This window comes from Streptomyces sp. NPDC091282 (assembly GCF_044757385.1).
In the GTDB taxonomy this organism is placed as follows: Bacteria; Actinomycetota; Actinomycetes; order Streptomycetales; family Streptomycetaceae; genus Streptomyces; species Streptomyces gramineus.
Genome location: NZ_JBIVUX010000001.1, coordinates 564555 through 678304, shown reverse-complemented (window position 1 = coordinate 678304; position 113750 = coordinate 564555). Strand labels below are relative to the sequence as shown.

Annotated in this window: 97 protein-coding genes, 1 other RNA gene and 1 pseudogene (1 of these 99 only partly in view); 45 read left to right on the top strand and 54 right to left on the bottom strand. The window is 72.5% G+C overall.

Annotation, left to right across the window (positions count from 1 at the left end; genetic code table 11):
• Positions 1-522, bottom strand: the 5' portion of a protein-coding gene (locus ACIQOE_RS03100) for an SCO2322 family protein (protein WP_351325503.1). The gene continues 111 nt to the left of window position 1, outside the view; 522 of the gene's 633 nt are visible here — the first part of the coding sequence; the start codon lies at positions 520-522; the stop codon falls past the left edge of the window.
• A complete protein-coding gene (locus tag ACIQOE_RS03095; RefSeq protein ID WP_401409303.1) occupies positions 519-1727 on the bottom strand; it encodes a prenyltransferase/squalene oxidase repeat-containing protein in 1209 nt (402 codons plus the stop codon). The genes ACIQOE_RS03100 and ACIQOE_RS03095 overlap by 4 nt, the downstream gene beginning before the upstream one ends.
• Positions 1728-2055: 328 nt before the next feature.
• Between ACIQOE_RS03095 and ACIQOE_RS03090 the strand changes: the two genes are divergently transcribed.
• A complete protein-coding gene (locus tag ACIQOE_RS03090; RefSeq protein ID WP_351325507.1) occupies positions 2056-2703 on the top strand; it encodes an aminoglycoside phosphotransferase family protein in 648 nt (215 codons plus the stop codon).
• 66 nt (positions 2704-2769) lie between these two features.
• Here the strand turns inward: ACIQOE_RS03090 and ACIQOE_RS03085 are convergent, their stop codons facing one another.
• Positions 2770-3846, bottom strand: a complete 1077-nt coding sequence (locus tag ACIQOE_RS03085; protein ID WP_351325508.1) for a hypothetical protein — start codon at positions 3844-3846, stop codon at positions 2770-2772.
• A 215-nt stretch (positions 3847-4061) separates the two neighbouring features.
• Between ACIQOE_RS03085 and ACIQOE_RS03080 the strand changes: the two genes are divergently transcribed.
• Complete coding sequence (locus ACIQOE_RS03080; protein WP_401409299.1) at positions 4062-4514, top strand: XRE family transcriptional regulator; 453 nt, start codon at positions 4062-4064, stop codon at positions 4512-4514.
• A gap of 65 nt (positions 4515-4579) precedes the next feature.
• Here the strand turns inward: ACIQOE_RS03080 and ACIQOE_RS03075 are convergent, their stop codons facing one another.
• On the bottom strand, positions 4580-5062 hold the full coding sequence (locus ACIQOE_RS03075; RefSeq protein WP_362639611.1) for a DUF3515 family protein: 483 nt from the start codon (positions 5060-5062) through the stop codon (positions 4580-4582).
• A gap of 199 nt (positions 5063-5261) precedes the next feature.
• Between ACIQOE_RS03075 and ACIQOE_RS03070 the strand changes: the two genes are divergently transcribed.
• The 4 genes from ACIQOE_RS03070 (at position 5262) to ACIQOE_RS03055 (ending at position 8202) form a co-directional block, all read left to right on the top strand.
• Positions 5262-5771, top strand: a complete 510-nt coding sequence (locus tag ACIQOE_RS03070) for an RICIN domain-containing protein (protein ID WP_365561656.1) — start codon at positions 5262-5264, stop codon at positions 5769-5771.
• A 68-nt stretch (positions 5772-5839) separates the two neighbouring features.
• A complete protein-coding gene (locus ACIQOE_RS03065; protein WP_365569636.1) occupies positions 5840-7045 on the top strand; it encodes a hypothetical protein in 1206 nt (401 codons plus the stop codon).
• Positions 7046-7138: 93 nt separating this feature from the next.
• Positions 7139-7603: a hypothetical protein gene (locus ACIQOE_RS03060; RefSeq protein ID WP_362639607.1), complete on the top strand. Its 465-nt coding sequence runs from the start codon at positions 7139-7141 to the stop codon at positions 7601-7603.
• Entirely contained in the window at positions 7600-8202 is a 603-nt protein-coding gene (locus tag ACIQOE_RS03055; RefSeq protein ID WP_401409294.1) for a TlpA family protein disulfide reductase, read from the top strand. Before ACIQOE_RS03060 ends, ACIQOE_RS03055 begins: the two co-directional genes overlap by 4 nt.
• A 66-nt stretch (positions 8203-8268) precedes the next feature.
• Here ACIQOE_RS03055 and ACIQOE_RS03050 read toward each other — a convergent pair whose 3' ends face one another.
• Entirely contained in the window at positions 8269-8544 is a 276-nt protein-coding gene (locus tag ACIQOE_RS03050; protein ID WP_401409291.1) for a response regulator transcription factor, read from the bottom strand.
• Positions 8545-8768: 224 nt separating this feature from the next.
• Between ACIQOE_RS03050 and ACIQOE_RS03045 the strand changes: the two genes are divergently transcribed.
• Entirely contained in the window at positions 8769-9215 is a 447-nt protein-coding gene (locus ACIQOE_RS03045) for an SRPBCC family protein (RefSeq protein ID WP_362639601.1), read from the top strand.
• Positions 9216-9239: 24 nt separating this feature from the next.
• Here the strand turns inward: ACIQOE_RS03045 and ACIQOE_RS03040 are convergent, their stop codons facing one another.
• A complete protein-coding gene (locus ACIQOE_RS03040; RefSeq protein WP_401409288.1) occupies positions 9240-10322 on the bottom strand; it encodes an MBL fold metallo-hydrolase in 1083 nt (360 codons plus the stop codon).
• Positions 10323-10454: 132 nt separating this feature from the next.
• Positions 10455-10691: a hypothetical protein gene (locus tag ACIQOE_RS03035; protein ID WP_399008257.1), complete on the bottom strand. Its 237-nt coding sequence runs from the start codon at positions 10689-10691 to the stop codon at positions 10455-10457.
• 126 nt (positions 10692-10817) lie between these two features.
• Between ACIQOE_RS03035 and ACIQOE_RS03030 the strand changes: the two genes are divergently transcribed.
• Together ACIQOE_RS03030 and ACIQOE_RS03025 are read left to right on the top strand one after the other, a co-directional pair.
• A complete protein-coding gene (locus ACIQOE_RS03030) occupies positions 10818-12275 on the top strand; it encodes an aldehyde dehydrogenase (protein WP_401409285.1) in 1458 nt (485 codons plus the stop codon).
• A 6-nt stretch (positions 12276-12281) separates the two neighbouring features.
• Positions 12282-12515, top strand: coding sequence for a ferredoxin (locus tag ACIQOE_RS03025; protein ID WP_351325517.1), 234 nt, complete (start codon positions 12282-12284; stop codon positions 12513-12515).
• A gap of 17 nt (positions 12516-12532) precedes the next feature.
• Here the strand turns inward: ACIQOE_RS03025 and ACIQOE_RS03020 are convergent, their stop codons facing one another.
• Positions 12533-13162, bottom strand: coding sequence for a 1,4-alpha-glucan branching protein (locus tag ACIQOE_RS03020; protein ID WP_401409281.1), 630 nt, complete (start codon positions 13160-13162; stop codon positions 12533-12535).
• Between the two features lie 135 nt (positions 13163-13297).
• Here ACIQOE_RS03020 and ACIQOE_RS03015 point away from each other — a divergent pair, with 135 nt between their 5' ends.
• The gene (locus tag ACIQOE_RS03015; RefSeq protein WP_365561675.1) at positions 13298-14161 is read left to right on the top strand and encodes a tetratricopeptide repeat protein; all 864 of its coding nucleotides are present in this window, start codon (positions 13298-13300) and stop codon (positions 14159-14161) included.
• A 319-nt stretch (positions 14162-14480) separates the two neighbouring features.
• Here ACIQOE_RS03015 and ACIQOE_RS03010 read toward each other — a convergent pair whose 3' ends face one another.
• Positions 14481-15110 (bottom strand): TetR family transcriptional regulator, encoded by a 630-nt coding sequence (locus tag ACIQOE_RS03010; protein ID WP_351325524.1) that lies wholly within the window; start codon positions 15108-15110, stop codon positions 14481-14483.
• Between the two features lie 219 nt (positions 15111-15329).
• On the opposite strand from ACIQOE_RS03010, the gene ACIQOE_RS03005 reads away from it, so the two are divergent.
• The 3 genes from ACIQOE_RS03005 to ACIQOE_RS02995 are packed head-to-tail and all read left to right on the top strand — an operon-like array spanning position 15330 to position 18573.
• Positions 15330-16748, top strand: coding sequence for a glycosyltransferase family 4 protein (locus ACIQOE_RS03005; RefSeq protein ID WP_362639590.1), 1419 nt, complete (start codon positions 15330-15332; stop codon positions 16746-16748).
• Positions 16742-17506, top strand: coding sequence for a class I SAM-dependent methyltransferase (locus tag ACIQOE_RS03000; RefSeq protein ID WP_362639589.1), 765 nt, complete (start codon positions 16742-16744; stop codon positions 17504-17506). Before ACIQOE_RS03005 ends, ACIQOE_RS03000 begins: the two co-directional genes overlap by 7 nt.
• The gene (locus tag ACIQOE_RS02995) at positions 17503-18573 is read left to right on the top strand and encodes a prenyltransferase/squalene oxidase repeat-containing protein (protein ID WP_351325530.1); all 1071 of its coding nucleotides are present in this window, start codon (positions 17503-17505) and stop codon (positions 18571-18573) included. Before ACIQOE_RS03000 ends, ACIQOE_RS02995 begins: the two co-directional genes overlap by 4 nt.
• Before the next feature lie 42 nt (positions 18574-18615).
• Here the strand turns inward: ACIQOE_RS02995 and ACIQOE_RS02990 are convergent, their stop codons facing one another.
• Complete coding sequence (locus ACIQOE_RS02990; protein ID WP_351325532.1) at positions 18616-18909, bottom strand: hypothetical protein; 294 nt, start codon at positions 18907-18909, stop codon at positions 18616-18618.
• 136 nt (positions 18910-19045) lie between these two features.
• Between ACIQOE_RS02990 and ACIQOE_RS02985 the strand changes: the two genes are divergently transcribed.
• Entirely contained in the window at positions 19046-19606 is a 561-nt protein-coding gene (locus ACIQOE_RS02985) for a hypothetical protein (protein ID WP_351325533.1), read from the top strand.
• A 136-nt stretch (positions 19607-19742) separates the two neighbouring features.
• Here the strand turns inward: ACIQOE_RS02985 and ACIQOE_RS02980 are convergent, their stop codons facing one another.
• From ACIQOE_RS02980 to ACIQOE_RS02960, 5 genes are all read right to left on the bottom strand, one after another.
• A complete protein-coding gene (locus tag ACIQOE_RS02980) occupies positions 19743-20753 on the bottom strand; it encodes an LLM class F420-dependent oxidoreductase (protein WP_401409275.1) in 1011 nt (336 codons plus the stop codon).
• Positions 20754-20852: 99 nt separating this feature from the next.
• Positions 20853-21626, bottom strand: a complete 774-nt coding sequence (locus ACIQOE_RS02975; protein WP_351325537.1) for a hypothetical protein — start codon at positions 21624-21626, stop codon at positions 20853-20855.
• Positions 21627-21786: 160 nt separating this feature from the next.
• Entirely contained in the window at positions 21787-22695 is a 909-nt protein-coding gene (locus tag ACIQOE_RS02970) for an N-acetylmuramoyl-L-alanine amidase (RefSeq protein ID WP_365569657.1), read from the bottom strand.
• A gap of 10 nt (positions 22696-22705) precedes the next feature.
• Positions 22706-23371: a class I SAM-dependent methyltransferase gene (locus tag ACIQOE_RS02965; protein WP_362639582.1), complete on the bottom strand. Its 666-nt coding sequence runs from the start codon at positions 23369-23371 to the stop codon at positions 22706-22708.
• Positions 23372-23459: 88 nt separating this feature from the next.
• Positions 23460-25214 carry an MFS transporter gene (locus tag ACIQOE_RS02960; RefSeq protein ID WP_365561690.1) on the bottom strand — a complete coding sequence of 585 codons (1755 nt, stop codon included), beginning with the start codon at positions 25212-25214 and terminating at the stop codon, positions 23460-23462.
• 203 nt (positions 25215-25417) lie between these two features.
• Between ACIQOE_RS02960 and ACIQOE_RS02955 the strand changes: the two genes are divergently transcribed.
• Both ACIQOE_RS02955 and ACIQOE_RS02950 read left to right on the top strand, forming a co-directional pair.
• Positions 25418-26629: a lipid-transfer protein gene (locus ACIQOE_RS02955; protein WP_401409269.1), complete on the top strand. Its 1212-nt coding sequence runs from the start codon at positions 25418-25420 to the stop codon at positions 26627-26629.
• 80 nt (positions 26630-26709) lie between these two features.
• Entirely contained in the window at positions 26710-28137 is a 1428-nt protein-coding gene (locus tag ACIQOE_RS02950) for an MFS transporter (protein WP_401409266.1), read from the top strand.
• A gap of 12 nt (positions 28138-28149) precedes the next feature.
• Here the strand turns inward: ACIQOE_RS02950 and ACIQOE_RS02945 are convergent, their stop codons facing one another.
• The 4 genes from ACIQOE_RS02945 to ACIQOE_RS02930 all read right to left on the bottom strand — a co-directional run bounded on the left by ACIQOE_RS02945 (position 28150) and on the right by ACIQOE_RS02930 (position 32521).
• Positions 28150-28782 (bottom strand): response regulator, encoded by a 633-nt coding sequence (locus tag ACIQOE_RS02945; RefSeq protein ID WP_401410087.1) that lies wholly within the window; start codon positions 28780-28782, stop codon positions 28150-28152.
• A gap of 699 nt (positions 28783-29481) precedes the next feature.
• Positions 29482-30756, bottom strand: coding sequence for a histidine kinase (locus ACIQOE_RS02940; RefSeq protein WP_401409263.1), 1275 nt, complete (start codon positions 30754-30756; stop codon positions 29482-29484).
• Between the two features lie 17 nt (positions 30757-30773).
• Complete coding sequence (locus ACIQOE_RS02935) at positions 30774-31490, bottom strand: ABC transporter permease (protein WP_362639575.1); 717 nt, start codon at positions 31488-31490, stop codon at positions 30774-30776.
• Positions 31490-32521, bottom strand: a complete 1032-nt coding sequence (locus ACIQOE_RS02930) for an ABC transporter ATP-binding protein (protein ID WP_401409260.1) — start codon at positions 32519-32521, stop codon at positions 31490-31492. The genes ACIQOE_RS02935 and ACIQOE_RS02930 overlap by 1 nt, the downstream gene beginning before the upstream one ends.
• A 261-nt stretch (positions 32522-32782) precedes the next feature.
• Here ACIQOE_RS02930 and ACIQOE_RS02925 point away from each other — a divergent pair, with 261 nt between their 5' ends.
• From ACIQOE_RS02925 to ACIQOE_RS02915, 3 genes are all read left to right on the top strand, one after another.
• The gene (locus ACIQOE_RS02925; protein WP_365561700.1) at positions 32783-33640 is read left to right on the top strand and encodes a MaoC/PaaZ C-terminal domain-containing protein; all 858 of its coding nucleotides are present in this window, start codon (positions 32783-32785) and stop codon (positions 33638-33640) included.
• Positions 33641-33712: 72 nt separating this feature from the next.
• A complete protein-coding gene (locus tag ACIQOE_RS02920) occupies positions 33713-34789 on the top strand; it encodes a Zn-dependent alcohol dehydrogenase (RefSeq protein ID WP_401409257.1) in 1077 nt (358 codons plus the stop codon).
• A gap of 11 nt (positions 34790-34800) precedes the next feature.
• A complete protein-coding gene (locus ACIQOE_RS02915; RefSeq protein ID WP_351325561.1) occupies positions 34801-35745 on the top strand; it encodes a 3-oxoacyl-ACP reductase in 945 nt (314 codons plus the stop codon).
• A 102-nt stretch (positions 35746-35847) separates the two neighbouring features.
• Here the strand turns inward: ACIQOE_RS02915 and ACIQOE_RS02910 are convergent, their stop codons facing one another.
• Both ACIQOE_RS02910 and ACIQOE_RS02905 read right to left on the bottom strand, forming a co-directional pair.
• The gene (locus ACIQOE_RS02910; protein WP_351325564.1) at positions 35848-36000 is read right to left on the bottom strand and encodes a hypothetical protein; all 153 of its coding nucleotides are present in this window, start codon (positions 35998-36000) and stop codon (positions 35848-35850) included.
• Between the two features lie 96 nt (positions 36001-36096).
• Positions 36097-37308 (bottom strand): hypothetical protein, encoded by a 1212-nt coding sequence (locus tag ACIQOE_RS02905; protein WP_401409253.1) that lies wholly within the window; start codon positions 37306-37308, stop codon positions 36097-36099.
• Between the two features lie 188 nt (positions 37309-37496).
• Between ACIQOE_RS02905 and ACIQOE_RS02900 the strand changes: the two genes are divergently transcribed.
• Genes ACIQOE_RS02900 through ACIQOE_RS02890 form a run of 3 tightly spaced genes read left to right on the top strand, consistent with a single transcriptional unit; the run spans position 37497 to position 40294 of the window.
• A complete protein-coding gene (locus ACIQOE_RS02900) occupies positions 37497-38336 on the top strand; it encodes a Nif3-like dinuclear metal center hexameric protein (RefSeq protein ID WP_401409250.1) in 840 nt (279 codons plus the stop codon).
• Positions 38333-39076, top strand: a complete 744-nt coding sequence (locus ACIQOE_RS02895; protein WP_351325758.1) for a C4-type zinc ribbon domain-containing protein — start codon at positions 38333-38335, stop codon at positions 39074-39076. The genes ACIQOE_RS02900 and ACIQOE_RS02895 overlap by 4 nt, the downstream gene beginning before the upstream one ends.
• A 12-nt stretch (positions 39077-39088) precedes the next feature.
• Positions 39089-40294: a bifunctional RNase H/acid phosphatase gene (locus ACIQOE_RS02890; RefSeq protein ID WP_401409247.1), complete on the top strand. Its 1206-nt coding sequence runs from the start codon at positions 39089-39091 to the stop codon at positions 40292-40294.
• On the opposite strand, the gene ACIQOE_RS02885 is transcribed toward ACIQOE_RS02890, so the two are convergent.
• Entirely contained in the window at positions 40266-40913 is a 648-nt protein-coding gene (locus ACIQOE_RS02885) for a bifunctional 4-hydroxy-2-oxoglutarate aldolase/2-dehydro-3-deoxy-phosphogluconate aldolase (protein ID WP_351325571.1), read from the bottom strand. The two genes, ACIQOE_RS02890 and ACIQOE_RS02885, sit on opposite strands and share 29 nt — an antisense overlap.
• A gap of 61 nt (positions 40914-40974) precedes the next feature.
• Positions 40975-41757 carry a peroxide stress protein YaaA gene (yaaA, locus tag ACIQOE_RS02880; protein ID WP_399008271.1) on the bottom strand — a complete coding sequence of 261 codons (783 nt, stop codon included), beginning with the start codon at positions 41755-41757 and terminating at the stop codon, positions 40975-40977.
• Positions 41758-41845: 88 nt separating this feature from the next.
• On the opposite strand from yaaA, the gene ACIQOE_RS02875 reads away from it, so the two are divergent.
• Complete coding sequence (locus ACIQOE_RS02875; protein WP_401409243.1) at positions 41846-43282, top strand: RNB domain-containing ribonuclease; 1437 nt, start codon at positions 41846-41848, stop codon at positions 43280-43282.
• Here the strand turns inward: ACIQOE_RS02875 and ACIQOE_RS02870 are convergent.
• From ACIQOE_RS02870 to ACIQOE_RS02860, 3 genes are read right to left on the bottom strand one after another with little or no spacing between them, the layout of a single operon-like run.
• Positions 43173-43865 carry a hypothetical protein gene (locus ACIQOE_RS02870; RefSeq protein ID WP_401409240.1) on the bottom strand — a complete coding sequence of 231 codons (693 nt, stop codon included), beginning with the start codon at positions 43863-43865 and terminating at the stop codon, positions 43173-43175. The genes ACIQOE_RS02875 and ACIQOE_RS02870 overlap by 110 nt on opposite strands.
• Positions 43862-44617: a MerR family transcriptional regulator gene (locus ACIQOE_RS02865; protein WP_399008273.1), complete on the bottom strand. Its 756-nt coding sequence runs from the start codon at positions 44615-44617 to the stop codon at positions 43862-43864. Before ACIQOE_RS02865 ends, ACIQOE_RS02870 begins: the two co-directional genes overlap by 4 nt.
• A gap of 45 nt (positions 44618-44662) precedes the next feature.
• Complete coding sequence (locus ACIQOE_RS02860; protein WP_401409236.1) at positions 44663-46288, bottom strand: FAD-dependent monooxygenase; 1626 nt, start codon at positions 46286-46288, stop codon at positions 44663-44665.
• Between the two features lie 46 nt (positions 46289-46334).
• Between ACIQOE_RS02860 and ACIQOE_RS02855 the strand changes: the two genes are divergently transcribed.
• From ACIQOE_RS02855 to ACIQOE_RS02835, 5 genes are all read left to right on the top strand, one after another.
• Entirely contained in the window at positions 46335-46967 is a 633-nt protein-coding gene (locus ACIQOE_RS02855) for a TetR/AcrR family transcriptional regulator (protein WP_401409233.1), read from the top strand.
• A 48-nt stretch (positions 46968-47015) separates the two neighbouring features.
• Entirely contained in the window at positions 47016-47846 is an 831-nt protein-coding gene (locus ACIQOE_RS02850; RefSeq protein ID WP_401409230.1) for an AraC family transcriptional regulator, read from the top strand.
• 16 nt (positions 47847-47862) lie between these two features.
• Positions 47863-48831, top strand: a complete 969-nt coding sequence (locus tag ACIQOE_RS02845; RefSeq protein ID WP_399008277.1) for a DMT family transporter — start codon at positions 47863-47865, stop codon at positions 48829-48831.
• A 152-nt stretch (positions 48832-48983) separates the two neighbouring features.
• An RNA gene (gene rnpB / locus ACIQOE_RS02840) (RNase P RNA component class A) lies at positions 48984-49386 on the top strand.
• Between the two features lie 311 nt (positions 49387-49697).
• The gene (locus ACIQOE_RS02835) at positions 49698-51974 is read left to right on the top strand and encodes a DUF262 domain-containing protein (RefSeq protein ID WP_401410084.1); all 2277 of its coding nucleotides are present in this window, start codon (positions 49698-49700) and stop codon (positions 51972-51974) included.
• Between the two features lie 345 nt (positions 51975-52319).
• Here the strand turns inward: ACIQOE_RS02835 and ACIQOE_RS02830 are convergent, their stop codons facing one another.
• The 4 genes from ACIQOE_RS02830 to ACIQOE_RS02815 all read right to left on the bottom strand — a co-directional run bounded on the left by ACIQOE_RS02830 (position 52320) and on the right by ACIQOE_RS02815 (position 63490).
• Positions 52320-54587, bottom strand: coding sequence for a UvrD-helicase domain-containing protein (locus tag ACIQOE_RS02830; RefSeq protein WP_401409226.1), 2268 nt, complete (start codon positions 54585-54587; stop codon positions 52320-52322).
• On the bottom strand, positions 54584-61534 hold the full coding sequence (locus tag ACIQOE_RS02825; protein ID WP_401409223.1) for a DEAD/DEAH box helicase: 6951 nt from the start codon (positions 61532-61534) through the stop codon (positions 54584-54586). The genes ACIQOE_RS02830 and ACIQOE_RS02825 overlap by 4 nt, the downstream gene beginning before the upstream one ends.
• Before the next feature lie 112 nt (positions 61535-61646).
• The gene (locus ACIQOE_RS02820; protein WP_401409220.1) at positions 61647-62276 is read right to left on the bottom strand and encodes a hypothetical protein; all 630 of its coding nucleotides are present in this window, start codon (positions 62274-62276) and stop codon (positions 61647-61649) included.
• Positions 62273-63490, bottom strand: coding sequence for an AAA family ATPase (locus ACIQOE_RS02815; RefSeq protein WP_401409217.1), 1218 nt, complete (start codon positions 63488-63490; stop codon positions 62273-62275). The genes ACIQOE_RS02820 and ACIQOE_RS02815 overlap by 4 nt, the downstream gene beginning before the upstream one ends.
• Positions 63491-63784: 294 nt before the next feature.
• Here ACIQOE_RS02815 and ACIQOE_RS02810 point away from each other — a divergent pair, with 294 nt between their 5' ends.
• Entirely contained in the window at positions 63785-64840 is a 1056-nt protein-coding gene (locus ACIQOE_RS02810) for a beta family protein (protein WP_401409214.1), read from the top strand.
• Positions 64841-64893: 53 nt separating this feature from the next.
• Here ACIQOE_RS02810 and ACIQOE_RS02805 read toward each other — a convergent pair whose 3' ends face one another.
• From ACIQOE_RS02805 to ACIQOE_RS02795, 3 genes are read right to left on the bottom strand one after another with little or no spacing between them, the layout of a single operon-like run.
• Positions 64894-68793, bottom strand: a complete 3900-nt coding sequence (locus tag ACIQOE_RS02805) for an AAA domain-containing protein (RefSeq protein WP_401409211.1) — start codon at positions 68791-68793, stop codon at positions 64894-64896.
• 6 nt (positions 68794-68799) lie between these two features.
• A complete protein-coding gene (locus ACIQOE_RS02800; protein ID WP_401409208.1) occupies positions 68800-69195 on the bottom strand; it encodes a hypothetical protein in 396 nt (131 codons plus the stop codon).
• A gap of 52 nt (positions 69196-69247) precedes the next feature.
• A complete protein-coding gene (locus ACIQOE_RS02795) occupies positions 69248-69730 on the bottom strand; it encodes an ATP-binding protein (RefSeq protein WP_401409206.1) in 483 nt (160 codons plus the stop codon).
• Between the two features lie 276 nt (positions 69731-70006).
• Between ACIQOE_RS02795 and ACIQOE_RS02790 the strand changes: the two genes are divergently transcribed.
• Positions 70007-70885, top strand: coding sequence for a helix-turn-helix domain-containing protein (locus ACIQOE_RS02790; protein WP_401409203.1), 879 nt, complete (start codon positions 70007-70009; stop codon positions 70883-70885).
• A complete protein-coding gene (locus ACIQOE_RS02785; RefSeq protein ID WP_401409200.1) occupies positions 70882-71073 on the top strand; it encodes a DUF397 domain-containing protein in 192 nt (63 codons plus the stop codon). The genes ACIQOE_RS02790 and ACIQOE_RS02785 overlap by 4 nt, the downstream gene beginning before the upstream one ends.
• 58 nt (positions 71074-71131) lie before the next feature.
• Here ACIQOE_RS02785 and ACIQOE_RS02780 read toward each other — a convergent pair whose 3' ends face one another.
• The 3 genes from ACIQOE_RS02780 to ACIQOE_RS02770 all read right to left on the bottom strand — a co-directional run bounded on the left by ACIQOE_RS02780 (position 71132) and on the right by ACIQOE_RS02770 (position 80879).
• Positions 71132-76297 (bottom strand): class I SAM-dependent DNA methyltransferase, encoded by a 5166-nt coding sequence (locus ACIQOE_RS02780; protein WP_401409197.1) that lies wholly within the window; start codon positions 76295-76297, stop codon positions 71132-71134.
• A gap of 34 nt (positions 76298-76331) precedes the next feature.
• On the bottom strand, positions 76332-79379 hold the full coding sequence (locus ACIQOE_RS02775; protein ID WP_401409194.1) for an SNF2-related protein: 3048 nt from the start codon (positions 79377-79379) through the stop codon (positions 76332-76334).
• A gap of 90 nt (positions 79380-79469) precedes the next feature.
• Positions 79470-80879 (bottom strand): serine/threonine-protein kinase, encoded by a 1410-nt coding sequence (locus tag ACIQOE_RS02770; RefSeq protein WP_401409191.1) that lies wholly within the window; start codon positions 80877-80879, stop codon positions 79470-79472.
• A gap of 160 nt (positions 80880-81039) precedes the next feature.
• On the opposite strand from ACIQOE_RS02770, the pseudogene ACIQOE_RS02765 reads away from it, so the two are divergent.
• The 3 genes and pseudogenes from ACIQOE_RS02765 to ACIQOE_RS02755 all read left to right on the top strand — a co-directional run.
• Positions 81040-81459, top strand: a pseudogene (locus tag ACIQOE_RS02765) (SAM-dependent methyltransferase); the annotation flags it as partial.
• A gap of 182 nt (positions 81460-81641) precedes the next feature.
• Positions 81642-82151: a hypothetical protein gene (locus ACIQOE_RS02760; protein ID WP_401410082.1), complete on the top strand. Its 510-nt coding sequence runs from the start codon at positions 81642-81644 to the stop codon at positions 82149-82151.
• 171 nt (positions 82152-82322) lie between these two features.
• Entirely contained in the window at positions 82323-83198 is an 876-nt protein-coding gene (locus ACIQOE_RS02755; protein ID WP_401409188.1) for a PIG-L family deacetylase, read from the top strand.
• A gap of 6 nt (positions 83199-83204) precedes the next feature.
• Here ACIQOE_RS02755 and ACIQOE_RS02750 read toward each other — a convergent pair whose 3' ends face one another.
• Positions 83205-85499: an FdhF/YdeP family oxidoreductase gene (locus tag ACIQOE_RS02750; protein WP_401410080.1), complete on the bottom strand. Its 2295-nt coding sequence runs from the start codon at positions 85497-85499 to the stop codon at positions 83205-83207.
• 397 nt (positions 85500-85896) lie between these two features.
• Complete coding sequence (locus ACIQOE_RS02745; protein ID WP_365561757.1) at positions 85897-86448, bottom strand: HD domain-containing protein; 552 nt, start codon at positions 86446-86448, stop codon at positions 85897-85899.
• A 228-nt stretch (positions 86449-86676) separates the two neighbouring features.
• Here ACIQOE_RS02745 and ACIQOE_RS02740 point away from each other — a divergent pair, with 228 nt between their 5' ends.
• Positions 86677-87777 (top strand): polyprenyl synthetase family protein, encoded by a 1101-nt coding sequence (locus ACIQOE_RS02740; RefSeq protein ID WP_401409185.1) that lies wholly within the window; start codon positions 86677-86679, stop codon positions 87775-87777.
• Between the two features lie 41 nt (positions 87778-87818).
• Here the strand turns inward: ACIQOE_RS02740 and ACIQOE_RS02735 are convergent, their stop codons facing one another.
• The 4 genes from ACIQOE_RS02735 to ACIQOE_RS02720 all read right to left on the bottom strand — a co-directional run bounded on the left by ACIQOE_RS02735 (position 87819) and on the right by ACIQOE_RS02720 (position 89913).
• Positions 87819-88217, bottom strand: a complete 399-nt coding sequence (locus ACIQOE_RS02735; protein ID WP_401409182.1) for an NUDIX hydrolase — start codon at positions 88215-88217, stop codon at positions 87819-87821.
• Positions 88218-88296: 79 nt separating this feature from the next.
• Positions 88297-88932 carry a DUF1345 domain-containing protein gene (locus ACIQOE_RS02730; RefSeq protein WP_351325609.1) on the bottom strand — a complete coding sequence of 212 codons (636 nt, stop codon included), beginning with the start codon at positions 88930-88932 and terminating at the stop codon, positions 88297-88299.
• A 6-nt stretch (positions 88933-88938) separates the two neighbouring features.
• Positions 88939-89304, bottom strand: a complete 366-nt coding sequence (locus ACIQOE_RS02725; protein ID WP_401409179.1) for a MazG-like family protein — start codon at positions 89302-89304, stop codon at positions 88939-88941.
• Positions 89305-89367: 63 nt separating this feature from the next.
• Positions 89368-89913, bottom strand: coding sequence for a DoxX family membrane protein (locus ACIQOE_RS02720; protein ID WP_351325613.1), 546 nt, complete (start codon positions 89911-89913; stop codon positions 89368-89370).
• Positions 89914-90033: 120 nt separating this feature from the next.
• Here ACIQOE_RS02720 and ACIQOE_RS02715 point away from each other — a divergent pair, with 120 nt between their 5' ends.
• Both ACIQOE_RS02715 and ACIQOE_RS02710 read left to right on the top strand, forming a co-directional pair.
• Entirely contained in the window at positions 90034-90360 is a 327-nt protein-coding gene (locus ACIQOE_RS02715) for a nuclear transport factor 2 family protein (protein WP_351325615.1), read from the top strand.
• 47 nt (positions 90361-90407) lie between these two features.
• Positions 90408-91394, top strand: coding sequence for an aldo/keto reductase (locus ACIQOE_RS02710; protein WP_401409174.1), 987 nt, complete (start codon positions 90408-90410; stop codon positions 91392-91394).
• A gap of 18 nt (positions 91395-91412) precedes the next feature.
• Here ACIQOE_RS02710 and ACIQOE_RS02705 read toward each other — a convergent pair whose 3' ends face one another.
• Together ACIQOE_RS02705 and ACIQOE_RS02700 are read right to left on the bottom strand one after the other, a co-directional pair.
• Entirely contained in the window at positions 91413-92180 is a 768-nt protein-coding gene (locus ACIQOE_RS02705) for an ABC transporter ATP-binding protein (RefSeq protein ID WP_365561775.1), read from the bottom strand.
• 87 nt (positions 92181-92267) lie between these two features.
• On the bottom strand, positions 92268-93719 hold the full coding sequence (locus tag ACIQOE_RS02700; protein ID WP_401409171.1) for an ABC transporter permease: 1452 nt from the start codon (positions 93717-93719) through the stop codon (positions 92268-92270).
• A gap of 173 nt (positions 93720-93892) precedes the next feature.
• On the opposite strand from ACIQOE_RS02700, the gene ACIQOE_RS02695 reads away from it, so the two are divergent.
• Complete coding sequence (locus ACIQOE_RS02695) at positions 93893-95104, top strand: D-alanyl-D-alanine carboxypeptidase family protein (protein ID WP_401409168.1); 1212 nt, start codon at positions 93893-93895, stop codon at positions 95102-95104.
• 302 nt (positions 95105-95406) lie between these two features.
• On the opposite strand, the gene ACIQOE_RS02690 is transcribed toward ACIQOE_RS02695, so the two are convergent.
• Positions 95407-96165 (bottom strand): SDR family oxidoreductase, encoded by a 759-nt coding sequence (locus ACIQOE_RS02690; protein ID WP_401409165.1) that lies wholly within the window; start codon positions 96163-96165, stop codon positions 95407-95409.
• A 316-nt stretch (positions 96166-96481) separates the two neighbouring features.
• Entirely contained in the window at positions 96482-97477 is a 996-nt protein-coding gene (locus ACIQOE_RS02685) for a Gfo/Idh/MocA family oxidoreductase (protein WP_351325627.1), read from the bottom strand.
• Positions 97478-97611: 134 nt separating this feature from the next.
• On the opposite strand from ACIQOE_RS02685, the gene ACIQOE_RS02680 reads away from it, so the two are divergent.
• From ACIQOE_RS02680 to ACIQOE_RS02665, 4 genes are all read left to right on the top strand, one after another.
• A complete protein-coding gene (locus ACIQOE_RS02680; RefSeq protein ID WP_365569724.1) occupies positions 97612-98919 on the top strand; it encodes a multidrug effflux MFS transporter in 1308 nt (435 codons plus the stop codon).
• A complete protein-coding gene (locus tag ACIQOE_RS02675) occupies positions 98859-100058 on the top strand; it encodes a serine hydrolase domain-containing protein (protein ID WP_351325631.1) in 1200 nt (399 codons plus the stop codon). Before ACIQOE_RS02680 ends, ACIQOE_RS02675 begins: the two co-directional genes overlap by 61 nt.
• A 66-nt stretch (positions 100059-100124) precedes the next feature.
• On the top strand, positions 100125-101132 hold the full coding sequence (locus ACIQOE_RS02670) for a small ribosomal subunit Rsm22 family protein (RefSeq protein ID WP_351325633.1): 1008 nt from the start codon (positions 100125-100127) through the stop codon (positions 101130-101132).
• 93 nt (positions 101133-101225) lie between these two features.
• A complete protein-coding gene (locus tag ACIQOE_RS02665; RefSeq protein WP_362639526.1) occupies positions 101226-101966 on the top strand; it encodes a bifunctional DNA primase/polymerase in 741 nt (246 codons plus the stop codon).
• 46 nt (positions 101967-102012) lie between these two features.
• Here the strand turns inward: ACIQOE_RS02665 and ACIQOE_RS02660 are convergent, their stop codons facing one another.
• The 7 genes from ACIQOE_RS02660 to ACIQOE_RS02630 form a co-directional block, all read right to left on the bottom strand.
• Complete coding sequence (locus tag ACIQOE_RS02660; protein WP_401409159.1) at positions 102013-103023, bottom strand: hypothetical protein; 1011 nt, start codon at positions 103021-103023, stop codon at positions 102013-102015.
• The gene (efeU, locus tag ACIQOE_RS02655) at positions 102962-103855 is read right to left on the bottom strand and encodes an iron uptake transporter permease EfeU (protein WP_351325638.1); all 894 of its coding nucleotides are present in this window, start codon (positions 103853-103855) and stop codon (positions 102962-102964) included. Before efeU ends, ACIQOE_RS02660 begins: the two co-directional genes overlap by 62 nt.
• A 3-nt stretch (positions 103856-103858) precedes the next feature.
• The gene (efeB, locus tag ACIQOE_RS02650) at positions 103859-105121 is read right to left on the bottom strand and encodes an iron uptake transporter deferrochelatase/peroxidase subunit (protein ID WP_365561795.1); all 1263 of its coding nucleotides are present in this window, start codon (positions 105119-105121) and stop codon (positions 103859-103861) included.
• A 10-nt stretch (positions 105122-105131) separates the two neighbouring features.
• Positions 105132-106268, bottom strand: coding sequence for an iron uptake system protein EfeO (gene efeO / locus ACIQOE_RS02645; protein WP_362169791.1), 1137 nt, complete (start codon positions 106266-106268; stop codon positions 105132-105134).
• A 161-nt stretch (positions 106269-106429) separates the two neighbouring features.
• Positions 106430-107251, bottom strand: coding sequence for a heme ABC transporter ATP-binding protein (locus tag ACIQOE_RS02640; RefSeq protein WP_351325644.1), 822 nt, complete (start codon positions 107249-107251; stop codon positions 106430-106432).
• A gap of 379 nt (positions 107252-107630) precedes the next feature.
• A complete protein-coding gene (locus ACIQOE_RS02635; RefSeq protein ID WP_365561802.1) occupies positions 107631-108689 on the bottom strand; it encodes an iron ABC transporter permease in 1059 nt (352 codons plus the stop codon).
• Entirely contained in the window at positions 108686-109690 is a 1005-nt protein-coding gene (locus ACIQOE_RS02630; RefSeq protein ID WP_401409153.1) for a hemin ABC transporter substrate-binding protein, read from the bottom strand. Before ACIQOE_RS02630 ends, ACIQOE_RS02635 begins: the two co-directional genes overlap by 4 nt.
• 123 nt (positions 109691-109813) lie before the next feature.
• Between ACIQOE_RS02630 and ACIQOE_RS02625 the strand changes: the two genes are divergently transcribed.
• The 3 genes from ACIQOE_RS02625 (at position 109814) to ACIQOE_RS02615 (ending at position 113552) form a co-directional block, all read left to right on the top strand.
• Entirely contained in the window at positions 109814-111250 is a 1437-nt protein-coding gene (locus ACIQOE_RS02625) for an HtaA domain-containing protein (RefSeq protein ID WP_401409150.1), read from the top strand.
• Between the two features lie 54 nt (positions 111251-111304).
• Positions 111305-112810 (top strand): HtaA domain-containing protein, encoded by a 1506-nt coding sequence (locus ACIQOE_RS02620; RefSeq protein WP_401409147.1) that lies wholly within the window; start codon positions 111305-111307, stop codon positions 112808-112810.
• 73 nt (positions 112811-112883) lie between these two features.
• Complete coding sequence (locus tag ACIQOE_RS02615) at positions 112884-113552, top strand: PhzF family phenazine biosynthesis protein (RefSeq protein WP_401409144.1); 669 nt, start codon at positions 112884-112886, stop codon at positions 113550-113552.
• Here the strand turns inward: ACIQOE_RS02615 and ACIQOE_RS02610 are convergent.
• Entirely contained in the window at positions 113545-113727 is a 183-nt protein-coding gene (locus ACIQOE_RS02610; protein WP_365561815.1) for a hypothetical protein, read from the bottom strand. The genes ACIQOE_RS02615 and ACIQOE_RS02610 overlap by 8 nt on opposite strands.
• Between the last annotated feature and the right edge of the window lie 23 nt (positions 113728-113750).

The window sequence follows — 113750 nt, the reverse complement described above, 5'->3', positions numbered from 1 at the left end:
CGCCGGGGAGCCGTCGCCGGCCGCCACCTTCTCCCCGCACCCCTTCGCGGGATACCCGCCGATCGCGCAGAGCAGCGCGTTCGTGTCGTACCGCAGCGGCTTGGCCACCGCGGCCAGCGCCTCCGCGGCCGTCGCGTCCCGCGCCACCACCGCGCACGCGGTGCGCCGGTCGGGGGGCCGCTGCGCGGACGGCGCGTCCGCGGCCGTACCGAAGTCGATGACCAGCCCCACCCGCTTCCTGCCCGGCACCGCGGCCGTGCCGGCGCAGATCGCCGTGAAGTCCGCCGTCCCGCGGGGCCGCGTCGCGTCGCCCGAGTCCTCGCTCACCGCGAACCGGTACCCCTCGACCGCGCCGTCGTCCGGCTGCGCGGTGGCGGGGCCCTGCGTCGCGTACGTCCACCGCGAACCGTCCCGCTCCCAGAAGGACCAGTAGCGGTAACCGGCGGCCTGCGCCGGCGCGGCCGCCGCGAGCAGGACCAGCGCGGTGACGGCGAGCAGCGCCGCACGGCGGACGGCGGTCACGGCTGCCGCTTCCGGCGCCCGCTGAGCAGGAAGCCGATGCCGACGCCGGCGACCAGCCCGGTACCGACGATCCACCAGAGTCCGGCGCCCGACGACTTCTTCTTCTCCGCCTTCTCACCGGTACGGGCGGCCGCGGGGGCCGGGCCGGTCGCGGCGAGCGCCGCCACCAGGTCCGTACCGCCGAAGTCGCGCGGGTCCGCGCCCATCGCGTGCGCCGCGAAGATCAGCTCCGCCCAGGCCGCGGGCCCGCTCTGCTTCGCCCACGGCGCGGCATGCGCCTCCAGCCAGGCGTACGGCCGCTGCGCGGACCCGGTCGAGCCCTGCGCGGCCATGGCCACGACCGCGTCGGCGGTGTTGCCGTAGTCCGGCTGCGCCTTGGCGCCGGCGAGCGCGGAGAGCAGGTAGCCCTTGGCGTGTGTGGCCTGCGCCAGGTACGCGGCGCCGTTGCGGGCCACGTCCGCCGGTGCCGGCGAGCCGCCCAGGCCGGTGCAGGCGGGAGCGTCCGCCGCCGCCTTGCCCGCGGTCGTCACGAACCCCTTGCCGAGGACGCCGAGCACCCCGGCCGCCGTCGCGTCCGCGTTGGCCGCGAGCCCGCCCTTCTTGTCCGGCTGGTAGGCGAGCGCGCCGCCGCCGTCCTTGCCGCACGGGACCGACCACGTGGCGAGCAGGTCGCCGGCCGCCTTGTCCGGGCTCTCACCGGCCGCCGTGAGCGCGCCGGTCACCACGGCCGTGGAGTTGGTGTCGCTGGGCGAGCCCGGCGTGTATCCCCAGCCGCCGTCCTTGTTCCGCTGCGCCTTCAGCCAGGTCAGCGCCTTGCCGACGGCGTCGTCGTGGCCGCCGAGCGCGGTCAGCGCCTGGACGGCGGCGGCCGTGCTGTTCGTGTCGACGGGCACCTTCGCGCCGCAGGCCGCGTCCGGCTGGGCGCGGAACGCCGCGTACGCGCCGTTCGCGCACTGCTGCCCGGTCAGCCAGTCCACCGCCTTCGCGGCCGGCGTCACGCCCACCGTGTGCTGGGCGAGCAGGGCCAGCGACTGGCGCCAGACACCGTCGTACTGAGGGTCCGTACGGCCGAACAGTCCCGACGGGAGCACCGCGGAGGCGGACGGGGACGGGGAGTCGGCGGCCGTCGCGGTGACGGCGGGCGTGGCGGCGCCGATGACGGCGGCGGCGGCCAGCACCGCTGCGCTGCGGCGGAGGACGGTCATGATCGGCGGGTGCCTCTCCCTGCGGGGAGCCGGGCAGCGCGGGACGACCCGGCGGCTCGGCTCCGTGAACCTCGGTGCCGTGCGCCGACGGGTGACGGCGCACCTGAGCCGATCAACGTCCCGCGCGGGGTGGTCCGGCCCACCGCCGGTGCGGCGGTTCACGGACGGGGAGGTCCCGGTCCGGGCGGAGCCGGGGCCGGGGAGGGGATGCCGCCGGGTTTGCACCGGCTTTCCCCCGTACGGGTGATGACGACCCGGCCACTTTACCGGCCGCCGATCCGGGGCCGGGGGGCGGCCGTGCGTCGGCGCCGCTGGATAGGGTCCTGCCATGACGGGGAGACTGCTCGGTTCCGGGCGTTCGGCCGACGTGTACGAGATCGACGAGGCCTGGGTGCTGCGCCGTGACCGGGACGGCTGGGGGGACGCGGCCGCCGAGGGCGCGGTGATGGCCCACGTGGGCCGGCACGGGTACCCGGTGCCCCGGGTGCGGGCCTCCGGGTCCCGTACCGACCTGGTCATGGAGCGGCTGTCCGGGCCGACCCTGCTGGCGGCGCTGCTGGCGGGGCAGACCGGTCCCGCGGAGGGCGGCGCGCTGCTCGCCTCGCTGCTGCGGCGGCTGCACGCGGTGCCCGGCCGGGACCCGGCCGACCCCGGCTCGCGCGTCCTGCACCTGGACCTGCATCCCGACAACGTGATGCTGACCCCCGACGGGCCGCGGGTCATCGACTGGACCAACGCCGAGAACGGGCCTCCCGCGCTGGACTGGGCGATGTCCGCGGTGATCCTCGCCCAGGTCGCGGTGGGCGGAATGCCGATGGCCGGCGACCTGCTCGCGGCGCTGCTCGCGGACCCCGGCGAGCTGACCGACGAGGGGCTGGCGGAGGCCCTGCGGCGCCGTGCGGCCAACCCGACGATGAGCCGCCACGAGGTGGACCTGCTCGGCGCGGCCGAGGACCTGATACGGACCCTGCGCTGAGCCCGCCCCGTGCCCGCCGCCCCGGCCGCCGGGCACGGGGCCCGCGGCCGGATGCGCCGGGTCCCGTCAGCCGTGCAGGTCCGGCACCGTGGGCTGCTCCTCGGGCTGGTCCGGGGCGGCCGTCACCGCCGGGGTGACGCGCGCGGACAGGTGGCGGCCCATGCGGCGCAGGGCGTCGTCGCAGCCGGCGGGATCCTCGCCGACGGCCACCCACAGCGCCAGCCGGTCGTCGACGGTCGCGTGCGGCCCCGCGGTGACGTGGTGACCGGCGTCCCGGGTGAGGATCATGCGGTCGGCGCCGGGTTCCCGGGCCGCCTCGGGGGCGAGCGTCAGACGGTCCAGGCGGCCGGTGGCGGCCGGGTAGGCGAACCGGATCGCGGCCGCCCGCTGCCGGGTCGGCGTGGTGTCCGGCACCTCGCCGGTCGCCAGGGCCGCGGCGACCTGGGCCAGGTCGACGCCGGTGGCCCGCCGGACGAGGAGCGGGATCAGGTCGTCCGGCAGGCACGGGGTGACGTCGGTGACCCGGGGCCCGCGGTCGGTGAGCCGCAGCCCGATGTGCAGCACCCCCCGGGTGAGTCCGAGGGCGTGCACCGTGCGGTCGACGGCCAGCCGCAGGAAACGGTTGTGCAGCAGCCCGTCGTGGGCGTGCACGGTGTGCCGCAGCGGCTGGCGGGCGGGTGCGGGACCGAGCGTCGTACGGGTGATGGCGACGATGCGGATCTCGCCGTCCAGGACGACGGTCTCGGCGCAGACCCTGGGCGTACCCGGCTCGTCGACGGGAACCGTCGCGGCGGCCAGCGAGGCACGCAGCACGGCCGGATCGGCGCAGGCGGCGGTCGTCGCCCGGGAGGGGCCCGGCAGCCCCAGCTGTCCGGCGATCCTGGCGGCGACGGCCGCGTACCCGGCCGACTGGGCCAGCACCCCGCGGACCCGGTGCCTGGCCGCGAACCGCACCACCGCGGACGCCGTCGCGCCGTCCTTGCCGGGGTCCGCCGCCAGGTGTCCGGCCAGGCTGCCGCGCGCCCAGCCGGGCGGCGCGGCGTCCACCAGCACCACCGGGCGGGCCGCGGCGATCCGCGTCAGCGCGAACTCGTCGTACGCGCGACGGCGGCCGGCTCCCAGGAGCAGGACGGGCTGCGGCATCGCTTCGCCTCACCTTCCGGGAGGAGGCGGGGCAGCTGGTCGTCCCCGACGCCGCTCCCCCATAGGCGGCACCCGGGGCGGTCGGTTCGACCATGGCCGACGACGTGATCGTTCCCGATCCTTTCTGGCGAACCTTCATATGTCAACGATTACTGCCCATTTCCGCAGTGCGACTTGTCACTTCTGGTGAGCGGACCGACGAATTCGGTGACCTCGTGTCCGCTCGGCCGACCGGACACGAGGTGGAGCAGGCCGAACGGGTGTGGCAGCGGCCGGACTTCATCGGCGAGAACCGGCGTCGTCCCGACGGCGAGCGGTACTCGCCGGGCGAGCTCGCCACGGTCGCCGGCACCAGCAGGCAGTGGCTGAGCGAGTGGCGCAGGAGCGGCCTGCCGGGCCTCGAACACACCGACCGGCTGCGGCGGTTCTTCGGGCTGACGCCCGGCTTCTTCACCGCCGACGAGCACGAGGCGCTGTACGAGGCACGCCAGCCGGTACTCCAGGCGCTGGAGGCGCGGGCCTACCCGCTGTCCCGGCTGCGCGAGAGCGGCCTGGTCCGGCTGGCGGCCCGTGCCCCGCAGATGAACCCGCGTCAGCTGACCACCCTCGCCGCCCTGCCGGAGATGCCCATCACGTCCGGGAACCCGGCCGACCAGGCTGTCGCCTAGCCGGAGCCCGAGCCGGCCCCGGTTTTCGGAAGCGGTCGCGGCCCGCGAGAAGGCACCCGCGCCGATCAGGCGGAATCGAGGCAGTGCGAGGTCTGCCGGATGGGGGCGACCAGGCGCGACAGGCCGATCAGGGCGGCGTCCGTCCGGCCCCCGCCCGAGAACACCACCTGGGTGGCCGGGGTGCGGCCGTAGGTGACGATGACCTGGCGGGTGTGAGTGGACTGCCGTGCGTCGATCACCCAGTCCACGCCGTCGACCGCGAAACACGGATCATTGGTCGGCCCCGGAGGCGTCACCCCGCACCGCAGCACGATGGCCCGGTCACCCCACACGGCCACACCGGAGGCGTCGCTGTCCCAGCGCGTGAGACCCCCCAGCGAGCCGGGCGCGGCATCGGTGATGCGGCGGCAGTGCGGGGCGTCGGCGCCCCGCGCGGCCGGTACGCCGGGATCTCGGTGGTCGTAGGCGTAGACGGTGACGGCGGCTGCCGAGGCCAGGACACACACCCCGACGCCGAGTACGAGCCGGGTTCGGCGGGTGGAAGGCACGGTGACGGTCTTCTTTCCGATGGGGGTGCGGGCGGGTCGACCAGCACGTTAAGGCACCGGGCGGCACGGCTCCAACCAGGCCCGGCCGACCTCCCTTTCGGGCACTGCCCTCCTGGTCACCTCCCCAACGGACGTTACGCGCAGCGGACTTCGCGCCTACGTTCAGTCCGCCAAGCAGAGGGCCGACCAGGGAGATGTCATGCGTAGATCGACCACTTCGCTCGTGCTCGCCGCCGTGGCTGCCGGCACCATGACCGCCGCGGCGATCCCCGCGAGCGCTGCCGCGCAGGCCCGCGATCCCTACGCCCACACCCGGCTGGAGCGCGTGTGGGCGGGCAACGTGTGCCTGTCGATGGGCGGCAGCACCAGGAACAACGCGCCCCTCGTGGTCGGAAGGTGTTCCAGGACCGACAAGACCCAGCGGTGGACGCTGAAGCGGCTCCACAGCGGACAGTCGATCTTCACGATCAAGAACGACAAGTCGGGCAGGTGCCTCGCCGTGGACTCCAGGAGCCACGTCGTCCAGTCCACCTGCAATCCGTCGTCCAAGAACCACCAGTGGTGGCTGGCGGGTTCGCACATCGTCAGCGTGTCGAAGAACAAGTCGCTGGCCTCGAACTCCACCCGCTCGGGCTCCAAGCCCTACCTGGAGAAGACCGACGTCAACGGCTCCGCCGGCCGGAGCCGTCAGGAATGGGGCCTGTCCTGACCCGGGCCAGTGGTCTCCGGAACTCCCGCAGAGCCGTCAACCAAGTCCAGACCAAGGGGAACACACACATGCAGTGGAAGCGATCCCTGCCGCGGATCCTCGGGGCGGCAGCCGTGCCCGCCGTGCTTCTGACGCCTTCGCTCACGCCCGCTTACGCCGGGGAACCGAGCGTGGCACCGGCCGGCAAGGCCGTGTTCGTCCTCGACGCCGACAGCGGCCGCTTCGCGACCGGGAAGTCGGCCCTGGCCGGCCGCACGGCCGGTGTCAGGCCGGTCGCCACCTACATCGGCAGGGCGACCGACACCCAACTGCTCACCGACGGCGGGCAGAAGGTCGTCGCCGACATCACGCTCGCCGGCTCCCCGGAGAAGGACGAACGTGCCGCCTGGGCGGCCTCGTCCCGCTTCGTCGACCTGTCCTGGCCCGACCTCGGCGCCGGCCGGTACACGGTGTTCCGCAACGGTGCCGAGATCGCGCACACCGCTGGGCACAGCCTCCGGGACACCGGCGTGCGCGCGGGCAGCGAGGTCAGCTACCAGATCACCGGTGAGGCTTCCGGTCTCGGCCACACCTGGGGCCTGACCGCGACCGTACCCGCCGGCGACGACGCCGCGGCGCTCACCCGGACCGCCCGGCAGGTCGAGGCGAGGGCGCGGAGGTACACCAAGACCGCGGTGGTGTGGCGGTCGTTCATCCGCCAGAAGTGGGCCACCATCCCCACCGAACTCCGTGGCATCTCCGGCTGCAAGTACACCAGGGGCTACAAGTACAGGGGCGACGACCGCGGCTTCTCCAACAAGGTCACCGGCCCTTCGTTCCGAGCCGGCCTGCGCGGGGTCGTCTACTGGACGAAGTCCCCGTACGACCTGTTCCCCGAGACCGGCGTGACGAGGGTCTACAACAGCCACGGCGTGGAGGTCGACCGGCGCAAGGCGTCCACCAGCGGCATCGACTTCCGCACCAAGACCCGCTTCGACGGCAAGACCCGTGCCGTCCACGGGCAGATCGAGGCCACTGACCCCTTCTGCCCGTCCGGCGGCGCCCGCCGCGCCGGCATCGGTGTCTTCTACGACGCCCGCCTCGCCCGCAACGGTGACTTCTACGTCTCCGGCAAGTACCGGCAGGCACCCGACCACGAGATGTATCTCTACGGCTACACCAGCGGCAGCAGCCACACCTCGAAGACCGTGCACCAGTCGAGGATGCGCAGCCTCCTGTGCCTGTCGCAGCCTTCGTGCGAGCGGGGCACGATCGGCAACAGCGGCGGTTACTGACGACCCGTCGCCCGGCTCCGGCATGCCAGGAGGACAATGATCGGCGAAGGGGCCATCGACCAATGGCCCGTGACCCACGAGGGGGAACGTGACATGACCGTCACCTGGCGCGGGGCCATCCGCTACGCGCTCACCATCACCGTCCTGTCCTGGCTGACCGGAGCCGTGGTCGACTTCGCCTGGCAAGCCGCCTCCGGCGGCCTCGGTGGCTGGGTCTCGACCTGGGTGGGGGATCCGTGGAATGCGGGCTTCCTGGTGGCGGCGGCCGTCACCCTGACGCTGACCCGCCGCCTGACCGATCCCCTGCCGGCGTGGCGTGTGCCGCTGATCGACGGTTCGGCCTACCTGGCGGTGCTGTTGCTCTGCGCGGGCCTGTCCTCCTGGACGGCGGGGGACGCGGCGCCCGCCGATGCCGCGTTCGTCGTGGCCGTACTCGCCCTGTTCACGCTCCAGTTGCCCGCCGCCTGGCTGCTGAGCGCCTGGCGGGCCCGGCACCTGGACGTCGTCCTCACTGAGGCGGGCACCCATGCCGCTCCCGCCCGGCCGGCCTCGCGATGACGGCGTCGCGCCCGTACGCGGCGGTGACGACGGTGCTGGTGGCCTGCGCGGCGCTCGGGGGCTGCGCGGGCTCCGCCTCCTTCCAGGACACCAGTCCCTCCGACCCTCTCGGCAGAACCCTGAGCGAAGGCGAGCGCCCCGCGGCGCCCGACCTGTCCGGGACGACGCTGGACGGCCGCACCGTCCGTCTGTCCGACTACCGGGGCAAGGTCGTACTGATCAACGCGTGGGCGTCCTGGTGCGGCCCGTGCCGGGCCGAGGCTCCTGAACTGGAGAAGATCCAGCAGAAGTGGGGCGATCGCGGTGTGCGGGTCCTGGGCCTGAACAACGATGCCACCAGTGGCGACGGGCGCGCCTTCGCCAAGGAGTTCCGGCTCGGCTACCCGTCGCTCCTGGACCCGCAGGGCCGGCTGGGGCTGCGCTTCCCGCGCGGTCTGGTGAACACGCAGGCGCTGCCCTACACGATCGTCGTCGATCCGGCGGGGAGGGTCACGGCGTCCCGGATGGGCGCGGTGACCGAGGCCGGCATGGGGAAGGTCATCGCCTCGCTGCTCCCGTCGGCCGCTCCGGCCCGCGGACCCGCGCCCGGCGCCTCCTGACGCTCTTCTGCGGCGTCCGGAAGAGAGCGGGCCCGGAAGACCGGTCATGTCTTCCGGGCCCGTTCCTCACGTGGTCAGAAGGAGAGCGCCGGTGCGCCGGGCATGTGCGGCGCCTGCCGCGCAGCGGGTGCAGTGCGGGTCGGAGCAGAGCAGGTGATGGGCGAGCACCGACAGCACCGCGGCTTCGAGCCGACTGTTCTGGTCGAGCTTCATCACAATCCGTTGGATGTGTGCCTTCACCGTGCGTTCCGCGATGCCCAACTCACTCGCCAGTTCACGGTTTCCCGCTCCGGTTCCCAGGTGCAGCAGCACTTCCTTCTCCCGCTCCGTCAGCAGGTTCACCTTCCGTAGCTCGGCGACCGGATCCTTCCCCGAGCGCCGGAACGGACAGGACGGTTTCTTGTCAGCGGATCGTTTCGACAAAATCCGACGACCCTTTCCGCCTTCGCACTTCTCCAGCAGAGCCCCGTGCCCCGGATGCCGCGAAGGCACTGCCAACCTATCCCAGGGTACTGACGCGAACACGCCCAATAATCGGACCAATTACCAGTTGGTAACATGTAGGTGTGCCGCACTTCGAGATCACCACCGTGCTACCGGTTCCTCCTGAGCAGGCGTTCGACGCGTGCCTGGATGTCGAGGCGCACACCCGCTCCATGGCCACGTCCTCGGAGCGGGCGGTGGCAGGCACCACCAGCGGCCGGCTCGCGCTCGGCGGGACAGTGACCTTCCAGGCCCGGCACTTCGGCCTGACCTGGCGGCTGACTGCCCGCATCACCGCCTGGGACCGGCCTCTCGCCTTCGTCGACGAGCAGGAAGCCGGCCCCTTCAGGTACTGGCGGCACGAGCACCGCTTCGTCGCACACGGTCAGGGCCGCACCCTCATGACCGACGTGATCGACTTCGCGTCGCCTCTGGGCCCCCTCGGACGGCTCGCGGACTCCGTCGTCCTGGGCCGCTACATGCCCCGACTCATCACGGCGCGCAACGCCTATCTGGCAGCCCACCTCTGAGACGGCTTCCCTGCCCGTCCGGGATCACCGCACCGCCACGTATGCCACGGGCTCGCTCCCCGCGACCGGCTCCACCACCCCCAGTTTCACCAGGCGCCGCAGATGCGCCTCGGCCTCCGAGACGGCGATGTTCCGCGATCCGTAGGGGATCTGCTCCCATGGCCGGTTCCACTCCATGCGGACCGCCAACTGCCACAAGGTCAGAGGCTGTTGCAGAAGGGCCCGGAGGGCGGTGAGGCGTTCCTCGTGGTGGTCCAGCAGTTCCCGTACCCGCTTGGGTGCGTCGGTGAAGGCGTGCTGGTGGGCCGGGAGGATCTCGGCGGGGGCCAGGCGGCCGATCCGTTCCAGGGAGTCGAGGTAGTCCCCGAGGGGGTCGGTGACCGTCGCGTCGTCGGGATCCTCGTACAGGCCGATGTGCGGGGTGATCCCGGGGAGCAGGTGGTCGCCGGAGAACAGGCGTCCACGGCCGGGCAGTTCGGCCGGATGGTCCTCCTCCAGGTGCAGGCAGACGTGGCCGGGTGTGTGCCCCGGCGTCCAGACGCCCCGCAGCCGGCGTCCCGGCAGGTCGAGCAGTTCGCCGTGGACGATCTCGCGGTCGGGGAGGGCGGGGGACAGGCCCGGCAGGGAGGTGCGCCGCCGGGGTCCGCCGCGCAGCGGCGCCACGTGCTCCTCGGGCGCGCCGGCCGCCTCCAGCTTGGCCGTCATGTAGGTGAACCACCGCTCCGGCCGGGTCTCCCGGGTCCGCCGCACGATGGCCGCGTCGGCCGCGTGCAGGGCGATCCAGGCCCCGGAGGCCTCCCGCACCCGCCCCGAAAGACCGTGGTGATCGGGGTGGTGGTGGGTGACGACGACCCCGTACACCTCGCCGGCCGCCGTCCCGCACGCCGCCAGCCCCGCCGTCAGCACGTCCCACGACCCGGGGTCGTCCCATCCGGTGTCGACCAGGACGGGTCCGCGGTCGGTGTCCACGACGTACACCAGCGTGTGGCCCAGGGGGTTGTCCGGAATGGGGACCTCGACGGCCCGTACGCCGCCGCCGTGGTCGTGCACGGCGGGCGCCGCCTCCGGCGCGGCCGGCTCGTCCTGTCCGCTCCGACTGTCCGCCATCCGTCGCCTCCGCCCCCGCACCGCCGCCCGGCCACCGCTCACTATAACTAGAACCAGTTACACATCCGATGGTCCGCGGAGAAGTTCACGCACGGCCGCCGCCGGGCGCCGCGCACGAGCGCACGGTCCCGCTCAGCGGGTCGTGCCGAACAGCGCGTACGCGCGCACGGCGACCCGCGCGACGAACAGGAAGAAGTGCAGGCCCAGCCGGTCCGCCGCCACGGCCAGCAGGACCGCGGCGCCCGCGGCCTTCCCGGCGACCTGACCCCACGCCCGCCGGGAGCGCGATGCCGCCGGCGGTCCGGCGCTTCCCGCCGGCGTGCCGCTGTCCTCCGTGACGGCGCCGTGCGCCTCGGTCTCCCCGCTCATGCGCGGACCTTATCGCCGTGGCGGAGACGGCTGCGCCGCCTTTTCGCACCGGACCCTCTCCCTGGCCAACTCCAACTAGAACTGGTATCAGTTCTGAGACATCGTCAGGAAGGGTGGTGGGGTGCCATGACCGAGTTCCTGGAGCATGGACAGCTGTTCATCGGCGGGGAGTTGACCGACCCTCTGGGCAAGGACGTCATCGAGGTGGTGTCGCCGCACACCGAGGAGGTCTTCGGGCGGGTGCCGCACGCCTCGCGCGAGGACGTGGACCGGGCGGTCGGGGTCGCGCGGCGAGCCTTCGACGAGGGGCCCTGGCCGCGGACGAGCCTTGACGAGCGGGTCGAGGTCGTCACCCGGATCAAGGACGCGATCGCCGCGCGGCACGAGGAGATCGCCCGGGTGATCTCCTCCGAGAACGGTTCGCCGTACTCGTGGAGCGTGCTCGCGCAGGCCCTCGGCGCGATGATGGTGTGGGACGCGGCGATCAGGGTGGCCCGCGACTTCACCCACGAGGAGACCCGCGACGGGGCGCTGGGCCGGATCCTGGTGCGCCGGGAGCCGGTCGGAGTGGTGGCGGCGGTCGTGCCGTGGAACGTGCCGCAGTTCGTCGCCGCCGCCAAGCTCGCTCCCGCGCTGCTGTCCGGCTGCACGGTGGTCCTCAAGCCGTCCCCCGAGTCGCCGCTGGACGCCTACGTCCTCGGCGAGATCACCAGGGAGGCCGGGCTGCCGGACGGCGTCCTGTCCATCCTCCCGGCGGACCGCGAGGTCAGCGAGTACCTGGTCGGGCACCCGGGGGTCGACAAGGTCTCCTTCACCGGGTCGGTCGCGGCCGGCAAGCGGGTCATGGAGGTCGCCGCGCGCAACCTCACCCGGGTGACCCTGGAACTGGGCGGCAAGTCGGCCGCGATCGTCCTGCCGGACGCGGACGTGGCCGCCTCCGTCGCCGGGATCGTCCCCGCGGCCTGGATGAACAACGGCCAGGCGTGCGTGGCCCAGACCCGCATCCTCGCCCCGCGCTCCCGCTACGACGAGTTCGCCGACGCCCTCGCGGCCGCGGCCAACGCCCTGAAGGTCGGTGATCCGCTCGACCCGGCCACCCAGGTGGGCCCGCTGGTCGCCCGCCGCCAGCAGCAGCGGAACCTGGACTACATCCGCATCGGCCAGGAGGAGGGCGCGAAGATCCTCACCGGCGGCGGCCGGCCGCCGGGCCTGGACCGGGGCTGGTACGTCGAGCCCACCCTCTTCGGCGACGTCGACAACTCCATGCGGATCGCCCGCGAGGAGATCTTCGGCCCGGTGATCTGCCTCCTCCCGTACGGCGACGAGTCCGAGGCCCTGAAGATCGCGAACGACTCCGACTACGGGCTGAGCGGCAGCGTCTGGACGGCGGACGTGGCGCACGGCATCGAGGTCGCGCGCCGGGTCCGCACCGGGACCTACTCCGTCAACACCTTCAGCCTCGACATGCTGGGCCCCTTCGGCGGCTACAAGAACTCCGGTCTGGGGCGGGAGTTCGGCCCGGAAGGGTACGGCGAGTTCCTCGAACACAAGATGATCCACCTCCCGGCCGGCTGGGAGGGGTGAGCGGGGATGGGGGACCGCTGGCACGTCGAGGTCGACCGTTCGATCTGCATCGGCTCGGCCCAGTGCGTCAACCGCGCCACCGGGGCCTTCCGCCTCGACTCCGCCATGCAGTCCCACCCCGTCGACGCGGAGACGGACGCCAGCGGCCGGATCCTCGACGCGGCGGAGAACTGCCCGGTGGAGGCGATCACCATCACCCTGCTCGGCAGCGGGGAGCCCGTCTTCCCGCCCGAGGACTGACCGTCGCGCCCGCCCGGCTACCGACGGGGGCCGACCGCGGCGAACAGCCCCCTGACCCGGGTGCCGTCCGGCCGCTGCCAGGCCCCGGTCACATGACCGCGGGTGCCGGCGGCCGGCTGTGAGCCGGGCACCAGCACCCGCCGCAGCTCCAGCACCGCGCCGCCGCCCGCGAGGGTGAACTCGGTGCTCCCGTCGGTGTCGAGGGGAACACCGAGGCCGGGCAGCGGATCCACTCCGCCGTACGCGCGGGCCACCTCCCGGTCGGGGGTGTCGGTGAGGCTCTGCGCCTGGGCCGCCGCGCGCCCCTCGACCAGGGCCGCCAGCCCGGCCGTCAGCACGGGGTCGTGGCAGCCGTCGTAGGCCCAGCGGGTGCCGAGCACGCCGTGTTCCATGGTGCCGAGCAGCGCGTGCCCGGCGCCGTCGAGCGGCGCGGCGCGGTAGGTGAGCGGCACCAGGTAGGCGTCCGTGCCCTCGGTGACGACCATGAACTCGATCCCCACCTCGCCCGCCGGGTCGTCGAGCCGGAACCCGCCGGCCTTCACCAACTCCGGTGCGGCGGGGCCGTGGTACCAGGAGCGGGTCGGCAGCCAGCCGGCGAGGAGGTCGACCTTGGCGGGCTTGAGGGTGGTGCGGTGGATGAGTGCCATGGGGCCGATTCTCCACGCGGCGCCGGATCGGCCGGCGGCCTCCCGCCGGGGGGCCGGTCCGTCCGGCGCCGGACGGGACTGTCGGTGGCGCGGGATACGCTCCTGCGGTCCGTCGGGTCGACCAGGGTGGGGAATGTGCGCAAGTCCGAGGCCGAGGGCCTGATCGACGAGGCCTACGAGGCGTGGCGGGCCGAGGAGTGGCACACCGCCGCCGGACTCTTCGAACGGGTCCTCGCCCGGTTCCCGGACGAGGAGCGCAGCGCGGTGTGGTGGTACGACGCCGCGCTCGCCCACAAGTTCCTGCGCAACTGGGCCAAGGCCCACGAACTGGGCCGCGAGGCCGCCGCCCGCGCCCCGCGCGGCGAGGGCGACCCGGCGTTCTGGAACCTCGGCATCGCCGCCACCATCCAGGGCGACTGGGCCACGGCCCGGGACGCCTGGGCGGGCTTCGGCATCGAACTCCCGCCGGGTCAGGGGGAGATCGAGGGACGGTTCGGGGCTGCCTGCGTGCGGCTGGACACCGGTGGTGAGCGGGAGGTCGTGTGGATCGACCGGCTGTGCCCGACGCGGGGGCGGGTGATGAACGTGCCGGTGACGGCGGGACGGCGGTTCGGGGAGATCGTCGTGCACGACGGCGAGCCGACCGGGCGCCGGGTGGTGGACGGCCGTGAGTTCCCCGTCTTCGACGAACTGCTCCTGCTGACGGCGTCCGGGCTGCCGACCCTGGAGGTGACCGTGAACGCCGGCGAGGCCGCCGACCTGGACGCGCTGGTCGACCTCTTCGTCCGGCAGGGCTTCGGCGCGGAACCCGCGAGCGCCCTGCAGATGCTCTGCTCCTGCTGCAGCGAGGGCACCCACGAGCAGTCCCGCACGGTCCACGCGGGCGCCCAGCGGGTCTCCCTGGCCGCCCCGGAACCGGAGGCGCGGCTGCTGCTGGAGCGATGGGCGGGCGAGACGGCCGCCGGGCGGAGCTGGAGCGGGCTGGAGGCGGTGGGGTAGCGCGCAGGGTTGGGCGACGGGCAAAAGTGAAAAAATCCCCCACAAGGGGTGTTCTATTCCCTTGTGGGCGTTCTATCCTGAAAGCAGCCTACGAGGCGAGTGAGGGAGTCCGAGCGGAGTAGCCGACTCTGGCGTGACGCAGATGCACACGCATCCGCCCGTGCCGACGTCGACGCTCGGGCTGAGAGGCCGGAAGGCGGCGGTTGAGCCGGACGGCGACCCCCAGACACCTGATCCGGACCATGCCGGCGAAGGGAACCCGTCTCGTAGGTCTTCGCATGCCCCGGCGCCGTGCGCGTCCGCGCTCCGGCGCCGCCGGTCACGGTGTGCGTCCCGGCTCCGTCAGGTCGATCAGCCGGCAGACCGTCTCGATGTCGATCTTCACCTGGGCGATGGAGGCCCGCCCCGAGAGCCAGGTGATCAGGGCCGAGTGCCAGGTGTGCTCGATGACCCGGACGGCGGAGAGCTGGGCGGGGGTCGGATCGGTCAGGCCCATGGCGTCCAGGACGATCGCCGTCGTCTGCCGGGAGACCTGGTCCACCTCGGGGGAGACGCTGCGGTCGGCGAAGGTCAGGGCGCGGACCATCGCGTCCGCCAGGTGCGGCTCGCGCTGAAGCGCCCGGAAGGCCCGCATCAGGGTCTCGGCGACCCGCTCGGACGCCGTCTCGCCCGCCGGCGGCTTCTTGCGCAGCGTGCCGTGCATGTGCTCCAGCTGGTCCTGCATGGTCGCCACCAGCAGGTGCACCTTGGAGGGGAAGTACCGGTAGAGCGTGCCGAGGGCCACCTGCGAGGACTCGGCCACCTCGCGCATCTGCACGGCGTCGAAACCGCCCCGGCTGGCCAGCTGGGCGCTCGCGCGCAGGATCCGGCGGCGCCGCGCCTCCTGCCGCTCGGTGAGCGGCGGAGTGGCCGGTCCGGCGCCGATGTCCACCTTGGCTTCCGCAGGCATGGGTCCCGTCCGTGACAGTCGGTGAGGGCAGTGCTCAGGGCGAGTGATCAGACAGCATGGCAGGGGTCGCGTCGTGGCGCGAATCACCTGATCCACTGCTCACTCCGCCCCTACCTGCCGGTAGATTCAGAGCCTCCTGAACGATCAAGTCTGAAACTTGTTCTAGATTAGCGTCCCGGCGTAACCTCGCGGGAAAATGCAGGGAGAAGGGGGCCCAGAGTGACCGCTGAGGCCAGGCGGACGGGTGCCGACCAGGAACCCGCCGCCGACGGCGAGCGACCGCTCGACATCGCGCTCCTCACCTATAAAGGGAACCCGTTCTGCGGCGGCCAGGGTGTCTACGTACGGCACCTCTCCCGTGAGCTGGCCCGGCTCGGCCACCGGGTCGAGGTGATCGGATCGCAGCCGTACCCCGTCCTGGACGAGGGCTACCCCGCGCTCACCCTCACCGAGCTGCCGAGCCTGGACCTGTACCGCTCCCCGGACCCGTTCCGGACACCCGGCCGGGACGAGTACCGGGACTGGGTGGACGCGCTCGAAGTGGCCACCATGTGGACCGGCGGCTTCCCCGAACCGCTGACCTTCTCCCTGCGCGCCCGCCGCCATCTGCGCGCCCGCGCCGGGGAGTTCGACGTCGTCCACGACAACCAGACGCTGGGCTACGGCCTGCTGGGCGACGTCGGCGCGCCCCTGGTCACCACCATCCACCACCCCATCACCGTCGACCGGCAGTTGGAGCTGGACGCCGCCGAGGGATGGCAGCGCCGGTACTCCGTACGGCGCTGGTACGCCTTCACCCGGATGCAGAAGCGGGTCGCCCGCCGGCTGCCCTCCGTGCTCACCGTCTCCGGCACCTCGCGCCAGGAGATCGTCGACCACCTCGGGGTCCGCGAGGACCGGGTGCACGTCGTCCACATCGGCGCCGACACCGACCTGTTCGCGCCGAATCCCGCCGTCCCGCAGGTACCCGGACGGATCGTCACCACCTCCAGCGCGGACGTGCCCCTGAAGGGGCTGGTCTTCCTCGTCGAGGCCCTCGCCAAGGTGCGCACCGAGCACCCCGCGGCCCATCTCGTCGTCGTCGGCAAGCGGCCCGCCGAGGGGCCCGTCGCGCAGGCCGTGGAGCGGTACGGCCTGGACGGCGCCGTGGAGTTCGTGAAGGGCATCTCCGACGCCGAACTCGTCGACCTGGTCCGCTCGGCCGAGGTGGCGTGCGTACCGTCGCTCTACGAGGGCTTCTCGCTGCCCGCCGCCGAGGCGATGGCCACCGGCACCCCGCTGCTGGCCACCACCGGCGGCGCGATCCCCGAGGTCGCCGGCCGGGACGGGGAGACCTGCCTGGCCGTCCCGCCGGGCGACGCGGGCGCGCTGGCCGCCGGGCTGAACCGGCTCCTCGGCGACCCGGAACTGCGCGCGCGCCTCGGCCGGGCCGGCCGTGAACGGGTGCTGCGGCACTTCACCTGGGCCCGCGCCGCCGAGGGCACGGTGGCCCGCTACCGCGAGGCCATCGCCGCCGCGGCCCCGGCGACCGGCCGCCGCACGGCGGCCGCCCCGGCGGCCCCGGCCGGTGCCGAGGCCGTCACCCCCGACTTTGTCTCCTCAGAGGTTGTCAATTCCGAAGGCAGGGCCACGTGCTGACCGTCGACTTCTCCCGGTTCCCGCTCGCGCCGGGCGACCGCGTCCTGGACCTCGGCTGCGGGGCCGGCCGCCACGCCTTCGAGTGCTACCGGCGCGGCGCCCAGGTCGTGGCGCTCGACCAGAACGCCGAGGAGATCCGCGAGGTCGGCAAGTGGTTCGCGGCGATGGCGGAGGCCGGCGAGGCCCCGGCCGGCGCGACCGCCACCGCCATGGAGGGCGACGCGCTGGCGCTGCCCTTCCCCGACGAGTCCTTCGACGTCGTCATCATCTCCGAGGTCATGGAGCACATCCCGGACGACAAGGGCGTGCTCGCCGAGATGGTGCGCGTGCTCAGGCCCGGCGGGCGGATCGCCGTCACCGTGCCGCGCTACGGCCCCGAGAAGGTCTGCTGGACGCTCTCCGACGCCTACCACGAGGTCGAGGGCGGCCACATCCGCATCTACCGGGCGGACGAGCTGGTCGGGAAGATCAAGGAAGCCGGTCTGCGGCCGTACGGCAGCCACCACGCGCACGCGCTGCACTCGCCGTACTGGTGGCTGAAGTGCGCGTTCGGCGTCGACAACGACAAGGCGCTGCCGGTACGGGCGTACCACAAGCTGCTCGTCTGGGACATCATGAAGAAGCCGCTGGCCACCCGCCTCGCCGAGCAGGCGCTGAACCCGGTCATGGGCAAGAGCTTCGTCGTCTACGCCACCAAGCCGCACCTGCCGCCGGCCGGCACCGGCACCGCGCCGGACACCGAGGCGGCCGCCCGGTGACCACTCCCCGGACAGAACACCTCGTCCTGCCCGGGGTCCTCACCGCCGAGCAGGCCGCCGCGACCGTCCGCGGCATCCTCGCCGTGCAGCGGGAGGACGGCGCGATCCCGTGGTTCCGCGGGCACCACCTCGACCCGTGGGACCACACCGAGGCCGCGATGGCGCTGGACGCGGCCGGCGAGCACGAGGCCGCCGAGCGCGCCTACGACTGGCTGGCCCGGCACCAGAACGAGGACGGCTCCTGGTACGCGGCCTACGCCGACGGCGCGCACGACGACGTCACCGACCGGGCCCGCGAGTCCAACTTCGTCGCCTACATCGCCGTGGGCGTCTGGCACCACTACCTCTCCACCGGCGACGACACCTTCCTGGACCGGATGTGGCCCGCCGTGTACGCGGCCGTCGAATGGGTGCTGCGGCTGCAGCGGCCCGGCGGCGAGATCGGCTGGCGGCGCGAGGACGACGGCACGCCCGCCGACGACGCGCTGCTGACCGGGAGTTCGTCGATCCACCACGCGCTGCGCTGCGCGCTCGCCATCGCCGAACAGCGCGAGGAGGCGCAGCCGGACTGGGAGTTGGCGGTCGGCGCGCTGCGGCACGCGATACGGCGGCACCCCGAGCGGTTCCTCGACAAGGACCGCTACTCGATGGACTGGTACTACCCGGTGCTGGGCGGGGCGTTGACCGGCGCCGAGGCCGGCGCGCGGATCGAGAAGGACTGGGAGCGGTTCGTCGTGCCCGGGTTCGGCGTGCGCTGCGTCGTGCCCAATCCGTGGGTGACGGGCGGCGAGTCCGCCGAACTCGCCCTCGCGCTGTGGGCGGTCGGGGAGTCCGACCGGGCGCTGGAGATCCTGCAGTCGATCCAGCACCTGCGGGACGCGGAGTCGGGACTGTACTGGACCGGATACGTCTTCGAGGACGACGCGGTGTGGCCGCGGGAGCTGACCACGTGGACCGCGGGTTCGCTGCTGCTGGCGGTCGCCGCGCTCGGCGGGCACGACGCCACGTGCGCGGTGTTCGCCGGCACGCGGCTGCCCGCCGGCCTGGAGGCGGACTGCTGCGCCTGAGGGGCGGGACGCCGGCGCGGCCCCGCCCCCTCGGGAAAGGCGCTAGTGCCGGTGCATCCGGTTGGCGATCGCGTGGCCGATGAACAGGTAGACGACCGCCGCCAGGCCGTATCCTGCGACCACCCGCGCCCAGGCCTCGTCGAAGGTGAACAGGTCGCGCGACCAGCCGGCCAGCCAGCTCGCCGCGTCGTGGATGAACTGGACCAGGCTGTTCGCCCGGTTCGCGTCCAACAGGTACATCAGGATCCAGAGGCCCAGTATGAGGGCCATGATGTCGGCTACGACCGCGACGACCGTGCCGGCCTGGTTGTGGCCGTTCCGATAGGCAGGGGACATGGGGTCCGTGTTGCCGCCGATCGGTCCTTGAAACCTGTACCGGGTGCTTCCCGAGTGGCGAGGTGCCGCCATCTGGGTGAGGCTGCCGGAGGAAGCAACCGCTCGGGGAGGACATCGAGACACACGGGAGGACCCCGTGCCCGTACCGATACGGCGCCTGGTCGTCGCGCTGACCCTCTGCTGCGCACTCGTCGCCGGCGTGACCGCGTGCAGCGGCACGCAGAGCAAGCCCACCGACACCGGCATGGCCGCGGTGCCCGTGGCCGACACGCCCAGTCCGAGTACGTCTGCCGAGAAACAGAAATTCGCCAAGACGAGGTTCGTCGCCAACGCGTCCCTCGCGGCCGGAGCCACCTACCAGTGGATCATCAAGCCCTGGAAGGCCGGCAAGTTCAAGAAGGGCGCGCACGGCCGCACCTTCGCCCTGGTCAAGGCCGGTCTCGCGGGAACCTTCGCGTACAACCGGCTGCAGGCCGCCAAGCGGAACGCCCAGGGTGACCCGCTGCTGGCCAAGGCCGTCGCACCGCTCGCGTCCGGCATCGACGCGCTGAAGGACCTGCCCGCCAAGCTCCGCAAGGGCGACGGCAACGCGGCGAGTTCGTTCAACGACGTCATCAACAACGTGAAGGAAGCCGGGAAGAGCGCCGGCGCGCCGGTCACCAACAAGGTGCCCTCCGCGTCGCAGCTCACCCACTGAGCGGCACGGTCCGGATCCGGCGCCGGGAGCGCCCCAGTGCCGCACGCCGAGCCTCCGGCCCGGCCCCGGCCGAGGAACCCCGGCGCCGTTTCCCCCGCCGCACCCCGCTCGGAGCCGCCGAACTCAGCCCGGGTAATTACGAGTTGAGTTCGGCGAGCACGCGCAGGGTGTGCGGGTCGGGGCTCAGTGCCAGCAGGTCGGTCACCGGGCCCTTGCGCCACGACTCCAGCCGCTCCGCGATGCGTTCGCGCGGGCCGACCAGCGAGATCTCGTCGGCGAACGCGTCCGGCACCGCCTCGACCGCCTCCCGGCGGCGGCCCTCCAGGAAAAGCCGCTGGATCCGCCGGGCCTCCTCCTCGTAACCCATGCGCGCCATCAGGTCGGCGTGGAAGTTGCGGGCCGCGTGGCCCATCCCGCCGATGTAGAAGCCCAGCATCGCCTTGACCGGCAGCAGCCCGGCCGCCACGTCGTCGCAGACCTTCACGTGGGCCATCGGGGCGACCAGGAAGCCCTCCGGCAGGCCGGCCACCGCGGGCCCGTACACCTCGGGCCGGTCCGGCGCCCAGTACAGCGGCAGCCAGCCGTCGGCGATCCGGACCGTCTGGGCCACGTTCTTCGGCCCCTCGGCGCCGAGCAGGACGGGCAGGCCGGGACGGAGCGGGTGGGTGATCGGCTTCAGCGGCTTGCCGAGCCCGGTGGCGTCCGGCCCCCGGTACGGGTGGGCGTGGAACCGTCCCGCCGCCTCGACCGGCCCCTCCCGCCGCAGCACCTGCCGTACGACGTCCACGTACTCCCGGGTCGCGGTCAGCGGCGACGCCGGGAACGGGCGGCCGTACCAGCCCTCCACCACCTGCGGCCCGGACAGCCCGAGCCCCAGCATCAGCCGGCCTCCCGACAGGTGGTCCAGGGTCAGCGCGTGCATCGCGGTGGTGGTCGGCGGGCGGGCCGCCATCTGGGCGACGGCCGTACCGAGCCGGATCGTCGAGGTCTTCGCGGCGATCCAGGTGAGCGGGGTGAACGCGTCCGAGCCCCAGGACTCCGCCGTCCACACCGAGTGGTAGCCGAGCCGTTCCGCCTCCCGCGCCAGCGGCACATGGTCGGGCGAGGGGCCGCGTCCCCAGTAGCCGAGCGCCAACCCGAGCCGCATCACGACCTCCTGACGACACGTCAGATATTCTGGCCGGACGACTGTACGGCAACGGCCCCCCGCCCGGAAGGGCGAGGGGCCGCGGGGTGACTTCGCGGATCAGCCGCGCTGGATCCCGGAGGTGTCCTGAAGGACGCCGCGTCGGCCGTCCTGGGTCTGCGCCACCAGCGCGCCACCGCGCTGCTCGACCGCCAAGTACCAGGTACCGGGCGCCAGTTCGGCGATCGGAGCGGCCGCGCCGTCCTCCGCGAACAGCGGCCGCGCCACCGGGACGGCGAACCAGAACGGCGAGAAGTCCGGGGCCGGCGGCTGCGGCGCGGCACCCGCGGGCTGCTGCTGCCCGAACGGCTGCCCGGCCTGCGGCTGCCCGGCCTGCGGCTGCGCGCCGTAGGGCTGTCCCGGCTGCGGGCCGGCGGCGCCGGGGTAGCCGTAGCCGCCCGAGGGCTGGGCGCCGTAGGGCTGCGGGGCCTGCGGCTTGGGAGCCGGCACGAGCGCGGCCTGGAGGGCGGGGACCAGCGGGGTGGCGACGGCGCCGGCGGCCAGGACCAGGGCGGCGAGGAGGCCGAGGATGAGGCCCGCGCCGGCGTCCACGCCGTCGGGAAGGTCGACGAGCGACCAGAACAGGGTCCAGGCGGCGAGGATCGCGAAGCCCGTGCCGACCATCCCGAGGTCCAGGCCGAGCACCTTGCGCTGCTGCGGCAGGGCGCGGTTGAGGACGATCAGCGCCCCGCCGATGACTGCCCCCATGTATGTGCCCAGGCCTGTCCCGAGGTCATCCCATGAGTTCCGGCTGAGGGAGTAGCCGGAGCCGGAGTACGAGTAGGCATCCAGGAACGACGCGATGAACAGCAACACCGCTGCTCCGATCACCACGCCGTCGCCTCTAGTGAGGGAGCGGATATTCACTTCAGGTCCTTCGTAGGTCGTCTCGTCGGCGGAGGAGGCGTCGGGGGTGCTCCTCGTCGTAGGAATCGCAGGAAGGACACTATCGTTCGTACGATCGGCGTGTCCGCCCGGACCGGTCCGCCGATGTCTACCCGCGCAGGAAACTCACGATTCCCTCAGAGATCCCCTGCGCCGCCTTCTGCCGCCAGGCTCCGCTCGTGACCCGGGCCGCGTCCTTGCTGTCGCGCATGTTGCCGCACTCGATGAACACCTTGGGAACCGTCGACAGATTGAGGCCGCCGAGATCCTTGCGCACGTCGAGGCCGGTGCCGCCGCCGACGTAGTTGGACGGTGAACTCCCGGTCACCTTCGCGAAGTCGGTCTCGATGCGCTCGCCGAGGGTGCGCGAGGGGCCGAGGATCGGGCGGGTGTCGGCGCCGCCGGCGTGCACCTCCGCGGGCAGGATCACGTGGAAGCCGCGGTCGCCCTCGGGCGCCCCGTCGGCGTGGATGGAGACGGCCGCGTCCGCGTGCGCGTCGTTCCCGATCCGCGCCCGCTCGGTCACGCACGGCCCCCAGGCCGGCTCGTCCCCGTCATGGGTCAGCTTCACCGTGGCACCCTGCCGCTCCAGCAGGGTCCGCAGCCGGTGCGCGACGTCGAGCGTGAACCGGGCCTCGCTGTAACCGGCGTTGGTCGAGGTCCCCGTCGTGTCGCACTCCTTCTGGTTCGTCCCGATGTCGACCTTCTGGTTGATCTCGGACGGGTGCCGGAAGTTCCCCGGGTTGTGCCCCGGGTCGATGACGACGACCTTCCCCTTCAGCGGCGTCGTCGCGCTCGGGCTCGCCACCTTGGCGTCGTCGCCGGGAAGACCCGACGCCGACCGCGGCGTCGCCGCGTCCGCGTGCCCGGCCGGACTCGCACCGGACCTGCCCACGCCCTCGTACACCACCCATCCGAGCAGCGCGCCGGGCACGAGCGCGGCGAGGGCGAAGGTCATGGGCGCCCGCCGGGAGCGCCGCTGCTGCGGGGGATCGAAGTGAGGGTCTGTGTACGACACGTCAGCGACTCTAACCGCGCCCCCCGGCCCCCGCCCCCGTTCGCCGCAGGACGCGCAGCGAGTCGTGGGCCGTGACCTCCGTGAACGCGCCCGAGTCCAGGGCGCGGAGGTAGACGCGGTAGGGGGCCTGGCCGGTGAACTCGTCTTTCGGGTCCGGGAAGACGTCGTGGATCAGCAGGAGGCCGCCTTCGGCCAGATGGGGGGCCCAGCCCTCGTAGTCGGCACTGGCGTGCTCGTCGGTGTGGCCGCCGTCGATGAAGACGAGGCCGAGCGGCGTGTTCCACAGGGCGGCGATCTGCGGGGAGCGGCCCACCAGGGCGACGACGTGGTCCTCGAGGCCGGCGCGGTGCAGCGTCCGCCGGAAGGCGGGCAGCGTGTCCATCACGCCCAGCTCCGCATCGACCGTCTCCGGGTCGTGGTAGTCCCAGCCCGGCTGCTGCTCCTCGCTGCCGCGGTGGTGGTCGACGGTGACGGCGGTGACCCCGGCCGCGCGGGCCGCGTCGGCGAGCAGGAGGGTGGAGCGGCCGCAGTAGGTGCCGACCTCCAGGAGGGGGAGGCCGAGCGCGCCGGCCTCGACGGCGGCCGCATACAGCGCCAGCCCCTCGTGCACGGGCATGAACCCCTTGGCCTTCTCGAACGCGGCGAGGGTCTCGGGCTGGGGTGCGCGCGTGGACATGGGGGCCTTTCGCTCGTGCGGCGGTCTCGACGCCCCATGCTGTCGTACCCCCTGCCGAGGTCCGGCAGGGGGTACGCGTCAACCGGCGCTAGGCGTTCACCGTCTCCCCGGGCAGCGACAGGTCCAGGTCGACCGCGTGCGCGGCGCCCGTGTGCGACGCCGAGGACGCCAGCGGCCCGTGCCCGGCCGCCTTCGCGGCCAGCACGTACGCGCCCTCGGCCGGCACCGCCAGGGCGTAGGTGCCGTCCGCGCCGGAGAGCGTGGCGCCCGCCTGGCGTCCCCGCCGGTCGATCAGCGTGACCTTGGCGCGGGCCACCGGAAGGCCCGCGGCGTCCAGCACCCGACCGCGGAAGCCCCGCAGCACCTCCTCGGCGTGGGCCAGCGCGGCGTCCTCGTCGCTGCTCGCGCGCAGCTGCGTGTGCTGGGCGGCCTCGGCGGCCGGGGCGCTGCGCCGGGGCAGCATCAGGGCGAGGACCAGGCCGACGGCGACCGCGCCCGTGGCGATCAGGAAGGAGACCCGGAAGCCGTGCATGGTCGGGACGGCGACGCCGCCCACGGTGTTCGCCGTGTTCGCCAGCACCATGCCGATGACGGCGCTGGACACGGACGTGCCGATGGACCGCATCAGCGTGTTGAGGCCGTTGGCCGCGCCCGTCTCGGAGGCGGGGACCGCGCCGACGATCAGGGCCGGCAGCGAGGAGTAGGCGAGGCCGATGCCCGCGCCCAGCACCACCGAGATCACCAGGCTCTGCCAGGCCGCGCTCATCAGGCCGATGCCCGCGCCGTAGCCGATGCCGATGATCAGCATGCCGAGGATCAGGGTGGTCTTCGGGCCGTACTTGGCGGACAGCCGGGCGTAGACGGGCGCGGTGAGCATCATCGTCAGGCCCAGCGGGGCGACCAGCAGGCCGGCGGTGACCATCGACTGGCCGAGGCCGTAGCCGGTGGCCTTCGGCAGCTGGAGCAGCTGCGGCAGGACCAGCGAGACGACGTAGAAGCTGACGCCGACCATGATCGAGGCGAGGTTGGTGAAGAGCACCGCGGGGCGGGCGGTGGTGCGCAGGTCGACCAGCGGGGCCTTGACCCGCAGCTCCATCACGCCCCACAGGAGCAGGACGGCGGCGGAGGCGGCGAACAGGCCGAGCGTGGTGCCGGAGGTCCAGCCCCAGTCGCTGCCCTTGGTGATCGGGAGCAGGAAGAGGACCAGGCCCACGGAGAGCCCGATCGCGCCCAGGACGTCGAAGGTGCCCGCGGCGCGCGCCGACGACTCCGGTACGACGAAGAGGGTCAGCACGATGGCGACGACGCCCAGGCCGGCGGCGCCGTAGAACAGGGCGTGCCAGTCGGCGTGCTGCGCGACCAGGGCCGCGGCGGGCAGCGCGAGGCCGCCGCCGACGCCGATCGAGGAGCTCATCAGGGCCATCGCCGAGGGGAGCTTCTCGCGCGGCAGCATGTCGCGCATCAGGCCGATGCCCAGCGGGATCGCGCCCATGGCGAAGCCCTGGAGGGTACGGCCGGCGATCATCGTGAGCAGGTCGCTGGTGAGGGCGCTGATCAGTGCGCCCACCACCATCACGGCGAGGCTGAATATCAGCATCCGCCGCTTGCCGTACAGGTCGCCGAGGCGGCCCATGATCGGAGTGGCCACGGCGCCGGACAGCAGCGTCGAGGTCAGGACCCAGGTGGCGTTGCTGGGCTCGGTGCCCAGCAGCTGCGGCAGGTCCTTGATGACCGGAACGAGCAGGGTCTGCATCACCGCGACCACGATGCCCGCGAAGGCGAGGACCGGGACCACGGCCCCGCTCGCGCCCCGGGCGGGCTGGTCGGTCGTCGTGTGCGTCATTGAGTGAGGCCTCCGGGCCAGAGAGTGACGGGAAGTGCGTGGGGAGACGGAATCCGCGGCGGATAAGTGCTGGGTAAACCTCGTATGCACAGGCAACTATTCCGTTGCTTCGAGCTGCTAACGAATCCTTGACCCTCCCATGGGTTTCTGATCTGCCGTCAGTCCCTGGTCAATTGGTGGAACGTGTTCTACTCTCACGCGCCATGAATGCCGCCGAGAGCGCGACGAAGGCGTACATCGCCGGGGTCGGTATGACCAGGTTCGAGAAGCCCGAGACCCGGGACTGGCAGTACTGGGACATGGTCAGGGAGGCGGGCGGCAGCGCGCTCGCCGACGCCGGGATCTCCTACGCCGAAGTGGAACAGGTTCCCGTCGGCTACTGTTTCCAGCCCTCCACCGCCGGTCAGCGCGCCGTGTATGAGCTGGGTCTCACCGGAGTCCCCGTCTACAACGTCAACAACAACTGCGCCACCGGCGCGACCGCCCTGATGCTGGCCCGGCAGCTCGTCGAGGGCGGCGGCGCCGACTGCGTCCTCGCCGTCGGCTTCGAGAAGATGCGCAGGGGCGCGCTGGGCGGCGGGGCGGACGGCGCCGGCTTCTCGGCCTCGCCGGTCGCCCGGCACTACGGGATCATGGCCGCCCGGCACGGCTTCGAGGCCACCCCGCCCACCGCGCAGATCTTCGGCGACGCGGCCCGCGAGCACATGGAGCGGTACGGCACCACCGAGGCCCAGCTCGCCGCCGTCGCCGCCAAGAACCACCGGCACTCCGCGCACAACCCGTACGCCCAGTTCCAGGACGTGTACGACGTCGCGGGCGTCCTCGCCTCCCGCACCGTGCACCGCCCGCTCACCAAGCTCCAGTGCTCGCCCACCTCGGACGGCGCGGCGGCCGCCGTGGTCGTCTCGCGGCGGTTCGCCGAACGGCACGGGCTCACCGGCCTCGTCGAGATCGTCGCGCAGGCGATGACGACGGACACCGAGGAGTCCTTCGCCTCCGGCTCGTGCATCGACGCCGTCGGGCAGCCGATGTCACGGGAGGCGGCCCGCCGGGTGTACGACCGTTCGGGACTCGGCATCGAGGACGTCGACGTCGTCGAACTGCACGACTGCTTCTCCGTGAACGAGCTGCTGACCTACGAGGCGCTCGGCATGTGCGAGGCCGGCGAGTCCGGCAAGCTCGTCGAGTCCGGGGCGACGACCTACGGCGGCCGCTGGGTGGTGAACCCCTCAGGCGGGCTCATCTCCAAGGGCCATCCGCTGGGCGCGACGGGCCTTGCGCAGGCCGCCGAACTGGCGTGGCAGCTGCGGGGCACGGCGGGGGAGCGGCAGGTGCCGGGCGCGCGGGTGGGACTCGCGCACAACATCGGGCTCGGCGGAGCGGCGGTGGTGACCCTGCTCCGGGCGGCCGCGTAGGCCCTACGACCTGGGACGCAGGCCTGGCTGGGCCGAAAAGCCGATGCACGGGCCGCGGCCGGCTTGAGAGCATGGCACTCATGCTCGAAGCCGCGGACACCTCACGAATATCCCGTCGCACCACGCCTCCCACCTGGCTGGTGGTGGCGCTGGCGTGCGCAGGACAGTTCCTGGTGGTGCTCGACGTGTCCGTGGTCAACGTGGCCCTGCCGTCGATGCGCGCCGACCTCGGCCTGAGCGCGTCCGGCCTGCAGTGGGTGGTGAACGCGTACGCCATCGCCTTCGCCGGGTTCATGCTCCTCGGCGGACGGGCCGGCGACCTCTACGGCCGCAAGCGGATGTTCCTGGTCGGGCTCGGCCTGTTCACGCTGGCCTCGCTCGGCGGCGGCCTCGCCCAGGACGGCTGGCAGCTGCTGCTCGCCCGCGCCGTGCAGGGACTGGGCGCGGCGGTCCTCGCCCCCTCGACGCTGACCCTGCTGACGGCCGCCGTGCCGGAGGGCCCGGCACGGGCGCGCGCGATCGCCACCTGGACGGCGGTCGGCGCCGGCGGCGGCGCGGCCGGCGGACTGGTCGGCGGAGTGCTGGTGGACGTGCTGTCCTGGCGCTGGGTGCTGCTGATCAACGTGCCGGTGGGCGCGCTGGTCCTGGCCGGATCCGTGGTGTGGCTGTCGGAGAGCCGGGCCGGCGCCGGACGGCGGCTCGACCTGCCCGGCGCGCTGCTGCTGACGGCGGGCCTGGCCACCCTCGCGTACGGCGTCTCGCAGACCGAGGCCGAGGGCTGGACGGCCGCGGCCACCCTGGTCCCGCTGGCCGCCGGACTCGCGCTGCTCGGCCTGTTCCTGGCCGTCGAGGCGCGTACGGCCCTTCCGCTGATGCCGCTGGGTCTGCTGAGGCGGCGGACGGTGGCGTCGGCCAACGCGGCCATGCTGGTGTCCGGCTCCGCGATGTTCTGCATGTGGTACTTCATGACCCTCTACGCCCAGAACGTCCTCGGCTACTCCCCGCTGGAGGCCGGGTTCGCGCTGATACCCAGCTCGGTCGCGGTGCTCGTCGGCTCCAAGACGGCGCCCCGGCTGATGCGGCGGGCGGGCGCCCGGACGGTGGCGGTGGCGGGCACGCTGGTCGCGGCGACCGGCTTCGGCTGGCAGTCGGCCATGGGCCCGCACGGCGCCTACCTGACGGCGATCATGTTCCCGGGGATCCTGATGATGCTCGGCGCGGGCCTGGCCGCGACCCCGCTGGCCGCGCTGGCCACCTCCGGGGCGGCGCCCGCCGAGGCCGGGCTGCTCTCCGGCCTCATCAACACCTCCCGCACGATGGGCGGTTCACTGGGGCTCGCGGTGATGTCGACGGTCGCGGCGGCCAGGACCGGCGCGGACGGCGGGCCCGCGGCCCTGACCGAGGGGTACGCGCTGGCCTTCCGCAGCAGCACCGGGGTGCTGCTCGCCGGGGCGGTGCTCATGCTGCTGTGGCTGCCGGGACGGGCGGCGCCGGCGCCCGCCGGGTGAGCTGCGGCCAGCTCACAGCCAGCCCTGCTGGCGGGCCTCCCGGACCGCCTCGGTGCGGTTGCGGGTGCCGGTCTTGCCGATCGCGGCGGACAGGTAGTTGCGCACCGTCGACTCCGACAGATGCAGCTTCGCGGCGACATCGGCGACGGTCGCGCCGTCCACCGACGCCTTCAGTACGTCGCACTCGCGGGCGGTGAGCGGACTGGGTCCCGCGCTGAGCGCCGCGGCCGCGAGCGCCGAGTCGACCACGGTCTCCCCGGTGAGCACCTGCCGGATCGCCCGCGCCAGGTCCTCGACCGGGCCGTCCTTCACGAGGAAACCGGCCGCCCCGGCCTCCATGGCCCGGCGCAGGTAGCCGGGCCGGCCGAAGGTGGTCAGGATCAGCACCCGGCAGTCGGGCGCCTGGTCGCGCAGCTCCGCCGCCGCGTCCAGCCCGCTGATTCCCGGCAGTTCGATGTCGAGGAGGGCCACGTCGGGCCGGTGGGTCAGCGCGGCGTCCACGATCGCGTCCCCCGCGGCGACCTGGGCGACGACGTCGATGTCCGGCTCCATCCCGAGGAGCAGCGCGAGGGCTCCGCGCATCATGCCCTGGTCCTCGGCGAGCAGCACCCTGATGGACTTGGCGGGCCGGTGGTCCCGGGGCATCTCGTTCGCAGGCTCGTACACAGCCCAAGCGTAGCCGCGGGCCCGGCGGCCGGGAGCGGCATCGCCGTGTGCCGTGTGCCGTGTGCCGTGTGCCGCGGGACCCGAAGCCCGCAGGCCGGCCCGGTCGGCCCGGATCGGCCCGGCCCGGATCGGCCCGCCCCGGATCGGCCCGCCCCGGATCGGCTCGGCTCGGATCGGCCTGGCCCTGCTCGGTCGGCTCGGCCTTGCCTTGCTCGGCCGGCCCGGCCCTTGCCCAGGCCAGGCGGTCGGCCCCGCGCTGCCCAGGCCGGGCGCCTCTGCACTGCCCTGCCTGCCCGGCCCTGCCTGCCCGGCCCTGCCTGCCCGGTCCTGCCTGCCCGGTCCTGCCTGCTCGGCTCGGCCTGCTCGGCCTGCTCGGCCTGCTCGGCCTGCTCGGCCTGCTCGGCCTGCTCGGCCTGCCCGGCCTGCCCGGCCTGCCCGGCCTGCCCGGCCTGACTGTCCGCCCTGCCCGTCAGGGCTGCCTGCCCTGCCTGGCTCAGGAGATCTCCCCGAAGACCACGACGCCCCGCCGGACCGCCGATCGCCTCCGCCGCCGGGCCGGCGCGGCCGTTGGCTTCGCGGTCGGCGGGGCCCACGGCTTCGCTCCGGAAGCGGGTGAGGGCGGTTTCACCGCCCGCCTTGGCGCCGCCTCCCGGGCCGCCGGCGGCGGGCACCGGGCCGTCAGCCCGCTGTGGGCGTCGGCGGACCCACCGTCATCGCGGTCAGCAACTCCAGCGACTCGGTGGGCAGTTGCGCGGTGACCGTGAAACCGCCGCGTGGCGAAGGACCGGCCTCAAGCGAGCCGCCCGCCGCCGCGAGGCGCTCGGTCAGCCCCTTCAGACCGGTGCCGCCGACACCCTCCCGGCCGGGCTCGGCGCCCGCGCCGCTGCCGTCGTCCGTGATCGTCAGCCGGACCCGTTCCGCACCGCTGTCGACGGTGATCTCGCAGCGGGTGGCGTCGCTGTGCCGGACCACGTTGGTGACCGCCTCGCGCACCACCCAGCCGAGCAGCGTCTCGGTCTGCGGGGCCAGCGGCGTCCCCGTCTGCCGGACGACCGGCTCGGTGTTCGCCGCGGACAGGACCGAGCGGGCGCGGTCCAGCTCGGTGGCCAGGCTGCCCTCGCGGTAGCCGGTGACCGCCTCACGGATCTCGGTGAGCGCCTGCCGGCCCACCGACTCGATGTCGGAGACCTGGGACAGGGCCGCGTCCATGTCGCGGGGGGCCAGGCGCCGGGCCGCCTCCGACTTGACGACGATCACCGAGAGGGTGTGGCCCAGCAGGTCGTGCAGGTCCCGGGAGAACCGCAGCCGTTCCTTCTCCACCGCGCGCCGGGCCAGCTCCTCACGGGCGGCGCGCAGCTCGCGCACCGCCTCGGACAGGGAGAGGATCGCGGCGGTCACCATGGTCGACAGGAAGGTGCCGTAGGCGACGTTGATCCCGTCCCAGCCGGCCCGGAACGCGGAGACCACCGCCGCGAGCGCGGTCAGCCCGAGCCCGATCCGCCCCAGGTTCGGGCCGCGCAGGCAGGAGCCGACGGCGAGGCCGAGCAGCGGGAAGAAGTACAGCCAGCTGTCGCCGTAGCCGAGCGCGAGACCGCAGGTCAGCAACCCCATCACGCCGAGCGCCAGGCGCGTGGACAGCGCCTCGCGCTTCTCCTTCACGAAGGAGCGGAACACGACGTAGATGTAGAGGGAGTTGAAGGCCAGCAGCCCGAAGGCGCCGATCCACGGGTTCGGCGTCCTGCCCTGGAGGAGGTTGGAGAAGGAGCCGAGGCCCAGCAGCAGCCACGGCAGCAGGGTGAAGCCGGTGGGCGGCGGGCCGGGGTGCTCGAATCGCCCGCCCGTGCGGCGCGACTCCTTCTGCGCGGCCTTGAACTCCGCCATGCCGGCCTTCCACTGGGACCGCGCCGCCCGCCAGCGGCGCACCTGGCAGGTGATCCCTCGCATCCAGGACATCTCTCTCGCTCCCCCGGTCACACGGTCCGCCCGGTCCGGCGGTACGCCACCACAGCGTACGAACCGAACGCGAGCAGCCAAGCCGTCAGGACCGCGACCGCGCCGAGCGCCGGGGCGTGCCCGTCGGCGACCGAGGTGCCCAGCTCGGCGAAGCGGTTGGTCGGCGTGTACGCCGAGACGGCGCGCAGCCAGGCCGGGAACAGGCTGATCGGGAACCACAGGCCGCCGACCACGGCCAGCCCCAGGTTGCAGGCCATGTTCGTGACACCGGTGGTCTGCGCGGTCAGGCCGTAGCCGTTGCCGAGCCCGAGCAGCGTGAAGGGGATCGAGCCCAGCCAGAGCAGCAGCGCGATCCCCGCCCACTGCCAGGGCGCCAGCCGTACGCCGTTGACCAGGCCGCCCGCCACGAGCACCGCGAGGATCGCGGGCAGCACGGTCACCGACCCGGTCAGCGCACGGCCCAGCACCACCTGGCGCGGGGTCATCGGGGTCACCCGCAGCTGCCGCAGCCAGCCGATCGCCCGGTCCTCGGCGACCCCGCCGCCGGTGTTGAGGGCGGAGCCGACGGCGCCGTAGGCGGCCATGCCGACCATGGCCTGGGTCCGGTAGCCGCCGTCGTCACCGCCCAGGTTGGTGAAGAGCAGGTACATCATCACCGGCATCGCGATCCCGCCGATGACGAAGCCGGCGTCCCGCAGGGTCCGGCGTACTTCGAGGCGCAGGTAGGCGAACATCACACGGTCTCCGTCTCGGTGGTGGCGGGATCGGCCGGGGTGCCGCCCGGCACGTGGCCGGCGGGGACCGGAGGCACGCCGTCCCCGGTGCGCGGCCGGGGCAGTGCGCCGTCCTCGGCGCGCGGGCCCGACGTCAGGGCCAGGAAGGCGTCGTCCAGGGAGGCGGGCGCGACCTCGAGGCCGCGGATCGCGTTCCGGGCGGCCAGCGCGATCACCGTCGCGTCCGAGTCGTCGGTGCGCAGCAGGGCGCGGTCGCCGCGCACTTCGAGGGACCGGACGCCGGGCAGCCCCGCCAGGCCCTCGGTGGACCCGCCCGCCAGGTCGAAGGCGACCAGACTGCCCCCGGCCGCCCGCCTGAGCTGCTCGCCGGTGCCGTCCGCGACGATCCGGCCGCGGTCGATGACGAGGATGCGGTCGGCGTGCGCGTCCGCCTCCTCCAGATAGTGCGTGGAGAACAGGACGGTGTGCCCGCGCCGGGCGTACGCCCGCATCGACTGCCAGAACGCGTGCCGGGCCTCCACGTCCAGGGCCGCCGTCGGCTCGTCCAGGACGACCAGTGCCGGGTTGCCTGCCAGCGCCACGGCGAACCGCACGCGCTGGGTCTGGCCCCCGGAGAGGCGGTCCACCCGGCGTCCGGCCAGCTCCGCGATGCCGGCCAGCTCCAGGGCCCGTGCGACGGGCATCGGCGCCGGATAGCGTCCGGCCACGAAGGCGACCAGCTCGCCGACGGTGACCCGGGGCACCGCCCGCGCCTCCTGGAGCATCGCGCCGACCAGCCCCTTCCGTACGGCCTTCGCCGGCGGGGCGCCGAACAGGTCGACCGTGCCGGCGTCGGGCGCGTTCAGCCCGAGCAGCAGCGAGATCGCCGTCGACTTGCCCGCGCCGTTGCGGCCGAGCAGCGCGACCGTCTCGCCGCGCCCTATCTCCAGATCCACTCCGTCCACCGCGCGTACCGTCCCGAAGGACTTGACCGCCCCCGCGAAGGACACGGCGCGCTCCGTCAGGGCCGCCGTCCCACCTGTCCGTGTCATGCCTGTGACGCTACGGATCCCGGCCCCGGGCGCGGCAGATGCGCATGTACGGACTCGGGCAGGACAAATGTCCCGGCCCGGCCGCACCACATCTGACACTGTGTCAGGAGTCTTCACAAGTGTGGAGCGCTCGGCTATACAAGGGGCGCTGGACTGGAACGCGTTCTAGGGACACTCCCTTGGACCCGCCCCGTGGACGACCTCGGTGCGGCCGACGGTGCGGACGGTCGTGCCGAGGTCTTGAGACACCTCAGGAGCCGTATGCCCATCGACGCAGCCAAGGCCCTCGCCGCCGAACCCAAGTCAGGGCGGATCGGCTGGGAGCGCCGGGACGTGCAGCTCTACCACCTCGGCATCGGCGCGGGCCGCCCCGCCACCGACCCCGACGAACTGCGCTACACCCTGGAGTCCCGGCTGCACGTCCTGCCCAGCTTCGCCACCGTGGCGGGGGCCGGCTCACCCGGGGTGATCAGCGGACTGTCCATGCCCGGTGTCGACGTCGACCTCGCCCGGGTGCTGCACGGCGGCCAGTCGCTCACCGTCCACCGCCAGCTCCCGGTCCGCGGCACGGCCACCGCCACCGGCCGCATCGCCGCCGTGTACGACAAGGGCACGGCGGCCGTCCTGGTGATGCGCACCGAGGTCGCGGACGCCGAAGGACCGCTGTGGACCAACGACGCCCAGATCTTCGTGCGCGGCGAGGGCGGCTGGGGCGGCGACCGCGGGCCGTCCGCGCGGCACGACCCGCCCGCCGGCGAACCCGACCGGACCGTCGAACGCCCGGTCCGCGAGGACCAGGCCCTGCTCTACCGCCTCTCCGGCGACTACAACCCGCTGCACGCCGACCCGGAGTTCGCCAAGCTCGCCGGCTTCGACCGGCCCATCCTGCACGGGCTGTGCACCTACGGCATGACGCTCAAGGCGGTCGTGGACACGCTGCTCGGCGGGGACGTGAGCCGGGTGCGGTCGTACACGACACGGTTCGCCGGCGTGGTCTATCCGGGGGAGACCCTGCGCATCCGCATGTGGCGGGGCGACGCGCGGGTCCGTGTCGCCGTGAGTGCCGTCGAGCGCGAGGACGCCCCCGTCCTCGCCGACACCGTCGTCGACCACGCATGACCATTCGTGAACCTGCTTGATCTCACGTCGTTCTCACGTGACCAGGGACGCAGCCGAGGGGAGAGCCGCACCATGCGCGCAGCCGTACTGCAGGAGACAGGCCAGGAGAAACTCGAGGTCCTCGACGACGTCGAGGCGGCCGGATTCGGGCCCGGCAGGGTGCGGATACGGGTGCGCGCCACCGGGCTGTGCCACTCGGACCTGTCCGCGATGAACGGGGTGCTGCCGCAGCCGGCCCCGTTCGTGCCCGGCCACGAGGGCGCGGGCGAGGTCCTGGAGGTGGGCGAGGGCGTCACCCGGCTGAAGCCGGGCGACCGGGTGGTGGTCTGCTGGCTGCCGGCCTGCGGGGCCTGTCCGGCCTGCCGGCGCGGCCAGACCGAGCTGTGCCTGGCCGGGTTCATGAACGCCGGGACGCCCAACTTCCGGCGCCCTGGCGGTGACGTCTTCGGCTTCGCGGGCACCGGCACCTTCGCCGAGGAGGTCGTGGTCGACGCCGGGTGCGCGGTGCCGATCCCGGACGACGTGCCCTTCGACATCGCCGCGCTGATCGGCTGCGGGGTCACCACCGGGCTCGGCGCCGCCCTCAACACGGCCGACGTGCAGGCCGGTTCGTCGGTCGCGGTGATCGGCTGCGGCGGGGTCGGGATCTCGGCGATCCAGGGGGCCCGGCTCAAGGGGGCCGCCGAGATCGTCGCCGTCGACCCGGTCGCCTCCCGCCGCGAGGCCGCGCTCAGGTTCGGCGCCACGCGGGCCGTACCGCCCGGGGAACTGCCCGGCGCCAAGCAGGAGGTGACCGCGGGCGAGGGCTTCGACTACGTCTTCGAGGTCGTCGGCAGGTCCGCCACCGCACGCACGGCGTACGAGAACACCCGGCGCGGCGGCACCCTCGTGGTCGTCGGCGCGGGCGCCATGGACGACTTCCTCCAGCTCAACATGTTCGAGCTGTTCTTCGACGAGAAACGCATCCTGCCCTCGATGTACGGAGGCGGCGACGTGGTCCGCTCCTACGAGCGCACGATCGCCCTGTGGCGGGCCGGCCGTGTCGACCTGGAGGGCCTGATCACCCACCGGGTGCCGCTGGCGGAGATCAACGAGGCCCTGGACCAGATGCGCACCGGCACCGCGCTGCGCACCTGCATCGAGATCTGAGGGGGCGCCGCATGCCGCAGAGGCCACTGGAAGGGCTCAGCGCGGTCGTCACCGGCGCCGGGCGGGGACTCGGCCGGGCCGAGGCGCTCGAACTGGCCCGGCTGGGCGCGGCCGTCGTCGTCAACGACTTCGGGCAGCCGGGGCGGGACGGCTCGGGCACGGCCTCCGCCGGGCCCGCCGAGCAGGTCGCCGAGGAGATCCGGGCGGCGGGCGGCCAGGCCGTCGCCCACACCGGGGACGTAGCGGACTTCTCGCAGGCGCGAGACCTTCTCGCGCTCGCGACGACCCATTACGGAAAGCTGGACATCCTCGTCAACAACGCCGGCATCCTGCGCGACCGCATGGTCTTCTCCATGACCGAGGACGAGTGGGACTCGGTGATCCGCGTCCACCTCAGGGGCCACTTCAACACCACCCGGTTCGCGGCCGCGCACTGGCGGGAGCGGTCCAAGGCGGCCGGCGGCGCCCCGGTGTACGGACGGATCGTCAACACCTCCTCCGAGGCCTTCCTCGCCGGATCCGCCGGCCAGCCCAACTACGCGGCCGCGAAGGGCGGCATCGTCGGCCTGACCACCTCCACCGCCCTCGCGCTCGCCAAGTACGGCGTGACCGCCAACGTGATCTGCCCGCGCGCCCGCACCCGGATGACCGAGGACGTCTTCGCCGGGTTCGAGCCGCCCGCCGAGGGCCTCGACCCGCTCGCCCCCGAGCACGTCGCCCCGCTCGTCGGCTACCTGGCGTCCCCGGCCGCCGGTCCGGTCAACGGCCAACTGCTGGTCGTGCACGGCGGCATGGTCGCGATCGTCGAACGGCCGCGCGTCCAGGCCAGGTTCGACAGCAAGCAGGACACCTTCGACTACGGCGAACTCGACGCCCTGCTCACCCCGCACTACGCCGGCCGGCCGCCCGGGGAGACCTTCGCGGCGGCGGAAGTGCTGGGCCTGAGACGGCAGTAGGAGCACACGCGCCGCACGAAAGCGGCTCCGCACACGAAAGCGGCTCCGCACACGAAAGCGGCTCCGCTCCCGGAAGGGGCGGAGCCGCTCTCGTACGTACGGTCAGGCCGCGGTCTCGGCCGGCTCCGTCTTGCGGTGCCGGCCGCTCGGGGCCGATTCGCCGTCCTGGGCCGAGACCGGACCACGGTGCTTGCCGTGGCTGTCGGACTCCTGCAGGTCGGCGGACAGGTGCTGAGACGTGCTGGTGTCGCTCATCGGAAGAATTCACCCCGTCAACATGATCTTTCTTACAGCGCGGAGAGTGTAACGAACCCCCCACGGGGCGAATCCAGGCAGGCGCGCCGACCGGTGCTACTTCGTTACAAGCCGTCCGCGCTTCGTCACAAGACCTGCCAGCGGAGCCTGCTGCAAGGGCACCGGCCGGGCCACGACGGGACCCGGCGGCTCCGGTTGTGCCGGCGCTCCGGACGCCTCCGGCGCACCGGCGGCCGTACCGTCCGGGACCGCGCCCCGCGGCCCGCCGCACTCCGCCGTCTCCTCCCAGGTCACCGTGGCCTCCGCCACGCCGCACGGGACCTCCGCCGTGGCGTACGGCAGCCGCAGCACCCCGTCCTGCGTCCATGTCCCGGCACCGGCCAGCCACCCCTCGGGCGCCGGCAGACCGCGCATCCCGCGGACCCCCGGCCGCCAGACACCGACCCAGCTGCCCGCCGGGCCGTCGACGCGCAGCGCCACCGCGCAGCTCTCCGGCATCAGCACGAGCCCCGGCTGGATCGCGAACGGCGTCACCGCGCACTCCGCCACCCGCAGGCTCTCCGGGAAGCGCACCGGCAGGGTGCTGCCGAGGACGCCCCAGCCCAATCGTTCCTGCCCGGGACAGGGCGCGTCCGAGCCGACCAGGATCAGCCCGCTGTCCGGGTCGGCGAGCAGCAGCCGGTCGTCGCTGTCCGCCGCGATCTGCAGCAGCGGCGACACCTCGCCGCCCCGCCCGAGGTCCACCACGACCGCCTTGGTCCGCCCGCCCAGCTCCCGGTCCAGGGCCAGCATCCGCCCGCCCCGGTCCAGCCACACCCCGCCCGAGCAGCGCCCCGGCACCACCGCGACCTGCTCGGGGCCGAACGCGCCGCCCGCCACCAGCCACACCGTCGAGGAGAGCGGCCCCACGGCGAGCGCGTACGCGTCACGGCCGCCGGGCGCGGGCGGCAGCAGCCGCAGCGAGGTCCCCGCGTCCGGGCACTCCACCGCGCCCAGCGGCAGCTCACCGGTGCCGGGCCCGGTCGGATAGAGCAGGGCGAAATGGTGCCGCCCGTCCGCCAGCCGCCGGACCAGCACCCGCCCGTCGCCCATCGGCTGCACCTCCGTACCCGCCTCCTCGGGCTGGTTGCCCGGCAGCGGCACCGCGTACGGCTCGGGGCCGTCCAGGGTCCACCGCTCCGGGTACCAGGAGCCCTCCCGCCGGGCCAGCCGGGCCGCGTACGCCCCGTCCGCCGTGATGGCACAGCCCGCTCTCGGCGCGCTGTCGTCCTCGTCCGCAGCCGAGGGTTCGATCGCACAGGCCGTCATCGCTCGGTCACCTCCGGCCACGAAGCTAGTTTTCGCACGCACAGGCGGCGGACCGGCTGCCGACGGCTTCACACATACGGGTGCAGACTCGACGATTCGCCTGAGGAAACGGGGACGGGTGTGCTGCGCGGTGCCCGCCGCGGGTGAGCAGGTACAGCCCCGGGGAAGGGGCAGGTAGCCTTTTCCCCGTGCCCCGTCTGTCAGAAGTCATCGCCGCGCTGGAGAGCCTGTGGCCCGCCGAGCGGGCCGAGTCCTGGGACGCGGTCGGCACCGTCGTGGGCGACCCCGAGCAGCAGGTCACCCGGGTCCTGTTCGCCGTGGACCCGGTCCGGGACACCGTCGAGGAGGCGCTGCGGCTGGGCGCCGACCTGCTGGTCACCCACCACCCGCTCTACCTGCGCGGCACGACGACGGTCGCCGCCACCGGCTTCAAGGGCCGCGTGGTCCACACGCTCATCAAGAACGACATCGCGCTGCACGTCGCCCACACCAACGCCGACACCGCCGACCCGGGCGTCTCCGACGCCCTCGCCGGCGCCCTGGACCTGCGGGTGGTGGGACCCCTGGTGCCGGACCCCACCGACCCGGAGGGCCGCCGGGGCCTGGGCCGGGTGTGCGAACTGGACCACCCGGTGACCGTCCGCGACCTCGCCGGGCGGGCCGCCGCCCGGCTGCCCGCCACCGCGCAGGGCATCCGCGTCGCCGGCGACCCCGAGGCCATCGTCCGCAGGGTCGCCGTCAGCGGCGGCAGCGGCGACAGCCTCTTCGACGCCGTACGCGCCGCCGGGGTGGACGCCTTCCTCACGGCGGACCTGCGCCACCACCCGGCCTCCGAGGCCGTGGCCCACAGCCCCCTCGCGCTGCTCGACGCGGCGCACTGGGCCACCGAATGGCCCTGGTGCGAGCTGGCCGCAGCCCAGCTCGACGAAATCTCCGACCGCCACGGCTGGGACCTCAGGGTGCACGTCTCCAAGACGGTCACCGATCCCTGGACCAGCCACTCACCGTCTCTTGGAGCCCCCAACTGAACGCCGCGCCCGCCGACCAGATCCGACTCCTCGACGTCCAGGCCCTGGACGTCCGCCTCCAGCAGCTGGCGCACAAGCGGAAGTCGCTGCCCGAGCACGCCGAGATCGACTCGCTGACCAAGGACCTCACCCAGCTGCGCGACCTGCTCGTGGCCGCGCAGACCGAGGAGAGCGACACCGCCCGCGAGCAGACCAAGGCCGAGCAGGACGTGGACCAGGTGCGCCAGCGTGCCGCCCGCGACCAGCAGCGCCTGGACTCCGGCGCGGTCACCTCGCCGAAGGACCTGGAGAACCTGCAGAAGGAGATCGCCTCCCTCGCCAAGCGCCAGGGCGACCTGGAGGACGTCGTCCTGGAGGTCATGGAGCGGCGTGAGTCGGCTCAGGAGCGGGTCGCCGAACTGACCGAGCGCACCGGCGCCGTGCAGGGCCGTATCGACGACGCCACCGCCCGCCGCGACACCGCGGCCGGCGCGCTCGACGCCGAGGCGGCCACGGTCACCAAGGAGCGCGAGGTCATCGCGGGCACCGTCCCGGCCGACCTGCTGAAGCTCTACGACAAGCTGCGCGAGCAGCAGGGCGGCATCGGCGCGGCCAAGCTGTACGCCCGCAGCTGCCAGGGCTGCCGCCAGGAGCTGGCGATCACCGAGCTGAACGAGATCCGCTCGGCGGCGCCCGACACGGTGGTGCGCTGCGAGAACTGCCGCCGCATCCTGGTCCGCACGGCCGAGTCCGGCCTGTAGCGAGGGGCGGGCGTGACCAGGGAGTTCATCGTCGAGGCGGACGGCGGCTCGCGGGGCAACCCGGGGCCGGCCGGCTACGGCGCGGTGGTCCTCGACGCGGCGAGCGGCGAGACGCTGGCGGAGGCGGCCGAGTACCTCGGCGTCGTCACCAACAACGTCGCCGAGTACCGGGGGCTGCTCGCGGGCCTGCGTGCGGCCCGGGACCTCGACCCGTCGGCGAGCGTCCACGTCCGCATGGACTCCAAGCTGGTGGTCGAGCAGATGTCCGGCCGCTGGAAGATCAAGCACCCGGACATGAAGCCCCTGGCGACGGAGGCGGCCCGGGTGCTCCCCGCGGACCGGGTGACCTACGAGTGGATCCCGCGGGCCGAGAACAAGCACGCCGACCGCCTGGCCAACGAGGCGATGGACGCGGGCCTGCGGGGTGAGCAGTGGGAACCGGCGGCCGGGTCAACGCCCCTTCAGGGGCGCGGGGAGCTGCGCGAGCAACCCCCACGCACCGGCACTGTGACGACGGCCGACAGGCCCACCGCCGACACCCGCGCCGCGAGCCAGGTCGCGAGCCCCGGCTGGAGCTCGGCCCCCGACCTCGGCGCACCCGCCACCTTCGTCCTCCTCCGCCACGGCGAGACCCCCCTCACCCCCCAGAAGCGCTTCTCCGGCAGCGGCGGCACCGACCCGGCCCTGTCTCCCGCCGGCCTGGGACAGGCGCGGGCCGCCGCCGACGCCCTCGCCCGGCGCGGCACGATCGAGGTGATCCTCGCCTCCCCGCTCACCCGCACCCGGCAGACCGCCGCCGCCGTCGCCGAGCGCCTCGGCCTGGACGTCACCGTCGACGACGGGCTCAGGGAGACGGACTTCGGGGCCTGGGAGGGCCTCACCTTCGGCGAGGTCCGCGAGCGCCACCCGGACGACCTGAACGCCTGGCTCGCCGACCCGGAGGCCCACCCCACCGGCGGCGGCGAGAGCTTCGCCGAGACGGCGACCCGGATCGCGGCCACCCGGGACAGGCTGGTCGCCGCCCACGCGGGCCGTACCGTCCTGCTGGTCACCCACGTCACGCCGATCAAGACGTTCGTACGGCTGGCCCTCGGCGCCCCGGCCGAGTCCCTGTTCCGCATGGAGCTGTCGGCGGCCTCGCTGTCGGCGGTGGCGTACTACCGGGACGGCAACGCGAGCGTACGGCTCTTCAACGACACGTCCCACCTGCGTCCCTGAGGCCCGCCGCGGCCCGCGCCAGCGATTCGACGCGGGCCCAGTCCCGGGCGGCCAGCGCGTCCGCGGGGAGCATCCAGGTGCCGCCCACGCAGCCCACGTTGGGCAGGGCGAGGTAGTCCGGGGCGTTGTCCGCGCCGATCCCGCCGGTCGGGCAGAAGCGGGCCTGCGGAAGCGGGCCGGCGAGGGACCTCAGGTAGGCCGTGCCGCCGGCGGCCTGCGCCGGGAAGAACTTCATCTCCCGCACCCCGCGTTCGAGCAGCGCCACCACCTCGGAGGCGGTCGAGACGCCCGGCAGGAACGGCACCCCGGACGCGGCCATCGCCGCCAGCAGCCCGTCCGTCCACCCCGGGCTCACCAGGAACCGCGCCCCGGCCGCCACGCACTCCGCGACCTGGCCGGGCGTCAGCACGGTCCCCGCCCCGACCACCGCGTCCGGCACCGCGCCGGCGATCGCCCGGATCGCGTCCAGCGCGGCCGGCGTCCGCAGCGTCACCTCGATCGCGGGCAGCCCTCCGGCCACCAGCGCCCGCGCGAGGGGTACGGCGTCGTCCGCGTCCTCGATCACGACGACGGGGACGACGGGAGCGAGGTCGAGCACGGAGGTGGGCATGCTCGACATCCTGCCCAGTCGATGCGCACCACGCAAAGGGCGTTGCGCATGCTGCAACGGCTGGCGGGTGTCAGTGGATCTCGTCCACCAGCACGTCCAGCGCCCAGGCCTGTCCCGCCCTGCCCGGCGCCGCCGCCTCCACCGCGTACCCGAGGTCCCGCAACGCCTCCACCAGCTCGCCCGGACCGGCCGGCGCGATCCCGGCGGTCAGCAGGCTCCGTACGATCCGCCCCTTCGTCGCCTTGTTGAAGTGGCTGACCACCTTCCGCGTCGGCGCGTGCAGCACCCGCACGGTCGCCGTCCGTGCGGCCACCTCGCCCTTCGGCTTCCACGCCGCCGCGTACGCCGCCGACCGCAGGTCGAGCACCAGCCCCGACCCGGCCGCCTCCGGCAGCACCTCGGCCATCGGCCCGCGCCAGTGCGCCCCCAGCGCGCCGAGCCCCGGCAGCTTCACCCCCATCGAGCAGCGGTAGGAAGGGATCCGGTCCGTCACCCGGACCGCGCCCCACAGCCCCGAGAACACCAGCAGCGACCGTGCCGCCCGCCGCTTGGCGGCCGTGTCCAGCGAGGCGAGGCCGAGGGCGTCGTAGAGCACCCCCGTGTAGATCTCCCCGGCAGGCCGCGCGCCCGCCGTCCGCAGCCCGGTGTTCTTGGCCACCTCGCCGCGCAGCCCCTCGCTCAGCCCGAGCACCTCGCGCGCCTTCTCCTCGTCACCGGCGCACAGGTCGACCAGCTCGGCGAGCACGGCCGCGCGCGCCGGGGCCAGCCCCGGCAGGGACAGCGACCCGGGATCCAGCGGGGCACCACGGCCCGAGGACGCCTTGCCCTCCGAGGGCGGCAGCAGGACCAGCACACGTACTCCTCTTCACCATCAGGTTTCTCGTCGACGCTCCGCGCCAGCGTAGAGCGCCGGACCGGCACGATGTGACTACGCTCGTCCTATGCCCAGCCGCCACATACGCGTCCAGGGTGCCCCCGAGGCTCCGCTGCGGGCCGCGCTCGCCGCCCTGCGGGACGAGCTCGGCGTCCCGGACGGCTTCCGGCCCGAAGTCCTCGCGGAGGCCGAGAGCGCCGCCAGGTATCCGGCCGTACCCGCCCACGACGCGACCGACATCCCCTTCTTCACGGTCGACCCGCTCGCCGCGAACGACCTCGACCAGGCGATGCACCTCTCCCGCCACCAGGGCGGCTACCGCGTCCGGTACGCCATCGCCGACGTCGCCGCCTTCGTCGTCCCCGGCGGCGACCTGGACTCCGAGGCGCACCACCGGGTGAACACGCTCTACTTCCCGGACCTGCGCGTCCCGCTCCACCCCGACGTGCTCGGCGAGGGCGCGGCCAGCCTGCTCCCCGGCCAGACCTGCCCGGCCGTCCTGTGGACCATCGACCTGGACGCGGAGGGCCGGACACGGACCGCCGACGTCCGCCGCTCCCTCGTCCGCAGCCGGGCCAAGCTGGACTACGCCGGCGTGCAGCGGCGGATCGACGAGGGGACCGCCGAGGAAGCCCTCGCCCTGCTGAAGGAGATCGGCGAGGCGCGCGTCCGCCTGGAGGCGGAGCGCGGCGGCATCTCCCTCGGCGTGCCGGAGCAGGAGATCGTCGAGTACGACCACACCTACCGGCTCGGCTACCGCGCCCCGCTGCCCGCCGAGTCCTGGAACGCCCAGATCTCCCTGCTCACCGGCATGACCGCCGCCGACCTGATGCTCGGCTACGGCACCGGCGTCCTGCGCACCCTGCCCACCGCGCCCGACGGCGCCGTCGCACGGCTGCGCCGTACCGCCGCCGCCCTGCACATCGACTGGCCGCACCACGTCTCCTACGCGGCCCTCATCCGCTCCCTGGACCCGCGCCGCCCGCGCCACGCGGCCTTCCTCCAGGAGTGCACCACGCTGCTGCGCGGCGCCGGCTACACCGTCTTCCGGGACGGCGTCCTGCCCGCGGTCAGCACCCACGCGGCCGTGGCCGCCCCCTACGCGCACTGCACCGCGCCGCTGCGCCGCCTGGCCGACCGCTACGCCGCGGAACTGTGCCTGGCGGCCGCAGCCGGCGAGGACCCGCCCGACTGGGTGCTGACGGCGCTCGACCTGCTGCCCAAGGAGATGGCGGAGGGCACGCGGCGGGCGGGCACGGTGGAGCGGGAGTGCGTCGACATCGTCGAGGCGGCCCTGCTCAAGGACCGGGTCGGGGAGGTCTTCGACGGGTGCGTGGTGGAGGTCGAGGAGCACCGGCCGACCGTCGGAAGGGTGCTGCTGCAACAGCCCGCCGTCATAGGCCGGATCGAGGCCGGCGCGCCGCTTCCGCTGGGCGAGCGGCTGCCGGTGCGGCTGACCCGGGCCGATCCGGGGACGGCGAAGATACGGTTCGCGCCCGCGTGAGCCGGCCGCCCGTCGTGAGCTGCCGTACGAGACCGGTCGCGTCGTCGGCGTGCAACCGCACCACGCGCACCTCGCGGGCCCGGCCCGGCAACGTGAAATGGGTGACGGGCACGGCCAGTTCGACGGTCACGGAGGTCTGCGAGCCGACGGGCACGTCGAGTTCGCCGTCGCTCCGCTCGTGCCGGTAGCGCGTCTCGCGCCGCACGGAGGCGATCGCGTCCAGCGGGATCCGCAGATCGAGCCGGACGCCGGCCCGGACGTGCAGCGCGTCCGCGGTCAGCAGGTGCGGGTGGACCACGGCGGCCGCGTGCAGGCCGACGACGAAGAGGACCGTGTACACGTCCAGGACGAGGACGGCCAGGTGCACGGCGGGCCAGGCGCGCAGCAGCACCGCGAGGCCCGCCGTCTCGACCACGCACACGAAGGCGAGCCCGGCCGCCATGGCGCCCTGGCCCCGGGCGTACCCGAAGCGCTCTCCCGTCCCGCGGGTGCGCCGGGCGGCCCACGCCACCAGGCTCGCCAGGAGCCGTCCCTCGTGCCGGAGCACGGCGTGCACGGCCCTCGTCGCCCTCCTGGTCCTCACGGCCGTTCTCCGGTGACCAGGTCCAGCGCCTGCCGGACCGCGGCGGCCTGGGCCGGCGCGAGGTCGGCGTACAGGGCGCGCAGGAAACTGTCCTCGTGGTCGACGCCACCGCCCTCGGGGACCGCCTCGCGCGGGATGCAGTCGGCGAGGACGCGGGCGGCCCCGGCCACCCGCGGGTCGCCGGGGTCCGCGTCGGCGAGCGCGTCGAGCAGGGCGTAGGCCTCGTCGGCGCGGGCCATCGCCCGCGGCGACCCGGCGATGGCACCGGCGAGGCTCATCAGCCGTTCCCGGGCCGCCGGATCGGCCACCGTGTCCATCAGGGCGAACACCTCACGGTCCCGGGCCGCCATCGGGGAGCCGGCCAACCGCGGGGCCGTCTCGGCGAACAGCGCGGCCAGTTCGGGCGAGACCGGCCCCTCCGCGGGCAGCTCGCCCGCGTCCAGCAGGGCCCGCAGCCGCTGCCGCCGCTCCCGGATCCCCGCCTCCTGCCGGGCCAGGTCCTCGTCGAGTTCGGTCAGCACCTCGGCGAGATCCTTGCCGGCGTCGTCGGCGAGCACGTCCCGCACCTCGGTGAGCCCGAGTCCCAGCTCGGTCAGCCGCCGGATCCGCGCCAGGACCACGGCGTGCCGCAGGGTGTAGTCCCGGTAGCCGTTGGAGAGGCGCTCGGGCTCGGGCAGCAGGCCCAGGTGGTGGTAGTGCCGCACCGTGCGCGTGGTGACGCCGACGGTCGCGGCGAGTTCTCCGATCCGCATGCCACCAGTACAGACGTTGACGCCGCGGCAAGGTCAACCGCGGGCTCAGCCGGCGGTCGCGACGAACCAGCGGGCCAGCGCGTCGTCGAGGCCGTCCGAGCGGTCCTCGTCCCCGTCGGCGGCCCAGGCCGTGAACCCGTCCGGCCGCACCAGCAGACCGGTCAGCTCCGGCCGCCCCGCGCAGACCGCGGTGACGACGTCCACCCGGTCGCCGTACGCCTCGGCGCGGGCCCGCAGCTTCGGGTCGTCGGCGAGGTCGAAGAGCATCGCCCGGCCGTCGCGCAGCCGCTCGCCGAGCCGGGTGCCGTCGGAGAACTCCAGGTCAGGGGCGCTCCGGCCGGTCAGCGGGTGGTCGCCGGGCAGGTCGTAGCGCTGCCGGACGCCGGAGATCTGCCCGACCAGGTACGTCGTGCCCTCCCGCGTCAGCGCGAGGTCGGTGACCACCCGGCGCAGGGCGCGGGCGTGCCGGTCGGGCCGCATCACGGCGACCTGGGCGCGGGTCCAGTCCAGCACCCAGGCGCCGACCGGATGCCGTTCGGCGGTGTAGCTGTCGAGCAGCGACTCCGGGGCCCGCCCCCCGGCCACGGCGGCGAGCTTCCAGCCGAGGTTCATGGCGTCGCCGAGCCCGAGGTTGAGGCCCTGCCCGCCGAACGGCGAGTGGACGTGGGCCGCGTCGCCCGCGAGCAGCACCCGGCCCTTGCGGTAGGTGTCCGCCTGCCGGGCGTTGTCGGTGAACCGGGTCGAGGAGCGCACCTCGTGGATGGTCACCTCGGGCACCCCGGACACCCGGCGCAGGGCGGCCTGGAGCTCCTCGGCGGTGATGGGCGCGGCACGGTCGGCGGGCGGCCCGTCGAACTCGACGGTCAGGATCCGCCCGGGGAACGGCCCGTTGACGTACGTCCCCACGTCCGTGGTGTTCCAGCCGGTCCCCAGCCGCTCGCCGCCGCTCATCTCGACGACCGCCTGGTAGCCGGTGATCTCCGGCTCGCTGCCGGGGAAGCCGAACCCGGCGAGCTTGCGGACGGTGCTGCGCCCGCCGTCGCACCCGACGAGCCACCCTGCCCGTACCGTCCGCCCGCCGTCGAGGTGTATCAGGACCCCGTCCTCGCCCGCGTCGAAGCCGGTCAGCTCCACGCCCCGGCGCACCTCGACGCCGAGCCGGTCGGCGCGGGCGGCCAGGATCCGCTCCAGGTCGGCCTGCGGGACACCGAGGCCGACCCGGTCGGCGGGGCCGATGTCGGCGAACGCCGGGTCGGAGTCGTCGAAGAGGTCGCCGCGCATCATGATCCCGGCGAAGTGCCCGGCGAACTTCGGGGGAGTGCGGGGGGCGTCGGCGGCCGGGGGAGCGGCGGGCGAGTCCGGGGCCGGGGGAGTGGCGGGCGCGTCGTCGGCCCGGTCTCCGAGGAAGGCCCGCATGCGCCACCGGTTCCGCTCCCAGGCCTCGGCCAGCTCGGGCAGCATGCCCCGCCGGTAGAGGGCCACCGCGCCGGCCGTGTTGATGCCGCCGGCCTTGATGGTCACGTCCACCTCGGCCAGCCGCTCCACGACCAGCACGTTCGCGCCGCCGAGCCGCAGCTCGCCGGCGAGGAAGAGGCCGACGGGTCCGCCGCCGGCCACCACCACGTCGTAGGTCTCGCGGGTGTCGTCGTTCGTGCGATGAGTCGATGTCATGACTTCACTGTAGTCACTAAAACTTTCGAGCGGCTATAGTTTTCGTGTGACGAACGACAACAGGCCGGTGGAGACCCTGCGGGAGCGCAAGAAGCGCGAGACGCGGCAGCGGATCTCCAACGTCGCGACGGTGATGTTCCGGGAGCACGGCTTCGACAAGGTGACGGTCGCCGAGGTCGCACGGGCGGCCGGCGTCTCCGCGATGACCGTCTTCAACTACTTCCCGCGCAAGGAGGACCTGTTCCTCGACCGCATCCCGGAAGCCGTCGCGGCCTTCTCCGGCGCGGTGCGCGACCGCGACCCCGAGGAGACCCCGCTCACCGCGCTGCGCCGCCTGGCCTTCCGGTTCATCGACGCCGGGCACCCGCTGGGCGGCGTCGGCGAGGGCTTCGAGGGCTTCTGGCCGGTCGTGGCCGGCTCACCGGCGCTGCTGGCACGCGCCCGCGAAGGCGCCGAGGAGGTGGAACGGGCGCTGGCCGGAGCGCTCGCCGAGGCCGGGCAGGCCGACCCGGAGCTGCTCGCGGCCGTGACCGTCGCCGCGTACCGCTCGGTGTGCGTCACCTCGGTCCGCCGCCAGCTGGCGGGCGAGCCGTTCCCGGAGGTCGCCGCGGACCACCGGGAACGGATGGGCGCCGCGTTCGACGCGCTGGAGCGGATGAGGGATGGAACCGGCGCCTGAACGCGTTGCACCCTTGACGCGCAGGGGGCCGCACAGGGGGTGCCGGAAGTGGCGGAACAAGCACGGTGGACGAGGGCGCGGCTGGGCCGGTGCGGGCCGCCGCTCGACCTGCTGACGGCACGGTTCGACAAGCACGTGTACGCGCCGCACGCGCACGCCGAGTTCACCATCGGGGTGTGCGTGGGCGGCTCCGAGGTCATCGACTACCGGGGCGGCCGCGTCTACAACGGCCCCGGCTCGATCGTCGTCCTGGCGCCCGGCGAGATGCACACCGGCCGCCCCGCCACGCCCACCGACGGCTACGCCTACCGCGCCCTGTACGCCGACCCGTCCCTGCTCGCCGACGGCACCCTGGGCACCGGCACCCCGCACTTCCGGGACGCGGTCCTCGACGACCCCGAGCTGGCCGCGGCCCTGCGCCGGGCCCACACCGACCTGGCCGGACGCCCCGACCCCCTGGAGGCGGAGTCCCGCCTGCCCTGGCTCCTGACGGCCCTGTCCCACCGCCACTCCACGGCCCGCCCGGCACCGGACCGGATCCCCGGCTCGCACGGCATATCCCTCGCCGTCCGCGACCGGCTCGCCGACGAACTCACCGCCCCGCCGTCCCTCGCCGCCCTCGCCTCCGACCTGGGCCTGTCCCGCTACCAACTCCTGCGGGCCTTCAGTACGACGATGGGCGTGCCGCCGTACGCGTGGCTGGCCCAGTACCGGGTGACCCGGGCCCGCGCCCTCCTGGACTCCGGCGTACGCCCGGCCGAGGCCGCCGCCCTGGTGGGCTTCGCCGACCAGGCCCACCTCACCCGCTGGTTCCGCCGGGTGCTGGGCGTGACCCCGGCGGCCTACCGCAACAGCGTTCAAGACCCGGCACGCTCCTGACACCGATCCTGTACGCATGACTGCACGAGGCTGGTTCCTCTTCTCCCTCATGGGAGTGATCTGGGGCGTCCCCTATCTGATGATCAAGGTGGCGGTGGACGAGGTGTCCCCGTCGACGGTGGTGTTCGCCCGCTGTGCGGTGGGCGCGGTCCTGCTCCTCCCCCTGGCGATCCGCCAGGGAGGCCTGTGGCTGACGATCCGCACCCACTGGCGCCCGATGCTGGCCTTCGCGTGCATCGAGATCATGGGCCCGTGGTTCACGCTCACGGATGCGGAACGCCACCTGTCCAGCTCGACGGCGGGCCTGCTGATCGCGGGCGTCCCGATCGTGGGCGTGGTCGCGGCGCGCTTCCTCGGCGACACGGAACACCTGGGCGCACGACGGGTGACGGGCCTCCTGATCGGCCTGGCCGGCGTGGGCGTCCTGACCGTCCCCCACCTGACCGGCGGCGACGCCCGCTCCCTCGCCGAGGTCCTGCTCACGGTCATCGGCTACGCGACGGCCCCCCTGATAGCGGCCCGCCGCCTCAAGGACGTCCCGACCCTGCAACTGATAGCCCCCTGCCTCACCCTGGCCACCCTGGTCTACGCCCCCGCTGCAGCGGCCACCTGGCCCACGTCGGCGCCCTCCACCAACGCGCTGCTCTCCCTCCTCGCCCTGGGCGTCCTGTGCACGGCGGTGGCGTTCGTGGCCTTCCTGGAACTGATCAAGGAGGTGGGCCCGACCCGCTCGACGGTGATCACGTACGTCAACCCGGCGGTGGCGGTGGCGGCGGGCGCCCTCTTCCTGGACGAGCCCTTCACCGCGACGATCGCGATCTCCTTCGCCCTGATCCTGACCGGCTCGGTCCTGGCCACACTGGCCTCACCCCCGAAGGCCTCCCCCGCCCCGACCCCGGTCCGCCCGGCCCGCCAGTGGCTCCGCCGCGGGCCGGCGTCGGCCCAGGCCTCACGGCCGGAACGGGACGAGGCCGGGGCTCGCTAGGTGTGCGGCGGGGAGGGGGGCAGGGAAGAGGCCGAGGCCGGTGCTCGCTCAGCCCCAGGTGGGAAGGCGAACGAAGCCGGAGCTTGCTCGCTCAGCCCCCGGCGCCGGAACGAGACGAGGCCGGCGCCCGCTACCATGGTCCACACGGCAGACGAGCCGGGCGGACGGCCGCGTGGAGTCTCTCAGGAGACTTCCCGAGGAACGTCCGGGCTCCACAGGGCAGGGTGGTGGCTAACGGCCACCCGAGGCGACTCGCGGGACAGTGCCACAGAAAGCAAACCGCCGGGGACCTCGGTCCTCGGTAAGGGTGAAACGGTGGTGTAAGAGACCACCAGTGCCCAGGGTGACCTGGGCAGCTAGGTAAACCCCACCCGGAGCAAGGTCAAAAGGAGCGCTGTCAAAGGCTCTCTGCGGGGACGTTCGAGGGCTGCCCGCCCGAGTTCCCGGGTAGACCGCACGAGGCCGGTGGCAACACCGGCCCTAGATGGATGGCCGTCACCCCGACGCCCGCGAGGGCCCGGGGGACAGAACCCGGCGTACAGCCCGACTCGTCTGCCGCTTCGCTTTTTTGCGGGTCAGTGAGCCATTCCTCAGCGCACATGATCGTTAACCGATGTCGACACGAGCCCCTCGTTGCCGAGTCCGTCGTGTCGGTACCGCGATCCGTGCGTAACGTGCCGTTGAGGCTCATCTCCATGACACCCCAAGAGCTTCCCGGCTGAGTCCGCCGCAGTGTAATGCGCCCTGTAGCAAGCGCCATTGGCCCTGCGTAGCAGTGTGTCTGCGTGGTAGAAAACTGATGCTGTGCCCACGCTCTGACCGCTTGTGTCGACCAGTTGCCGTCGAATATTAAGGAGCCCTTGGCTGTGCCACCTACTTTGTATCGAGACACTGGTTACACGCTCCGGCACCTGATCGAGAACATCGAAGGCGGACGCATCGGACTCCCCGACATTCAGCGCCCGTTCGTCTGGTCCGCGGCGAAGACCCGCGATCTCTTCGACTCGATGTATCGGGGTTACCCGATCGGCACCCTGATGTTCTGGGAGACCGGCGCTGAGGTGGGGACGCGACAGATCGGAACGGAAGCTGGCGATCGAACACCGCAGCTGTTGGTCGTTGACGGACAGCAGCGGCTCACTGCCCTGTTCGCCGTCCTCACCGGGCGTAAGATCGTCACCAAGTCCTTCGACGAGATCAACGTTCGCATCGCGTTCCACCCGGAGGATCAGACGTTCGAGGTCACGGACGCGGCGATCGAGCGTGACGCTCACTTCATTCCGGACATCACCGCACTCTGGGCCCGAGGCGGTTACAAGCCCACCGTCCGGCAGTTCTTCCAACGGCTCGAACAGGCCAGCGAACAGCCTTTGTCGGACGCTGCCAAGGATGAGCTCGAAGAACGCATAGACAGGGTCCGGGACCTGCACGAGTTTCGCTTCCAGGTTGTGGAGCTGGGCGCTTCGGCCAACGAGGAGCAGGTCGCCGATATCTTCGTGCGCATCAACTCCGAAGGCGTGAAGCTCAACCAATCCGACTTCATCCTCACTCTGATGTCAGTACATTGGGAGAAGGGGCGCCGCCAGCTCGAAGACTTCAGCCGCAGCGCGGTGATCGCAGGACTTCCCGGTCCGAGCCCTCGGAACGCCTTTCTTGATCCCCGCCCGGACCAACTGCTGCGCGTAGCCGTCGCTGTTGCTTTCCGGCGCGCCCGTCTGCAGCACGTCTATAGCGTCCTACGAGGAAAGGACCTCGAAACCGGCAAGGTCACCGCCGCTCGACGTCAGGAGCAGTTCGACCGGCTCGCCCAAGCACACACCAAGGTCCTGGACCTGACCAGCTGGCACGAGTTCTTCCAGTGCGTCACGGCGGCTGGTTTCCGCAGCCGCAAGATGATCACCTCCGACAACGCCCTGCTGTACGGCTACACGATCTGGCTGATCGGACGCCACGATTTCGGGCTGACGGCTGATGAACTCCGTCCAGTGATCGGCCGGTGGTTCTTCATGGCGCACACCACCGGCCGGTACTCCAACTCACCGGAGTCACAGATGGAGTTCGACCTGGGGCGCATCGGCCATCTGCCGTCAGGTGACGGCCGGGCCTTCACCGCAGAGCTCGACCGGATCATCGCAGCGAACTTCACCGGTGACTATTGGGACATCTCCCTGCCGAACCGGTTGGACACATCATCGTCTCGTTCACCAGTGCTGTTCGCGTACCAAGCGGCGCTCAACATCCTCGACGCCGACATGCTTTTCGGCGACCAACGAATCCGTGATCTGCTGGACCCCTCAGTCAAACCCGCCAAGGCTGTCGACCGGGACAACCTGTTCCACCGCAAGACACTCGCCGGACTGGGTATTACCGACCGACGCCAAGTCAATGCCATCGCCAACATGGCCTACGTAACGTGGCCAGCGGACGAGCAGTCCAACACTGACGCACCGCACGACTACTGGCCGAGAATCACGGACGCGATGGACCCGGAGGCGATCAAACGGCAGGTACGTTGGCACGCGCTCCCGGTCGGCTGGGAGCAGCTCGACTATCTCACCTTCCTGGAACGGCGGCGCCAGCTAATCGCCAAGGTGGTTCGGGAAGCGTTCGAAACCCTCACGGGAGAACGTCCTGCGTACGTCCCGACCACCCCGGCCGACATGATCGCCGCCGGCGAGTCCCAGGGCACTGAGTTCAAGGCAAGCGCCCGCTGGAACGTGCACACCCGTCAGGCCGACAAGTCCCTACGGCACAACATCGTCAAGGCCGTCTGCGGCTTCCTGAACGGCGAGGGCGGAAACCTGTATATCGGCGTCGCCGACGACGGGACTGTCCTCGGCATCGAGAACGACCTCGCCACTCTGGAGTCGCAGGCCAGCGTCGACGGGTACGAGCTCTTCGTACGCCAACTCCTCGACAGCAGCCTGTCGACCCTGACAGCGACCACTGTCCGCGTACGCTTCCCTGAAGTTTCTGGCAACGTCGTCTGTCAGATCAGCGTTGCTGCGGCAGGCAGGCCGGTGTTCGCCAAGCCCGCCAAGGGCGGCAACGGCGCTACCGACTTCTGGGTCCGGGTCGGCAACGCCACCAAGCAACTCCACGGCGATGACCTCCTGCGCTACCAGGAGGAACACTGGGGATGAGCGTCCTCAGGGCCCGTCCGGTCCGCCTCCACGCCTCCTCGTCGACCGGCTTGAACACACAATGGCCCGCGCGCTGTGGGTGCTGGGCAAGGAGTTGGGCGAGGGCGAACTGCCGGGGCGTGCCGCCCGCGCTCTGGATGGGTGCGGCGACGTGTTCCACGAGAACCTGGTTTGCTGCGTGATACTCCGCAGTGAAGTGAGGGATGGTCGTGTAGGTGCCACCGTCCGTGAACGGCACGTCGACGGTGCTGCGAAGTACGCCCTCTCAATAGCGACGCAACCGCGCCAGCGTCGCGGTAGCCGGAGTGTAGGTGGCACAAGGCGGGACTCGCCCTGAGCCGGGTGTCACCTGCCCCCGTGCTCCGTGTCCACCCACGAACTGTCCAGGAACGGGCTGGGCTGGCCGTGCCAGAAGACGTCCACGCTGTCGCGGGCCCGGGTAGCGGCCACGAAGAGCAGGGATCTGGCCCGTTGGATCTCGTGGCGGTAGCGCGTGGGTTCGACGTCACGCAGTCGGCTCACGTCGGCACGCGGGACGAGCCCATCGGTCACGCCCGCGATGATCATCCGCTGGTACTCCAGCCCCTTGAACCGGAACATCGTGCCGATGTGCACGCCGGTGGAGCCGTTTGGTCCGTCAGAGCGGATCTCCACCGCGTCGATGCCGTGCAGCTTGAGCGTGTACCCCATCTCGGTCGCCATCTGGTTGGTCGGGACGCACACCGCGATCTGCTCGTGCGGGACAGCCGTGTCCGTGTCTGCGTCCCACCCTGCGATCAGAGCGGCCACGCCTTCCCGCTCGGCGTCCCAGTCCGGGAAGGCGTGCCCGGCGGGGAGCCCGCCATTGAGCACGGAGCGGTAACCGGCGAGGGTCTCCGTGCCGCCGTCGAGATCGTCGTACGTCGTCTCGCCCAGGACTCCGAGGGCCGAGCGCAGGATCTGCCGCGTGGTGCGGTAGCTGAGGGTCAGCTTCGCGGACCGGCCGCGGATGTTGACGCCCAGACTGCCGAGTGTCACCTGGTTCTTGTAGATGCGTTGGTGGGTGTCGCCCACCATGAACAGGTCGTCGGACGTACGAGGGGCCATGGCGCGCAGCATCTTCCAGTGGGCGGGGCGCAGGTCCTGGGCCTCGTCCACCACGATGTGACGGTAGCGGTGGCGCAGCCAGCCACCGGAGCCGTCCTGGAGGTGGATGTTGTCGAGGCCACCCGCTTCCTCCCGCTGCCGCGCGATGTTCTGGATGCGTTGCTCGCGGCCCATCTCCAGGCGTGCCGCGCGCTCCGCGATCTGGTCCCAGGTCTGCCTTCCGAGCCGGTCGAGCCGCTGGGTGAAGCGTTCGGCGAGCTGCCAGATCTCGGCCCGTTCGGCGCGGCCGATGCTCTTGCCTCGCCCGGCCCGCCGGGCCCGGAAGTAGTCGGTGCGGCTGCCGACGGCCTGGCCGAGGATGACCTGGGTCCACTCCTCGTGCAGGAACTCCGGGTCCCAGGTGTCCTCGCCCAGTTCGTCGAGCAGCGCGCGCCACTCGCGTACGGCCTGTCCGTCGTCGATGGCCTGCTTGCCGTTGCCGGGTTCGGCCTCGCGGACGACGCGCAGCGCCAGCTGGTCGACGTGACTCACCTCGACCCGGCCGAGCAGTTCGTCGCCGCCCAGCTCCAGCAGCCGGGAGCGCAGGTCCGCGGCGAGGTTCTTGTTGAAGGTGGTGAGGAGGACGGGCTTGTCGTGCCCTGGTGAGAGCTGCCGGACGAGGTGGCGCACCCGGTGCAGCGCGACGACGGTCTTGCCCGTGCCGGGCCCGCCTCCGACCCGGGCCGGGCCGCTGTAGCGGCGCTCGACGAGCTTTGCCTGCGTGGGGTGCAGGAAGCTCTTCCACCGGCCGAAGTCACCGCTCTCCAGCGCTCCGCGGAGGTCTTCGTCCGTGGTGGTGACGACCGTCGCCAGCCGCTCGGCGGCGGCCGCGAGGTCGTCCGGGTCGACCGGCTCGGTGGCGGCGACCGGCCTGGTCACCTGGTCGAGTACGTCCTCGTACGACGCGCCGTCGAACAGCGCGATCAGCACCTCACCGGTCAGCTGCGGCGCGTACTCGACGAGGCCGAGCAGCTGGTCCTCCGTGGTGAGCGTACGGATGACGGGCAACAAGGGTTCCGCGACACCGAGTTCGGTCAGCTGACGGTCGGTCCAGGCGGTGAACAACGGTTCCGGGAGGTGCGCCGACGGCCGTGGTTCGGGAGCGGGCCGCGTCTGAGCGGTCGCGCCGGGCAGCCTGCCCAGGACGCTGTCTTCCACGATCTCCAGATCGACGTACTCGATGCCGCCGGTGACCTGGTTGACGCCGTACGAGAGCCGGTTGTAGACGTCCTTGCGGTGCTTGACGGAGACGATCAGCCAGTCGTCGTCGGCGAGCCGCAGCAGCAGGGCTCGGTACTCGTCGTTGACGCGTGCCGACCAGAGCCGGTGGTCGCCCTTGAGCTGCTGGAGCTTGAGACCGGTGGTGTGCGGGTTGGTCCTGAACTTGTGCTGGAAGTCGAAGAAGGCGCCCTTGACCGTGCGGGGCAGCTTGAGGATCTCCTTGTCGGCCCTGTCGAGCAGGCGCAGTGTGACGCCGGAGGTGGTCATCGCTTCGGCTCCCCCTCGTTGGTGCTGTTCTCGTTCCGGTCCCGGCCGTCGAGCCGGGCGATCAGTTCCGTGCTGTCCCACTCGTCCGCCGTGCGGACCGTCCAGCCGGCCGCCGCGAAGGCGTGCTTCTGGTCCTGGGCCTCGTAGTCCGGCTCGTCGCCGGTCGGGCGGGGAGCCCTGACCACGCCGATCCGGACGTCCGGCCAAGCGAGTTCGGCCTGCCAGCCCCGACCGTCCAGTTCGTAGCCGTCCCGGGGGACCGGCACCGCCGCCGACGCCAGCATGTGCGCGAGGGCGGTGAGTTCCGGCTCCTCCGGGTCCAGCAACTCGATGACCCGATCCCAGCGGGGATCCCGTCCGGGCCCCGTGCCGCCGGGCTGCTCGGCCATCTCCGGCTCCGGCGCGGTCGTCTCGTCCCCGGTGACGGCGGGTACGGCCGGTACGGCGGGGACGGCCGACACGGCGGCCGCTCCCACGGCGGAGGGCTCCTTGGCGGCTCCGTGGGCCGGGACGCGCATGGATGTCAGCCAGCCCTCTCCGCCGGTCACGGTGAGGACCTCGGGACGGAAGCCGTCGATCATGCTCGACGTCAGCTGCGCGCTGTCACCGCCGCCGTGTTCGAGGAACTGCAGCACATTGCCCCACCAGAGCCAGGTGCGCCAGCGCCGCTTGTGAGCCGGCCCTTCCTCCAGAGCCGCGACCCTGTCGTCGAGGACGGCCAGCCCCGTCCACACGGGTGGGGTCCGTCTGCCGTCGGCGGCCAGCACCAGACGGCAGCCCGACGCGTCGGAGCCGTACAGCATCCGCACCGGCCCTGTGGTCCCGGCGGGTGCGCCCCCGCGCAGCGCCTCGCTGATGCCGGTCGCGGCTTCGGCGCCGGTGAGCGCGGCACCGCGGGTCCCGTCCGCCCCGCTCATGCCCGCGGCCACCGCTTCGGCCCGCCGCCGCCAGCGTTCGGGATCGGGCGAGCGCAGGTAGGCCAGGAGCGTCCGCGCCGGGTTGACCCACATCGTCTCGGCCAGCTCGCCGGGCAGCCCGCGGCCCACCCGGTCGTAGTAGTCGCGGGCACGTTGTTGTCCGGCGGTGCCGTAGGGCGTCCAGACGGAGGTGTCCGTGGCGGTTCCGCTGTATCCGGGGTCGTTGATCCGGCGCCGCCATGCGATCACGTCGTGGTAGGTGAGTTGGAACACCCGCACCCCCTCGGCGCGGAGCCTGGTGCGCTTCCTGGCGTCGTCCGCGAGCCGGTCGTGTTCGCGGGTGGCGTGGTACGCGTAGCCGTCGAGGTACAGGGCGACGCGGGGACTCGGGGAGTCCAGCCGCTCCAGGAGTATGTCGGGCCGGGTGTCCTCCAGCGCACGCTGCTGGGAGACCCGCCAGCTCACGGTGGACCCGTCCGGTGCCGTGAGCCTGAGGTCCAGGGCATAGGTGCCAGCCGAGGTGGTGTAGGCGTCCGCCGCGGCCTTCGACTCCGGCAGCTTCGCCCAGTCCCGCAGCGTCTCCACGAACAGAACCTCAAGGTCGCTCTCGGCCTGCCGTTGGAGCGGGATGTCCTGGGTGGTCGTCACCCGTGAGGTGCGCCAGCGCTCTCCGTCGGCACCGAGCAACTCGTCCAGCATCTGACGGACCTCGTTGCGGCTGACCTTGTCGTAGTCGGAGGCCGGCACCCGGCGCAGCAGACACTGGTGGCAGCCGTCCAGGCCCTTCTCCCGACACGAGCAGTGCTCGATGACGTCGCGAGCCCTGAGCAGCACCTCCCGGAAGCCGTCCGAGGAGGCCAGCCGGTGCAGGTACCCGGTGCCGCCGGGCAGCCGGTCGTACACGACCAGGAACCGCCGGGGCCAGTCGGCGTCCGGGTCGCCCGCGTCGTCCGGCATGGTCGCCTCGGCGATGTCGATGTGGTCGGGATCGCCGCCGTAGCGGGCCGCGATCCCCGCGAACAGGGCGGCTGTGAACGACGCGAGGCGCTCCTTGACGCGGGCCACCGAGGCGGGCAGCAGGATGCGGACGGCCTCGGTGGTCAGTTCGTGGGCCAGCAGCAGGGGTACGTCCTGGCCCGCGCCCCGCGCTCCGGCCGTGTCCGTCGTGGCGCCGCGGACCCGACGGCGCGGACACCACAGCAGATGGTGCGCGGAAGCCGGGACACTCGTCGCCCCCGACTCGGTCAGCGCGTGCTGGGGTACGTCCACCACCGGTTTGCCATCGGCGGTCGCGCCGCCGCAGGAGGTGCAGACGTAGAACGGGTTGAGGCGGACGTCCTCCCCGGCGAGCGGCACCGTGCTGCTGCCGTCCTCGCGGTCGAGACCGAGGTTCAGGGTCCGGATCACGGCGTGGCGGGTGAAGTCCACGCCGAACACGGCCTCGTCGTGCCGCCAGGATCCTGGAACGAGGCGGTCGGGGTCGATGTCGGCGGTGGTGAGGGTCGCGTAGCGCCTGCGGTCGCGTTCGTCCCGGTCGTCGCGCACCCTGGCGTCCTCGCGCTTGTCGCGGGACAGCACCCGCCGGGGGCGCAGGACGTACTGGACGCAGCCCGCGTCGGCGATCTCCCGGCCACGGCAGCGCGGGCACGGCGTCGTGTCACGCTCGGCGTTCTCGGTCCGCACGAAACCGCAGGAGGGACAGAGCCGCCACACGGACCAGGCGCGCCGGTCGGGACCTCCGATGTCGAGGGCGCGCACCACGTGCCGGTAGCCGTTGACGTAGAAGCTGTTGCCGGGGGCGAGTTCGGTCAGGGCGAGCGCGCTGGACCGTTCGTAGTCCCGGGTCTCACTGCGGTACACCTTGGCACCGGGCGGCCGGGCCCCCTCCTCCTGCGGCGCGTCCTCCTCGCCGGGGGTCTCCGACCAGTACAGCGTCGCTTCCAGCATGGTGGTGGTGTCCGTCAGGCTGTAGTTCGGCAGCAGCCCGAGGTCCACCAGCGTGGCGTGCGCGGCGGACTGGCTCAGTTCCCGCAGCAGGTCCCCGGCGGCCCGGCGCTCGGCCAGCAGCTCTCGCCGCTCCCGGTCCTGTGAGTCGTCGGAGCGGGCCAGCTGCCCGGCCGCCTCGTCGATCGCTGCGATTCTGCGGCGTACCTCCTCGCGCCGGCCGGTCCAGTCCTCCTCCGCCTCCTGGAGCGCTCGGACGATGCCACCGGTCGCGTACGCGCGCAGTTCGTCCGCCGCGTGCTCGGAGACGCCCTCCGTGTCGGTGTCCTGGCCGCCGTCGGCGGGGAACAGCGCGAGGAACTCCTCCACCAGGCGAGCCCCGTGGGTCTGCGCGGCGTCCGCGAGATCCTGGCACCATCCGCTGGTGCCGAACAGGGCGGACGACAGCCTGGGCACGGGCGCGAGGGTCTCGCCGTCCGAGGTCCGCAGTTCCCCGCGGGCCGCCAGGTCCAGCAGCCGGGCGGTGTACTGGCGGCGCAGGATCTCCACCGCCGACAGATAGCAGCCCGGCGGCAGGATGGTCCCGGCGATCATCTCCCGCGGCTCGTCCAGGTAGTACAGGTCACGCGCCCTGCGTCCGCCGAACGCGACCACCAGCGCGTTGCCCGTGCGTCGTCCGGCGCGCCCGGCCCGCTGTACGTAGTTGGCCGGTCCGGCGGGCAGCGAGCCGAGCAGGACGGCCGACAGGTCGCCGATGTCGATGCCGAGTTCCAGGGTCGGGGTGCACGACAGGACGTTGGGGTCGGTGTAGTGCGTGCCCGCCTTGAAGGCGCGCTCCACACGCTCGCGTTCGGGGCGGGTGAGCATGCCCGTGTGTTCGGCCGTCACCACGCGGAACGTGCCGCCCGTCAGGTAGAGGCGGCGGTAGTAGTCCCGCCGGTAGTCCCGCTCCCGCACGGGCCTGTCGGGGCGGATGCCCTCGGCCCCGCCGTAGGACGTGTCGCGCTGGGGCGCGGTGAGCCGTCCCCTGCACCGGTAGCGGGGGCAGGGGTGGCCGTACCAGCGGGTGCGCCGCTCGGGGACGACGACCTGCTGCCAGCCGCAGTCCTCGCAGGCGACGAAGGCCTTGTTGACGACGGCGTCGTCGAGCAGGCGGACCTGGATGTGACCCGGCTGGATCCCGTACACCCGGGTCTGCCGGTCGCGGGTGGTCCGCGTCGACAGGACACCCGCGTCGGCGAGGTGGGGCAACAGCCTGCGCAGGTACTCGGTCGCCCCGGCGGCGTCCAGGTCAAGGCATCTGCGAGTCCAGTCCTGGTACCAGCCCAGCCGGCCGGTGACCGCGTCGAACTCGGATCCGTCCTTCTGCCCGTCGAGCAGGAACCGCGGCGGAGCGACGCCCTCGGGGAAGGCGGGCATGCCGTCGGGCCTGCGCCCCGAGATGAGATAGCGGTTGGTCCCGGCTTCCCTGATCCAGGTGTCGAGCCAGTGGTGCCGCACCGCACCGCGCAGCCGCAGCCGTTCCAGCAGGCCCCGGACATAGGCGAGGTAGCGTTCGGGGGTGGGCAGCCCGCCCACGGCCAGCAGCTGGCCGGGCAGCGCCAGGTGCACGTCCCGTGCCAGGTCGGTGACGCCGTCGGGGTCGGCCAGCATCACCTCGGCCGCCGCGGTCCGGGTCAGTTCCAGGGTGCGGCCCATGCGGCTGCGCAGCCCGAACTCCATGACCGTCGCGAAGGCCAGACGCTCGCCGATCAGCCGCCAGGTCCGCGCGTCGCCCGTGCCCCGGCCGGACAGCAGCCGGTCGACGCCCGGCTCGTCGTGGAGATCGGGGGGCACTACGGCGGCCAGCGCCTCGGGGTCGTCCACCGACTCCAGGACGAAGCCGATCAGGTCGTTGAGCGCGGTCGGAGCCCCTGATTCGTCGATGTTGTGTGCGAGCAGCGAGCGCAGTGAGAACTTGTACGAGGCGTTGGCGACGTATCCCGCCCGGTGCGCCGCGTCTTGGGTGGAGTCGTTGAACAGCAGAGTCTTGCGTTCCTCCGGGACGAGCGCGATGTCGCCGCCGGTGAACAGCTGGGTGACCGCCGCCGAGGCGAGGGCCGCCTGGGCGGTACCCAGGAAGCGGATGCTGTTGTCGGTCTGGCAGGCCGGGCACCGGTCGTCCTTCGCGGCCTTGTCAGCACTCTTCCGGTCGAGCAGGGCCAGCACGAACCAGGCGTCGACCAGCTCTCCGTCGTCCGTGGTGGTGGGCAGCCGGTAGGTGCCCCGCCCGCCGTCCAGGACGACGACGGACAGCGGGTCCACGCCGCCGTCCGAGGGCCGGGCTCCGGTCAGCGCGTCGAGTGTCCGCCGTCGCTCGCCGGGGGTGGCGGCGATGAAGTAGCGCAACCGCCGCTTGTCCCGGCCGACGCCGGCCCGCCAGATGCGGTCCTGCGCGGTCACGAGCTGCTGCGGGTCGGCTTCGGGGGACAGGGCCGCCCATCCGGAGCGCCCGCAGTTGCGGCAGTACACGGCCGGAAGGTGCACCTGGGCGGGCCGGGGCGCGGTGTCCGAGCCCGGCAGGGGCTCCGGGCGGCGGCTGGACGCATACGACGGCATGCTCCCGGAGGAGGCGTCGGAGTCCTCCTCGCCGGGCGGCGCGGCGTTGAGCGCGGCCCGGCGCGCGGCGGTCCGGTCGTCCTCGTACCAGCGGAACTCGGGGGTCGGTCCCACGCCGCGCAGCACGCGGGTCACGGGCCGCACCCACAGGTGCGCCTCGATGTGCAGCAGCGGCCGGGGCCTGCGCTCGTCGGATTCCGGGTCACGGGCGGCGGACAGCAGCGCCACGAACCGGGACAGCGCCTGGAGTGCCAGCCGGGGGTTCTCGCGCGCGGTGCGGCCCCAGGAGTAGCCGAACCGGCCTAGCCGGTCCCGCAGCGTCCACTCGTCCAGCGGTTCGCCGTCGAGCAGCGACAGGACGCCGAGGGTGAAGTCGTGCCGCTTCAGCAGCCGTCCGACGCGGAAGGCGTCCAGGCCGGACCGGCCCAGCAGCAGGGTGGCGAGCGCGTTCAGGTCCAGCAGGTCGGGCCGGGCCTCGACGTCCGGTCCGCCGGACACCGCGACGACCTCCTGCGGGGTCGGTGGCTCGGGCAGTTCGTAGTCGACGGCGCCGGTGAACTCCTCGGCGGTCATCCGCTCCTCGCCGATGACCGCGTCCGCCGCGAACGGCATCCCGAACACCCTGGCCGCCACGTCGAGGATGCCCCCGGCCTCCTTCCCGGGCGCTCCCTCGCCGAGGGTCGCGGAGGTCGCCACCGGGCAGATCGACCCCAGGGGTCGGCCCGGCCGGGCCGCGCCGGTGGCCGCGGCGAGCCTGCGCAGCAGCATCGCGACGTCGGTGCCCTGTGCACCGTCGTACGTGTGGAACTCGTCCAGTACGACGTAGGCGGGCTCGGAGCCCTCCCACAGAGCCCGGTCCTCGCCGCGCTGGAGCAGCAGGTCGAGCATCTTGTAGTTGGTGATCAGCACGTCGGGCGGCGTGAGACGCATCTCCTCGCGCCGTGTCATCACCCGCCGGAAGTCGGTGTCGGGCCGGTCACCGATGTACAGACCCGCCGTGACCTGGGCCAGCTCCGGACGCGCCAGGTAGTCGGCGATGCGTCCCGCCTGGTCGGTGGCGAGCGCGTTCATGGGGTAGAGCAGCACCGCCTTGATCCCGCGCACGCCCTCGGCCTTCTGACGCCGGCAGTGGTCCAGTACGGGAATCAGGAAGGACTCGGTCTTGCCGGAGCCGGTGCCGGTGGTCACCAGGGTCGGCCGGGCGGGCCCGTGCAGCGTGGACAGCCGGGCCCACGCCTTCGCCTGGTGCCGCCACGGGGCGAACCCGGGGAATCCCGCCGACCACTCCAGGTCGCGCCGCCAGCCGTCGTCGGCGACATGGAACGGTGTCCGGATCCGCAGGTAGGGCCCGCGGAAGATGCCGGTCTCGGGATGCCCGAGGAAGCGTTCGAGGGCGCCGCGGGTGGTCTCGTCGGCGAGGGCGTACGTCGTCGTGAGGTACTGCGTCAGACTGCCGCGGAGCTGCGCGGCGGCCATGGTGGGCTTCACGACGGTCCCCCTTGCGATGCCGGTGCCCTGGTGATCGGTACCACCGTATATCCGCGGCGCGGTCGGTCCCGACGGCCTATCGCCGACCGGAGCCGCAGGTCAGGTGGGCTGGCTACCAGGCGGCCAGCTCGGCGACGAACTCGTCGTAGGACCGGTTCTTCCCTTCGGGCCGGATGACCTTCCCGTCCGCGCCGAGCGCCTTCTCCATGATGCGGGGGGCGTCCGACACCTGATAGGGGGGTCTCCACGGGTGTTCTCTGAGGACCTTTTTGGGGTCGTGGACTTTGGCGAGGTCGCAGCTTTTGTACCTGGCCTTGAGAACCCAGCCGGAATTGACCTTGGTGAACGCGGAGGGGAACTGCATGAGCCAGGCCTCCGTCTCGAAGGCCGCCAGAGCGACCGCCGACGGGCACGAGAAGGCGTTCTGGAGTTCGTCGCTGATGCGTTTGCGGACCTCGACGTACTTCTCCTCGTTCACCAGGTCGAGGTCCACGTGCACCACGAGGCCCGCCAGCTCCGACCGCAGGGAAGCGGCCTGCACCAGTCTGCGGAGTTTGTCGATGCGCGGGGTCAGTTCCTTGTCGGCCGGTCCGAGGCAGGTTTTGTCCCGGAGGTTGACGATCTTCGCATCCGGGCGGAAGGCCCGGACGAGGTGCCAGAGGACCTTCCGGTCGAAGTCACCCTCGCCCGCGACGACTATGACGGAGTCCTTCTTCGGGCCGGCCTTTCCCTTGCCTTTCACAGCCCGCCCCCCAACGTGTTCGCGAACCACAGTTCCCCGATGGGCATGCCTTCGGATGCTTCGATGACCTCGCGCACCTCGTCCGGTGTGAGTGCCGGGATACGTGACGATCCGTCCGCGTCCCGCTCGCAGACCACGAACTCGTCCGGGGTCAGTTCGCTGACGAACACGGGGGAGTGTGTGGTGACCAGGAACTGCGCCCGGCGGCTCGCTTCCCGCAGTCGCACCGCGAGAAGTTCCAGGGCGTGCGGATGGATGCCGTGGTCGATCTCCTCGATGCAGGTGAGAGCCGGCGGCTCAGGGTCGTGGAAGATCGACAGCAGACACAGAACGCGCACCGTTCCGAAGGAGGCGTCCTCCAAGCGGGTGCGTCCCCGCAGTCCTTCTTCCTCCAGCTCGATCGAGAGGTGGTCGTACGTCCCCGGGGTGTCCACGATGTGGATGTCCCGGATTTGAGGGATCACCGCTCTGACGTCGTCCAGCAGTGCCTCCCAGATGGACCTGCGGCCCTTTTCGCCTCTGATGGCCCGGAGTGTCTTGAGGAAGTCCGCGAGGTTGGAGGCGTCGTCCTTCAGGTGGCGCCCCGAGCTGGTGATAGGGGAGGGTTTCCGCGCCTCCCGCACATCCGGATCGAAGACGCGGATGCCGGCGACGTGTCCTTTGATCTCCTCTACCGCGTGGGCCGTCGGGCTGTCCGTGACCCAGGGCAGTCGCTGGTGGAGAGCGGACGCCATCCGGTCCAGTCCGACGGCGTCCTTCAGGCCGTCGGACGCGAGGGAGCTGCTGATCTCCGCGGTCGCGCTCTTGAGGTTGAGGGAGGTTTCCGTTTCCTGACGAGGGTGCTGGGTGAACCGCTCCTGCCGGTAGAGGACTTGGCTGCGCGATGACACGCTCCGCCGGTTGACGCTCAGCTCATAGCTGTCCGGCTGCTCCTTCGATGCGTGGTCCGACCAGATGCCCTCGATTCCGATCGTGATCCGGGACACCGGTCTGGAACCACCTCGGAAGGCCACGGTCTCGAAGCCGCCTCGCTCTTCCAGAGCCTTTTCGATCCCGCCTTCGGACACGCTGCGCAGGAACTCCAGAGCGTGGAAGACGTTCGATTTGCCCGCCGCGTTCGGGCCGACCATGACGGTCAGTGGCCCGAGCGGCAGTTTCGTGTCGGTCAGGGTGCGGAAGTTCCGCACGGTCAGACCGAGTATCCGGTGGTTCACGCCTCGCGCCCATCGTGGAACGGCCGGGCCGTGACACCCGGTCAGCTGATTGGTCGGCGCACGGCGGACGGTCCCGAGGCATGCCGCTGAGTGCCGCTCAGTTCCCCATGTGCATCGTCCACTTGGCGCGTCCGACCACCGAGCATCACGAAGCGTACAACTTACGTCACACCGTCACCAGGTACTTGAACACATCGGCCATGCGGGCCGAAAACGCTCTCTTTTCAAGTGCTTCGGAGCGAACGGACTCTGGTGGGAAGGGATGCGCACGGACGGTGCCGAGGGGGAGCCGCGATGTCCGGACCGCTCTATGTTCCCGTTCTGCCGACGCGGTCACACGCCGCCGCGGCGTTCCGGCTGCTGTGGCCGGACGTCCGGTCCGTGATCAGGCCGCTGTGGAACCTGCCGCCGCTGCCCGGAGCAACACCGGACACGCTGGCCACGCTGGTCGGCAAGTATGTCGACCCGGTGAGCGCCGTGAGCCGGCGCGGCGGATGGATCGACGCTCCCTTCGGTGAGGACGCGCAGACCGCCGCTCTCGCCGAAGAACTGTCCGTCTACTGCGAGTTGGGACGGCTTCATCCGGTCACCGGGCCGGAGCGGACCGAGGCGCAGCGGACGGGAGCCTTGGAGACGGCCCGCCGCTGCCTACGCGGACTAGGTGTCCGGGTGCGCGTCCAGGGGGAGTGGGACGACGGTCTCGGGGAGGGTGTCCGGGACCTGCTCGACCGAACCGGTTCTGAGGTCCCCGTGGATCTGCTGCTCGACATGGGCGCGGTCCTCGACGACCGGCCCGACGCGGGCAAGGAGGCGCTACGCGCCCTCGACGCGCTGATGCCCTTGACCGACTGGCGGAGCGCCGCTCTGCTCGGCGGGGGCTTTCCCCGGGCCACCGCCGACATGCTGGAGGAAGGATGGTGTGAGGGGTCACGGGCGGAGTGGCGCATGTGGCACGAGGTGCGCGCCACAGGCAGTGCCTATGCTCCGCTGCTCGGTTACGGCGACTACGGTGTGCAGCCCCCGAGCGCCCTCGCGCAGGCCCCCGCACCCGGGAGGAAGGGCGGTCCGCCCTGGGGCGTACTCCGCTACACCATCGGCAACTCGTACCTCATGTTCAAGACGCTGACCCGGGGGCCCGACCGGATCGCCGTCAACCGCAGCGCGGCCCGCCGGATCGTCGAACTGCCCGAGTTTCGGGGAGCGAGGGCCGGACAGGGCGAGGAATGGCTGAGCGACTGCGCGCACGGTCCGCTCACGACCAGCGAAGGGGTGGGCGGCCCCAAGGAGTGGCTGCGGGAAGGCAACGTCCAGCACATGACGTACGTCGTGCGGAGCCTGCCCGGCGGCTGAGCGGGCCACCGCCGGGCACCTGGCCGCCCCCTCCCAGCCGCCTTGCCCGGCGCTCAGCCGAACAGCGGTGCCAGCGCGGTCTCGCCCGCGAGGATCCGCCAGGCGGGCACCCGCACTGTCCGGCTCACGGGGCAGGGTTTGGCCCCATGGCCCCCGGAGGGCAGCCCGGTGAGCAGGTCGCCTCGCGCGTGGGTCAGCCGAAGGTGCCGCGCCGGGTCCGCACCGGGCCCCGGGCCGGGGTCGATCAGCACCGCAGTGTTCTCGCCGGCGTCGGTGAACAGCAGGTCCACCGGGTGGCCGCCCACCAGCACAGCCCGCTCCAGATCGGTGATGCCCCGTCCCGCCAGGTACCGCTGCAGGCGGTCGGCGAGGTCCGCGCGGGCCTCGGTCACCGGGCCGGACGCGCCGCCCTCGGCCGTCGTGCCGTCGTCGGCCGTTCCCAGCGTCGCCGAGCGCGCGGCGAGCAGGGCGGGTAGGCCGCTCTGGTCCTGCCAGAAGGCACGGCCTCCCACCGTGATCAGCTGCGACTTGGCCCGGGTGACCGCCACGTTCCACAGGTTGACCTGGCTCGCGACCCAGTGCGTCGTCCGGGGCGGTGTGTTGTGCGCCGCCACCGGGCTGAGCACCATCACGTCCCGCTGCCCGCCCTGGAAGGTGTGGACGGTGCCGACCCGGACGCGGTCGTCGTCCCGCCACATCCGTGCCAGTGTCTCCTTCTGCGCCCGGAACGGCGTGACCACTCCCACCGTCGCGTCCGGCGCAAGCCCCGCCAGCAGCCCGTCGACCACACGCCGGACGGCCTTCGCCTCCTCCGCGTTCCGCCAGGACTGCCCGTCGCCGCCGCGCGCCGATGCCCCGGACGGTACGTCGACCCAGCCGAGCACCGGTGCCGGGTCGGCCGCTCCCACCGGGTCGTACGCCGCCACCTGCCGCCGCACGTCGGTCAGCACCCGCAACCGGCCGCCGTAGCAGTGGCCGTTGACGACGTCCGCGATCCGCGGGTGGCAGCGGTAGTGCTCGTCGAGGAGCAGAGCGCTGTCGCCGTGCTGTTCGGCCGCGTGGTACGAGGAGTACACGTGGTAGGTGAGGCGGTGGTGTTCCAGTTGCGCGGCGCTCAGCCCGGCCCGTACCCGTGCCTGACGTTCCTGCTGCGGTGACACGCCGGGGATGTGCCCGAGCTGCATGGGGTCGCCGATGATCAGTGCTCGGCGGGCCCGGAACAGCAGCGGCAGCACCGACGGGATGGAACACTGGCTGGCCTCGTCGATGACCACGAGATCGAACAGCTTCGGGGCGAGTTCCAGTTGCCGTACCGAGTGGGTGCTGACGGCCCATCCCTTGATGTGCGCCATCAGGTTCTTCTGGCTGCGCTGGTAGCCGGAGCGGCGGCGGAGCGCCTGGAGCCGCTGGTTCATGAGCCCGGTGGCCCGGCCCAGGGCCTCGGCGGACAGCGCGCGGGACAGTTCCGCCGACAGCCCGGACAGCGCCTCCGCCGTCGCGAGCCGGGACCGCTTGAGCCCTTCCTCGGCCCATTCCCCGTGCCGGTGGACGAGTTCCCGCACCTCCCGCTCCACGGACACGATCCCGGCCAGGGACTCCAGCAGTTCGGGCGGCACGGGTCGTCCCGTCGCCCACTCCGGCCATGCCGGTCCGGCATCGTTCGGGCGCTGCTCCGCCCCCGCCGTGACCAGCGCGGCGAGTACACGCCCGCGCCGCCATGACCCTAGCTGCCACCAGCGGGCGCCAGCTGTCTTCCGCGCCCGCTCCGCCCACCGGCCCAGCGCCGCGACGCCGTCGACGTCGGCCGCCCAGACCCCTTCGAGCAGGGACAGGGGCAGCTCCAGGGCCGCGGCCCGCTCCTCCCGGTCGCGGAGCAGTTCCAGCAGCTGCCCTTCCTCGCTGACGCGGTGGGCCGCCTGTGCCCGCAGCCGGTCGGCCGTTCCCCGGGTGTTCCGCAGCTCGCCGCCCACGGTGGCCGCCCCGCGCCGCGGCGGCCCGTCCGGTTCGGCGAGCAGCCGTTCCAGTTTGGCCGCCTCCCGCTCCAGCGCCTCCGCGTTGCCCGTCCGCATGAGCAGGCCGGGCGCGATGTCGTCGCAGCGCTGGGCGACGACGTTCACGGCCTCGTTGTTCGTGGAGGCGACCAGCACCGACTGACCCGCGGCGACACAGGTGGTGACGACCGCCGTGACGACCTCGCTCTTGCCCGTGCCGGGCGGCCCGGTCGCCACCGTCAGCGGCTGGGTCATCGCCGACGAGATCACCAACTCCTGGCTCTCGTTGCAAGGTCCTGGAGCGACGGGCGTCACCGGGCCGGCCGGGACTGCAGTGGGCGCGGGCACCTGCCGGGCCCCGCCGTTCAGCAGCGCGTCCAGGGCGGTGCCCGTGATCTGCGTGGTCCGCGTGGAGATCTGGAGCAGGTTCTCCACCAGCGCCTGGGTGGCCATGGCTTCGGCGCCTGAAGGGACCAGCAGCACGGCCGCGTTGTGCGCGCCGGGCCGCAGCGCCTGCATCACCGTGCGGTCGCTCAGCGCGGACGGGTCCAGCGGTTCGAGTTCCGGCAGCCCCAGCTCGTCCAGCAACTCCCTGACGGCACGCAGCATCTGGGCGTCGTTGCCCTCCTGCCAGGCCGGCTGCCAGCGCGCGACCAGGTCGGCCGCGTCACCCGCGTCCAGGAGTTCGGAGACAACCCCGCTGTGCAGGGACGGCACACCGCTGGGCCGGAGCACGTCCCGGCCCTCCTCGTCCGGCGCCAGCTCCATCTGCTGGATGAGCAACGGTGCCAGCTCCACCGACGCGCGCCGCCCCCGGCCGACGTCCCGCGCGGGCAGCGTGATCGCCGGATAGCCGTACCAGTACTCCTGCCGCGTCCCCGCCTCGGTGTCCGAGCCGCTCCGCCCCTCCGGCCGGGGCAGCGCTCCGGGCGCGACGATGTGCGGTCCGCGCCCCGACTGGATGGTCTCCTCGCCCTGGGTCAGCAGGAAGTACTTCTTGTTCCGGCCCCCGTCCCGGTCCGGCCGCATTCCGGCCGCCGCCTGCGCGGTGAGGCAGTCCGCGTAGTACCGCAGCAGCCCCTCCCGGTCGACACCGTCCCGCTCGTCCGCCTCCGCCAGCTGCCGGGCCTTCAGCAGCGCGGGGGAGCGCCGGACGGCGGCGGGGTCGTGAGGGAGCGCGGGGAGCCGCACCGGCCGTGCCACCGACCGGGCGAAGGGAAGGCTCCGTGTCGCCCTGATCGTGGACTTGGTGGGCCGCTGCTCCTCCGGTACGCCATCGCGGGTCATCTGGGCGGTCAGGTAGTCGAAGAGGTCGTCCGGGGTGATCCAGCCGCCCTCCTTGATCCGGCCGTTGCGCAGCCCCTCGACGATCTCCCCGGTGAACCGGGAGGTGCCGAGGCCCGACCCGGGCGGTGCCATCGCGGAGGCCGCCTGGAGTGCGTCGGACGCGGTGATGAAGTACACGCCGGTCGGCCGCAGCAGGGTGCTCGGCGCGGGCCGGTCCGGTTGCCCGGACGGGCCCTTCGCGGTCCAGCCCTGGACGACGGACCCGCTGGAGCAGCAGTCCAGCAGGACCAGTTTGGAGGCGGCCCGGCAGGACTGGAGCATCCGCTCCAGGAACTCCGCCGGTACGGCCGTGCCCGGCAGGTCGGCCGGGTCGGTGTCCCGGGTGAGGAAGTACAGCTGGCCGTCCTGCTCGCAGTACTCGCCGTGCCCGCTGAAGTAGAGCAGCGCGGTCTCACTGGGCTGCCGTGCCTCCAGGAACGTCTCGACGGCGTGCAGCATCTCCGCCCGCGTCGGCTCGGCGGCCAGCGCGCACTCGTTGTACATGCCGATCTCGGTGTTCTCCAGCACCGCCCGCATGTAGTGCAGATCGGCGCGTACGGCCGGGAGGTCGGCGTACCTCTCGCTGTCGTACGTGGAGACGCCGACGAGCAACGCGTGCCGGTCGTTGTCGGTCATCGCCGCTCAGCCCGCCGTCGTCGCCGTCGTGCCGTCGTCGCCGTCGTCCGCGAGGAACCGTTCGATGAGAGTGTCGTCCTCGCGGGCCTCCTTGCCGGTGATGTGCAGGGTCGACCCGTCGGGCCGCTTGACCACGATGGTGCGCTGCGGGACCCGCGCCAGCCATGTCTGCACCAGCGAGACCACGAACGAACCGGCGCTCAGCAGCAGCCCGACGGTCTCGGCGGACGGCCCGCCCTTGTCGCCGGCCCCCGCCAGACTGCCGGGCTCGGGCAGGTCCAGCCTGGCCGTGGGGTCCACCCCGCCGAGGGCGGCGAGCAGTTCGCGTGCGTCCTTACGGGCGCGCAGCGGATCCTCGTCGACGACGGAGATCAGGTATCCGGTGTGGTTGTTGTCGGGCATGGCGGTCTCGTACTCCCCCTGGATTCACCGGCTCCTTGCCGGGCGAACGAGACTAGTGGCCGCCACTGACACCGGACGGCCAAGTGGGTTCGCCGTTCGCGCCGTTGGCGTGAAACCGGTCGATGATGGCCGGGTCGTGAGCGTCTCGGGTCAGGCGCAGTTCCGCCCAGACGGTCTTTCCTGGGGCACCCACGCGCGGGGCGACCGCCCAACGGGTCGCCAGCCCCGCCACGATCAGCAGGCCCCGGCCGGACTCCGCGTCGCCGGGCGGTTCCCGGTCGGAGAGCAGCGGGATGCGTTCGGCCCGAGTGTCGGTGACCTCGATGCGCAGAGAGTCGGTGCTCTCGGTGAGCCGGACATGGAAGTCCCGTCCGGCTACATGCCCGTGCCGTACGGCGTTGGCGGTCAGCTCGGCCGTGATCAGGGTGAGCGTGTCGTTGACCTGGCCGTCGTACGGATGCCCCCACGTATCGAGCCGGTGGGAGACCAGCCTGCGGGCGAGGCGGGCGCCGCGCGGGGAGGAGGTGAAGGCCATCGCGAACTCGTGGAGGGGGCTGGAGGAGGTCTTGGTCCGGGACGCGGATTTGCCTGTGGCTTCGGCATCGACTTCGGATTGGGTCTCGGCTTCGGGAGTTCGCCGTGTGGGGGAAGTTCGGCTGTTCATGTGGCCCACGCTGCCGGTGTCGCCCTAGCGTGACCAGATACGACGCGCACACGGAGAGTCGCTGTAGGTGTGCGGTACGCGGGTGTAGGCGGGACGGAGCGTGACGGTCGGCGCGGGGGCGCGTTGGCTGGGGGAGGTGGTACGGGGATGAGTGAACCGACGGGACTTGTGGACGAGGCGTCGGAGAGCGGTGACGGCGAGGGAGAAGGACGGCAGCTGGAATCCGACGCCGGCTCGGGTGTTCTGCGGGTCTTCGGGCGGCAGCTGAAGCGGTTCCGGATGCGGGCGGGCCTGGAGCGGGCGGAATTCGGCTCGCTGACGGGATATTCGGTGTCCACCATTGCCGCGTATGAGCAGGGACGCCGGGTGGCTCCGCCGAGGTTCATCGACCGGGCGGATGAGGTTTTGGACGCGGGTGGGGTCCTCCAGGAGATGAAGGAGGAGGTGGCTCGGGCGCAGTATCCGGCGTTCTTTCGGGATGCGGCTCGGTTGGAAGGGGAGGCGGTTGAGCTGCACGTCTACGACACGCACCTCATCAACGGGCTCTTGCAGACGGAGGAGTACGCGCGGGCCGTGTTCACGATGCGGCGGCCGCTGCTGAGCGACGAGACGATCGAGGAGCGGGTCGCCGCACGTCTCGCGAGGCATGAGATCTTTAGCCGTCTGCCGATGCCGACCCTCAGTTTCGTCATCGAGCAGTCTGTGCTGACACGGCCCCTGGGCGGCGGCCACGTGATGCGCGGACAGTTGGAGCAGCTTCTACTGTGCGGACAGCGGCGAAACGTCGAGATCCAGATCATGCCGAACGCGCGGGACGAGCACGCCGGTCTGGCTGGCCCCTTCACCTTGATCGAGACGCAGGATGCGCGGAGGATCGCCTATGTGGAGGCATACAAGCACAGCCGCCTCTATACGGATCGGGGCACTGTCCGTGAGCTTGAAGAGCAGTACGGTCTGCTACGAGCACAAGCTCTCACGCCCCGTGAGTCGTTGACCCTCATCGAGGAACTGCTGGGAGAGACATGAACACCGACGTCGATGAAGTGGTTACTTGGCGCACGAGCAGCTACAGCAGTGGTGAGGGCGGCCAGTGCGTCGAGGTGGCTGTGCTCCCGGACGTTGTCCGCATACGGGACTCTAAGGACGTCGATCGACCCGCCATCCCCGTCACCGCTGCCGCCTGGGAGACATTCGTCGGCTTTGCGGCGCAGTAAGTGCCTGTTCTGCCCCCGGTCGTAGCCGGGGGCAGAACTAACTAACGGCGTGGGTCGACTACGCCTTGGCCGCTTCAGGGGCGCGCGGAGTCCAGCGCCCAGCGGCGATCTCTGCGTCTAGCCGTGCCTGGAAGTGCGCGTGCGCCGTCCGCATCTCGGCCTCACGGTCGGCCTTGTAGAAGGGGGTCTGGTAGCCCTCGGGGGGCGGTGTGCGCTCCGGGTCTTCCAGGTGGGCCATGAGGTCGAGGTAGTCCTGCTTGGTCTGGCCGTGGCCGTACGTGTTGAAGTCGGCGGCGATCTTACGGCCGTTGGCGTCGAACCAGGTCGCTGACTCGTAGTCGTAGAGCTGGGGGTATCGCGACTTGAAGATGGCGGCGAGCTGATCGGCGGTGATGCCGAGCCAGACGGAGACCAGGGCGTCGAGTTCTACGAGGGCGGCACGGCGTTCGTGCTCGGTACGGAGAGGCGTGCCGTACTCCCAGGCCGGTTTGAGCCCGGCGGCCAGGGGCTTCAGATACGGCCAGTTTGGGTTAGCCCAGTCCTCGTAGCCTGCCCAGTGCCGGTCGAACAACTCCTTCCAAAGCGGGGCGTAGTGAGAGGTTAGGACGTTTAGGCGGAGGGTGCGGAGGAGGAGGGCGGGGGCAAGAGGGTGCTTTGGATCAGGGGCCGGCATCTTGTGGGCCTCGGCAACCTGAAGGTCGGATCGACCAGTGATGCGCAGTAGGTAGTCCAGGGGAAGGGCCGCCCAGAAGCCAGAGTTGAGAGCGGTAAGGCGGTTGTCGGGCAGTGCCATTGACTGCACGGTGTGGACGTGGGCGGGGCCAGGTGGAATGAGTGCGGCGTGCAGGCAGCGGCTACTGTCGAAGGGGATCATTCTCCGCCAGGCCAACCGGAAGTACTTAGTGAACGGCTCCCCTAGCCAAGGGTCCTGTTCCTTGAGGTACGTTGTCTCGTCAGTTGCCCGCACATAGTTGGTCACGGGAACGTGCTCTTTGGGTAGTTTGGAGGGTGCGAGCAAGTCCCAGTCTCTGTTGCTCCGGCAGGGAATCCGCGGTTCCTTAGAGAATGGAAGCGCTGATGCAAAATGTGGCCCCTGAAGGATGACCTCTCCTAGCTCGGGTACAGCCTGGTTACCCCAGCGGATGAGCCCCTTCTTCTTAGCCCCTGCTTCGTCGTATCCCCGGGAGATCAAAGGGCGATAATCGTCCAGGTTGCCGCCGTAGGTGGCCAGGGCTTCGACGGCTCCTTGCTCGCCAACGAGGACGGGATAAAGCAGAGGGGCCTGTGCCGTTCCACCTGTTGAACCCGTCAAGGCCTGCCAACTGGCCAGCAAGGCCGTATTCACATGAACCACGCGCTCGCGGTGCGGTCGGATGTCCCACGAGCCGTTGTGCTTGATGCCTGGTGCGGCGCCTCGTCCGTCGTGGATGAGGGAATCGGGCAGAACGTCGGCGCCGCGAAGTTCGCTGAGATGTAGGAAGTCGGGCTCCTGTGGCGTGCTATAAATGTGCATTCCGAATTCCGCGGAGCGGTTGAGGTCTTCGAATGCCCAGTTCGCCGAGTTCACAAAGTGGGCGTGAACTCGAAGATGACGGTAAACAGCGGACCGGAGTACGCCCTCGCGCACGCCGCCGAAGTGAGTGTCCGGGTGAATCAGGCCAGCAGTGCCAGCCGAGGCGGTGTGCTGCCACACCCGAGTCATGAAGGCTCGATAGAGATCGCCCTGCGTACCGGCAAGAAGCGGATATGCGGCTGGGCTGCCCAGCACGGCGACGGTAGCCGCGTGACTGGCCAACTCAGCCAAGAGAAGACCCTGTCCGTCCGTACCTGCGCCCAGCAGTTCGTCTTTCCGAAGCCGCCACTCCGCCGCGCTCGGCTTCTCCGCCAGCACGAACCAAGGCTCCAACTCCGCCAGAACCAAATCCTCCTGCCACCTCGGCCTCACCCATGGCGGATTCCCCACCTGCAACTCAAACCCACCCCGCGCAAACGCCTGCGCGAACTCCAACTCCCAGTGAAAGAACCCCTGCGCTTTCGCCACATCTCTCGCCGCGCCCGCCCACAGGAACCGCTCCTCCAGCGACTGGAACCGGTCCATGCCCATCCACTCGGGCAGCTCGTCCTCGTAATCGGACAGGCGCTTCAGCGTCTGGAACGTCGGCACCAGCGACTCCTCTGGCACATCCTGCGTGCCCAGCAGTGCCTCGGCGAAGTCGATCCAGTCGTCCAGGTCGGCGAGTGGGATGACGTCTCGACGCTCACCCCTGATCTGCTCGGCGCGGCGGCCGGTGCGGCGGCGGGACACGGAATCCCGCGTCAGCGTCATCTGCTGGGGCTCGGCGGTGAAACCGGGCAATGCATCCGCCTCCCAGGCCAGCAGAACATCGTCGGCGCCGCTCTCCGCACCCCCCTCGATGCTGACCACCTCGAACTCCGCCGCCCGCGCGGCCAGCGCCTCGGCCCGCGCGTACCGCTCGTCCGTACCGTCCAGCAGCGCGGCGTTCTGCACTGGCCAGAACCACAGCGCGCACCACGCGTCCATCAGCGTCTTGAGGCGCCAGTAAGGGGTGTCCTCTGCCTGGAGCTCGGCCAGAATCGCGTCCCGCTGCACGGCGGCCGTCGGTCGGCGCAGCCAGTCCTCCTTCGCCCCCCACACCCGGATGTCGCGGGAGATGTCCCGCTCCGACAGCTCCAGCCGCTGCACGACCAGGCCCCACAGGTACTCGGCACGGCGGGCCAGCCCCTGGAGCCGGGCCGTCTGCTTAGCCGTCGGGGACTTCGTGACCGCCTTTCGCCACGCGGCCAGCGCCTTCGCCTCGGCCGGGGCGAGTGCCTTCGCCTCCTTCTCGGCGGCGACCGCGCCCCACTCCTTCGCCGGGAGGAGGAAGTGGTGCACCGCGCCTTCCGGGAGTGACGCACCCCCTACCGCCTCCGCCAGCGGGAAGCGCTCCGGAGTGGTCCCCAGCCAGCCGCCCTTCTTCAGCCGGTCGGCCGCGTACACCTCCCGTCGCCCGCCGATCAGGGAGTTTCCGCGCCGCAGGTGCAGGCCGAACCAGGGTGCCTCCATGCCGGGGTGCATGGTGTTGAGCCACAACGACACTTCGGCCAGCTCCACGGCCGTCTCGTTGAGGTCGACGCCGTAGGAGTTGTGCAGGGCGATGTACGCCTTCGTCTTCTGGAGTTCGACGGCGTACTGGTCGGTGTCGATCGACCGGCCCAACTCGGTCTGCCTGCGCCGCAGATACTCCGCCGCGACCTGGTTGATCGCCTCGTTGAGGAACGCGCCCGAGCCGAGGGCGGGTTCGCAGATCCGCCAGTCCAGGAGGTCTTTTGCCTCAGTCGTGTCCGTGAGGAGCTGTTGGAGGGCCAGTTGCACGGTGACCCGCGTCAGCGACTCCGGTGTGTAGTAGGACGCGGAGGTCTGCCGGTCGCGGCCGGAGAGGCGGTACACGAACGAGCCCGGCGCGTGCCGCACGCGGAGTTCCTCACCGGTGACCCGGTCCCGGCGGCGTACGAACACGGAGTCGTCGTAGTCGGCGATCTTCGACTTGGGGACCAGCCAGGAACCGTCCTTCGGGTCACCGTGCTTGGCGACCTCGTACAGCTCCTCGCCCGCGATGAAGCCGCTGTACGACATCAGGCCCTCGTAGACCGCGCCGAGCTGGTTGATGCCGAGCTGCGCGTACGAGATGAAGCCGCCGCGTTCCCCCCGCTTCCCCTGGGTGATCATCAGACTGTGCAGCACCTGGTGGAGGGTGGCGTTGCGCAGCCGGGTGTCCAGGTAGCGGACGGACTCGCCGCGGGCGAGGGCCTCGTCCGAGTCGTGGCGCGGGTCGGGGAGGCTGTCCGCGCCGATCAGGCGGATCGCGTCGCGTTCGAACAGCTTGCTGTGCAGCGGCTCGAAGCGCAGGCCGATGTCCTCGCTGGTCTTCTCGTCCGTTGTGTCGGCGTCGTCGGCTGCCTCCACACCGTGTGTGCGGCGCGGTCGGTAGCCGTCCTGCACTTTGCGGAACAGCAGGTCCAGGGACTCGTAGAGGTAGAAGCCGTTGCGGGCCGTGTCGCCCACCGGTTCGCGCTCGGCGACGAGTTCACCTAGCCGGCCGAGGCCGTAGCCCTGCTGGTACTCGGGATAGTCGGCGGGCAGGATGCCCAGCTCGGGACGGGCCTCCGCGTACAGCAGGAACAAGATCCGGTAGAGGTAGCGCAGCGACTCGCGGGTCAACCGGCGTCCGAGGTCCGGGAGTTCACCGATGTCCTCGGGGCGCACGCCCTGCCCGTGCAGCCGCTGGAGCACTTCGTTCGCGATCAGCTCGACGCTCTTGCGTAGGCCGTCGCGGAGTTCGCTGGAGACGCCGACCGCGTGCTTCGTCGACTTGCCGACCAGCTCGGCCAGCGGGTTCTCGCCGCCCTCCTCCGGCGTGCGCAGCGAGTCCGCGCCGAACAGCGCGGCCACGGTGTCGAGTTCGCCGCCCGCCCGGGTGTCGTTGCGCTGGAGCGCGGTGTCCAGGGAGACGCCCAGATAGCGTCCCTCACCCCACACCGCGCGGTCGGCGAGGACGATCACCCCGCCGCCGAGCAGCAGCACGTACCGGGGCGGCTCCTCGCAGGCGAACAGGAAGGAGGCGAGCTTGGAGCCGGTCTCCACCGGGTGCGGGCCGTCGAGCGGCACCGGTTCCAGGAGGCGTCCCCGGCCCTTCGGGTCGAGTGCCGCGTCGGGTTCGGCGGCCCAGCCGCAGTCCAGCGCGACCAGGCCCTTCTCGGCGTGGGCGACCGGGACCTCGTAACGCTGGCCCGCGCGCTCGACGGACAGGACGCGCGGCTTCGCGTCGTAGCCGAGCGCGCGCAGCACCTCGGCGTTGAGCGCCCGTACCTGCTCTCGCCACTTCGGTGCCCGGTAGGTCAGGAAGTCGTCGTCGGTGTCGCGGACGGAGATGATGCCGTCCTCGTCCTCGGGCAGGGCGAAGAAGGACCGCGCGCGGAAGTAGCCCCGGCGCAGCGCCCGCAGCCCGGCGCGCGGGGTCACCGGGAGTTCGGTACGGCCGGGCGTCGGCGCGGCGGACGTCTCCTCCTCGGTCCCTCCGTCGTCGCCGGCGGGGGGCTTCGCCGCCTCCTCGCGCTCCTTCCACCTCTGGAGCAGGCCCGACTTGAGATCCTTCGGCAGCACCTCGGCCAGGTAGTGAGCCGAGAAGTAGTCGCCACGGTTGACCAGGGAGTCGTACGTCATGACAGGGCTTCTCTCAGGGGGTCACAGACCGGGGTCACAGGGCGGCGTTCGGGGGCGCGTAGCGGAAGGCGGCCGACGACGCCGCGAGGGAGACGGGCGGGGCCTCGCCGCCGTTCCCGCGGTCGCCGGCCGGTTCGGTGTCCGGTACCAGCACCGTGAGGACCCGCAGCAGGGGCCTGCCCGTCGTCAGCAGGGAGTCGGCGAGATCGGCGAGGCGTTCTCGGGTACGTTCCCCGTCCAGCGTGGGCTGGTCCCAGGCGCCGAGCCGCAGCTTGTACTCCTCGACGGGGCGGCGCAGCGGTTCGTCCCAGGCGTCGCGGTGGGCGTTGAGGAACGACTCGGCCGTCTCCAGCACCCGGGGGAGGGCGGCGCGCAGCGGCTCGGGATCGAGGTAGCCCCGCTTGTTCGCCATGGCCGGGCCGACACCGGCGCGCCGCAGCAGGGAGACCATGTCGTCGACGGCCAAGCCCTCCCAGACGTACTTCTTCCTCCCCTCCTCCGTCGAAACGGCGGTCTGCCGCCAGGTCACGCCCATCCACTTCACGACGGTCGGTCGACCCAGCTTGTTGGAGTACACGCCCTGGACCAGGTAGACCGGCTCCGCCACGTTGGAGGTGATCATCGGCGCCTCCTGGCGGCCGAGTCCGACGAGAACCTTGTCGGTGAGCCAGTCGACGACCGGGTGCAGGTCCGTGAGCAGGGAGATCTCCGGCCAGCTCGACGTGGACGACTGGCGGGCGCGTTGCAGGGAGTGTTCGGCGAGGCGGCGGTTGAAGGTCACCAGGAGCCGTTCCCGCAGGCGCTGCTCGCGCAGATAGTCCGAGGGGAGCGCTTTGAGGCGGTGGACGAGTTCCGCCGGCGGGCGGAAGGAGAGCAGCCCGGACTGCTGGTCGCGGTCCAGGTCCAGCCGGTCGCGGGCGTCCGGGTACACCTCGCGCAGCGCCTCGTCCACGAAGTGGGCGGTGGAATCGAAGAGCAGGGGGAGCACCGGGCTCGCCTCGTCGGCGCCCGCCGATGACAGCGCTCCGGTCGAAGTCGGCGCGGCGCCCTCACCGGTGCCCGGGTCGCCGGACGTCTCCGCGGTCGCGTCCACCGAGCCGAAGAAGTCCGCGAGGAAGTCCTCAAGACCGGCGTCCTGACCGTCGGCTGCGGAGCGGTGCGTGTCCAGGGACTCGTCGACGGTCCTGCCGCTCAGCAGATCCTGGATGAGGGACCGCTCCTCCGCCTCCGCACGGTACAGGCCGGTCACCGCCTCCGCCGTGCCCAGCGAGCGGTGCGCCTGGTCCTCGCGTTCCAGCAGCCGCTCGGCGACCACCGTGTCGTCCTTGGCGCCCGGCACCTCGCTGGTCAGGATCAACGCCCGGAACTCCGGCGGGTGAGCCTGCCCGTACCGGTCGATACGGCCGTTGCGCTGCTCGATCCGGATCAGCGACCACGGCACGTCGTAGTGCACCAGCTGGTGGCACTGCCGGTGCAGGTTGACGCCCTCGGAGGCCACGTCACCGGTGAGCAGGACCCGGACGGGCGTGTCGGCCAGGCCGAACTCCTCGACGCGGGCCATCTGCTGCTCGTCCGAGAGTCCGCCGTGCATGACGCGGACGCAGTCGAGGGCCGCGCGGCCCCGGAAGCCGAGGGCGGCGGGCAGCACCTCGGACAGCCACTCCAGGGTCTGGACCCGCTCGGAGAACACCACGACCCGCGCTTCGGAACCGGGTCCCACTCCGATCTCCTCGCGCAACTGCCTTACCAGGGCGGCGAACTTCGCGGAGTCCGTCTCACCGAGACCGGCGGCCAGCTCCGACAGCCGGTACAGGGCGGCGAGTTCGGCCTCGGTACCGCGCCGGTCCTCCTTCTTCTCCAGCGTTCTGATCCGCGCGGACACCGTGGCCCGCAGCGCGGCGTGGGAGGACAGGAACGACTTCAGCAGCGTGTAGGGGAAGAGGGGTACGGCGCTGACCGAGGCGTCGCCGTCACCGGGCAGCCAGACGGCGGCCAGCTCCTCGAAGATCTTCTCCTCGGCGGGGGTGGCCGGACAGTGCACCGAGCGGGAGGGACCCCGGTCCGCCCACTGGCCCTTCATCTGCTCGCGGACCTCGGGACTGATCTTCGTCCGCCGGATGAACAGGTGCTCGATATCGGCCGCGCGGTAGTTCTCCGGGTCGCGGATCGCCACCGGGTCCAGCAGCCGGATCAGCTCGGCGAAGGACTTCGCGTCGCCGTTGTGCGGGGTCGCGGAGGCGAGGATCAGGGCGTCCGTACGGGGGGCGAGCGTGCGCGCGAGCTGGTTGCGCAGAGAACCGCGGTTGATCAGGTTGTGCGACTCGTCGATGACGACCGCGTCCCAGCGGATCTGCTCCAGGTGGTGCTGGTACTGGTCGGTGTTCTTGAGTGTGTCGATGGAGACGATGACCCGCTTGAACGAGGTGAACGGGTTGCGGCCGGCCGGGATCTCCCGCTGGATGCGCTCGATGCCCACCGAGTCCAGCCGCACCAGCGGGATCGCGAACCGCGTCCACAGCTCGTGCTGGAACTGCTCCAGCACATGTTGCGGGGTGACCACCAGGATCCGCTCACCCCGGCCGCGGCGGATCAGCTCGGCCAGGGTCAGGCCGATCTCCAGGGTCTTGCCGAGGCCCACCACGTCCGCGATCAGCAGCCGCGGGCGCAGATTGGCACCGGACAGGGCCAGCTGGGCGGGGCGCCGCTGGTAGGGCAGCGGGTCCATCAGGAACGAGTCGGCGAGCGCCAGGCGTTGTTCCGACTGGGGCAGCGCGGTACGGCGCAGCACCGCCTCCAGGAACAGCCGGGAGCGACGGTAGTTCGGGGAGTCGTCCCTGACGAGCGTGGTCGCGCCCGGGTCGAGCAGTTCGATTCGGTCCAGGCCGGAGAAGAACACGGCCTCCTGGTCACGGACGAACTCCGACACCCCGACGACCTCGATGCGCGTACCGTCGTCCGTCGTCGGCATCGCGCTTTTTACCAGCCACTCCTCGTCCCGCACGACCACCAGGGCACCGGCCGGGTACTGATCCCGGCCTCTCGTGGTGCCGGTCTGGTCCGCGCTGGTCTGGACGGCGGTCACCCGTGGCCTCCTGAGGCGATTCGATCGTGCGTGTGTGGGCGGGCCCCCGCGAGGGCCCGCCCATTATCGCGGGTATGCGGGGCGTACGGGTCAGAAGGGTGTACTGGCCGCATACGCCTCGCGCAGCCGCCGAGCGGTGATCCGGGCCTGCGCCGAATTCCGCGGGGAAGGGCGGTCCGCGCCGCCGCGCCCGGACGCGCGGCGCGGCGACAGCGGAGCGGCGGATTCTGTGGCGGTCGCGTCCTGGCCCGGACCGGCGGCGGTGGCCCCGGACCGAGACGGTTCACGGGCGGCCGACGCGGAGGCGGCACGGGCTTCGGCGAACGGCTCCGGGGGCACGTCGACACGGCGGAAGAGAAGACGGGGATCGGCGGACGGCTCCGCCGGAATGGGCACCGGTGGTGCGGCGGGTGCGGCGGGGCCGGGGACCGGTGGCATCTCGGGGCCGGCCGGGACGTCGTCCCGCCCTCGTCGAGTCGACGGGGCGCCTGCCGCCTCCCGTTCCCACGCGTCGGGCTCGGCAGGCTCGGCCGTGGGGAGAACCCCGGCCGTCCCGGGCGCTGTGCGCACCCTTGGTCCGGACGCGCGGCCGACGGCGAGGAGGTCGTCCAACACGTGGGTCGGAGCGGCCGCGTACGTGGTGAGCCTGCGGCGTGCCTGGGCGACCTTCAGCCCCTGTGCCTCAATCAGCGCGCGGCAGCGTCGTACGACCTCGGCGAGATCAGGCCGGTCCTGCGGGCGGTGGGCCAGCATGGCGGTGAGCAGCGGCACGAGCTCGTCCGGGGCTCCGGACAGATCCGGTGCGAACGCGGGGTCGACGACGTGGTGGAACAGGAGGTGGATGTTGTCGGCCCGGTAGGGGGGATGGCCCGAGGCGGCGAAGAGCAGGACGGCGCCCAGCGCGTACACGTCGACCGCGGGCGTCAGGGGCTTCTCGCCGTTCGCCTGCTCGGGCGGCATGCAGGAGGGTGTGCCGACGACCGTGTGCGGCGCGGTCAGCGACACGCTGGACTCCGCGAACACCGCGAGCCCGAAGTCGATCACCTTCGGTCCGTTCGGCCCGAGGAGCACGTTGGCCGGCTTCAGATCACGGTGCAGCAGACCCTGCCGGTGCACTGTGGCCAGGGCCTCGGCCAGGGTTGCGCCCAGCGCCGCCGTCAGCAGCGCGGGCAGCGGGCCGTGGGCGGCCACGTGGCGGCTCAGGTCGAGACCCTCGACGTACTCGGTCGCCAGCCACGGCCGCTCCGCCTCCGGGTCGGCGTCCAGGAGGGCGGCGATCCGGGCACCCCAGATCGTCTTGAGGATCTCCACCTCTTGCGCGAACCTCGTCCGCGTCTCGGAGTCGACCACGGACGGCTTGATCACCTTCACGGCGGCAGGCTCTCCGCCGGGTGACTCGCCCAGGTACACCTGACCCATCCCGCCCTGTCCGATCCGGCCGAGCAGTTCGTATCCGCCCAGCTCGGCGGGGTCGTCGGGACCGAGGGGGGCGATGTGCACCTGAGGCCTCACTTTCTAGCACGGTCGAATCGGGGCAGGCAGCCCCTGCCAAGCTAGCCCACGCCCCGAGGGAAGGGCATGCCGCTCGGGTGACGCGGGCGAACCCCGATTCGGGCCGGGGGGAAGGTAACCGTTCCGCAGGGCGGACGCCTTGCGTCACGCCTACATCGACGCCGACGTGGCGGAGCCGGAGCGCATTCTCGAGGCCGCCGCGCGGACGCTGGACCTCGGGCGTCCCACCGCGCTGATCCTCAGCAACATCCTGGGGCACATCGCCGACCTCGATCGGGCGCGGTCCGTCGTCACGCGGCTGATGGCGGCGCTGCCCTCGGGCAGCTACCTCTCCGTCAACGACGGGTCCCGCGGCGTCGACCCGGTGTTCGAGCGGGCCCAGGACGCCTATAACGCCAGTGGGGCCGTTCCGTACAACCTGCGGTCCGTCGATGAGATCACCGCCTTCTTCGACGGGCTGGAACTCGTCGAGCCCGGAGCCGTCTCCGTGACCGAGTGGCGGCCCGAGCCGGGCTCGGGGATCCCGGTGGTCGTCGCCGAGCACGGTGGGCTCGCGCGCAAGCCGTAGGGGCGGGAGCGGTCCCGTGGGACGGGCGGGAGCGGGAGGGCTGCCGTGCCGCGATGGACCGGGGCCGGACGCACAACCTTCCGGTGGGCCGCAGGTCTGAGAAGACACATACCTGCGCGAGCTACCAGGGGGTAGTCATGCGACGGACAAGGCGACGGACGAGGAGCGCACTGGTCGCGGTGATGCTGGCGGGCGGTGGGCTGCTGGCCGGCACGGTTCCGGCGGCGGCCGCGCCGGCGGCGGCCGTGGACTGTGCCGTGACCTGGGGGAGTCTGGAGAAGAGCGGTGCCGCCGATGCCGGGCGGCGGCTGACCGGCGTGCGGGCCGGGCAGCACGAGTGCTTCGACCGGCTGGTCTTCGACGGCCTGGGGACGGGGGACGAGCCGATCGGGTACACGGTGCGGTACGTCGACGTGCTGCACCAGGACCCCAGCGACGTCGTGGTTCCCGTCAAGGGCGGGGCCGTCCTGGAGATCTCGCTGTTCGCGCCGCGCTACGACCCCGCCACCGGGCAGCCCTACCCCGCGCTACCGTCCGTCGACGTCACCGGATACCGGACCTTCCGTGAGTTCAAGGTCACCGGCGGCTCCGAGGGCTACACCCAGGCCGGGCTCGGGGTCCGCGCCCGGCTGCCCTTCCGGGTCTTCCGGACGGGCGCCCACCTCGTGGTGGACGTCGCACATACGTGGTGATCCGGCGCGCCGCGGGAACAGTCCGGCCGGGCGGCGCCGTTGCACCGTCGAGGAGACGGTGCCGCCCGTGCGGTGAGAATCGGTGTGCTCGGGAGTCTGCCCCCGCGGGCGCCCGACCGGGTGCCCGCCGTGGACTCGGACCGAGGATCTTTCCAGCAGGAGGACTGTTTCATGAACGACCGGCCCTTGACGCTCATGGCCGTGCACGCCCACCCCGACGACGAGGCCACGAGCACGGGCGGTGTGCTGGCGCGGTACGCGGCGGAAGGGATGCGCACGGTCCTGGTGACCTGTACCGACGGTGCCTGCGGTGACGGGCCGGGAGGTGTCAAGCCCGGGGAGCCCGGGCACGACCCGGCGGCCGTCGCCGCGATCCGGCGGCAGGAGCTGGAGGCCAGCTGCGAGATCCTGAAGATCAGTGACCTGGAGATGCTGGGGTACGGCGACTCCGGGATGATGGGCTGGGACTCGAACGACGCTCCGGGGTCGTTCTGGCGGACGCCGGTGGAGGAGGGCGCCGCCCGGCTCGCGGAACTCATCCGCCACTACCGGCCCGACGTCGTCGTCACCTACGACGAGAACGGCTTCTACGGGCACCCCGACCACATCCAGGCCAACCGCATCACGATGGCCGCCCTCGCGATGACCGAAGCCGACACCGATTCCGAGTCGGAGTCCGAGTCCGGCTCCGGGACGACGCCCAAGGTCTACTGGACGACGATGCCCCGCTCGGCGATGCAGCGCTTCGGCGAGGCCATGCGCGAGTTCGGCGAGGAGATGCCCGAGCCGGATCCCGCCGAGGCCGCCGCGCTCGCCGAGATCGGCCTGCCCGACGACGAGATCACCACCTGGGTGGACACCACCGGCTTCGGCGGCCAGAAGTTCGACTCGCTGGCCGCGCACGCCAGCCAGGGCGAGAACATCTTCTTCCTGCGCATGGGCAAGGAGAAGTTCACCGACCTGATGGGCGTCGAGACCTTCGTACGGGTCCGCGACACCACCGGCGCGGACCTTCCCGAGGACGACCTCTTCGCCGGGCTGCGCTGACCGCCCTCAGGAGCCGGCCGCGTCGGCCGACCGGCTGATCGTCGCCCTGATGTGCTTCATCAGCGGCTGGTCGCTCTGTTCGCTGTAGTCGCACAGGGCGATCAGCACGTTCATCTCCGGCATGTAGCCGGCCGCGCAGCCCCGGGGCAGGTCGTAGGGGATGGCCAGGTAGCCGTTCAGGGTGCGGGTGCTGCCGTCCTTGGCGGTGCTGGTGATGTCGACCGGGTCGAACTCCTCGATGCTGCGCTCCCGCATGTCGGAGGGGTTCATGAAGACCAGGGTGCGGAGGTTCTTGACCCCGCGGTAGCGGTCGTTGTCGGAGTAGATCGTGGTGTTCCACTGGTCGTGGGAGCGCATGGTGCCCAGGGCCAGGGTGCCCGGCGGCGGGACCACGTCCGGCAGCGGCGCCGAGGAGAACTCGGCGAGCCCGGACGGCGTACGGAAGACCAGTTCGCGGGCCGGCTGGCGGATGCGGAAACCGAGCGGGAGCCGGACCCGGCGGTTGAAGTCCTCGAAGCCGTCCAGGACCTGCGCCATCGTGTCGCGGATACGGTCGTAGTCCTCGACGTACCAGGCCCACGGGGTGGCGGAGTCGGGGAGCGCCGCCCGGGCGATCCCGGCGATGACGGCCGGTTCGGAGAGCAGGTGCGAGGACGCGGGCTTCTTCATGCCGACCGACAGGTGCACCATGCTCATCGAGTCCTCCACCGAGGTGGACTGGATGCCGCACCGCTGGTGGTCCTTCTCCGTGCGGCCGAGGCACGGCAGGATCAGCGCGTGCCGGCCGTGCACCAGGTGGCTGCGGTTCAGCTTGGTGCTCACCTGGACGGTGAGGTCGCAGGTGCGCAGCGCCTCGTACGTGGCGCGGGTGTCCGGCGCCGCCAGCGCGAAGTTGCCGCCCATGCCGACGAAGACCCTGACGTCACCGCGCTGCATCGCCGCGATGGTGCCGACGGTGTCCAGGCCGTGCGCGCGGGGCGGGGTGATGCCGCAGACCTCGCCCAGCCGGTCCAGGAACGCCGGTTCGGGCCGGTGGTCGATGCCGCAGGTGCGGTTGCCCTGGACGTTGCTGTGCCCGCGCACCGGCGAGGGACCGGCGCCCTCGCGCCCGAGGTTGCCGCGCAGCAGGAGCAGGTTGACGATCTCCCGTACGGTGTCCACGCCGTGCTCGTGCTGGCTCACGCCCAGGCACCAGCTGACGATGGAGCGGTCGGCCTCCCGGTAGATCCGCGCCGCGTGCAGGATGTCGGCCCGGCTGATCGCCGACTGGCGCTCGATCTCCTCCCACGGGGTGGCCTCGCAGACCTTGCGGTACTCCTCGAATCCGGTCGTGTACCGGTCGATGAACTCCTGGTCCAGCGCCTTGGGGTCGGACTCGGACTGGTCCAGGACCGCCTTGGCGATGCCCCGCAGCAGCGCCATGTCACCGCCGACCCGCACCTGGAGATTCAGGGTGCCCGTACGGGTCGCGTGGAATGCCGCCATGTCCACGAAGTCGTGCGGGATGATCGTGCGCCGCGACGCCGCCTCGATCAGCGGATTGACGTGCACGATCTGTGCGCCGCGCCGGTAGGCGTCGGCCAGCGCCGTCAGCATCCGGGGCGCGTTCGACGCCGCGTTCACCCCGATGACGAACAGCGCGTCCGTGGCGTCCCAGTCCTTGAGGTCGACGGTGCCCTTGCCGGTGCCGAGCGAGGCGGCGAGGGCGCGTCCGCTGGCCTCGTGGCACATGTTGGAGCAGTCGGGAAGGTTGTTGGTGCCCAGCTCGCGGGCGAGCAGCTGGTAGAGGAAGGTGGCCTCGTTGCCGAGCCGGCCGGAGGTGTAGAAGGACGCCTGGTTCGGGTCGTCCAGCTCCCGCAGCGACCGCCCGATCAGGGCGAACGCGTCACGCCAGCTGATCGGCACGTAGTGGTCGGACTCGGCGTCGTACACCATCGGCTCGGTCAGCCGGCCCTGGTCCTCCAGCGCGAAGTCGCTCCACTCGAACAGTTCGCCGACGGAGTGCGCGGCGAAGAACTCGCGCCCGACCCGCTTGTGGGTCATCTCCCAGGTGACGTGCTTGACCCCGTTCTCGCAGAGGTCGAGCCGCAGTCCCTTGGTGTCGTCGGGCCACGCGCATCCGGGGCAGTCGAAGCCGCCGTTCTCGTGGTTCATCTTCATGATCGCCCGGGGACCGTCGAGCGCCCGTTCGCGGACGAGGAACTTCGTGACGCTCTTGGCGGCGCCCCAGCCGGCGGCCGGGTGATGGTACGGGTGGAAGAACGGCTCCCCCTCCGGCCTCGGTCCCACCCGGGGCTCGATCTCCTCCCCCGTGCCCTGCCCCAGCCTCTTCTGCTCGTCGTGGGAGGTGCTCACGGCTCTCGCCCTTCGCCGTCGAGGGAGCACCGCCGGACCCGGCGGCCTCCTCTGCCATGCTAGGCACGCCGGTCAGGGCACGCGAGGGGAGCCGTTTCGCCCGTGCTTCCGGGCCTGCCGCCCACGCTGCTGGGCCTGCCGGCCGTGCATCCGGGGCGTCCGGCCGTGCTTCCGGGGCGTCCGGCCGTGGTTCCGGAACCTCCAACCGCGGCCCGGGTCGTCCGGTCGCGCTCACGGGCCCCCGGTCGTAGGTCCGGGGACTCCGGCCGCGCTTCCGAGCCCCCGGTCGTAGGGCCGGGCCGTCACGCCGTGGTCTGGGCCGTCACGCCGTGGTCCGGGCCGTCTACTCCGGCCTCCCCGCCGCCGCCACGCACCGCTCGTACGTCGCGACCAGCTCCGCCGTCTCCAGAACCGGCCCCTGCGGGTCCTTCGCCGCGTCGTCCCAGCGGCGCAGGGACACCGCGTCCTCGGCCAGCGGGTGGGCGGCGAAGGCGGCGGCCTCCGTCGCGTCCATCGGGCCGCCCTGGACCTTCAGCGACGCGATGGACGCCCGGCTGAGCAGCGCGTGGTACGCGGGATCCGTGGCGACCAGGTAGCGCTTGGCCGGGACGTGCTGGGCGATGATCCAGGCCGCGCGTTCGCCGAGGTGCCGGCGGGCCCACTCGGCGCCGGCCAGCTCGTGCGGCAGGCCCGGGTGCTCGGCCCGTACCTGCTTCGCCCTGCCGATGTCGTGCAGCGCGGCGGCGACCACCAGTTCGTCGTCGGCGCCCGCCGCGACCGCGAGGCGCGCGGTCTGCAGGGCGTGGGTGCGCTGGTCGACGGGTTCGCCGCCGTAGGGGAGGCCCGCGAGCCCGTCGATCAGTTCGGCCAGCCGGTCGCCCGTGAGCGTGTTCATGATTCCTCCGTGTCAGGGGTCGTTCCCACACCGGGAACGGTGTCCGTCCGACCCGTCCGGACACCTTGCCGCCGGCCAACGGTCCAGGCCCGGAAAGTGAACACTGCGCGGATGTGAACGCCCCGGACCGCCGCCCCGCCACGGGGCTCCCTTCGCCCTCGGCGGCCGCCCGTCACCGCGTGGCGCATGATGGGACGCCCTTTCCGCACGCCTCCTCAGGAGTCCGCCATGCCCGACCCCGCCGGTGTCCGTGACCGGTTGACGGCCCGCCTCGCCGACCGCAGCCGGGCCTTCGAGCAGCTCTTCACGGAGTACTTCGACTCCCTGGGCGACGCCCTCGACGCCCCCTCGGCCGGCAGGTTCACCCCGGAGTGCCTCCACCTGCTGAGGGAGCTGTCGCTGCGCGGCGGCAAGCGGATCCGCGTGATGATCCTCCACGAGGCGGCCCGCCTGGTGACGGACGGCCCGGTGCCGGGACTGGACCACGCGGCGCTCAGCCTCGAACTGCTGCACAGCCACGGCCTGATCCACGACGACCTCATCGACGACAGTCCCACCCGGCGGGGCGGCCCCTCCACCTACTACGCCTACCGGGAGCTGTTCCCCGACCGTCCCCGCACCGCCCTCGGCCTCACCGTGCTCGCCGGCGACCTGGCCCTGGCCCTGTCCCTGCGGGTCCTCCTCGACGCGGACACCGCCCCGCCGGTACGGCAGGCCATGATCGAGGCGCAGAGCAGGGCGGCGGCGGAGACGTTCCTCGGCCAGATCGCCGACCTGGAGCGCGATGTCACCGACGAACTGCCCGACACCGAGGTCATCGACGAGGTGGCGGACTTCAAGTCGGCCCGCTACTCGCTGCTCGCGCCGCTGCGGCTCGGACTCCTGGCCGCCGGTGACCGGCCGGAGCGCCACGACCGGGAACTGGGCCGCTACGCGCGCCTGGTGGGGATCTGCGCGCAGATGCGGGACGACTACCTGGACCTGTTCGGCGACGGCGAGGTGATGGGCAAGCCGACCGGGACCGACATCCGCGACGGCAAGCGCAGTTACACGGTGGCCGCGCTGCTGTCCCCGGCGGACGGCCTGACCGGTGCGGAGCGGTCCCTCCTGGAGACCGCGCTCGGCGACCCCGCGTGCGGCGCCGGGACGATCGCCGCGATCCGGGAGGCCGCCGAGGCGTGCGGAGCGGCCGGGCGGCTGCGCGCGCGGATGCGCGACCACGCCGAACAGGCCGCCGCGGTCGCCGGGGGCTGGCGGGCGCACTGGCGGAGCGAGGCGGTCACCTTCTTCGAACTGCTCCCGCACTGGAGCATCGAACGCACCCACTAGGGGCCGCCCCCCCGTCGCGACCCGGGCAGGTGCCGTACGGCCTATACGGGGGTGTGGCCCTCCAGGTAGACCCGTACGGGTCCGGGCACCCCGGCGTCGATGGCCTGCGCGAACGGGACCCAGCGGACCTGCTCCGGGCCGAACCGGGCCTCCGCGGACGGGCTCTCGGACAGCAGCTGGCACACCACGAAGGAGCGCGCGTCCGGCGCGGCCGTGTCCGGCCCGGCAGCGTCTGGCGCGGGCCGCAGCACCGACGACCCGTCGACGAGGTAACCGGTCAGCTCGTACACCAGGCGGGCCGCGGTGGCCGTCACCGACTCGGCCGGCTCCGGTGTGCCCGACGGCAGCCGCCAGTCGCCCGCCGCGTCCACCAGCAGTACCTGGCCGTCGTACACGACGACCGCGTCGACCACGCTTCCGGCGGCCTGCTCCGAGATCATGCCCACCCCTGTCCTCCCGGCGCGCCCCTCGGTGCGCCGCCTGCTTCCTACCCTGCGCGCACCGGCTCACGCCGGGCGGTCAGCCGCTGACCAGACCCACGACGAGATTGATGGCGGTGGCCAGGATGCCGGTGCCGAAGACGTACGACAGCAGCGTGTGCCGCAGCACGATCGCCCGGATCGCCGACGTCGACACATTGGTGTCGGACACCTGGTAGGTCATCCCGAGGTTGTAGCTGAAGTAGAAGAAGTCCCGGTACGACGGCGGGTCGTCGGAGTTGAAGTCGATCCCGCCCGCCGACTCGTAGTACACGTAGGCGTACCGGGCGGCGTACATCAGGTGCAGCGCCGCCCAGGCCGTGAAGACCCCGCACAGCGCGGTCGCCGCCGCGACGTGGCCGGGGTCGGCCCTGCTGCCGCGCAGGAGCAGCAGCACGATGGCGGCCAGCGCGCACAGGGCCACCGCGACCACCACGGGTTCCTCGGTGCCGGGGCGGAAGTCCTCGCGGCGCGCGTTGCGGTGGGTGGCCGCGGCGTCCATCGGCCACAGCACCGCCCAGCCCGTCACCACGAAGCACAGCTCCATCACGGCGATCGCGGCCAGCGCGCCGAGCGGTCCGTCGGTGGCCAGCGCCACGGCCACGCCGGCCACCGCGCCGACGGCCGCCGCGATGACGAGGCGGGGCACGGCGTCCAGAGGCAGCGAGGGTCTCATGCGTCCTCACGGTAGCGGCGGTGCCGCGGGCGGGCCCGGCGAGCGCGCCACCACCCCGGCCAGATGCCGTTCGAACACCTGTCGGGCGTCCGGTGTCAGCGTCCGCAGGGCGACCAGCGCCGTGATCACCACGTCGCACAGCTCGCCCCGCACGTCGTCCCAGGTGTGGGTGACGCCCTTGCGGGGGTTCTGGCCGGTCGCGCCGATCACCGCCTGGGCGACCTCGCCGACCTCCTCGGTCAGCTTCAGCATCCGCAGCACGAGGCCGGTGTCCCCGCCGTGCGCGCTGTGGTTCTCCAGCCAGGCCCAGAGCTCGTCGACGGCGGCCCACAGGTCGGCGGGCCGGGTCGGGTCAGATGGTCGGTCCGTCATGACGCCGTAGCCTGCCACGCCCCGCCCGGCGGTCCCGGGGGTTCACCCGCGCAGCCGGGGACATCACTCCTCGAACAGCGCTTCCTGCTCGCCCTCCCGCTTGCGCCGCACCCGCTGGGCGCGGGCCCCGACCACCGCCGCCGTGACCGCGGCCGTCACCCCGAGCGCCAGCGGGACCATCCAGCCCCGGTCGAGGACGTGGTACGACGCGTGGTCCAGGGAGAGCCGGCCCGGACCCGAGACCGCGAGGCCGGCGGCGGTCAGGCCGAGGCTCGCCGCGTACTCGTAGCCGCCCTCCGCCGCGAAGAACCCGTTCGGCGCGTGCAGCGCCGCCGCGCCCGCCATCGCGCCGGCCGCCGCCGCCCCCGCCGCCGGGGTGGCCAGGCCCAGCGCCAGCAGGGTGCCGCCGCCCGCCTCCGCCAGCCCGGCCGCCAGCGCGCTCTGCCTGCCGGGCGCGTAGCCGACCGACTCCATGAACTGTCCGGTGCCCTCGACACCACCCCCGCCGAACCAGCCGAACAGCTTCTGCGCGCCGTGCGCCGCCAGCACTCCGCCGGTCCCCAGCCGGAGCAGCAGCAGCCCCACGTCACGTCGGTCACAGCAGGTCACGGTGGCTCCTCGGGCAGCGGGCCGGTCGGGGTCTCCACCGTCGCACCGGGCCACCGGGGCGGCCCGCCCTCGCCGCCGTTCGGGTGGCGGGTCCCCGGCCGCGGTGTGACGCTGGCACGCATGACGATCAAGACAGCCAAGCTCAGCGACCCGGCCGTCCGGGCCTTCGTCACCGCCGTCAACGCCAGTGACCGCGACCGCCTGGTGGGGCTGCTCACCCCGGACGCGACCATGGCGGACGACGGCTCCGACCGGAACCTCGACGAGTGGCTGGACCAGGAGATCTTCTCCTCCCACGGCCATCTCGACGTCGACAACGAGTCCAACGGCGGCCGTTCCCTGCTCGCCCACTACCGCAACGACACCTGGGGCGAGATGGTGACCCGCTGGGAGTTCACGGTCGAGGACGACGGCCGCATCTCCCGCTTCGAGACCGGGCAGGCCTGACAGCGCCCTTGCCCTCGGGTGCACTTCAACTCCTAACGTCCCGGGGCATGGACAGCTACCGCACCACCAGGACCCTGGGACGTTCCGGCATCGAGGTCAGCGCGCTCGGCTTCGGCTGCTGGGCCATCGGGGGCGAATGGCAGGACGCGAGCGGGCAGCCGCTCGGCTGGGGCCGGGTCGACGACGAGGAGTCCGTACGCGCGGTGCACCGCGCCCTCGACCTCGGCGTCACCTTCTTCGACACCGCCGACACCTACGGCGCCGGGCACAGCGAGCGGGTCCTCGGCCGCGCCCTGGCCAAGCGCCGGGACGAGGCCGTCGTCGCCACCAAGTGGGGCAACGTCTTCGACGAGCACACCCGCACGCTCACCGGCACCGACGACTCTCCCGGCTACGTCCGCCGCGCCCTCACCGCGTCGCTGCGCCGCCTCGGCACCGACCACGTCGACCTCTACCAGCTGCACCTGTCCGACGCCGACCCGGCCCGTGCCGCCGAACTGCGCGATGTGTGCGAGGAGTTGGTGACGGAGGGACTGATCAGGTCGTACGGCTGGAGCACCGACGACCCGGCCCGTGCCGCCGTCTTCGCCGAGGGCCGGCACTGCACGGCCGTGCAGCACGCCCTGAACGTGCTCCAGGACGCGCCCGAACTCCTCGGCACGGCGGACGCCTTGGGGCTCGCCGCCGTCAACCGCAGCCCGCTGGCCATGGGGTTGCTCGGCGGACGGCGGGCGGCGGCCGGTGCGGGGGACATCCGGAGCAGGCCGCCGGCCTGGCTGGCCGGGTTCGGGGACGGATCCGGCGCCGATCCCGGCTGGGTCGGCCGGATCGACGCGCTGCGGGCCGTCCTCACCAGCGGCGGCCGCACCCTCGCGCAGGGCGCGCTCGGCTGGATCTGGGCCCGTGGTCCGCACACCGTGCCCATCCCCGGCTTCCGGTCCGTCGCGCAGGCCGAGGAGAACGCCGGGGCGATGGCGAAGGGGCCGCTCACCGCCGGGCAGCTGGCCGAGATCGACCGGCTGCTCGGGCGCTGAACGGCCCCCGCGGGCGGGTCAGCCGCCCTGGCCGCCGCCGTACCCGTGCCGCGCGTACGGCGGCCGGCCGTGATCGCCGGCCGCGGCCGGTTCGGCGTACCGCGGGTGGGGTGCCTGCTCGGTGAGGGTGATCCGGCCGGCCTCGATGGTGGCCAGGCGCGGGGCGCGGCGGGCGATGGAGGAGTCGTGGGTGACCATGACGAAGGTCAGCCGGTACTCGTGCCACAGGCCCTCCAGCAGGCCCATGATGTCGTCCCGGGTGCCCTCGTCGAGGTTGCCGGTGGGTTCGTCGGCGAGCAGCACCTTCGGCTTCTTCACCAGCGCGCGGGCGATCGCGACGCGCTGCTGCTGGCCGCCGGAGAGTTCGGCGGGCGCGTGGGTCAGGCGCTCGCCCAGGCCCACCGAGCGCAGCGCCTCGGCGGCCCGCTCGCGCCGCTCGGCCGGCTTCGTGCCGAGCGGCACCAGGGCCGTCTCCACGTTCTCCTGCGCGGTGAGCGTCGGGATCAGGTTGAACGACTGGAAGATGATGCCGATCTTCTCGGCCCGCAGCCGGGTCAGCTTCGCCTCGCCGACGCGCGCGAGGTCGACGCCGTCCAGTTCGACCCCGCCCTCGGTCGGCCGGTCCAGGCCGCCGATCATCTGGAGCAGGGTGGACTTGCCGCCGCCGGTCGGGCCCTGGATGACGAGCTGGTCGCCGTCCTCGATGGTCAGGTCGACGCCGCGCAGCGCCTCGACCGTCTCCTTGCCCCGGGTGTAGCGCTTGGTGACTCCGGTGAGTCGGTACATGGGTTCTCCACTGGGTGGTGAGCGGGGGTGGGGCGCCGCGTCCCGGGGGGATCGGAAGCGGCGCCCCGGTCCGAGGGGCGGGCGGTGCTACGAGACGCTGCGCAGGGCGTCAGCCGGGCGCATCCGGGAGGCGCGCCAGCCGCCCATCGCGCCGGCGATCAGGCCGCCGGTGACCGCGAGGCCGACCGCGAGCGCGATGGTGGTGAGGGAGACCGGCGCGCTCAGCGCGATCTCCATGGTGTTCCGGGACGCCTGCTGTCCGGGTCCGCCGCCGCCCGGTCCGCCGCCCATGCCGCCGGCGCCGCCCGTGCTGCCCAGCTGGGCGGTCAGCTTCGGGCTGATCGCGGTGACCGCCCAGGCCGCGCCGACGCCGAGCGCGATGCCGAGGGCGCCGCCGATCAGGCCGTTGACCATGGACTCGCCGACGACCTGCCGGGTGACGTTCCGGGACGGCCAGCCCAGCGCCTTCAGGGTGCCGAACTCACGGACCCGGCGGGAGACCGCGGAGGAGGTGAGCAGCGCCGCCACCAGGAAGGCGGCCGCCAGGACGGCGACGGACAGCCAGGTGCCGACGCTGGTCGCCAGGTCGGAGGCGGTGGAGAGGGAACCGGAGACGGTGGACGCCAGGTCGGCGGAGGTGGTGACCGTCGTACCGGGGACGTCGGCCGTGATCGCCTTCTTCACGGCGGAGATCCGCTGGGAGTCGGTGGCCTTCACGTACACCGTGGTGACCTGGTTCTTCGCGTCGCCGAGGGTCTGCGCCACCTTCAGCGGGACGAAGACGTCGGTGTCGGACGCGCCGCTGTCCGGGGTGGCGACGCCGATGACGGTGACCTTGGTGCCGGAGACCTTGAAGGTCGAACCGACCTTGTACTTCTTCTCCTTGGCGTACGACGCGCTGACCACCGCGGCCTTGGCACCGGTCTGCGCCGAGGTGAAGGTCCGGCCCGAGGTGATCTTCATGGCGGACAGCGGTCCGAGGCTCTGGTGGGCCACGTCGACGCCGACGACCGAGTAGCTGTTGACGTCGAAGTTCGCGCCGCCGCCCTGGACCTGCGGCCGGCCCGTGCTGCCGGTGCCGCCGCCCGGACCGCCGGTGCTGCCGCCGCCGGAGCTCTTCGCCGTGCCCTGGGTGAAGGAGCCGTCGACCTTGGTGACGTTCAGGGAGAGGGCTCCGACCGCGCTCGCGACGCCTTTCTCCGCGGCGATCTCGGTGACGAGCGCCGACTTCAGGGTCTGGCCTCCCTGCGTCGTCACCCGGTCCGAGCTCTGCGTGGAACTGCCGCCGGACTTGGCGTCGAACGAGAAGTCCGGGCGGCCCGAACCGCCCGCGGCGGGTGCCGTACGGGCCTTGGTGACCGTCATGTCGGTACCGAGGCCGTACAGCGACTTGAGGACCTTGTCCTGCGCCTGCGCCATGCCGGCCGACACGGAGTCGACCGTGATGACCAGAGCGATTCCGAGCGCCAGACCCAGTGCGATGACCAGGGCCGCCTTCTTCCTGCGGCCCAGCTCGCGCTTGAGATAGATGCCAAACATCCCGTTCCTCGAAGGTTCTTGGCGCCCGCCGTGGGCGCCGGCCCAAGCTAGGGAGAAACCTTTGAGTCACACTGGGTAAAAGATGTGCCAGAGCTGAGAAAGCCCGAAGTCTTATCGAACTTTCATAAGACAGCAAATTCCTCCCGTGCCACGGGGGCTCACCCCGGAATCCCATGTTCGATTCGGTGTACCGTCCCGGGGTGCGCGATTCCTCCCGGCTGACCAGGCGTGCCGTCTTCGGACTCACGGCCGCCGCCCTTCCCCTCTCCACGGCGACACCCGCCTCGGCGACCACCGTGATCGGCGGTGAGCGCCTCGCCCGCGGCGGCGTCCAGGTGCGCGGTGCCACCGGCCTCCCCAAGAAGATCACCGCCCATGCCTGGCTGCTCGCCGACTGTGCGAGCGGGGAGGTGCTGGCCTCCTGCGACGCGCACCGGCGCCTGGCGCCCGCCTCCACCCTGAAGATGCTGTTCGCGGACACCGTGCTGAAGAAGTTCGACCGGACCGACCGCTACCGGGTCAAGGACAGCGACGTCTCCGACGTCCCGGCGGGCTCCAGCCTCGTCGGCATCAAGCCCGGCATCACCTACACCGTCGAGCAGTTGTGGCAGGGCGTCTTCCTGCGCTCGGGCAACGACGCCGTGCACGTCCTCGCCCACATGAACGGCGGCATCGCGAAGACCGTCGCCGAGATGCAGGCCAGGGCCGCCGACCTGCAGGCCCTGGACACCCATGTGGTCAGCCCGGACGGCTTCGACCACCCCGGCCAGCTGTCCTCCGCCTACGACCTGACCCTCTTCGCCCGGCACGGGCTGAAGGACGCCGACTTCCGGGGCTACTGCGGGACCAGGACCGCGGACTTCCCGGCGGGCGGCAAGAAGACCTTCCAGATCCAGAACACCGACCGCCTGCTCACCGGCTCCTGGGGACTCGGCGTCTACCAGGGCCTGTTCGGCGTCAAGAACGGCTACACGAGCCACGCGGGCAACACCTTCACCGGCGGCGCCACCCGCGGCGGCCGCACCCTGCTGGTCACCGTGATGCACCCCGACAGCGGCAGCAACGCGGTGTACGAGGAGACCGCGGCGCTGCTCGACTGGGGCTTCGGGAAGGGGAGTTCGGCGCAGCCGGTGGGCACGCTGGTCGACCCGCTGAGCGAGGGCGGCGCGGGTGCGAGTCCGTCGCCCTCCGCGGCTAAGGGTGCCGCGGGCGCGTCGGGGACGGGAGCGGCGGCCGGTGCGGGGTCGTCGGGATCCTCGCCGTGGGCGTTCGCCGGCGCCGGCGCGGGGGCGCTCGCGCTGCTGGGCGGAGGGGCCTGGGCGGTGCGCCGGCGGCGCCGGGCGGCCGCGGCCGGTTCCGGTTCCGGTGACGCGCCCGTGAGTTGACCCGCTCGTGAGGTGACATGCCCGTGAGCTGACCCGCCCGTGAGGTGGCACGCCACGAGGTGACGTCATGCGGCAGCCGTCCCGCCCACCGGTGCGTACCCGCGGTCCCGCACGGGTCCACCCCCACCCGGTCCGGCAGGACGGCTGCCGCCTCCCCCCTCGATGTGGTTCGGCGGAACACCAGAGCTTCAACTGTGAAGTTCTGGTGGAGGAAAGTTGAGCATAGGCGTGTTCCCGGCCGCAATACCGCGGACGTCTGAATTCCGGTTGTGCGGATCGCCGGGCCCCGGCCGGACGGTGGGTCAGCCCCGGCCCACGTACGGCATCGTCGTCGCCAGCACCGTCGCGAACTGCACGTTCGCCTCCAGCGGCAGCTCGGCCATGTGCCGTACGGTGCGCGCCACATCGGCCACGTCCATCACGGGCTCCGGGGCGACCTCCCCGTTCGCCTGCAGGACGCCCGCCTGCATCGCGGCCGTCATGTCGGTGGCCGCGTTGCCGATGTCGATCTGCCCGACCGCGATCCCGTACGGACGCCCGTCCAGGGACAGCGACTTGGTCAGCCCCGTGAGCGCGTGCTTGGTCGCGGTGTAGGCGACGGAACGCGGGCGGGGCGTGTGCGCCGAGATCGAGCCGTTGTTGATGATCCGGCCGCCCCGCGGCTCCTGCTCCTTCATCTGCCGGAACGCCGCCTGCGCGCACAGGAACGCCCCGTTGAGGTTGGTGTCCACGACGTGCCGCCACGCGTCGTAGGCGAGGTCCTCCACGGGCACCCCGCCGGGCCCGAACGTCCCCGCGTTGTTGAACAGCAGGTCCACCCGCCCGAACCGGGCCACGGCGGCCGCGAACAGCCCGGCCACGTCGTCCGGCCGCGTCACGTCGGCGGGTACGACGAGACCGGCGCCCTCCGGGGCCAGCGCGGCCGTCTCCTCCAGCGTCCGGGAACGCCGGCCGGCCAGCGCCACGGACCAGCCGGCCCGCAGCAGCTCCACCGCCACGGCCCGGCCGATACCGGAACCGGCGCCGGTCACCACCGCGATCTTCGATTGCTTGGCATTCATGGGGTCGCAGCGTAGGCGCTCCGCTGGGGGAGGGTGGGGAGGGTTGTGCGGGGCGTTTACGGGGGGCGTTTTCGGGGGCGTGAGGTTGAGGGGTGGGTGCGGGGCCGTGGGGGTTGAGCGCGCAGTTCCCCGCGCCCCTGTCGGGGGTGGCTGAGCGTGCGGTTCTTCGCGCCGCCGTCGGGGGGTGAGCGCGCAGTTCCCCGCGCCCCTGTTGGGGGTGGTTGAGCGTGCGGTTTTTCGCGCCGCCGTCGGGGGTTGAGCGCGCAGTTCCCCGCGCCCCTGTGGGGGGTGGTTGAGCGTGCGGATTCCCGTGCCCCTAGCGGGGGGTGTAGTGGACGCCGGTCTGGGCTCGGAGGGTGTCCAGGGTGCGCATGACGGACAGGGTGTTGGCGAGGGGGACGAGGGGGGACTCCTTCTCGCCCGCGCGCAGGGCCCGCATGACCTCCCTCGCCTCGTGGCGGAAGGTGTTGCGCGGGCCGTCCGCCGGGTCCAGGGCGAACTCCTCGGGGTCGCGGCCGTCGCGGTGCAGCACGAAGCGCTCGGGGTTGAAGAAGCCGTCCGGGACGTCGATCCGGCCCCGGGAACCGGTGACCGAGGCGGTGGTGCCGGTGCCGCCGACGATGGAGCAGTGCACCATCGCGAGAGCGCCGCTCTCCCACGAGAGCAGCGCACCCGTCTGGAGATCGACGCCCTCGTCCGAGAGCACCGCTCGCGCCGACATCCCGTCCGGCTCGCCGAGGAGCAGGTGCGCGAACGACACCGGGTACACCCCGAGGTCGAGCAGCGCGCCGCCGCCCAGCGCCGGGTCCCGCAGCCGGTGCGCCGGCGGGAACGGTCCCTCCAGGCCGAAGTCCGCCTGCACGGTCCGCACCTCGCCGATCGCCCCGTCCTCGACCAGCGCCTTCAGCCGCCGCACCAGCGGGTTGCAGTACATCCACATCGCCTCCATCAGGAAGCGGTCGTGCTCCTTCGCCAGCGCCACCAGTTCCCCGGCCTCGCGGAGGTCGATCGTGAACGCCTTCTCGCACAGCACGTTCCGGCCGGCCTCCAGGCACAGCCCGGCCGCCGCCCGGTGCGCCGAGTGCGGCGTGGCGACGTACACGACATCGATGTCCTCGTCCCGGGCCAGCGACTCCCAGTCGCCGTAGGCCCGGCCGATCCCGAACCGCTCCGCGAACGCCTCCGCGGACCGCGCCGACCGCGAGGCGACCGCCGCGATCTCCGCGTCCGGCAGGTCCACCAGATCCGCCGCGAACGCGGCCGCGATCCCGCCGGTGGCCAGGATCCCCCACCGCACACTCTGCTCAGCCATCCCGGCAGCCCCACCCTCGCTCATGTGTTTCCCGGCAGTCCGTACGAGCTGAGAGCATAGGCGGCGCACATCGGGGTTCATCAAGAGCGGATCCGCAGGGCGAGACCGCCGGCGAGCGGAGGAGCGGGGGAGACATGCGTCCGACACCAGAGCGTCCGGCACCGTCGGCGCCGAAGGCGCGGGACGCCGCCGCACCTCCCGGCCCCGCCGCCCGCCGGGGCGCCCTCCTGCTGGTGCTGGTCCTCGGCGCGCTCACCGCCACGCCTCCGCTGGCCATGGACATGTACCTCCCGTCCCTGCCGGAGGTCACCCGTTCCCTGCACGCGCCCGCCGCCACCGTCCAGCTCACCCTCACCGCCTGCCTCGCCGGCATGGCCCTCGGCCAGCTCGTCGTCGGCCCGATGAGCGACCGCTGGGGCCGCCGCCGCCCGCTGCTGGCCGGCCTCGCCGTCTACGTCGTGGCCACCGCCCTGTGCGCCCTCGCACCGAACGTCGAGACGCTGGTCGCCTTCCGCCTCGCCCAGGGCCTCGCGGGCGCCGCCGGCATCGTCATCGCCCGCGCCGTCGTACGCGACCTCTACGACGGCGTGGCCATGGCCCGCTTCTTCTCCACCCTTATGCTGGTCTCCGGGGTGGCCCCGGTCGTCGCCCCGCTGATCGGCGGACAGATCCTGCGGGTGACGGACTGGCGGGGCGTGTTCGTCGTCCTGACGGCCGTCGGCGCGGTGCTCGCCGTCGTGGTCTGGACGAGACTCCCGGAGACGCTGCCCGCCGCCGACCGGCACGCCGGGGGAGCGGCCGCCGCCGTACGCGCCATGCGGACCCTGCTCGCCGACCTGCCCTTCACCGGCTACATGCTCGCGGGCGGCTTCGCCTTCGCCGCGCTCTTCGCCTACATATCGGCCTCGCCGTTCGTCGTCCAGGAGATCTACGGCGCCTCCCCGCAGACGTTCTCCCTCCTCTTCGGGCTCAACTCGGTCGGACTGGTGATCGCCGGGCAGATCAACGGCAAGGTGCTGGTCGGCCGGGTCAGCCTGGACAAGGTCCTCGGCGCGGGGCTGGCCGTGACCGTGCTCGCCGCCACCGCCCTGCTCCTCATGTCCACCGGGGCCTTCGGACCGGTCGGTCTCGCCCCGGTCGCCACCGCCCTGTTCGTGCTGATGTCCGCGATGGGCTTCACCCTTCCCAACGCCCAGTCCCTCGCCCTGCTGCGCACCCGGCACACCGCAGGAACCGCGTCCGCCCTGCTCGGGACCTCCTCGTTCCTGGTGGGCGCGGTCGCCTCGCCGCTCGTCGGGATCGCCGGGGAGAGAACCGCCGTGCCCATGGCGGTCGTCCAACTGGCGGGGGCACTGGTGGCGCTGGCCTGCTTCGTGGGAATGTGCCGTCCCTGGACTTCACGTGGGAACACACGTGCGGGGTTGGAGGGAGCAGAGAGCTGAGCGTACCGAGACTGCGCGTCGAGACACCGGAACGGGCCGGGCTCGACCCCGCGGAACTCAGGCACCTCGTGCGCGAAGTGCACGCCCTCACCGAGGGGGACCGGCCCTGGGCGGCCGGAGCCGTGGTCGTCGCCGGACGCGGTCCCGTGATCGCCGTCCAGCAGGCGGCCGGCTGGGCGGTGCGCTGGTCCGCGTACGACCCCGAGGCCGGCGCCGGTGTCGAACTGCCGCGCGCCGCACGGGTCCCGATGACCGTCGACACCCCCTTCGACCTGGCCTCCCTCACCAAACTCTTCACCGCGGTCGCCGCCGTGCAGCAACTCGAACGCGGCACCCTCGGCATCGACGCCCGGGTCGGCGCCTACCTCCCGGACTTCCGGGCGGCCGCCGTCCACGGCATCACCGTCCGCCAGCTCCTCACCCACACCTCCGGCCTGCGCCCCGAACTCCCGCTGTACGACTGCGCCGACCACGAGGCCCGGCTGGACCTGCTGCGTGCCGAGGCCCCGAGCAGCGCCCCCGGCGCCTACCGCTACTCGGACCTCAACATGCTCCTCCTCCAGGCCGTCCTGGAGCGGATCACCGGCCGCACCCTGGACGTCCTGGTCCGCGAGGGCATCACCCGGCCGCTCGGGATGACCGCCACCGACTTCGGGCCCTGCCCCGGCGCGGTGGCCACCGAGGACCAGCGGCGGCCGTGGGCCAAGGCGGACCGCGGGATGCTGCGCGGTGTCGTGCACGACGAGAACGCCTGGGCGCTGGGCGGGGTGGCCGGACACGCGGGCCTGTTCTCCACCGCCCGGGACCTGGCCGTCTTCTGCCGGGCCCTGCTGGCCGGCGGCGCCTACGGCCCGGCGCGCGTCCTCGGCCCGGACTTCGTGGACCTGCTGCTGGACCCGCCCGGTCTGGGATTCCTCCTGGACCAGCGGTGGTTCATGGGCGAACTGGCGGGCCGGGGCGCGGCCGGGCACACCGGGTTCACGGGGACGAGCCTGGTGCTGGACCGGGCGACGGACACCTTCCTGGTCCTGCTCGCCAACACCGTGCACCCCCGCCGCCGGCCCGGCGACAGCGCCCCGCGCGCGGCCGCGGCGACCCGGCTGGCGCGGGCGGTGTTCCTCAGCCCGTCGGGAGGATGAGGCCGGTACGGGCGCGGGTCCGGACGGGATGCCGGGGCGCGGTCCCGGCGACCCTACAATCGGCGGGTGAACCACCCTGTATCCCCGGCCGACCGGCTCCGCGCCACGCTCGCCGGACTCCTCGACGGCCTTCCTCCCAAGCAGGCCGCCGGAGCCGTCGAGCGGCTGATCGCCACCTACCGCGGGGCCACCCCGACCGACGCGCCGATCCTGCGGGACCGGGCGGACGTGGTGGCCTACGCGGCCTACCGGATGCCGGCCACCTTCCAGGCGGTACGGGCCGCGCTCGCGGCGTTCGCCGACGCGGTGCCGCAGGGCTGGGCGCCGGGGAGCCACGTGGACGTCGGCGGCGGTACCGGCGCGGCGACCTGGGCGGTGAGCGACACGTGGGCCGGGGTGCGGCCGGTGACGGTCCTCGACTGGGCCGAACCGGCGCTGGACCTCGGCCGCGAGATCGCCGCGGCCGGCCCCGAGCTGCGGGAGGCGCAGTGGCGCCGCGCCCGGATCGGAGCGGCGCTCACCATCGAGAGCACTGATCTCGTCACGGTGTCGTACGTCCTCAACGAACTCGACGAGGCCGCCCGCGGCGCGCTCGTCGACGCCGCCGCCACCGCCGCCGGGTCCGTCGTCATCGTCGAGGCCGGCACCCCGGCGGGCTACGCCCGGATCATCGAGGCCCGCGAGCGCCTGGTCGCCGCCGGTTTCCGGATCGCGGCGCCCTGCCCGCACAGTGCCGCCTGCCCGATCGTGCCCGGCACCGACTGGTGCCACTTCTCGGTCCGGGTCAGCCGCTCCTCCCTGCACCGCCAGGTCAAGGGCGGTTCGCTGGCATACGAGGACGAGAAGTTCAGCTACGTGGCCGCCACCCGCCTGCCCGCCGTTCCGGCGCCGGCCCGGGTGGTCAGGCGCCCGCAGATCCGCAAGGGCCAGGTCCTGCTCGACCTGTGCGAGACCGACGGGCGACTGGCCCGGACGACGGTCACCAAACGCCACGGCGACCTCTACAAGGCGGCCCGGGACGCGGACTGGGGCGACGCGTGGCCACCGCCCGGTTCGCCCGGTTCGAGGGTGTAACTCCCGCTGTCCCTTGTCGCTCGCGTACCCCCCTTCACGCCCAGATGGGACGATAAGGCATGCTGGCCGCACCACAGCGAGGCGAGGCGATACATGAGCGGGACGTTCGGCGGCCGTGGTCGCCGCCAGGGCAGACTCTCCCAGTGGCTGCTGGGGCGGCGGCCCGGGGAAGCCGCCACCGACGACGACGGCCGCGTGGCCCTGCTGCTCGCCGCCGCCGGAGCGGGCCTCCCGATGGCCCCCGCCGCGCACCCGGCCCCCGGCTACGGCTGCTCCTGCGACCGTGTCGGCTGCCCCACCCCGGCCCGGCACCCGGTGTCGTTCGCGTGGCAGACGCAGTCCACCACCGACCGTGCGCAGATCGAGCGCTGGGCCCGGCACCAGCCGCAGGCCAACTTCATCACCGCGACCGGGATGACGCACGACGTCCTCGACGTCCCCCTGGAGGCCGGCCGGCAGGCGCTGGAGCGGCTGCTCGCGAACGGTGTCGAGGTCGGCCCGGTCGCCGAGAGCGACGACGGCCGCATGCTGTTCTTCACCCTCACCCGCGGCACCCCCGAGGACGAGGACGAGTGGTGGCCCTGCGAGCTGGACTGCCGTCCCGAGACGATGGACGAGCATCCGGGCCTGCGCTGGCACTGCCGGGGGTCCTACGTCCTCGTGCCGCCCGCCCGGCTGCCCGGCGACGACGGCCGGCGGGTGCGCTGGGTGCGCGGCCCCGAGCATCCGCTGCCCGACCCGCTGACCCTCCTGGAGAGCCTCACCGACGCCTGCGCCCGGCACGCCGGCGAGGAGTCCGACCCGGCGGAGGCCGCCTGGCCGGTCCGCCGCTAGGACGGCCGCCGGATCGGTCGTGCCCCCGGGACCGGGAGCGCGTGGTTCAGGAGCCCTCGGCGGACGTCAGGCCCTGGATGCGGCCCAGGACCGAGACCTTCCCGGAGCCCGCCGGGTCCAGCGCGACCTGGTTGGAGACGAACTGCATCGTCAGCGACTGCTTGATCTCGCCCTTGGTGAGGGCCCGCACGTCCTGGTTCTGCGCCGGCAGGGACGTGCCCGCGGCGGCCGTCTCCTTGGCGTAGTAGCGCGTCGTGAAGAACACCAGCGCGCCGCCGTCGGCGGTGCGCAGGGCGAGCGGCGCGTAGTCGCCCGCGGTCAGCGGCTCGTCGATGTACTGGGTCGCCAGGCCCGGCTTGGTCGACTTCTTGCGGTCGGTGCGCCAGCCGCTGGTGTGCGGCCCGTCCGCGAAGACCGCGCCGCCGCTCTTGAGATAGGTGGCGTAGTCCTGGCCCAGGCCGGCCGGGGAGACGGCCAGCCGGTCGCTGTTGGCCGGCACGGCCTGTGCCCAGCCGTCCTTGTCGGTCCTGAACTTCGGGACGGCGTCCGGAGCGACCAGCGTCAGGTAGGCCGCCTGGAACGGCTCGGAGAGGCTGTCGCGGGTGAAGACCAGCAGCCAGCGGTCGTCACCGCCCTTGTTGCCGTGCGCGTCGGCGAAGAACCAGCGCGGCCAGCCCGCCTTCTTGGGAATGGTGTACGTGACGTCGTCGAACTCCAGCGCCGAATGGCCGGAGTTGCCGTCCGGGCTGTTGACGTGCCCGGCCTTCAGGCGCGCGGAGTCGATGTCGGCGAGCGCACCGGTCGTGAAGTCGGCGTCCAGGGAACCGTCGTAGGCCGCGTCGGCCTTGTTGTAGGCGGCCGTGAACTGCTTCAGCGCCTCGGCGGCCTCGGCGCGGGTGGTGGTGGGCAGCACCTCGCGCTCCCCGTGCACCACCACGCATCCGCTCGCCGTCAGCGTCACGGCGGTCAGCGAGACCGCCAGCAGCGCGTTCCGATCACGCCTGCGGAGCCTGCGGTGCCGAAGCGGGCCGCGCTCCCTGGTCGTCCGGTGCGTCATCAGGTGCCTTCACCTTCCCCTTCCCGGAGCCGAACCCTACCGGGGCGAAGAAGAGGACGAGCGTCGGGATCAGGTACAGCAGCCACACCGTGACCTGGAGCACGGTCGGGTCGGGCTGGAAGTTGAACACGCCCTTGAGGAGGGTGCCGTACCAGCTGTCCGGCGGGATGGTGCCGCTGATGTCGAAGGCCTGATCGGTCAGGCCCGGGATCCAGTTCGCCTCCTGGAGGTCGTGGAAGCCGTACGCCAGCACACCGGCGGCGACCACGACCAGCATGGCGCCGGTCCAGGTGAAGAACTTGGCGAGGTTGATGCGCAGGGCGCCGCGGTAGAACAGCCAGCCCAGCAGGACCGCGGTGGCGAGGCCGAGGGCGACGCCGATCAGCGGGCGCGGGGTGCCGTCGCTGGCCGCGTGCACCGACGCCCACACGAACAGTGCGGTCTCCAGACCCTCCCGGCCCACGGCGAGGAACGCGGTGGCGACCAGCGCGCCGGTGCCCATCGCGAGGGCCGCGTCCAGCTTGCCGTGCAGTTCCTTCTTGAGGTGCCGGGCGGTGCGCCGCATCCAGAACACCATCCACGTCACCAGGCCGACCGCGACGATCGACAGGGACCCGCCGAGCGCCTCCTGCGCCTCGAACGTCAGCTCCTGGGAGCCGAATTCGAGGGCGCAGCCGAAGCCCATGGCGATCAGCACCGCGACCGCGATACCGGTCCAGATCGGCCGCAGGGCGTCCCTGCGGCCGGTCTTGACCAGGTAGGCGATGAGGATGCAGACGACGAGCGAGGCCTCGAGGCCTTCGCGCAGCCCGATCAGGTAGTTGGAGAACACGGCTCACGCCCCCTTGGAGGAATCGGCGGACTCCGAGAACAGCGCCCGGCCCCACCAGTCGTCCTTGTCCCGGACGCCGGGCGGGACGGCGAAGACCGCCGAACCCACGTGCTGGATGTACTCGTTGAGCGCGTCGGACGCCGACAGGCGGCGCTGCAGCGGGATGAAGCCCTTGCGCACGTCACGCTGGTAGGCCAGGAAGAACAGGCCCGCGTCGAGCCGGCCGAGCCCGTCGGTGCCGTCGGTGAACGAGTAGCCCCGGCGCAGGATGGTGATCCCGTCGTTGGAGTCGGGGTGCGCGAGCCGCACGTGCGCGTCCGGCTTCATCGCCTTGAGGAACGGCGCGTCGTGCTCCTTGGCCTTGCCGACCGGGGCGCCCTCGCCCTTGTCCCGGCCGAAGACGTCCTCCTGCTCCTGGAGCGAGGTCCGGTCCCAGGTCTCGATGTTCATCCGGATGCGCCGGGCGACGAGGTAGGAGCCGCCGGTCATCCACGCCGGTCCTTCGCCGTCGCCGACCCACACGAACTTCTTCAGCCGGTCGGTCTCGGTGCCCGCGATGTTGCGGGTGCCGTCCTTGAACCCCATCAGGTTGCGCGGGGTCTGGGCGTCCGGCGTGGTCGATGACGTCTTGCCGAAGCCCAGCTGGGACCAGCGGATGGCGACCTTGCCGAAGCCGATCCTGGCCAGGTTGCGGATGGCGTGCACGGCGACCTGCGGGTCGTCGGCGCAGGCCTGGACGCACAGGTCGCCGCCGGTGCGGGCGGCGTCGAAGTTGTCGCCCGGGAACTGCGGCAGGTCGACGAGGGCGGCCGGACGGCTGTCCTTCAGCCCGAACCTCTCGAAGAAGGACGGCCCGAAGCCGATCGTCAGCGTCAGCCGGTTCGGCTTCAGGCCGAGCGCCTCACCCGTGTCGTCCGGCGGCGCCTCGGCGAGCCCGCCGTAGGCGCCGTCGCCGATCGCCCGGCCGGCGGTCAGCCGCCGGGCCGCGGCCGTCCAGTCCTTCAGCAACTGGACGAACTCGTCCCGGTCCTCGGTCTTCACGTCGAACGCGGCGAAGTGCAGCCGGTCCTGGACGGCGGTGGCGATGCCGGCCTGGTGGGCGCCGTGGAACTCGACGGCCCCGCCGGCGTCCGCGCCGGCCGGGGCCATGTCGTCACCGGCCTCGGCCATCGCCACCGCGCCCCCGGCCACGGCGGCACCGAGCGCGAGCCCGGCACCGCCCCAGCCGATGAGCGCGCGGCGCGACGGATTGGCTTTGTCGGCCATGACCTGCCCCTTACTTGACGACGGTCGCGGCGAGCTTGGACAGCGGCTCGGCGAGCGCGTTGACCGCGTCCGACAGCTCCTTCTGCTGCGCCTTGGTGACCTTGTCGTACGACACGAAGCCGTCCGAGGTGGACGTCGTGCGGTACTTGTCGAGCAGCGTGTTCAGCGCGGCGAACTGCTTGTCCAGCTCGGTGGTCAGGGCGGCGTCGTTCTTCTGCGCGACCGGCTTCAGCAGCTCGTACGCCTTCTGCGCGCCGTCGACGTTGCCCTTGAAGTCGCTGAGGTCGGTGTGGGAGTAGCGGTCCTCCTCACCGGTGACCTTGCCGGTGGCGACCTCGTCGAGCAGTTCCTTGGCGCCGTTGGCCATGGAGGTCGGGGTGATCACGGCCTTGCCGACCCGCTTCTGCCAGTCCTTCAGGTCGGTGAGCAGCTCGTCGGCCAGCGCCTTCTGCTCGGGGCCGATCTTCTTGTCCTGCCACAGCGCCTTCTCCAGCGCGTGCCAGCCGGTCCACTTCTGGCCCTTCTCCAGGTCGTTGACGCGGGTGTCCGTCTTGGGGTCGATGTCGCCGAAGGACTCGGCGATCGGCTCGGTGCTCTCCCAGCCGACGCGGGACGGGGCGTAGGCGTTCTTGGCGGCGGTCAGGTCGCCGGCCTTGATGGCGTTGACGAACGTCTCCACCTTCGGGATCGTCGCGTCGGCCTCGCCCTGGGCCCACTCGCGGTAGTCGGCGACGGCCTTGTCGAGCGTCGGGTTGCGCTTGGCGACCGTGCCGGAGCCGGTGACGGTCAGCTTCTGCCGGACGCCGTGGCCCTTCATGCCGGGCCGGCAGGCTATCTCGTACGAGCCCGCCTTCACCTCGGCGGTCAGCGTGTACTTGGTGCCCGGGCCGATGTTCTCCTTCTCCGAGACGATCCGGTCGTCCGGGAAGAGGATCTCGACCTCGGTGGCCTTGGAGCCCTTGTTCTCGATGGCGAGCGTGACGCGCCCGGCCGGGACGGACTTGAGGGAGGTGTCGCACTTCGCGTCGGCGGCGGTCACCTGGATCGCGTCGTCGCCCTTGGCGTCGCTCTTCGCCGTGCAGGCCGAGAGGGCGGTCAGAGCGGCCGCGGTGGCGGCGGCGGTGACGGTGAGTCGGACGGCACGCATGCAGGCTCCAAGCAGGGAGGTGTGGTGAGGCTGACCTAAGTTACATGAGGCTTACCTCACTAGTACCCATCCGGGCCCGGATTGGCCAGACACGGATAGATCACAGATACGGCTTGATATCGGCGGCGGAAAACCACCGCCAAGGGCGGGTCAAGGAGGGGTCAAGAAAGTCGTTTCGGTCCTACGACGACCGCGCCCGTCCGCGGATGCGGGAACACCTCGACCGGGTGGCCGTACACCTCGGAGAGCAGCCCGTCCTCGAAGACCTCGGCGGGCGGGCCGTCGGCGGCGACCCGGCCGGCGCGCAGGATCACCACGCGGTGCGCGTAGGCGGCGGCGAGGGCGAGGTCGTGCAGGACGACCACCACCGCCTCGCCGTGGCGGGCCCGTTCCCGGCAGAGCCGCAGCACCAGTTCCTGGTGTTTGAGGTCGAGCGCGGCGGTGGGTTCGTCGAGCAGCAGGAGCGGAGCCCGCTGGGCGAGCACGCGGGCGAGCGCGACCCGTGCCCGTTCGCCGCCGCTCAGTGCGGAGAACGGCCGCGCGGCGAAGTCCGTCACCTCGGTGGCCGCCATCGCCTCGGCGACCGCGCGGCCGTCCTCCAGGGGAGTGGCGGTGACGTGCGGGGCCCGCCCCATCCGGACCACGTCCGCCACGGTGAACGGGAACGACAGTGCGGCCGCCTGGGGCAGCACGGCCCGGCGGAGCGCCAGTTCGGCCGCCGTCCACTCGGCGACGGGCCGCCCGAAGACCCGCACGGCCCCCTCGGCGGCCGGCACGTCGGCCGCCAGCGCGGCCAGCAGCGTCGACTTCCCGGCCCCGTTGGGCCCGACCAGCGCGACCACCTCACCGGCACGGGCGACCAGGTCGACTCCGGCGAGCACGGCACGCGCCCCGAACCGCACGTGCAGCCCCTCAGCCTCGACGAGCACATCACCGACCGAGGCCGCCCCCGGCGACACAGGCGACGAACGCAACAACCTCATCAACAACCCCCTCCTACCAAGAAGTCCCGACGCCCCCCAGGAGCGCGGCGAACCGCGCGACAAGCCACGAAGCCGCCGCACCCGCCCACGCGCCGGACCCGGCGCCCTTCAGGGGCGCGGGGAACTGCGCGACAGGCCACGACGGAGCCGCACCCGTCCACGCGCCGGACCCGGCGCCCCCCAGGGGCGCGGGGAACTGCGCGACGAGCCACGACGGCGCCGCACCCGTCCACGCGCCGGGCCCGGCGCCCTTCAGGGGCGCGGGGAACTGCGCGACAAGCCACGACGGCGTCGCACCCGTCCACGCACCCGGACGCGCACCCGTCCACGCACCCGGACGCGCACCCGTCCACGCACCCCGCGCAGTCGCCCGGCCGGCTCATGCCCACCCTCCCTGCCGCCGCCGCGTCCTGCGCAGGAGCCAGAAGAAGAACGGGCTCCCGAGCAGCGCCGTCAGGACACCCAGCGGCAGCTCCGCGGGCGCGGCCACCGTCCGGGCCGCGAGATCGGCGGCGAGCAGCACCACCGCTCCCAGCAGCGCACTGCCGGGAAGGAGGAACCGGTGCCCCGGCCCCGCCGCCATCCGCAGCAGATGCGGCACGACCAGGCCGACGAAGCCGATGATCCCGGACACGCTCACCGCCGCCGCCGTGAGCAGGGCGATGACGAGGATCAGGGTCACGCGCAGGCGCTCGACGTCCACGCCCAGGTGGCGGGCCGGCCGTTCGCCCAGGGCGAGGAGGTCCAGGCGCCGGGCGTAGCAGGGGGCGAGGGCGAGACCGAGGACCGCGCACGGCAGGACCGCCAGCACCTTCGGCCAGGTCGCCTGGGAGAGCGAGCCCAGCTGCCAGAAGGTGATCTGGCTGACCGCCGCCGTGTCCGCGAAGAACAGGCACAGTCCGATCAGCGCCCCCGCGAACGCGTTCAGCGCGATCCCGGTGAGGATCAGCGTGACCACTTCCGTGCGCCCGCCGGAGCGGGACATGACGTACACCAGCCCCGCCGCGGCCAGCCCCGCCGCGAACGCGCAGGCCGGTACCGTCCAGTTGCCGAGGAAGCCGGCCCCGGAGGCGATCGCGGCCACCGCGCCGACCGCCGCCCCCGAGGAGACCCCGATGACGCCCGGCTCGGCGAGCGGGTTGCCGAACACGCCCTGCATCAGCGCGCCCGCGCACCCCAGCGACGCGCCGACGAGCAGCGCCAGCACGATCCGCGGGAAACGCACGTTCCACAGCACGGACTCGGGGACCCGGTCCAGTGCCGTACCGCCGAGACCGGCCCGGTGCAGGACCGACCCGAGGACGTCACCGGTCGGTATCGGGTACGCGCCGAGGCCCGCCGCCACGGGGACCAGCACGAGCAGCGCCACCACCAGCCCCGCCGTGAGGAGTCCCGCCGCCGGCCGCCGCTCGCGCAACCGCGCCGCCAGGGCCGTCACTTCGCGTCCTTCCCGTACAGCTGCGCCACCACCGACCTGAGCACCTGGTCGGTGCGCGGACCGTAGTTGAGCAGCACGCCGTCCTCGATCGAGACGACCCGCCGGTCCATCCCGGCCGGCGTCTGCGCGACCCCCGGGATCTTCACCAGGCCGTCGACGCCGCCGACGGACCTGAGTCCCGCGGTCATGACGAGGATCGCGTCCGGCGCGGCCTCGGCGAGCGCCTCGGTGGTGATGGCGGTGAAGTCCTTGTCCAGTCCGGACGAGGCTCCCGCGTCCACCGCTCCGGCCGCCTCCAGCAGTGACGTGGCGCCCGAGCCCTTCCCGCCGATCAGGTAGACGGACGCGGAGCCGCGCAGATAGAGGAAGGCGACCCGCGGCTTCCGGCTCTCGTGCGGAACGTCCTCGCGCGCGGCGGCGATCCGGGTCTGCGACCGCCGGGCCAGCTCGGTGCCCGCCGACGGCACGCCGAGCGCGCCGGCCACCGCCCGGATGCGCGGGCCGACGTCGTCCAGGCCCTGGGCGGGGCGTACGACGAGGACCGGGACGCCGGCCTCGCGGATCTGGTCCATCGCCTCGTCCGGTCCGGTGGTGGTCTCGGCGAGCACCAGGTCCGGCTTGAGCGAGAGCACGCTCTCGGCGGAGACGTCGTGGTTGCGGGTGACCACCGGGAGCTTCGCCGCCTGCCGGAAGGTCGCGGTGATGTCCCGGGCGACCACCCGGTCCCCGAGCCCGAGCGTGAAGACGATCTCGCTCAGGCTCCCGGACAGCGGCACGATCCGCCGGGCCTGGCGGACCGTCACCTTCCTGCCGTCGGCGGAGGCGACGGTCACCGGGAGTTTCGGTGCCGGGGTGCCGGCCAGCGGCTCGACCCGGTCGGCGGTGGCCGCCACCGGTGCCGTCGCCGTGGTCTTCGCCGGCCCTCCGCAGGCCGTCGCGGTGAGCGTCAGGGCGAGCGCGGAGACCAGTGCTCCCGCCAGTCGAGTGCGCAAGCGTCGCACGGTCCCGTCCGTTCCTCTCGGATCGATACCGGTCACCGCCGCGGTGACCGGGTGTGCAGCTTAGGTTAGCCTTACCTTCGTTCGCTACCGGCCGTCGTGTCCGTCGTCCCCGGAGGACCCTCCATGCCCGCGCGCCTCAGAGCCCTGGCCACCGTGCTGTGCACAGCCCTGTCCACATCGGCCCTGGCAGCCGCGGCCCTGCTGCTCCCGGCGACCCCCGCGCACGCCGAGAGCCGAACCGTGCAGGGCGGCCGGCTCGACTGGGGCGTCAAGTCGTCGTTCCAGAGCTACGTCACCGGGCCGATCGCCAAGGGGAGTTACTCCCTGACCGGCGGCGCCGGAACCGTGGGCAGCAGCCAGTTCCGCTTCCCGTCGGCGACCGGGAGCTACGACGGCGACACCGGAGCGTTCACCGCGTCCTTCGCCGGCGGAGTCCACTTCGTCGGCCACCGGGAGAGCGACGGCAGCTACCAGCTGGACCTCGCCCTCAGCCGTCCCACGGTCCGCGTCTCCGGCTCGTCCGGCACGCTCTACCTGGACGTCGTCAGCAAGGCGAAGGGCACCGGGGCGGTCACGACGTCCTCACAGGTGCCCTTCGCCTCCCTCGCCCTCGGCGGCATCAGCATGAAGGGCGGCGGCACCGCGGTCGTGCTCCGCAACGTGCCCGCCACCCTCACCGCGCAGGGCGCCGCCTCCTTCGCCGGGTACTACACCGCCGGCACCGCACTGGACCCGGTGAGCCTGGCGGCGGACGTCGAGCCGGCGGCCGCTGCGACGCGTACGCCCACGCCCGCCGAGCCGTCCGCCACGTCCCCGGCGAAGAAGCCCGCTCCGAAGGGCGACGCCATCGAGGACGGCGCCGTCGACTGGGGCGTGCGCCGCACCTTCCGGGAGTACGTCACCGGTGACATCGCCCGCGGCGCCTGGACGCTGACCGGCGGCGCCGAGGACGGCGGCGCCCTCTTCCGCTTCCCGTCCGGCGAAGGGACCTACCGCAAGGGGCACTTGGCGGCGCACTTCGCGGGCGCCGTCCGCTTCACCGGTGACCACGGCCTCGACCTCGGGCTGAGCGCGGTCAGGGCCGTCGTCGACGACGGCCGGGGAACGCTCTACGCCGACGTCGACAGCGACGCCTTCAGCGCCGACAAGGTCCCGCTGGTCACCTTCGCGGCCGACGGCCTCACCACCCGCGACGGCCTCGCCGAGATCTCCGAGGCCCCCGCGCGGCTCACCGCGCAGGGCGCCAGGGCCTTCGGCGGGATGTACCGGGCCGGTACCGCCATGGACCCGGTCTCCCTCGCCGTCGCCCTCACCACCGACGCCACGCTTCCCGCCCTGCCCGACCTGGGCAGCGCGGCCGACGAGACGGAGACCCCGTCACCGAGCCCCGCCTCGGCCCAGCCGGTGGCGAGCGACACCGCCGCCGGTGACGGCACCCCCGTCCTGCCCATCGTCCTCACCACGGGTGCCGTGCTGGCCGCCGCCGCGCTCTTCGCGGTCGCCGTCCGCCGACGCCGCACCCGCCCGTCCGCCGGGCCCGCCCCCGCCGACGAGGACTGACCCCCCGCCGGGCCGCCGGGACCACCGGCACCCGGACCATCCATGAGGAGCCACATGCCCGCCACCCCACGCACCGCCGCCTCCAGAAAGCTCGCCCTCGCCGCCGCCGTCGCGGTCACCCTGGGGGCCGGCGCGCTCACCGCGGCGACCACCGCGTCCGCCGCCGAAGTACCGCTCAGCGGCTACGAGTTGACCTGGGGCATCAAGCAGTCGTACCGCACCTACGTGACCACCTACGCGGCCGGCACCTTCACCGCGGCGGACGGCGCGAGCCAGGCCGACGGCAACGGCGCCTTCACCTTCACCGGCGGCAGCGGCAGTTACGACTCCGACGCGCACACCCTGGACCTCGGCTTCCGGGGCAGCCTGCACATCGTCTCCCAGGCGCACGGCTTCGACCTGACGCTCTCCGACGTGAAGTTCGACAGCGGCGCGGCGGAGATCACCGCGGACGTGACCCGGAACGGCACGACCACCGACGACGTGCCGCTCGCCACGGTCGCCGTCACCCGCGCGATGACGGACATGACGACCACCCTCACCCCGCAGGCCGCGGACGTCCTCGGCAGCGCCGGTTACGCGGGCGCGGCCGGCGACCCGCTCACCGTCGTCCAGCGGACCACCGGCTCGCCGACCCCGACGCCCTCCGCGTCCACGCCGCCGGCGTCCCAGAGCCCGGCCCCGACCGGCTCGGCCTCCGCGTCCCCCTCGGCCTCCGCCTCGGCGTCCGCGTCCGCCTCGGCGTCCGCCTCCCCGTCGCCGTCCGACCCGGAGTCCGAGCAGCCCCCGGCCGAGGGCGACATCGCCGACGGCACCCTCACCTGGGGCGTCAAGGAGTCCTTCCGCACCTACGTGGTCGGCGGCGTCGCCCGGGGCCGTATCACCGCCTCCGACGGAGCGACCCAGGCCGCAGGGAACGGCGTCTTCACCTTCGCCGACGCGACCGGCAGCTACGACACCGACGCCGGCACCCTCTCCGCCGCCTTCGACGGCGCGGTCAACTTCAAGGGCCACGAGACGAACGGCACGTACGGCCTCGACCTGACCCTCAGCAACATCCGGGCGACGATCGACGGCGGCAAGGGCGAACTGACCGCCGACGTGACCAGCCTCGGCACCACCACGAAGAACGTGGAACTGGCCGACCTCAAGGCGGACTCAGCCGACCTGACACCCGAGGACGACGTGATCGGCCTCGACGACGTCGCCGCCACCCTCACCGAGGCCGGCGCCAAGGCCTTCAGCGGCTACTACACCGCGGGCGCCGCACTCGACCCGGTCGACCTCACCGTCGCCCTCACCGACGACGCCCAGCTTCCCCCGGGCGGCGGCGACGGCGGCTCCACCACCGCTCCGGCCGGAACCGCCACCGACGGCACGGGCACGACGAGCGGCGGTGTCACCGGCTCCACCACCGGCGACACCGGCGGCACGGGCGGCAGCCTCGCCGCCACCGGCTCGGGCCTGCCGGCCGCCGCCCTCGGCACGGCCGCCGCGGTCACGGTGGCGGCCGGCGCGGGCGTGGTCCTCGCGATGCGCAGGCGCCGCACCGAGGCGTGACACCCCCGAGGCGGCGGCCGGACGCCCTCCGTCCCGGACGACCCGGCCGCCGCCGCAGTGCTTCAATGCCGGAGTGACTGATTACGACGTGCTGCGTGTCTTCTGCGCGGCGAACGGCGGGTACGGCAACGAACTGGGCGTCGTCCGGGACGGCTCGCTGCTGCCCGGCCGGGAGGACCGGCAGGCGCTGGCCGCCAAACTCGGGTTCAGCGAGACGGTGTTCGTCGACGACCCCGAGCGCGGGGTCGTCGACATCTACACCCCCACCCTGCGGCTGCCCTTCGCCGGCCACCCCTGCGTCGGCACGGCCTGGCTCCTGGACGTGCCCGAACTGGTCACCCCCGCAGGCGTGGTCGGCGCCCGGCTGGACGGGGAGTTCAGCTGGATCGAGGCGCGCCCGGAGTGGGCCCCGCCGCGCACGCTGCGCCAGTACGCCACGGCCGCCGAGGTGGACGCCCTGACGGTGCCGGAGCCCGGGGACTGGGTGTACGCCTGGGCGTGGGAGGACGAGTCGGCCGGGCGGGTGCGGGCCCGCGCCTTCCCCGGACGCGGCGACGGCATCGACGAGGACGAGGCGACCGGCGCCGCGGCGCTGCTGCTCACCGACCGGCTGGGCCGCGCCCTGAACATCACCCAGGGCTGGGGCTCGCAGATCCTGACCGCCCCGCAGCCGCACGGCTGGGTGGAGATCGGCGGGCGGGTCCTCCTGGAGGGCGCCGAACGCCGGCCGGACCTCAGCTAGCGGCCGGCTTGTCCGCGCGCCCGCGCCGCACGTAGTACCAGGCCATGTTCGACGAGAGCCCCGTCAGCAGCACCCAGACGACGCCGATCGGCCAGCTGCCCTGGACGAAGGAGACGACGGCGGCGACGACCGCGAGGACGCAGACGACCAGGGAGTAGAGGGCGAGGCGGGGCATGGCGCGGTCACTTTCGGGATCGG

Coding starts and splice junctions, on each gene's coding strand:
- ACIQOE_RS02965 (WP_362639582.1), bottom strand. CDS start 23,371: ATGTCCACGCGCGCACCCCAGCCCGAGACCCTCGCCGCGTTCGAGAAG.
- ACIQOE_RS02695 (WP_401409168.1), top strand. CDS start 93,893: ATGTTCGATTCGGTGTACCGTCCCGGGGTGCGCGATTCCTCCCGGCTG.
- ACIQOE_RS02680 (WP_365569724.1), top strand. CDS start 97,612: ATGCGTCCGACACCAGAGCGTCCGGCACCGTCGGCGCCGAAGGCGCGG.
- ACIQOE_RS02705 (WP_365561775.1), bottom strand. CDS start 92,180: ATGTACCGACTCACCGGAGTCACCAAGCGCTACACCCGGGGCAAGGAG.
- ACIQOE_RS02740 (WP_401409185.1), top strand. CDS start 86,677: ATGCCCGACCCCGCCGGTGTCCGTGACCGGTTGACGGCCCGCCTCGCC.
- ACIQOE_RS02780 (WP_401409197.1), bottom strand. CDS start 76,297: ATGACGTACGACTCCCTGGTCAACCGTGGCGACTACTTCTCGGCTCAC.
- ACIQOE_RS02930 (WP_401409260.1), bottom strand. CDS start 32,521: ATGACACGGACAGGTGGGACGGCGGCCCTGACGGAGCGCGCCGTGTCC.
- ACIQOE_RS02955 (WP_401409269.1), top strand. CDS start 25,418: ATGAATGCCGCCGAGAGCGCGACGAAGGCGTACATCGCCGGGGTCGGT.
- ACIQOE_RS02700 (WP_401409171.1), bottom strand. CDS start 93,719: ATGTTTGGCATCTATCTCAAGCGCGAGCTGGGCCGCAGGAAGAAGGCG.
- ACIQOE_RS03085 (WP_351325508.1), bottom strand. CDS start 3,846: ATGCCGCAGCCCGTCCTGCTCCTGGGAGCCGGCCGCCGTCGCGCGTAC.
- ACIQOE_RS02905 (WP_401409253.1), bottom strand. CDS start 37,308: ATGACGGCCTGTGCGATCGAACCCTCGGCTGCGGACGAGGACGACAGC.
- ACIQOE_RS02690 (WP_401409165.1), bottom strand. CDS start 96,165: ATGAATGCCAAGCAATCGAAGATCGCGGTGGTGACCGGCGCCGGTTCC.
- ACIQOE_RS02710 (WP_401409174.1), top strand. CDS start 90,408: ATGGACAGCTACCGCACCACCAGGACCCTGGGACGTTCCGGCATCGAG.
- ACIQOE_RS02685 (WP_351325627.1), bottom strand. CDS start 97,477: ATGGCTGAGCAGAGTGTGCGGTGGGGGATCCTGGCCACCGGCGGGATC.
- ACIQOE_RS03055 (WP_401409294.1), top strand. CDS start 7,600: ATGACGGCGTCGCGCCCGTACGCGGCGGTGACGACGGTGCTGGTGGCC.
- ACIQOE_RS02980 (WP_401409275.1), bottom strand. CDS start 20,753: ATGCGGCTCGGGTTGGCGCTCGGCTACTGGGGACGCGGCCCCTCGCCC.
- ACIQOE_RS03035 (WP_399008257.1), bottom strand. CDS start 10,691: ATGAGCGGGGAGACCGAGGCGCACGGCGCCGTCACGGAGGACAGCGGC.
- ACIQOE_RS03030 (WP_401409285.1), top strand. CDS start 10,818: ATGACCGAGTTCCTGGAGCATGGACAGCTGTTCATCGGCGGGGAGTTG.
- ACIQOE_RS02755 (WP_401409188.1), top strand. CDS start 82,323: ATGAACGACCGGCCCTTGACGCTCATGGCCGTGCACGCCCACCCCGAC.
- ACIQOE_RS02610 (WP_365561815.1), bottom strand. CDS start 113,727: ATGCCCCGCCTCGCCCTCTACTCCCTGGTCGTCTGCGTCCTCGCGGTC.
- ACIQOE_RS02945 (WP_401410087.1), bottom strand. CDS start 28,782: ATGCCCCGGGACCACCGGCCCGCCAAGTCCATCAGGGTGCTGCTCGCC.
- ACIQOE_RS03095 (WP_401409303.1), bottom strand. CDS start 1,727: ATGACCGTCCTCCGCCGCAGCGCAGCGGTGCTGGCCGCCGCCGCCGTC.
- ACIQOE_RS02760 (WP_401410082.1), top strand. CDS start 81,642: ATGCTGGCGGGCGGTGGGCTGCTGGCCGGCACGGTTCCGGCGGCGGCC.
- ACIQOE_RS03025 (WP_351325517.1), top strand. CDS start 12,282: ATGGGGGACCGCTGGCACGTCGAGGTCGACCGTTCGATCTGCATCGGC.
- ACIQOE_RS02620 (WP_401409147.1), top strand. CDS start 111,305: ATGCCCGCCACCCCACGCACCGCCGCCTCCAGAAAGCTCGCCCTCGCC.
- efeB (WP_365561795.1), bottom strand. CDS start 105,121: ATGGCCGACAAAGCCAATCCGTCGCGCCGCGCGCTCATCGGCTGGGGC.
- ACIQOE_RS02865 (WP_399008273.1), bottom strand. CDS start 44,617: ATGCGGATCGGAGAACTCGCCGCGACCGTCGGCGTCACCACGCGCACG.
- ACIQOE_RS03020 (WP_401409281.1), bottom strand. CDS start 13,162: ATGGCACTCATCCACCGCACCACCCTCAAGCCCGCCAAGGTCGACCTC.
- ACIQOE_RS02640 (WP_351325644.1), bottom strand. CDS start 107,251: ATGAGGTTGTTGCGTTCGTCGCCTGTGTCGCCGGGGGCGGCCTCGGTC.
- ACIQOE_RS02860 (WP_401409236.1), bottom strand. CDS start 46,288: ATGACATCGACTCATCGCACGAACGACGACACCCGCGAGACCTACGAC.
- ACIQOE_RS02625 (WP_401409150.1), top strand. CDS start 109,814: ATGCCCGCGCGCCTCAGAGCCCTGGCCACCGTGCTGTGCACAGCCCTG.
- ACIQOE_RS02735 (WP_401409182.1), bottom strand. CDS start 88,217: ATGATCTCGGAGCAGGCCGCCGGAAGCGTGGTCGACGCGGTCGTCGTG.
- ACIQOE_RS03065 (WP_365569636.1), top strand. CDS start 5,840: ATGCAGTGGAAGCGATCCCTGCCGCGGATCCTCGGGGCGGCAGCCGTG.
- ACIQOE_RS02665 (WP_362639526.1), top strand. CDS start 101,226: ATGAGCGGGACGTTCGGCGGCCGTGGTCGCCGCCAGGGCAGACTCTCC.
- ACIQOE_RS02830 (WP_401409226.1), bottom strand. CDS start 54,587: ATGACCACCTCCGGCGTCACACTGCGCCTGCTCGACAGGGCCGACAAG.
- ACIQOE_RS02935 (WP_362639575.1), bottom strand. CDS start 31,490: ATGTTCGCCTACCTGCGCCTCGAAGTACGCCGGACCCTGCGGGACGCC.
- ACIQOE_RS02920 (WP_401409257.1), top strand. CDS start 33,713: ATGCGCGCAGCCGTACTGCAGGAGACAGGCCAGGAGAAACTCGAGGTC.
- ACIQOE_RS02660 (WP_401409159.1), bottom strand. CDS start 103,023: ATGACGCACCGGACGACCAGGGAGCGCGGCCCGCTTCGGCACCGCAGG.
- ACIQOE_RS02810 (WP_401409214.1), top strand. CDS start 63,785: ATGTCCGGACCGCTCTATGTTCCCGTTCTGCCGACGCGGTCACACGCC.
- ACIQOE_RS02715 (WP_351325615.1), top strand. CDS start 90,034: ATGACGATCAAGACAGCCAAGCTCAGCGACCCGGCCGTCCGGGCCTTC.
- ACIQOE_RS02745 (WP_365561757.1), bottom strand. CDS start 86,448: ATGAACACGCTCACGGGCGACCGGCTGGCCGAACTGATCGACGGGCTC.
- ACIQOE_RS03090 (WP_351325507.1), top strand. CDS start 2,056: ATGACGGGGAGACTGCTCGGTTCCGGGCGTTCGGCCGACGTGTACGAG.
- ACIQOE_RS02805 (WP_401409211.1), bottom strand. CDS start 68,793: ATGACCGACAACGACCGGCACGCGTTGCTCGTCGGCGTCTCCACGTAC.
- ACIQOE_RS03040 (WP_401409288.1), bottom strand. CDS start 10,322: ATGGCGGACAGTCGGAGCGGACAGGACGAGCCGGCCGCGCCGGAGGCG.
- ACIQOE_RS02950 (WP_401409266.1), top strand. CDS start 26,710: ATGCTCGAAGCCGCGGACACCTCACGAATATCCCGTCGCACCACGCCT.
- efeO (WP_362169791.1), bottom strand. CDS start 106,268: ATGCGTGCCGTCCGACTCACCGTCACCGCCGCCGCCACCGCGGCCGCT.
- ACIQOE_RS02795 (WP_401409206.1), bottom strand. CDS start 69,730: ATGGCCTTCACCTCCTCCCCGCGCGGCGCCCGCCTCGCCCGCAGGCTG.
- ACIQOE_RS03070 (WP_365561656.1), top strand. CDS start 5,262: ATGCGTAGATCGACCACTTCGCTCGTGCTCGCCGCCGTGGCTGCCGGC.
- ACIQOE_RS02885 (WP_351325571.1), bottom strand. CDS start 40,913: ATGTCGAGCATGCCCACCTCCGTGCTCGACCTCGCTCCCGTCGTCCCC.
- ACIQOE_RS02875 (WP_401409243.1), top strand. CDS start 41,846: ATGCCCAGCCGCCACATACGCGTCCAGGGTGCCCCCGAGGCTCCGCTG.
- ACIQOE_RS02725 (WP_401409179.1), bottom strand. CDS start 89,304: ATGACGGACCGACCATCTGACCCGACCCGGCCCGCCGACCTGTGGGCC.
- ACIQOE_RS03010 (WP_351325524.1), bottom strand. CDS start 15,110: ATGCCTGCGGAAGCCAAGGTGGACATCGGCGCCGGACCGGCCACTCCG.
- ACIQOE_RS02925 (WP_365561700.1), top strand. CDS start 32,783: ATGCCCATCGACGCAGCCAAGGCCCTCGCCGCCGAACCCAAGTCAGGG.
- ACIQOE_RS02990 (WP_351325532.1), bottom strand. CDS start 18,909: ATGTCCCCTGCCTATCGGAACGGCCACAACCAGGCCGGCACGGTCGTC.
- ACIQOE_RS02730 (WP_351325609.1), bottom strand. CDS start 88,932: ATGAGACCCTCGCTGCCTCTGGACGCCGTGCCCCGCCTCGTCATCGCG.
- ACIQOE_RS02845 (WP_399008277.1), top strand. CDS start 47,863: ATGACTGCACGAGGCTGGTTCCTCTTCTCCCTCATGGGAGTGATCTGG.
- ACIQOE_RS02915 (WP_351325561.1), top strand. CDS start 34,801: ATGCCGCAGAGGCCACTGGAAGGGCTCAGCGCGGTCGTCACCGGCGCC.
- ACIQOE_RS02785 (WP_401409200.1), top strand. CDS start 70,882: ATGAACACCGACGTCGATGAAGTGGTTACTTGGCGCACGAGCAGCTAC.
- ACIQOE_RS02960 (WP_365561690.1), bottom strand. CDS start 25,214: ATGACGCACACGACGACCGACCAGCCCGCCCGGGGCGCGAGCGGGGCC.
- ACIQOE_RS02790 (WP_401409203.1), top strand. CDS start 70,007: ATGAGTGAACCGACGGGACTTGTGGACGAGGCGTCGGAGAGCGGTGAC.
- ACIQOE_RS02800 (WP_401409208.1), bottom strand. CDS start 69,195: ATGCCCGACAACAACCACACCGGATACCTGATCTCCGTCGTCGACGAG.
- ACIQOE_RS02940 (WP_401409263.1), bottom strand. CDS start 30,756: ATGTCCTGGATGCGAGGGATCACCTGCCAGGTGCGCCGCTGGCGGGCG.
- ACIQOE_RS03060 (WP_362639607.1), top strand. CDS start 7,139: ATGACCGTCACCTGGCGCGGGGCCATCCGCTACGCGCTCACCATCACC.
- ACIQOE_RS02910 (WP_351325564.1), bottom strand. CDS start 36,000: ATGAGCGACACCAGCACGTCTCAGCACCTGTCCGCCGACCTGCAGGAG.